This is a genomic window from Streptomyces sp. NPDC040432, from assembly GCF_055595445.1.
In genome coordinates, this window is the sequence record NZ_JBVIVP010000009.1 from 115,343 (window position 1) to 228,194 (window position 112,852).

Genomic DNA, 112,852 nt, shown 5'->3' on the forward strand with positions numbered 1-112,852 from the left:
CGCCCGCGCCACCGAGGCGGGTGCGATACCGACCTCGTCCCGCATGCGCGTGATGTCGCCGCGCACCCGGGCGTTGCTCGACGCCCCGGCGAAGTCGGTGGAGATCACACCGGGCGAGATGGTGGTCACCCGCAGGGTCGGCCCGGCCTCCTGCCGCAGCCCTTCGCAGATGGCCCGTACGGCGACCTTCGTTCCGGCGTAGACGGCCATGGCGGGTACGACGCGGTACGCGGCGGTCGAAGCCGTCGTGACGAAGTGCCCGGAGCCCTGGGCGCGGAACACGGGGAGGGCCGCGCCGATGCCGTTCAGGACGCCCTTGATGTTGACGTCGACCATGTGGTCCCACTCGTCGACCCGCAGATCGTCCAGCGGCGAGATCGTGCCGACGCCGGCATTGCCGACGAGGACGTCCAGCCGTCCGAAACGCTCGCCGGCCAGGGCGACCAGTGCACGGAGGTCGGCGATCCGGGTCACGTCCGTCCGCAGGGGAACCGCCTCGCCGCCCGCCTTCTCGATCCGCTCCGTCAGCGCTTCCAGCCGCTCCGTGCGTCGGGCGCCCAGCACCAACCGGGCGCCCCTACCGGCCAACAGGAGCGCGGTCGCCTCCCCGATGCCGCTGCTCGCCCCGGTGACGGCGACGACCTTGCCCTCGATACCTGACATGACGGTTCCTTCGCTTACTCGTGTGCCCGTTGTGACTGCCGGGCCCGTTACGGCTGCCGGGCCCGTGGTGACTGCCGGACCCGCTCGTGTTCGATGCCGCTCGTGATCTGCGGCAAGCACCAGTGTCTGACTGCTTTACCCTGGTATCCAGAGCCGCTTTATCCTGGAATAAAAGGTGGTAGTGCCATGCCGGAGCGCGCGGGGTCCGACTCCCAGCAGCGACGCGACGAACTGGCGGCCTTCCTGCGCAGCCGTCGCGCGCGCATCACCCCGCAACAGGCGGGCCTGCCCCTGACCGGCCGTCGTCGCACCCCGGGGCTACGGCGTGAGGAACTGGCACTGCTCGCCGGGATGAGCGCGACCTGGTACACGTACCTCGAACAGGGGCGGGACATCCGTGCCTCGGACCAGGTGCTCGACGCACTCGCGGGCGCCCTGCGCCTCGACGCCCACGAACACGACCACCTGTTGCGGCTCGCCGGACGCGCGCCGTCCACCGAGGGGCACGAGCCCCTCGATCCGGACGTGGCCGCCGTACCGCTGCTGTTGCAGCCCCATCCGGCCTATGTGATCGACGAGACGTACGACGTCCTGAGCCACAATCCGGCCACCGAGCGGGTGTTCCCGGGGCTCGTCACGCCGGACACGGACGGAAGGGCGCCGAACCTGGCGCGCTGGACGTTCCTGGACCATCGGGCGCGGGAGGTCATCGTCGACTGGGAGGAGGAGGCACGGGGTCTGCTCGCGCGGGTGCGCTCCCTGGCCGGAGCCCGACCCGGGGATCCGCGCCAGACGCGGCTCGTCGACGAACTGCACGAGGGCAGCTCCGAGGTGCGGGAGTGGTGGCCGCGGTTCGAGGTCCAGGCACGGGCAGGCGGACGAAAGCGGCTCCGGGCCGCGGACGGCGGCGTGACCACGTACGCCTACACCGCGTTCCACGTGGCCGGCCGGCCGGGACAGACCCTGGTGATCTACGCGGCGTAGGCCGCGTGGCGGGGATTCGACGGCCCGGCATGAAAACGCGGTCCAGGCCTTGTTGCCGTTGGTCGGGATCCACTTCGTCCCGCAGTACCGCTCGGCCGGCCGGCGGTGACCACGTGGTTGCGTGATCATGACGGTTGGCGGTGCGCCTCGCGACCTGCTGTTCACGTCCGCCCGATGTCCGCGGTGAGGACCTGAGGGGCCGTCGGAACCGTTGCGATGGAATCGTGCCGCGTCCTCACAGCTCTGCTTGTTCGAGCATCCGGTGCATCGTGTGCACGGGAAGCGTCGGGTTCGCGGCAGCTCCTGCGGCGACGGCGGAATCGGTGGCACCGAGGAGACCGATCAGCCACTCGACCGGGAGGGCAGGGTTCGTCGCGGGTCGACGTCGCACGGCGTCGCACGGCGTCGGCGTCGGCGTCGGCGTCGGCGTCGGCGTCGGCGGACAGGAGAGCCTCGATCGTGTCGGCCGGCAATCCGGGGTGTGCTCCGCATCGCCAGGCGCTCGACTTGCGGAGGACCTGGTGGCGGCTTCGGGCAAGCGCCTGCTGGTCCTGTTCCGACAGGCTCTCGGTCAGTACCCAGTCCACCGTGTCGGTGCTGTCGTCCTCGCAGTCGACCGGTATCGACTCCCGCAACTCCGGGTCGAGGCCGCGCCGGGCGACAACGGCCGCGCGTACGTCGTTGTGCGCATCGCGCACGAGGGCCGCGATGTGTTCGGCCGACAACGTCGGGTTGGCCGCCACCGCGGGACGCAGTTCCGGAGCCGCCAGGAAGCGGCCCGTCAAATCGGCGTCGAGATCGACGACTTCGGCGATCTGCCGGCGCAGGTCCCCAGCGTCGGCGTCGCCCGCCGTGGAGTCGATCTCGGCGAGCATGGCACGTGCGGTCTCCGTGGGGAGCGGACCGTCCAGGCGGAGCAGAAGCATCTGCCGTCCGAACGTGCTGCTCACGCGCGACAGGAGCTCTCCGATCCGGTCCGTCGACGTCACGGGCCACTCGCCGACGGCGATGTCGCTCGTGCGCACGTCCTCGTCATCCATCATGGTGGCCCGCACATCGTCCGGGAGATGGCGGTTGGCAGCCGGCGCGCGGCGGACCTTCACCTCTGGATCGCGGGCCAGTCGCTCGTAGACCGCTCGCGGCAGCGGGTCCGGGATGCGGCACCCGTGCACACCCACTGTGGTGAAGTAATCCGCTCCTTGGGCCAACCGGCCCCGCACCCGCGGGTCGGCGTCGCCGGCGAGTACGACCTGCACCGCGGGCGGGAGGCTCGGGTTCGAGGCGAGGTCCGTCCGCACGGTCGCATCAGGGTCGGCGGCGAGCGCCGCTGCGGCGGCCGTGGGCAGGTCGCGCCGCCGGGCCAAACCCGACCGGTCGATGTTCGCCGCGGTCAGGCGGGTCAGGACCTCCGGCGGTGCGGCAGGATTTTCGGCCAGGCTGACCAGCAATGCGTCCAGAAACGGCGGGGAGATGGCGGGAAGCTCGGAGGGGGCGGACGCCGCCCCATGGTGCCAGGTCCGCCGCTGAACCTCATCCCCCTTCCCTCGCGCATCGGTCGCGGGAAGCGATCGGGCCGTGTTCCTACTCGGGCGGGTGCGGGCGGCCCACTCACGACACGGACCACCATCGGCAAGGGTCGTGGGGGCTGATCCGCGTCGAGCCACCGTCCGGGAACCCGAGTCCTCGGACGGCGACTCGGTGAGCCTCGTCGCCTCGGCCAAGGCGATTCCTGCCACCGGTCGGCACGTCGAGGCGAGCACACTGCAGGGGGACCCCCATCGGTGTCGGTATTTGCCCGTCGGGGACCGGTGGCGTCGGTGCGGCGCAGGTGAACAGGAGGCTGAGGAATGATCGAAACGACGGTGGCCGAGGTGATGGCCGAGCTGGCCGAGCTCGATGACCCGAAGGCCCGGGCGGTGAACGAGAGGCACGGTGACGATCACGGTGTGAACCTCGGCAAGCTGCGGGCCCTGGCGAAGCGGCTCAAGACGCAACAGGAACTCGCCTGCCGGCTGTGGGCCACGGACGACACGGCGGCCCGGCTCCTCGCCCTCCTGATCTGCCGCCCCAAGTCGTTCGAGCGCGACGAGCTCGACACCATGCTGCGCCAGGCCCGTGCGCCCAAGGTGCACGACTGGCTCGTGAACTACGTCGTCAAGAAGAACGCCCACGCCGAGGAACTGCGGCAGGCGTGGATGGCCGATCCGGATCCGGTGGTCGCGAGCGCCGGCTGGGCGCTGACCTGTGATCGTGTGGCGAAGAAGCCGGAAGGCCTCGACCTGGAGGGGTTGCTCGACGTCATCGAGGCGCGGATGAAGGACGCCCCGGATCGACTCCAGTGGGCGATGAACCACTGCCTGGCCCAGATCGGGATCGAGCACACCGAGCACCGGGCCCGCGCCCTCGGCATCGGTGAGCGGCTCGGAGTGCTCAAGGACTACCCGACGTCCCCGGGCTGTACGTCCCCGTACGCACCGACCTGGATCAACGAGATGGTCCGCCGCCGGAGCGAGCGCTGACGAGGCAGTGGTCGGCGCGCGTACGAGGTTCCCGCCCGGCCGGCCCGCGACAGGACGCGGCTCCGCGCCGGGCCGGGCGGGCCTACCCGTAGGACACCCGCCCGGCCCCTGATCCCGCCCGCTCCCTCATCCAGGCCGGTACCGGGCTCAGCCAGGCCGGTACCGGGCGGGGACCCGCCCGCTACTTCACCGAGCGGAAGTCGAGGGAAGCCTTGTGGGCTGAGGCGTCGGGGACGGCGCGGTCGTCGGGACCGAGCTCGGGGACGGCGCGGTCGTGGGGACCGGCGAACACGTGGAACTCGGCGCCGGAGCCTCCGTGGCCGCGGATGCCGGAGCCGCCTTCGCTCCGGGCGCCGACCTCACCAGCCCCGCCCACGTCGGCACCGGCGTAGCCGTCGGACCCGGCGTCGAACTCGGCGGAGCACTCGGCGACGGAACCGGAGGACGCGTCGGCGACGGCGTCGAGGGCGGGGACGGAACCGTCGACGGCGACGGCCCACAAGGCGGCACCGGTATGCACGTGGGACCCGGCCCCGGAACCTCCCCACCCGAGCCCACACGCGCCGAAGCCGGCTTCACAGCGGACACGGACCCCACCAGCCCCGCCCACGTCGGCACCGGCGTAGCCGTCGGACCCGGCGTCGAACTCGGCGGAGCACTCGGCGACGGAACCGGAGGGCGCGTCGGCGACGGCGTCGAGGGCGGAGCGGGCGTGCAGGTGATGCTCGGTACGGGAGTCGGCGTCGTGGCATGTGCCTGGGCCATGCCGGCCGTCAGCGCGAGGCCGACAGCCAAGCCGGACGCGGCGACGGCGGCCGCGAGTCCGTGAACTTGGTGCGTGGTCATCCGGGTTCCCCCCTGGTCGGTCTGTCCGGCACCGTCGCCGGTCATGATCCGAATAGAGCCAACAGGGTCCGCCCCGGAGGCGCAAGATCCCACTTTTTCCCACAACGGGCGGCCACGAGGCGCCGCCTACGCGTTGTCGCCGGCCGCCGCCCCCAGTCCGGACTCCGCGCACCGTTGGTCTCTCGGGCCCGCTCCGGGATGCGACGCGCGGGGGGCCACCCGGCGAATCCTGCGGGAGGGCGGGGTCCGCCCCTCGGAGGCCGAACCCCTTGGGGTCCACCCGCCGTCGGTCGGCACCCCGCGCGTTCTACGAGGTCGCGGTGGACGCGGCAAGGCGGGCGGCGAGGCCGTCCAGGATGAGGTCCAGGCCGTAGCCGAATTCGGCGCCGTAGGTGTACCCGGGCTGGAGCACGTGGTGTTGGGCGAACTCGACCAGGTTCGGGTACGCGTCGGTCGGAAACGCCGCGAGGTAGTCACCCACGGCGATCTCCACGTCCTGCGGCGCGAACGGTAGGGCCGCTTCCGTCAGGGCGAAGCCGTACACGTAGCTGTCGAGGAGTGAGTAGGCGTGCCCTGCGAGGGCGTACGGGAATCCCGCGCGCCGCAGGATGCCCAGGACCGCGTCGTGGTGGAGCAGGGTGGCCGGGCCGGGGTGGGCGCGCGATTCCATCACCACGGTGGCCCAGGGGTGTCGGCCGAGAACCTCGCGGGCGCTGTGCGCACGCCGCCCGAGGGCGCTGCGCCAGTCGGGATCGTCGGCGGGCAGCTCGATCTGGGCGAAGACCGTGTCGACGATGCCGTCGAGGATCGCCTCCTTGTTCGGCACGTGGTGGTACAGCGACATCGGTTTCACGCCGAGCCGCTGCGCCAGGGCCCGGATCGTCAGCCCGGCGACACCCTCCTCGTCGGCGAGCGCGACCGCCTCCTGGAGGACCTTGGCCCGATTGAGGGGAACCTGCTGGGACACCTGCGCCTCCATCTCGTCCGCGGCCGGGCCCACCCGGTTCACCGGCTTGACTACAGCGCCGATCGTACCGTACTAAGTAAGTCGTACTTAGTACGGTAGCGGTACGTGAGGAAGAGCGGAGCAGTGGCCATGGGCGGCGCGACGATGATGAAGGCGATCCTCCAGAGGGGATACGGAGGGCCCGAGGTACTCCGCCTCGAAGAGGTGGAAAGACCGGTGCCCGCTTCCGGGCAGGTGTTGCTGCGGGTCCGGGCCGCGGGTGTGGACCGGGGTACCTGGCACCTCATGGCGGGCTACCCGTATGCGGTACGGGCGGCCCTGGGCCTGCGGCGTCCCCGCAATCCCGCGGTCGGGTTGGACGTGGCGGGGACGGTGGCGGCGCTCGGGCCGGGAGTGACGGGATTCTCCGTCGGGGACGCGGTGTTCGGGACGGCGCGCGGTTCCTTCGCCGAGTACGCGGTGGCCCGCGCCGACCGGATCACGCCCAAACCGGAACGGCTGGGGTTCGAGGAGGCGGCCGTGCTGGCGGTGTCGGGCTTGACCGCGCTCCAGGCGCTGCGCGACGCGGGGCGGGTCCGGTCCGGGCAGCGGGTTCTGATCACCGGTGCGTCCGGGGGCGTCGGCACCTACGCCGTGCAATTGGCCAAGGCGTTCGGGGCCGAGGTCACGGGGGTGTGCGGACCGGCCAAGGCGGATCTGGTGCGCTCCTTGGGCGCGGACCACGTGCTGGACTACACCCGCGAGGACGTCACCGCCGGTGGCCCGCGCCACGACCTGGTGGTGGACCTCGCGGGCGGCCTTCCTCTGACACGGCTGCGCCGGGTTCTGACGCCTCGCGGCACGCTGGTGATCGCGGGCGGAGAGGACTGCGGGGACTGGATCGGCATGGGCCGGCAGTTCCAGGCGCTCGTACGGTCGCCGTTCACCCGGCAGCGGCTGACGATGCTCGGAAGTCGTCAGAAGCGCAGCGACCTTGACGAGCTGGCCGCTCATGTCGAGGCGGGCCGGGTCGGTCCGAGCGTGGGATCGGTGTTCCCGCTGGACCGGGTTCCGGACGCGCTGGCGCTGCTGGTCGACGGCGGAGCGCGAGGGAAGCTCGCGATCAGCGTCTGACCACACCCCTCGATGGAGGACGTCGAAAGCCCCGACCGGCACGGCGGTCGGGGCCGGCCCGGATCCGTCCTGGCCGTCTACGCGGCATGGATCCTTCGGTTCGTCGTCAGGGGTGCGCCATCCACGGACTGGCATGGCGTCTCGAACGGATTCGCTCCCACGGTGATTCGCCGGACACGAGGAACCGGCCGACATATATGGATGTATGACGAGCGGTCCATCAGGGTACGGCTGCCCGGCCGGCGGAGTGTGTCCTCGGCGTGGGACGACGGTCCGTGCGGGGCTCCGTGGCTAGCGTCGCTCGCGCCCTCTCGGATTCCCGGTCCGGGCCGCTCGACTTCCTCAGCCATCCAGGAGTAGGCGTTGATCCGTCTTGCCGTTTCGCTGACCCTCCTCACGACGCTGGTCTCAGGGGTCGCATGGACAGCTCCGCCGGCCGACAGGTCCACCGGTCACGGGACGAACATCCTGGTCGTCGGCCTCGACAGTCGGGCCGGGCTTTCCAGGGCGGAGAAGAACCGGCTTCACGTCGGGGGGAAGGCCTGCGACTGCACCGATGTGATGATGCTCGTGCACCTGTCGGAGGACGGTCGCCGCGCGAGCGTGGTATCCATCCCCAGGGACTCCTACGTCGAGTTCGCCGACGACAGCCGCGCACGGGGGAAGATCAACAATGCGCACGCCCGGGGAGGCGGTGCCCTGACCGTCAAAACGGTGGAGAAGGCGACCGGACTGCGGGTCCACCACTATCTCGAAACCGACTTCAAGGGCTTCGAGCAGGCCGTCAACGGCCTCGACGGGGCAACCCTGTGCACCAACATGCCCCTCAACGACGCGAACTCGGGGCTGGAGCTGACGTCAGGCGTCCACCATGTCGACGGGAACAATGCGCTCCGGTACGTCCGCGCCCGACACGTTGGGGGGAACCCCGGTGACCTGGGCCGCGTCCGGCGCCAGCAGCGCGCCGTCTCCGACCTGCTGACCCGCCTCAGCGTCGAGGGCGCGCTGGCCGACCCGGTGGCCACGGCCGCGACCGCGCGGACCCTGCTCAAGTCGGTACGGACCGACAGCGGCACCGGTCTCGCCGACCTGATCCGCATCGGCACGCGGCTCGGAGCCCTCAGCGCGGAACGGACCGAGTTCGCCACCGTTCCGATCCGCCTGTTCGATCACCGCGTCCCGAACGTGGGCTCCACCCTCGTCTGGGACGAAGAGCGCTCCAAGGCCCTGTGGGAGGCCCTCGCCGCGGACCGGCCGCTCACCGGCGACCTGCGCATCCAGCCCGTTCCGGACACACCCGTGCCCGCGGACCCCGCCCGGGTCATGATCCGCGTCGACGACGCCGAGGTGGCGACGGCCCTGCGCGCGGCCGGGTTCACCACGGTCGACACCTCCGCCCAGGCACCCCAGGCACGCCCGTCCCGACCGCCACTGATCCGGTACGCCCCGGGAGCGGAGGACCACGCGGCAACCCTGGCCGCTGCCCTGCCCGGCGCGCGTCGGCAGGTCGTCCCCGGCCACGACAACCACCTCGACCTCTCGGTCGGCACCCGACCCGTCTCCGTCCGAAAGGTCACCTACGACCGCAACGCCGCCGACGGCTCCCCCACGACGGCCTCCCGACTCGGTTGCCTCGCGAACACCTCGCCGCGGCCCGGCCCGGCCTCCGCCGACCGCTGATACGCGACCGCGCCCAGGCCTCGGCTTCGGCTTCGGCGTCGGGGTCGGGGTCGGTCCGATGTCGGAGACCTACCCCGTCGAACGCTGCCGGCGGCGATGGCCGGGGCCCGGGCCCGCCCCCCGGCATGGTGGTGCATCAGCCGGTCATTCCCATGGCGGCCCTCACCCGGGTGAGGGTGTCGTCCGCGACGTCGCGGACGCGCTCGTTGCCGTTCCGCAGGACGTGGCGGACGTGGCCGGGATCGGCGGCCAGCTCGGCCCATGCCTCGACGGCGTCGTCCTTGGGCTCGTCGCGGGCGAAGCCGGCCCTCACCTTCATCGAGAACTCCTCGATCGGCATCTTCAGGCAGGCCGTGTACCGAGCCTCCGCGACACTCGGGCGACGCGCGGCGTGGGGCCCGGACAGCCTTCCGGGGATGACGCTGTCGGGATGACCACCGGTCCGTCGTCGGTGGTGAAACCGACGTGAACGGCCAGCGCCTCGTCCAGGATCGCGTAGACCGCGTCCCGGTCGTAGGTGACCCGTTCCGGATAGCGCTGCGCGATCGTGCGCGCGGTGGGAGGCATACACGGAAACATGGGGCATCGGGAGAGGTCGGGGAACGCTCGACGCGCCGCCCGTTCGGGCCCCACTCGTACGGTTCGGGCCCCACTCGTACGGTTCGGGCCCCACTCGTACGGATTCCCGTAGCCGTTCCACCCTGACGGGCGCACGGGCGGTGTCGAGGTGGCGCGCCCCCGACAGCGTCCACCGCTGAACGGGGGCGGTGGACCGGTGGACCGGTGGACCGGGGTGGGCACCGTCGTCCTGCCACGCGGCCGTCACCCGGACCGGCGGTCACTTCGGTGTGATGCCGGTGAGGACGGCGAGGACGGCGAGACGAATGCGGTTGTCCCGGCCCGTTTTCGCCATCAGGCCGGCCACGTGCGTCTTCACCGTGGTGACCCCGAGGTGCAGCCGGTCGGCGATCTCCTTGTTGGACAGACCCACGCCGAGCAGTCCGAGGACCTCCCGTTCGCGCGGGGTGATGGCGGGCACGGGGATGTCCGTGGGAGCGTCCGAGGGGGAACGGGTGCGGAGGGCCTGGGCCACGAGGCGGTCGAGGACGTCCCGGCTGAAGGGCGCCTCTCCCTTGGCGGCCCGGCGTACGGCTTCCAGGAGTTCGGCCGGCGGGGTGTCCTTGACGAGGAAACCGCAGGCTCCGGCCGCGAGCACCGGATACAGGTGATCGTCGTCGTCGAAGGTGGTGAGGGCGACGATGCGGGTGGCCGGGCGTGCGGTCAGGATGCGGCGGGTGGCGGTGATGCCGTCCATTCCGGGCATCCGCAAGTCCATGAGCACGACGTCGGGATTCAGGTGTTCCGCCAGTCGTACGGCCTCCGCGCCGTTGTCCGCCTCACCCAGGATCTCGATGTCCGGCGCCTGCTCGAAGAGCATGCGCAACCCCATGCGAACGAGTTGCTGGTCGTCGACGACGAGGATGCGGATCACAGGTGGGGCTCCATGTCGAAGTCGGGGGTGGGGAGTTCGGCCGTGAGCCGCCAGCCCTGGGCGGCGGGGCCCGCATCCATGCGGCCGCCGAGCAGGTCCACGCGTTCACGCATGCCGATCAAGCCGTGTCCGGAAGGACCGGATGCCGCCGGCCGGGCCCGGCCGGCGCCGTCGTCGTGGATCGTCACGTGAACGGTGTCCTCGGCCACCCGTACGGCGAGGTCGGCGTGTGCGCCGGGCCCGCCGTGCTTGGCCGCGTTGGCCAGGCCCTCCTGGGCCAGGCGCAGGACCGCGAGGCCGCGTACCGCGTCGAGCCGTGCGAGGCGGGGGTCCACGGATGCCGTCACCGTCAGGCCGGTCCGGCGGCTGTGTTCCACCACCGACCGCAAGGCGGCCGGCAGGGCGCCGGGCTCGACCAGGGAGCCGGTGCCGGGACCGGTCCCGTCCGGGGCCCGCAGTACGGCGACCAGGCGCCGCAGGTCGGTCAGTGCCGCGCCGGCACTGGCGTGCAGGTCGTCGAGGACGTCGGTGATCCGCGGGTCGGTGGGCGTGCCGGCGGCCGCGGTGACGTGCCGGGCGACACCGACGCGCAGCACCATGGAGGAGACGTGGTGCGCCACGAGGTCGTGCAGTTCGCGCGCGATGGTGGTGCGCTCCGCCGCGCGGGCGGCCAGCAGTTGTTGTTCGGCACGGAACTCCTGCTGCCGCGCGTGTTCACGGGCATGCGCCGCTGCGTCGCGGGTCACGCGTACGTACGCGCCGAGGAGCAGCGGCAGGCCGGCGACGATACCCATCTTGTAGAGCACCGGGAGGAGTTCGCCGGGCAGGTCCTCGAAGCGGTTCGCGGCGACGGCGAGTGCCAGTGCGCTCGCGGCGGCGGCGGGGCGGCGTCCGGCCTGCTGTACCGCCAGCTCGAAGAGGGTGACGGCGGCCAGCACCTTCAGCGGGGCGACGGTGGTCGCGCCCAGCGCGTGTGCGGCGACGAGCAGGACCGACTGCGCCAGGAGCGCGCCGAACACCCATTTCCCCGCGGCCAGGCAGAGCGCGAGCCCGGCCGCTGCCAGGGCCCAGTCCCGTGGCCCGGTCGGGCGCTGCAGGAGGAGGACGTGGCCGACCATGGCGCCGGCCAGCATCAGGATGCGCAGACCGGCGAATCTTCTGTCGAACGCAGGCTCGATCCAAGGTCTGTTCACACCCTCCACGATAGGCGGACGCCCGTGCGCCCGGGTCCTGCCGTGGGAGGAGGCCGCCTCCTCCCACCGGCCGGGATGTCGGGCCCGTGGAGGGAGTCGGGGACCCCGGTCGGGCGGCGAGAGTGATCGGCATGAATACCAATGCGCACACCTCCACGAGCTCCGACCCGAACGCGGACTCCCCTGACAGGGGGCGGCGGTCCGTCCTGGGTGGCGCGGCGGCCGCCCTGGGGTTGGGGATCGCGGGCTTCGGCACCACCGCCCACGCGGCCGGCGCCCCGTCGGGATCCCGTGGGGCCGGCCGCTTCCGGGGAAGGTCCGTGCTCATCACGGGTGGCACGTCCGGCATCGGCAGAGCGACGGCGAAGGCGTTCGCCCTGGAGGGCGCCCATGTCGGATTCTGCGGCAGGCGGGTCGAGTTGGGGCGCCAGGTGGAACGCGAGATCCGGGACACGGGCGGCGAAGCCACGTACGTCGAGGCCGATGTCCGCGTGGAGGACCAGGTACGCGGCTTCGTGGACCGGGTCGCGGGCCGCTACGGCGGCATCGACGTCGCCTTCAACAACGCCGGCATCGGTGGCGGCAAACTGCCCCACGAGATGAGCGTCGAGGAGTGGGACGACGTCCAGGCCACCAACGCCCGGGGAGTCTTCCTCGCGATCAAGTACGAGGTCCCGCACCTGCTCAAGGCGCAGCGCGGCGTCATCATCTGCACCTCGTCGTCGGCGGCCGAACAGGCCCGGCCGAACAGCGCCGCGTACACCGCGAGCAAGCGGGCGGTGCAGGGCCTGGTGAAGGCCGCGGCCCTCGCCTACGGACCCAAGGGGATCAGGGTCAACGCCCTGCTGCCCGGCACCACCGACACCTCCTTCGTCCGCCCGCCGGGCATCCCGGACGCGGATTGGGCGAAGTACAAGCAGGCGTGGGGACCGCTCAACGTCGACGGCTTCGAACGGATGGCCGAGGTCGAGGAGATCGCGCGGGCCGTGCTCGGGCTCGCGTCCGACGACTTCCCGTACATGACGGGTGCGTCGATCAACGTGGACGGCGGAAGCACCGCCGGCCGGAAGATGATCCAGCCGAGCAGGCCGTGAGCGCGACGTGACGCGGGTCCCGGTCCGTCCGGCCGCCTCTTCGGCGCCGGGCCTGGCGCCGAAGAGGCGGTGGGGTCAGCTTCGGTTCACCGGCGGGTAGGAGTTCCGTCCCTCACCGTGGGGTCACTTCGGGCAGGCGTCCTGGGTGACCTTGCCGCCGGCGACGGAGGCAGTGGCCGGGTCGACGGCCAGGCACTGGCCGGTCCAGTTGTTGATGAACGCGTACGCCGTCCGGGACGTGCCCGAGACCTCGACCTTGGTGGGGACGATGTTCCACATCTGGTTGCCCGAGAACCAACGGGTTTCGCAGTCCCACCAGAACAGCTGGGTGCCGGCGCCGGGCGGGGTGCCGTTGTTGTAGGGGACGGTGAGGCACTTGCCGTTGCTCGCCTTGACCCAGAAGTGTCCCTTGCGGTCGTACGGAGGCTCCGCCGCCGACCATTGGTGGCTGCTGGGCGCGGTCGACTGGCACTCGCGCTGGGTGACGAGGCCACCGGCCTTGGAACTGTCGAACTCGGGGCCGCGCACCATGCAGCGGTTGTACTTGGTGTTCACGTAGGTCTTGTTGCCGTCGTTGACCAGCCAGAGCGCGGCGTGGCTTCCCTTGACGACGTCGTCCTTGTTCCGGTCGATGATGTTCTGGACCAGTGCCCAGCCGGGAAAGTCCGTCATGACGATCCCGATGTAGGCGATGTCGGCGTTGCCGTCGGAGACGCCGAAGGTGCCGAGCACGATCTTTCCGCGGGCCTGCGCGAGGGAAGGCGCCGGGGCCAGGCTGTTCCTCGTGATCGACGGCTTGTGGAAGAGGCCGTCGTACTTCTTCGCGTACCGACCCTCAGGTCGAGGGCACGGATTCCGCGGTCCAGTTGCGCGGTCAGGGTGTCCGCACTGTCGCCGAAGTCCTCCTGGGTCTGTGTGCTGTGGCCCCCGTGGATGGAGAGCGTGTCGTGGGTGCCGGGCAGCGACACCCGGGCCAGCGAGGTGCCACCGTCGAGTGACTTCATCCAGTCCTGATGGAGCGGGGCCGACCTGAGGGAGTGGTAGGCGTCGGCGTTGACCGATCCGGCCGCTTCGGCGGGGGCCGTGGCCACGATCAACGAGCCCGCGGCGATGCAGCCCGCGGTCAGTTGGGCGAGCGCACGGAGCCGACGCCGAGGTCCGGCGGGGGACCCGACGACGAGAGGGTGGGACATGGAACTCCTGTACCCCATCGGAGCCGGGATGTGGTGACGGCCGGACCGTCCGCAATGGTCGGCCCCGGCGGAGGAAGAGATGAGGGGTGGAATCGGCGGAGTCCGGCCGGGCGATCCGCGGCGCGGGTACGTCCACGCGTGCGTCGGCATCGAGGGCTGCCGCTCCACGGTCCGGGCACCCCCGCACCGCGCGCTCAGTCCATCACCGCGGGCAGGCGATGCCCATGCAGGAGCACCGGCAGAACCAGGGCCTCAGGCCACTTCTGCTGGTCCGGTGGCGGGGCCGGAACAGCACGTTTCACCGGCAAAAGTAGTGTCGTGCATACTTTTGCAGGAGGGGTACGGCGTCCGGCTGGGCCGCACCGACCAGGGGACATCCGTACATGGACACCGGTACACCGGCCACCGGCGAGTTCGACGCGTTGCTGCGCGGTCTGCGGACGGACGCCGGGCTCAGCCAGGAGGAGTTGGCGCACGCCGCGGGGGTGAGCGTGCGCGCGTTGTCGTACATGGAGCGCGGACACACCCGGGGGCCGCAGCGCCGCACCGTGCAGGCGTTGGCCGCGGCCCTCGGTCTGGACGGGGCCGGCGCCCTGGCGCTGGAGCACGCCGCGAGCCTCGGCCGTCCCCGCCCGGCCCCCCGGGCGGATGCCCCGTCGCCCGCCGCGGTACCGGATGCCGTCGCGCCGACCGGGACGCCCGATTTGCTGCCGCGTGCGCCGCGCGGCTTTCACGGGCGGACGGCCGAGCTCGTCGCCCTGTCACGGGCCGCCGAGGGCCAAGCGCCGGTCTGTCCGGTCATCGGACCCGCCGGGGTCGGGAAGACGGCCCTGGTACTGCATTGGGCACACCGCGCTCGCGCCGCGTTCCCCGACGGGCTGCTCCACGCCGACCTGCGCGGCTTCGGTGACACGGGCGAACCCACCCTCATGGAGGTGCTGCGCGAGTTCCTGCCGGCGCTCGGGGTGCCGCAGGGCCGGATACCCGAGTCGGCGAACGGTGCGGCCGCCCTGTACCGGTCGCTCGCCGCCGACCGTCGGCTCCTCGTGGTGCTCGACAACGCGCGTGACTCGGAGCAGGTCAGGCCGCTCCTGCCGGGCGGCAGCCACTGTGTCACCGTCATCACCAGCAGGCACCGGCTGCCGGGGTTGATCGTCACCGACACCGCCCGGCCCGTGTCCGTGGACGTGCTCGGGACGGAGGACGGCACGATGCTCCTCGCCGGTGTGCTCGGCGAGGAACGGGTGCGCGCGGAGCCGGTGGCCGCGCGACGGCTGGCCGAGCTGTGCGGTGGCCTGCCGCTCGCGCTGCGGGTGGCGGGTGCCCGGCTGGCGGGACGCCCCGCCATGTCGTTGGGCGCGATGGCCGCCGAGCTGTCCGACGAGACGCGTCGGCTCGGGCTGCTGGACGTGGAGGACACCGGCGTACGGGCGGCCCTGCACCTGACGCTGCAACAGCTCCCCACGCACGCCTCACGCCTGTTCGCCCACCTCGGCCGCCACCCCGGTACGCACGTCGACCGGTACGCGGCGGCGGCGCTGGCGGGCACGGACCCGGTATCGGCCGAGACCTCCCTGGAGCGGCTGGCCGTCGCCCACCTCGTCATCGAGACAGCGCCCGGCCGATGGACGATGCACGATCTCGTGCGGCTCTACGCACGGAGCCTGGACGTCGGACCCGATGCGCTCAAGCGCGTGCTCGACCACTACGTCGCCACGGCGCTGGCGGCCGTGGCGGTGGCCGAACCCGGCAACGAGGAATGCTTCCCGCTACCGGCGGACCATCTGCCGCCCACTACCGTGCGGCAGTTCGGCGATCGGGCCGCCGCCGTGGCCTGGTACGCGGCCGAGAGGGACGACCTCACGTCGGCGGTGGCCGCGGCGCACACCGCCGGTCTGCACGGCAGGGCCTGGCGGATCGTCCTGACGCTGTGGCCGCTGATCGTGTGGCGCGTGCGCGACGGCTGGGTCCCGCTCCTGGAGACCGCGCTCGCGGCGGCGCGGGCCGACGCCGATCCGTACGGCGAGGCACGCGTGCTGAACGTGCTCGGCTGGGTGCTGATCGAGGAAGGACGCATCGAGGAGGCGCTGACCCATCTGGGAGCCGCCTCCGCGCTCGCCTCCCGAGCCGGGGACGCGGTGGCCGAGGCGAACGCCCTGATCGTCCTGGCCGTCGCACAAGCGGCACTCGGTGCCCTGGACGACGCCGCGCGGGGATGCGAACGGGCGGTGGAACTGGCGCGCAAGGCCGGCGACCGGACCATCGAGAGACTGGCCATGCAGCACGTCGCCCGGCATTGGGCCGACGCCGGCAAATGGCGCCAGGCCCTGGCCACGGCGACCGAGGCATTGGCCTTCGACGACCGCTCGGACACGGCCGACGTGCCCCGCGTGCTGCTGCTCATGGTGAGGGGAGAGGCCCTGCTGGGGCTCGGGGACAGGACCGAGGGCATCCGGCAACTCGACCTGGCGGCCCGCGAGGCGGAGTCGTCCGGCTACGACGACGGCGCGGTACGGGCGCTCGGCGTCCTGCTGCGGGCGTCGGAGGCTCCGGAACTCCGGGCACGGTACGACGCGGCGGTCGCACGGCTCACGACACGAACCTGAACGAGCGGCGAGGCAACTCCCCATGCCTCGAAGCCGAGCCAGAGGTGGTGTGGGACGCACTCCGGGCGGTGGGATTGCCTTTCTCGCCGCCGCCGTTGAACGGTTGGCTCCGGGTATGGACAAGGAACCGCCTACGGGAACAGCTCGACCGACCACGCACCACCAGTATCGATCCGGACGTGGGAAGGCCCCCACTACATACGGATTCGGCGTCGCAACCGTCCTGTCCGCCGCCTGCCCGGGCTTCCTGCCGGCGCCCGCCGCACAGGCGTACGCCGACCGGATCATCGGCCGGCCGCACACGGTGGAGAACGAGGCGACCGGCCTGTGCCCGGACTCGACATACCGACGGAAACGTCTGCCACCAAGCCCTGCCAGGACTGCAACCCGTACCTGCAGTGACACAGGACGAGCCTCGGCACCGACGGACGCGGCCGACCGTCCCCCTTACGTCCTAATGCTCCGGTTCCCAGGCGCGGAGCAGGTCGAACAGGCCTGCGTCTCCGTCAACGCGCAAGGATTCGGCCTGAATACGGTCGTACAGGTAGAGGATCAATTCACTGGCCGTGCCGTGGATCGCGGCGCCGGCAGCGTCCAGGTCCTCGCCGGTCGCGGCAGTGGGCGCGGGGATGCGGGCGGAACGTGCGCCGTCGCCGTCGACCGTGAGACGCCAGGAAGGGCCTTCGACGGTGTGGAAGTCGAAGGTCGTGGGCTCGTGCGGCCAGGCACTGGGCGACGCGACGCAGGTGAACAGGAACTCCTCGACGCCGTCGAGGGAGACCTCGATCGGCAGCGGCTGCGGGGCGCCCGCGGCGAGCTGGGCGTCGTACGTGTGCACCGCGCTCTCCTGCGCCCGGTGCCGGGCGACTCCACCGGCGGTCCGCGGCGTCTGCAGGTCACTCCACCACGCCCAGCAACCGGCCTCCGGCCCCGCCTCGCGCAGGGCACTCAGCAGAAGCTGAGTCGATGCGGCCAGCCAGGCCGCCAGCGCCTCACGCTCCTGCGGCACCTCCAGAGCGGCTCGCGCGGCGACGGCCTCGGCCGGGGGGCCGTCGGCAGGCCCCGCGCCCACTATGGCGGCCCAGAACCGGTCTCCCCCGCCCAGGTGCTTCGCCAGATCGAACAGCGTCCACCCGGGGCAACTCGGCACCTGTGCGTCGAGAGTGGGCGCGGCGGCGACGGTCGCACGGAAGGCGGTCGACCGCTCGTCGATCAGTCGCAGCAGGTCGGGGAACTCAAGATTCTTTTCCACGCCGGATGTCTATCACCGCGCTCAGGTGTTCGGACAGCGATTTTCGCCGCGCCCGTCGGACGCATGATGCCGGGCTGCCGGGCTGCCGGGCTGCCATCCTCCCGGGCCGCGGGGCTGCCGTCCTCCCGTTCGAACCGTCCGGGCCGGGTCGGCAGGCGCCGACAATCGGGGTGACGTGGCGCCGGACCCGCAGGGTGGACGACTCCGTCCTCCGACACACGTGACCGCGCGCTCATCCGGCACACGCCACGGACATTGTCACCCCAGCCGTGACCTCTACTGTGAGCCGATGACTGAGGAATCGAACCCGCAGGTTTTCCCGAACCGTTGGGCTGGTGCCGCCGGGCGCGGTGGCCGGGATTCACCTCGCGATCTCTGCGGGTGCATCGAACACGGCGCCAAGGCGCAACTGCCGACCGGTTTCCATCCGGAACGTCAGGACACCACCGCACCGGGTTGGATCCGCCTTCTCGAACTGGTCGAGGAGGCGGCAGCCGACGGACGGGAAGTCTTCAAGCCGCTGGTGGAGCTGACGGTGGAACAGCGGCGGCAGGTCATCACGCTCCCGCGGACCATCGCCGAACTCACCTCGGTGAAGCAGCTCGTGCTGTACGGCAGCAACCTGGTGCGCATCCCGCCCGAGATCGGCGCGATGAGGAACCTTGAGGAGTTCACGCCGTACACCTCGTACCGTCTGCACTGGTTCCCATACGAGCTCACCCGGTGCCTCGACCTGCGGCGCAGCACCGTGAGCACCCGTGCCGTCTACGGCAACCACCAGCGGCGGCCTCCGTTCCCGCCGCTGCCGGCCGTGGCGGAGGCCGACCCCGGAGGGGTTGGCCTCGAAGACCTCGACCCCGGCGTGTGGGGTCCGACGGCCATTCGTACGTGCAGCGTCTGCGACCAGCCCATCCGGGCCGTGAACCTCCGCCAGGTCTGGATCTCGCTGCGGACGTCGGGCGCTGACGTCCTGCCGCTGCTGGTCAACGCCTGTTCGACTGCTTGCGTCGACGCGTTGCCCAGGCCGGCCGAAGGCTACGTCCAGTCGCCGCACACCGGCGGACCGACCGTGAGCCAGCCGCCGGCCGGCAGCCGGCCGCGCTGACGCGGAGCGGGTTCCGAGAAGGCCCGGAGGTCGGCGGCTTCCCGCACGGCTCCCCGGCGATGGGGCCCTGCCCGGACATCCACCGCCGGGCTCACCCCCGGCAGGTTCCCTTCCAAGCGATTTGGATGCGACGACGGTCACGAGTACTTTCTGCTCGGAACCCGGTCCGGCCCGCAGCGGGCGGTCCGGTCCAACCGGCCCGAAGCGGGAGCGGTCCCTCCCCGTCCACGCGCCGAGGGGTTCTGTGATGGCTCCGGGCCGTCCCGGTCTGCTTGGATGCGAGCATGACCACCGATCTGCCGGCCGGCTACGAGATATCCACCGACCCCGCCCGTCTCGACCGTACGCTCGTCCATCAGTGGCTTTCCGAGGACTCGTACTGGGCTCGGGGGCGGTCGCGGGAAAAGCAGGACGCGGCCATGGACAACTCGTTGAACTTCGGGCTCTACGACAGTGCCGCCGGCGTGCAGCACGGTTACGCTCGTGTCGTCACGGACCATGCCACGTTCGCCTGGCTGTGCGATGTCTACATCGCCCGTGACAGCCGGGGGAAAGGCTTGGGGCACGCCTTGGCTGCCGCCGTCCGCGACCATCTCGCACCCCACGGACTGCGCCGCATACTGCTGGCCACCGCGGACGCACACGCGGTCTACGCCCAGGTGGGCTTCGAACCCCTCACGATGCCGGAGAAGTGGATGACGCTCGGCGCGCAGTGAGGGTCGGGCCGGTCGAGGCGGTTCCGGTGCCCTACGAGCGTCCGGCCGGTCGCGAGACGAAACGTATTGCGTGACGGTCGGGTGTGCGTGATGATGGTGACGTCGAGTTGCGAGACGATCCGTCTCGTCTTTTGTTCGTGAGTGTGGGGAGCGGTGCCATGAACCAGCAGTTCGTCCAGGTGGACCCGACGGTCCGACTGTGGTCCGAGGTGCGCGGTGACCCACGGAATTCCACCCTGCTGCTGATCATGGGGGCCGGGGCATCGGGGCTGGGCTGGCCGGAGGAACTGGTCGAGGCGTTGGCCGTGCGCCACCGCGTCATCCGCTACGACCACCGGGACACCGGCCGCTCCAGCCGGACTTTCGACACGCACCCGTACCGCATCGTCGACCTCGCCTCGGACGCGGTAGCGGTCCTCGACGCGCACGAGGTCGATCGCGCGCACATCGTCGGCTTCTCCATGGGCGGCATGCTCGCCCAGCTGCTGATCGCCGATCATCCCGAACGGCTGCTCAGCGCGACAGTGATGGGCACCGGCGCGCTCAGCAGCACCCCGCTGTCACACCCGGACGGCTCCCGAACCCCGGTGGAACAACTCCCGCCCATCGACGCACAGTTGCTGGAAATGTGGTCCCGCCCCCACGAGGACCGCGGGCTGGAGGGCGAGCTGGACCACCGGGTGGAGCACTGGCGGCTGCTCAACGGCGATCGGATCCCCTTCGACCCGGAGGAGTTCCGGGACTCCGAGCGCCGCATCATCGAGCACGCCGGACGCCACGAGGCACCCATGACGCACGGACGCGCGGACCACTCCGGCATGGACCGCACCGAGGAACTCGCGCGCACCGAGGTACCGACCCTGGTCATCGCCGCCCCCGCCGAGCCCGTCTTCCCCCCGCCGCACCCCGACCATCTCGCCCAGGTGATCTCCGGGGCGCGACTGGTCGAGATACCGGGCATGGGTCACGCCCTGCCCCGCGCCGTCCACGCGCCCCTGGCCGCGGCCCTTCTCGACCACACCCGGGCCGCAGGCGCCCGCCCCCGTCCGGGAACGGGGACGGGGGCGGGGGCGGGGACGTAGCCACGATCGTCCCGCACCGGGGGGGTAAGTGAGGGGTCGCCTAGGATTCCGAGCGCAGTCCCAGAACGCTGTGCTGCACCAAGCCGGCGGGGACATCACCGTTCCCCGATGCCCGGGCGGTCAACTCCACGAGACCGGCCCGGAGGTCAACAGCGGGCTCGCCGAGGATGATCGCGCTGACGATCAGTTCCATCATCAGGCTGTCGTACTCGTCGCCCTTGCTCCGGTAGCGCTCCGCATCCGCCTCCACCACCGCGGAGACGATACGCCTTCCGCCACCGGTCACGGGGGCGAAGGAAGCCTCGTAGACGCCACGGCCGGTCCAACTCCGGTGCATGAAAAGGACATCGTCTTCGACGAAGGCGTTCCACTTCTCGTCCATGCTCTGGGCCGCGTATCCGCGCAGGATGCGGTCCCACTCCTCGTCGGTCCAGATGCGGCCGGGCAGCTGAGCCACCGGACGGGGCTCGCTGATCGGCTGGAGGCGCCGGAACGATTCACGGGTGCGCGAGGCATCGGCAGTCATGGCGTGATCATATGACTGCACTACGCGAACACGACAGCGAATACCCACCGGCCGACCTGCGAACCGGAACCGGATGGTGGGACCTCCCGGTGGCGGGCCCGGCCGGACACGCGCCGCTCCTCGCACGCGGCCCGGTCGATGCTGCGCGCCGGGGTGAACGCTTCGGTGGGTGGGGATGGGGCTTCGGTGGGTGGGGATGGGGGGATCCGTGACTGGTGACGCTCATGGGCGCGGAAGCAGAGCGGCCGGACCGACGCCGCCGGGTCAGGACTATCGCGGAACCACGTCGAACGCGACGGTCGCGCTCCCTGTCTGGCCCCACTTGGTGGTGATGTCGGCGGTCAGCGTGTACGAACCGACCTCGTCGAGGGTGTCGCCGAAGCTGAAGAGGGTGATGCTCGGCGGCCTGCACCGTTCGCTGCGGGCCCACTGCACTTCCACACCGCCGCGTTTCACGGTCCACTGCACGTAGCAGCCGGTGTCCAGTTGGCCCCCCTTGTCGTGCACGACGGTGTTGGCGCCGGGGCGGGCCCGGGCCCGCCAACTGGTCGGTCCCACCTGTCCGCTCGACCCCATGTCGATGCGGACGAGAAGGGGGCCCGAGTGCGCGGGCGGTGAGGACGCGGGGGTGGGCACGGTGGCCGGTCCGGCCTGTGTGGGCCGTACGGGTACCGCCCGGGTGGGAAGGGTTTCCGGCTCGAAGATCTCCGTGCTCGGTTCGGGGGTGGGATCGACCGACCGTGTCCGGCCGGGTGCCGGTGTCGTGGAGGAGCCACCCACGCCGGCGGGGGGTGCCTCGGGGGCCACAGGGGCTCGGGCCGAGTCCTTGGCCGCGGACGGCGGATCATCCGCGGCGAACAGGTCCTTTCCGGCCGCCAGCGCACCGATGATGGTGGCGATCACACCGATGAAGATCAGCACCGGATGTTCCGTCAGTTTGCGCTGCGCACCACTCAAGGCGGCCTCCCTCTCCCCTGCCCCCGGCCACTGCCCATGGCCACCGGACCACCACTGTGCGCTGAGACCCTAACGCTCCGTGGAGCCCTCCGATGGCCGAATGCGGAAGGCCGAACCCCGTCGTGTGCGCCGCGGCGGGCGCGTCACGAACCGGAGGTGTCCTACCGGCCCGATTACCAGAACCGGAACAGGAGCGAGCGCCTGTCCTGACCGCTCCCCCGCACGAAGCACCGCCCGCGCCCGCCTCGCACCCGGGGCATGCCCCAGCACCGTCCCCCGACGGGGCGGCCACGGTCGCGCCGGGAACGCCGAAGACGCGGAAGACGTTCAGCCTCCCATCGGGACCGGAGCTCCGCGACGGCAAGTCGGATCAGGCCCCGGCCGACCGGAGTTCGGATGCGAAGGCCCGGATCGCGGCGGAGACTTCCGCGGGGCTTTCCTGGTGGGGCAGGTGGCCGGCGTCCTCGATGACGGTGACTCCGCTGCCGGTGAGCGCGGCGAGTTCGTGGGGGACGGCCAGGGGGACGGCGGTGTCGAGGGCCCCGTGGACGTAGGTGAGGGGGACGGGGAGGTCGGCGAGCCACAGCCGCGGGTCGCAGGCGATCTGCTCCTCCATGAGCTGGTCGATGTGGGGCGAGGCGTCCAGGACCTGGCGTGCCGTCCACGCGCGCAGGGCCTGGGAAGCCCGGTCGGAGTACAGGCCGGCGGCGAAGGTGGCCACCGTCGCGGCCCGGTCGGTGGCCAGGGCCGCGCAGAGGTCGCGGAGCGGGCCTGGCATGGCATGGGCCCAGTGACCCGGTCCGTCGATGATCACGATGCCGGCGAAGCGTTCCGGGGCCCGGCGCGCGGCTTCACATGCGAAGAGGCTGCCCACCGAACTGCCGACGAGAAGCGGACGCCGAAGGCCGAGGCCATCGACGAGCCCCAGGAGGTCGGCCGCGTTCTGGGCGATGGTGTTGCCCCGGTCGGTGCGATCACTGCGGCCGCAGCCGCGCCAGTCGTAGGCAATCAGCCGGTGATCGGCCGACAGGTCCGCGACGACACCGTCCCATACCCGCAGGCTCGCCCCCCAACTGTGGACGAGGACGATCTCGGGCCCCCGCCCGGCCGTCTCGTAGTACAGCTCGATGCCCTCAACCGCGGTCCGCGCCATCCACCCAATGTGCCATCGAAGCCCGGCGCGGTTACCGCGCCACGGCCGGTCTCCGGGCGGGCGTCGAATGTCCCCGTCCTCCGGGACGTGCCGGAACCGTACGCGGAGCAGCCATCGCCGTGGAGGACCGCGCTGAGGGGCGCAGCGCCACTCGGGCGGCCATAGCGCCACCGAACCGGCTCGTGTGGGCGGTGGCCCGGACGAACTCCGATGAACAGCAGCTCGTACTGCTGGTCCTGTTGAAGTCCTCCCTGCGGATGGGGTGCTTCCCGCGGTGGGGGAGGCGATCCGGGCGGAGGCCGCCCCGGACGTACATCGCCCGCGCATGGCCTTGCAGATCCGTACGGTCCGCTACATCGGCCGGTTCACGGGTGAGGACCCGTTCGCGGTGCCGTGGGAGGCCGTGCTCGGTCGCCGGTGCTCGGCAGGTCCTTGGCGAGCCTGTCCGGGAGTGCGCTCGCCGGGCCTCGACCGGGTGAGGACGCAGAGGGTGAGCAGAGCGAGCGCCGGCAGCACGGCGACGATGATTCCCATCGGCAAGGCGTCGGTGGCGCCGCCCGCGCCGGCCAGCGGAGCAAGTGCCGCGCCGAACATGAACTGGCTGAAGCCGAGCAGAGCGGCGGCCGACCCGGCGTGTCCGCCGTGGTCGGCCAGGGCCTGAGCCGTGGCGTTCGGCATGACGAGGCCCACGCCGGAGACCAGGACGAACAGGCCGATGAGGAGCGCGGGTAGGGGTGCCCGTGTCAGCACCGCGCCCAGGACCGTGATGCCGCCGGCTGTCGCGCCCAGCAGACCGGCGAGCAGCAGCACGTGGGCGCCGACCCGGGCCACCAGCCGGCCGCTGATCCGGGCGGCCGCGACGAGTCCGGCCGCGTTGACGGCGAACACGGCGCTGTACTGCTGCGGTGACAGGCCGTGGATTTCCTGCAGGACGAACGGCGAGCCGGAGATGTAGGCGAACATCGCCGCGAAAACCAGGCCGTTGGCCAGGACGTACCCGGTGAAGACCCGGTCGCCGAGCAGCTGCCGGACGACGGCAGGCAGCGGCCGGCGTGACGCGGCGGACCGGGTCTCCGGCAGTACTGCGGCGGAGGCCGCCAGCATCACGGCGCCGAGTACGGCCAGTCCCACGAAGATCCCCGGCCAGGCCGTGACGCGCAGTAGCTGGCCGCCGAGGACCGGCGCGATCACCGGCGCCAGGCCGGTGATCAGGGTCAGGGTGGAGAAGAGACGTGCGGTGCGGGTTCCGGAGGTGCGGTCACGGACCATGGCGTTGGCGATGACGATGCCGAACGCCCCGCCGATGCCCTGGACCAGGCGTAGGCCGACGAGGGTCCGGACGTCGGGCGCCACCGCGCAGAGCGCGCCGGCGATCGTGTAGAGGGCGAGGCCCGCCAGCAACGGACGCCGCCGGCCGTAGGTGTCGCTCAGCGGCCCGGCGATCAACTGCCCGATGGCCAGCCCGGCCAGGCAGGCGGTGATGGTGAGCTGGGTGGCCGCGGCTCCGGCGCGCAGGTCGACGGCGAGCTCCGGCAGTCCGGGTAGGTAGCCGTCGATCGACAGTGGTCCCAGGGCCACGAGCGCTGCGAGCAGGACGATGAATCGGGTTTGCCGGCCGGCGGCGTCGTCGCTCATGGCTCAGTACGCCACGGTGATGCGACGGCGGATCGCGGTGCCGCTCTCGATCGTGTCGGCCAAGGCGATCGCGTAGTCGGCGTACGAGATGCGGCTGTTGCCGTCGTCGTCGGTGAGCAGGGTGTCCCCGCCACTGCGGTAGGCCCCGGTCCGCTCGCCCGCTCCGATGACTGCCGCGGGCGACACGTACGTCCAATCGAGGTCGTGCACGCCGCGGTAGAGGTCGAGCGCTTCGGACTGGGCCTCGGCGTTGGCCTTCCACAGCGCGGGGAAGTGCGGGTCGTCCATGACCCGGGCGCCGGTCGGCGTGCGGAGGCTACCGGCACCGCCGATGGTGACCAGGCGGGTGACACCGGCTCGGCGGAGTCCGTCGATCAGCGCACGGGCGGCACCGACGATCGTGGCGCGGTCGTCCTCCTGGCCGATCCGGGGGCCGACGGCCGACAGTACGGCGTCGTGGGAGGCGGCGAGGCCGGCGACCGCCGCGGGGTCGGTGACGTCGCCGGTGGTCACGGTCAGGGCCTTGTGCCCCGGTCCGTCGATGTGGCCGGTTCGGGTGACCGCGGTGACGGTGTGGCCGCGCCGCAGGAGTTCCTCGGTGGTGGGCCGGCCGATGTTGCCGCCGGCACCGAACAGGACGATCTTCATGTGTTGCTCCTTGTTTCTGATGGTCAGAGGACGAGCAGGCCGTCGGCGACGATGGCCGCGGTGATGCCGCGCTCGTCGGCGGCGTGCTGGAAGCGCTGCTCTATGTCGGGTTGTTCGGTGTAGAACGGCGGGTTGTGGAACAGGCCGTAGTGCATCGCGCAGACGGTGCCGGCGCCGAGTGCGACGGCGGCCTCGACGCCTTGCTCGGGGGTCATGGTCGCCGGGACGTTGGCCGCGTAGCCCTCGAAGTGGGCGATGACGCCGTTGACCGGGACGAACGCGACGTCGAACGGGCCGTGGTCGCGGGCGATCTGCCACCAGCTGCCGTGCCACTGGGTGTCGCCGCAGTGGATGATCCGCCGGCCGGCGCCTTCGACGACCCAGGCGACCTGGTCGCAGTCGTTGCCGCGCCAGTCCAGCGAGGTCACCGGAGTGACGGTCAGCTCTCCGATGCGGCGTGACCGGCCCAGGTCCTGGGCGACGGGGGTGATGCCGGCCTCGTGCAACGCCGCCGCGCTCGGTGTGTGGCAGCCGATCGTGCCGGTGGTCGCGATCCGGGCGATCAGGTCGTGGTCGTAGTGGTCGGGGTGCAGGTGGGTGATGAGGGCGTGGGTACCGGGCGGGGCATCGACCGGGTCGACCGGCCGGTGCGGCGGCCCCATCACCGGGGCCAACGGAGCGACGTTCTCAAGCGGGTCGATCAGCAGGCGGGTGTCGCCGAGACGGATCTCGACGCCGGCCCAGGCCAGCCGACGTACGGAAAGGGTGGGGGTCATGGGCAGCGACGCTAGACCGACCTTGTTGAGAAAGTCAACAAGCAAGTTTCGAATCTCAACACCACGATGTAGGGTGGCGGCATGCGCACCTACGGGCAGTACTGCGGCATCGCGAAGGCACTGGACACCATCGGCGACCGGTGGACCCTGCTGATCGTCCGCGAACTGCTCGCCCTGGGTCCCTGCCGGCACACCGACCTGCGCAACGGGCTGCCCGGGATCGCCAGCAACCTGCTGGTCGACCGGCTCCGCGAACTCCAGGAAGCCGGCCTGATCCAGCGCGAGGCCGCCCCGCCGCCGGTGGCCACCACCCTGTTCTCCCTCACCGAGCGTGGCCGCGAGCTGGAGCCGGTGCTGCAGGAGCTGAGCCGGTGGGGCGTGCCGCTGTTGCGTGAGCCGGGCGGAAACGACACCTTCCGCACCCACTGGCTGGACGTGCCCGCCCGGGCACTGACCGACCACCGCCCCGACCAGCCGGCAATCGCCCTGCAACTGCACGCCGACGGCAACGAGGACCTGGTCATCGAAGTCAAGGACGGCTCGGTGCACACACACGCCGGCCGGGTCGACCACCCCACCGCGTCACTGACCGGACCGCCGCACCTGCTGGCCGCGACCCTGCTCGGCGACCTCGATCTGAGCACCGCACTACAGCAAGGCCTGCGGCTCAGCGGCGACCGCGAGGCAGTAGTGCGCATCCTGCCCCGCTGATCGACCGGCCGCTCGCTGGCGTGCGATCTCAAGGGCGGGCCGGGAGGACGACCTGGTCGAAGTGCGCGGTGCGGAGTTCGGCACCCGGCCCCAGCGGGGCCCAGTGTGCTCCGGTTCACCCGTAGGGCATTCCGATGCTGCCGGGGAGACCTGGAACTCCGCCGTTCCCCTCGGCGCGGATCGCCCCCAACCCACCGATTCGAAGCCCACCACCTGCGAACCTCGAACTTCTCAACTCCCTGGCCTCGGGGGTGACGTCGACCGGGCCCCACAGCCGCCGGCGTCAACGGGTCCTCCGCTGATGCCCCGCCCAGAACTGCTGTCCGGATCTTCCGACTGTCACCCGGCCCGAACCCTGCCTCCAACCACGGTTCTGCGTGCCACCTCCACCTGCGAGGCCGTAGGGCTCGCTTCACGAAGCCCGGTGCGCTCCACACTTCATAGGTGCCGGCCGACCCTACCGCCGCTGGAAGATCGCACGACCCAGGAATTGGCCGGCGCCGACGACAGCGAAAGTCGGAACACGTCCCACGTCGGCCGGAAAGACTGGGAGGCGCACACGAGCTCGGCAAGGATCCGCGCCCGTATGCCCGCGTTGACGCGGAGGGCTCGGACTGGTTCCGCCGAAGGAAGGTCTCGGCGTGTTGCTCGCCGATCCGGGGGTGAACCGCTGAGTCCGCCGCACGTCACCGTGGTGGACGGGTGTTCCCCACCGACGCAGGGGGTGAGCGATTGGGAGCGCGAGCCGGTGCCGACGATTTGCGCCCTGCCTACACAGCGGCATTCCGTGGCCATTGCCATTGTCGATGCTTGACCACCTACCGATTCTGGTATGTGGTCCTATCCAAGGGACCTGTCACAACACTCCACACGACGAGCGGAGCATGGCTTGTGGGCACCGCGCCGGACTACACCCACGACATCAACCCTGAGCACGCGTTGAAATATGCCATCCAGAACATTCGGGGCGACCGGGCCCAGATCATCGAGGGGGTCATCGAACCTGTGACACCGACCTGGGACCACGAGGCAGCGGCAGAGGCCATCAGGGACCAGATCAAACCCAGAGTCCGCGAACTGGGATGCGTCACGGGATCCGGCAACCTCGACCTGCCCGGATCATCCAATTGGTACGTACCCGACATCGCCGTCGTACCGGCCGACCAGGCAAAGGGTGCCGGGGCACTCCTACCCGACCAGACCCTGCTGATCGTGGAGGTGACCTCGGAGTCCAACGGTGACACCGACCGCGTCGTCAAACGGAAACGATATGCGGAGTACGGGGCACCGCTCTACCTCCTCGTCGACAGGGTCGAACGCAGCATCACCCTGTTCTCCGAGCCGGGGCACCTCGGCTACACCCGGGCGGAAGGCCCCCACCCCTTCGGCACACCGATCGCCCTACCAGCCCCATTCGACCTGACCCTCGACACCACGGACCTCTGAGAGCGTCGGCACAGCCGATGAGCAGCGGCCCCCTGCCACTGAACGACGATCCGTCAGGGGTCAGCCGATGCGCGAGGCGGTGAGGAGCCTTCGCCGGCCCCCAGCGCGAAATCGGCGTTGGAGAGTCGATGAGGACCGGGTGGCGGCCGCGCGGGCCGCCGCTCGTAGGAGGCGGTCCACGGTCCCACACCACCGACGTCGACGTCGTCGCCGCGCGGTGCCTCCCGCCCGAACCTCGGTCATGGTGACCCGACAGCTCGCCCGGTCGTCAGTCCTCGTGCCCGAGGCGTACGTCCCGTTCGGCGCGCCCGCCGCCCGCGATCTGCAGGACCGTCGCCACCGGCGGATAGCCGGCCGCGATGACCGTGTACTCGCCCGATGGCAGGTCGACGAACCGGAAGGTCCCGTCCGATCCGGTGGTCAGGGTGTCCACGACGGTGCCGGCCGCGTCGAGCAGGGTGACCCTGGCGTCCTCGACCGGTTTGCCCGAGCCGGCGCGCACGGTGCCGCGAAGGACCGCGCCGCCCCTCAGTTCCACGTCCTGGCGGGTCTCGCGGGCGACCTGCACGGTCACCGGCAGGGCGGCCGGCCGGAACGCCGGGGCGCTCGCGGCCAGGGTGTACTCCCCCGCCACCAGATCCGGAATGACGTACGTGCCCTCCGGGTCGGTCGGGGTGGAGGAGACCACCTCGCCGCGGATGTCGGTGAGGATGACGGTCGCGTCGCGGACCGGGGTGCCGTCGGCGGTGAGGACCGAGCCGGCCAGCCGTCCGGTGCCGCCGAGCACCACGTCCAGCTCCACCGGCCGCTCGCCCACGGTCACGCTGACCGCCTGCGGTTGATGGCCGCCGGCCGCAGCGATCAGGACGTACGCTCCGGGGCGGCTCACGTTGAGCGCGTATCGTCCGTCGGCTCCGCTGGCGCCCCGACCGACTTGACGGCCGCTCACGTCGATCAGGGTCAGGGCGGCGCTGGGCACCGTGCTGCCGTCGGGGTGCTGGACGGTGCCGCCGACCGGCAGCCCGCCCGACCGGGAGGCGTCGGTCGAGGTCCGCGCGGCTGGGACCTCGCCGGGGAGCGGCTGCGAAATCTCCTCGTGGAACGGCGAATCGGCTGCGGGGGCGTTGTGGGACAACAGCGGTTTCTCCTTGAGGAAGCAGGCGATGAGCAGGCCGAGGACGAGCACGGGTACGAGGTAGAGGAAGATCCGCGGCATGGCCTCGGCGTAGGCCGCGATGTACGCGTCCCGGAGGGTCGGCGGGAGGGAGTGCACCAGTTGCGGGGTGATGGCGGAAGGGTCCGGGAGCCCTGCCTCGGCGGGCAGTCGGACGGCGAGCGCGTCGGTCAACCGGCCGGCGAAGACCGTGCCGAAGACGGCGGCGCCGATGCTGCCGCCCATCTGCCGGAAGTAGTTGTTGGCGCTGGTGGCGGTACCGAGGTCGGTGGGCCGCACCGAGTTCTGCACGGCGAGGACGAGCACCGGGAGCACGAGCCCGATGCCGATGCCGAGGACGGCCATCCACAGGCTGTACGCGAGCCGGGTGGTGTCGGTCTCCAGCCGGGAGAGCAGCCACATGCCGAGGATGGACAGTGCCCCGCCCATGACCGGGTAGACCTTGTAGCGGCCGGTCCTGCTGATCAGCTGGCCGGAGGTGATGGAGGCGACGACGACCCCGCCCATCATCGGCAGCATGAGCAGCCCGGATTCGGTGGCGGTGGCGCCCTCGACCATTTGCAGGTAGGTCGGCAGGTAACTGGCGGCGCCGAAGAGTGCGATGCCGACGACGGCCCCGACCAGAGCGGTGACGGTGAAGACCGGGTCGCGGAACAGACGCAGCGGAATGATCGGTTCGGCCGCGAAGTGCTCGGCGACCACGAAGAGCAGGGACGTTCCGGCAGCGCCGACGGCCAGCCCCAGGATCATCCGTGAGTCCCACGCGTACTCGGTACCACCCCAGCTGGTCAGCAGTACCAGGCAGGTCGACGCCGCGGCGAGGAGGACTGCACCGATCACGTCGAGCCGGGGCCGGACCGCGGGCTTGGGGAGTTTCAGTACGACGGCGATCACGGCCATCGTGATCAGTCCGAACGGGACGTTGATGTAGAAACACCAGCGCCACGACGCGTGGTCGGTGAAGAACCCGCCGAGCAGCGGTCCGGCAACGGACGCGAGGCCGAAGGCCGCGCCGATCAACCCCATGAAGCGACCGCGCCGGCGGGGCGGAACGATGTCCGCGATGATCGCCTGCACTCCGATCATGAGCCCGCCCGCGCCGATGCCCTGGACCGCGCGGAAGGCGATCAGCTCGTCCATCGTGCGCGACCAGCCGGCCAGCGCGGAACCGATGATGAAGACGACGATGGCGAACTGGAAGACGCTTTTGCGGCCGAAGAGGTCGCCGAGCTTGCCGTAGAGCGGCAGTCCGATGGTGGAGGTGAGGAGATAGGCCGTGATGGCCCACGACATCCGGTCCAGGCCCTGGAGCTCCCCGACGATCTTCGGGAGCGCCGTGGCAACGATCATCTGTTCCAGCGCGGCGAGCAGCAGCGCCAGCATCAGTCCGAAGAACACCAGCCGGACCCGGCGCGGACTGAACTCCGCGACGTCGGCTTCCCCTTCGACGGAGGGTGGCGGTCCGCTCGCGACGTCACGGTCTTCCGGCGTGACGTCGGTCCGCTTGTCGAACCGGACCGGAGTCGGGTGCGGGGCGGCCTGCTCGTCCGTCACCAAGGTGCTACCACGCACGTACTGCTCCCTTCGTTGCCTCAGGCAATCTCGCCTGTGCCGCCCTTTTCTCGCATTCGGCAACAGCATGAGCAAACGTGCGGATTGACATCGCGGAGGTGTCCGGCGGGCAAAAGTGCCGATGGGAGGGGGTGCGGTAAACCATCGGCCGGCACGGAGAACCACTCGAACCGGTGAGGCTGCGGACCGGCCCGTGACCGGTGGGCGCGAGTCGGCCGGGGAAGGCGTGGGGCCTCCTGATTCCGCTCCGTCTCCCAACGGCAAGCCCTGCACCGGCTCGGCGACCCCTCCACGTCATCGCCACACCCGCGAACACATCCGCCGGCACCACGGAAGGTGGCCGCGACCTCGCCCTCGCCCAACGCCCGGAATCACCTGACGGGGTCCGGTCGGGACCGGCTGGATTTGCTGCCACTGCTCCCCGCAGGCCCGGTTCGAAGAAGGTGAGCCTGCCGGTGGGCTGGTCGGCGGAGGCTCAGTGGCGTCCGCGACGTGAACGAGCGGCCCGTGACGGATCGTTACCGGCCGTTTCCTGTGGGGCAAGGGCGGGTGCCAGGCACAGCGGACCGATGAGGGGCACCTCACTGGTGGCAGAGAACTGACGGTTCCGCGAGGGCATCGATTGCCCCGCCCGACGCCCCAGGGCGCCGTGGAACCGAAGGTTTTCCGCCCGCATCACCTTCACTGAGCTGCACCCTTGTCCGTCAGTGACGGCTCGGTCACCGCCCTGTCCGTATCCGGGGGCATCGAAACCGGCCGCTCCGCAAGTCCTCGTACGGGGTGAGGAGCGCTGCGGCACCGTGCCCGCGCACTTCGCCGGCGGGCTCGGACATGTGTCCGGATCGCGGACGTCCGACGGCCTGGCCGATTCTGCAGCCGGGCTTCGTGGGGGAGTTGGCAGAGGGCGCAGCCGAGGACATCATCCTTCCTCGTACGACCCGACCATCCGTTCGGGAGCGAGAGATGTGTTCGGCAATGGTCGCCGCATACGTCTCGCAGGCGCCTTGAGGCGCCGACAGACGACACGAAGTGCCTTTCCCGACGGGTGTGCGTGCCGTACGTGCTCCCGCCCGGCCATCCGTTGCCACGCAGTTGGCTCCTCGCACACCCGCGCCTCCGTTCATTCCCATTCACCGTTGTGGAGTTTCTGACCCTCATGTACATACGCTCGAAGTCCCTCACCTTCACCGCCGTGGCCGTAGTGATGTGCACCGCCGGTTTCGTCCCGTCGGTCGTCCACGCCGCCGAAGTTCCCACCGGGGTTTCCGCCGGCGAGATGGTGGGCTCCTACGCCGAGACCCACGGACTCACCGAGGCCGATATCAAGCGCATCAACACCCTGAACGAGAAGGCGCTGAGCCTTGGGCAGCCCGGAAAGGACACGGGCTCCGTACTGCCGAACGCCTCCGCGTCCTTCAAGGACGCGGCGGACGGCGGGATGGAGACCCCGGCGGCCGAGCCGCTGGACCGGATGCCCGACCCGTACCGGGTGTACGGAGGCAGGGCCTCGACGTCGGTCGGCAACTACATACGCAAGTGGCAGCAGGTGTACAGCCAGCGCGACGGTCAGCGGCAGCAGATGACCGAAGCGCAGCGGGAACAGCTCGCCTACGGCTGCGTCGGCGTCACCTGGGTGAATTCCGGAAACTACCCGACGAACAAGCTGGGTTTTGCGTTCTTCGACGAGAACAAGTACAAGGACACCCTCAAGAACACCAGCCCCCGCCCGGGTGAAACGCAGGCCGAATTCGAGGGGCGCACAGCCAAGCAGAGCTTCGACGAGGAGAAGGGCTTCAAGCGGGCTCGCGATGTCGCATCCGTGATGAACAAGGCCCTCGAAGGTTCCCGCGACGAGAACGCCTACCTCACCAAGCTCAAGACGGAGCTCGGCAAGGCGAACGACTCCCTGGTCAACGAGGACGGCCGCTCGAACTTCTTCGCCGCTCTGCGCAGCACGCCGTCGTTCAGGGACAGGAACGGAGGCAACTTCGATCCCTCCAGGATGAAGGCCGTCATCTACTCGAAGCACTTCTGGAGCGCCCAGGACCCGCGCGGTTCCGCCGACAAGAGGAAGTTCGGCGACCCCGAGGGCTTCCGGCCCAACCAGGCCACCGGCCTCGTCGACATGTCGAAGGACCGGAACACCTCGCGCGGCGCCACCAAGCCCGGCGAGAGTTTCATCAACTTCGACTACGGCTGGTTCGGTGACCAGAAGGAGCCCGCCGCCGACAAGACCATCTGGACCCACGCCAACCACTTCCACAACCCCAACGGCGACATGGGACCGATGGCCGTGTACGAGAGCAAGTTCCAGAACTGGTCGTCCGGATATGCCGACTTCGACCGCGGCGCCTACATGGTCACCTTCATCCCGAAGAACTGGAACACCGCTCCGGACAACGTGACGCAGGGCTGGCGGTAGCCGAGGGACCAGCTCGCTTCGACGGAGTTGAGGTCGGCGGCGGGACCGTCTGCGGGCACCCGCGCTCGCCCGCCCACCCGCACACTCTCCAATCCGTCGAACCCGTCGAGCCAGCCGGGCGCGGCTGCCGACCGCTTGCTCCCCTCCTCGTCTCCGTAGGCGACGCAGCGTAGAACGCCTTCACCGGAGTCGTCCGACGCTTCGCGCGGGTGCGGCCTTCCAGGGCCGAGGCTGGACTCGATCAACCACGGTCGGCCTCGTCCGCGGGTCAGTCGACCGCTGTCAGTTCCGTGTCGATCTCCGTGGTCGACCGCTGGCGTACGGCACGGTCGAAGAGGTCCCGGATGTGGGGGTGCTGTCCGTACGGGAAGCGCACCGACCAGCGCGTGACGACGTACTCCAGCAGGTCGAAACGGTCCGCGCCGGCGATCGTCGATGCGGCAAGCAGGCTCTGGCGGACATCGAGCGTGCTGGTCGGCGGGTCCTGGTAGTTGCTCTTGGCCACGAACATCAGGGCCCGCATCGCAAGCACCGGCTCGCGGGAGGTGTAGAAGTGCGCGTTGTCGGTCCACTTCGGCAGTTCGACACCGGAGTCCGGGGTCCAATCCTCGAAGTCGGCGCGCAGCCCGGGAAGCACCGGGGTGGGCCGCTCGCGCGGCCCGACCGGGCGTCCGGCCAGTACGGCCTCGGTGGACGAGGCGTCCAGGGTCCATGGCCATGCGAACTCGCGTCGCACCAAACGGGCATCGAGCCAGGGATCGCCCACGGCGAACATTTCCGGGGCGAGGATGTCGCCGTACTTGTCCTCGAAAGCCGGAACGAACGGGCCTCCCGGATTTTTGAAGTGGTCGGCGTCGAATATCGCGTCCCACACGAGGCGGTTCCCGTTCCTCACCAGGGCCCGCAAGGTGTCCGCGCTCCGGGTGGTCGGCGCGAGCACGACGCGCGTGGGGTCGTCGAGCCGGCCCACGACTGCGTCCACCAAAGCCTCCGGGGCGAACCCGAGGAGGACGGCCGGTGCCCCGTGCAGTACCACCGCCCCACCCGGACCGCTCTGCGGTTGCCCGGTCGCGGCGTCGAGCAGCTCGGGCAGCGTACCGTCGAAGCCGGCGACGAGCAGGCGCACGGCGTGCGCCCAACGCTCGGGGGAATCGCCCAGCCGGTCCCGTACCAGCTTGGCCATCTCGTCGGGGCCGGGTCCGAGCAGGAGGTCGGCGGCGGGCACCACGTCGAGCGGCGCACCGCCGTCGCCGAGGAGCGCCGCAGTGCGCAGGAGCCGCGGCAGAGGGCCCGTGAAGTAGGTGGGCAGGCACCGCAGCGCGAGCCAGAACCGTGCCTCCGCCTCCGGGGTTCCCGGGCCCGTGTCCCGTAGGAACTCCTCGACGAGTCGACCGAGCGTTTCGCGAGGAGCGTGGGGAAGCAAGCGTTGGACGGGGCGTGCGTGCCGGAGCACGTCCTCGGGAGTCACCGCGGGTGCCCATCCGGTTTCGGGGCGGGCCGCGCGGAGGACCAGACCTGCCGCGGAGGAGGAGAACAGGGGCGGCAGGAAGATGTCCTCGGCCAACGCCCGCAGGCCGATGGCCCTGTCGGCGTAGAGGCGCAGTAGATCCAGGCCGGTGGGAACGGAGCCGGTCAGGGCGGTGACGATGTCGGGGGGACAGTCGGCGCGGGCCAGGAGGACTCCGTACCGTTCGCGTGCCCGCTTCCGGTGATGACGCATCGCCGGGTCGGCGAGACGGCTGCGGACGAGGTCCCAGTCGACCCGGTAGGAGGGATCGCGGGTGATGTCACCGGCTGCGGCGGCGAACTCGGACTGCGTGTACAGCGACGCCTCACGGGATGTCGGGTCGCACGGCAGACGCAGGGCCCACACCCGCAGCGCCTCGTCCAAGTGCTCCTCGCCCCGTGCTCGACGCTCCGCCGCGGCGCTGTGCAGCGGCTGCGCGGACCCTTCGGCCGATGCGGCGGCGAAGGCCTCCCGAACGTCCTGGTCGCGGAATCCATCGCCCTGCTGGATCGACAGGTTGCGCAGTTCGTCGGCCCGGTCCGCTTCCCACAGCCGTATGCCGGCCATCAGTTGCTGGTACGCGGTGAGCAGCCGTTCCCCGTTCCCGAGCGAGGCCCGGAGCGCCTGGGCGACGAGTCCGGGTTCGTTGGAGTCGTAGCAGAGCCGGAGCAGATCGGCCTCCCACGGCACGGCCGGCCGGGCCGCTATGAGGGCGTGGACGGCAGGGGTTCGGGGCAGCGGGCCCACGGCGTCGGGGCCGAAGGGGCGGCCCTCCAGCAGGGCCAGCCGGATCGAGGGGGCCAGCCGGTAGCCCCGATTCGGGTCGAGGCAGGTGAGCAGCCACTCGTTGATCTGCGGATCGTCCCGGAGCAGGAAGGCCCGTTCGATGTCCGCTTCGGTTCCGCCACTGCGATACACCCGCCGGTACTCCCCGCCGAACAAGGAGCACCACACGTCCCGGTCGCCGGTGTCGATGAGCTGCTGTACGAGGGCAGATCCCGTGCCTGCACTGCACAGCACGCGCAGGGGCTGGCGGGCGAGGCGGGCGAGCAGGCGTGGTCCCAGATCGCGCGGAGCGAGGTCGACCAGCCATGCGATGGCGCTCTTCGGCTTGACGGGTTCGTCCGCCGACAGACCCGTCGTGGTGTGCCGCACCGCGGTGTCGAGCAGCGTCGGCAGATCGCCGGCGTAGCCCTCCGCGAGCAGCTCGAACGCGCTCTCCCAGGCCTGTTCGTCTGTGCCGAGCCGCTCACGGACCCGCCGGGCCACCTCCGGTAGCGGCTCACCGCACCGGTGGATCCCGAGGAACTCAGCAGGTGCTGCCAGCCACTGCCTTTCGACATGACCGGCTGCCACCTCGGCCTGCCCGTCGCCGACGGCGGCGGCCGTTTCGGGGGCGAGGTCCTCGCGGGCCGCAACGAGAACTGCCTGACGGGACGTCAGGCCCCAGCGTTCGAGGAGAAGGCCCACCTCGTGGGTGTCGCCGTGTTCGGCGATCCAGTCGCCGAAGCCCTCGGGCGGCGCATACCAACGATCCCGCAGTATGTCCGCGCGTTCCTGCGGCCCGAGCGCCGCGGCCACCTGCGCCGCTGCGCGGTGTCCGGCGTACCGGAACAGGGAAAGGAACGTTTCGCCGCGCTCTTCGGCCATCTCTGTGCTCACGGCCCCACAGGCTACCCCGGGGGCAACTGCGTGGATCAAGGGACACCGGGACGGCTCACCGCATCGGGCCCTGGTCAACCCCGGTGGGCCTTGGCCTTGGTGCCTTCCGTGACGACTTCGATACCGTCGGCGTCGGCGTCGGCGCAACAGCAGCAGGACGTCGTCTGGAAGTTCTGTCCATCAGAGCCTGGCACGGCAGGCCTTTCAGCCTCGCGCCTGTCGCCGGACTGCCCCGCCTGCGCTCTCTGACCGCCATGCCCGGCACACTGGCCGACCCCTTGGAGGTCGCCGAGCTCACCGGTCTGGAGTTCCTGGAAATCGGTGCCCGGGAATGGCGCTTCCTCCTGGACGCCGGAGCCGTCCCGCGCACGCTGAAGGCGGCAGGCAAGGTGCGGGACCAGGACCACCTGCCCGTTGCGGCCATCGCGAACGAGATCCTGGCCCTCTGGGACCGGCCCAGGATCACACAAACACTCATCTCCACTCGGCGGTGTGCTCGGCTACGGCGGCCCTCACGCCGGCGTTCAGGGCTGGGCCAGCCGCTGGTAGAAGGTTCCGATCGAAATACCGGCCTCCTCGGCCACCAGCGGCAGCGTGTCGAAGGAGAGCTCCCACTCGCCCCGGGGCCCGAACCCTTCGACGATCCCGAACGGGATGACCGTGCCCTTCCGGCTGATCATCGTGCCGTGCCATTCCACGTAGGTGGTGGTCCGGCCGAAGGCGACCTGCCCCGACTTGAAGGTGACCGGGTCGTCCTCCCAGCAGCAGACAGGGCAGATGCCATGGGAACCCGGCCACCCGTCTGCGGAATCGAAGACGAGATGACCGCAGCAAGGGCAGGGGCGACGCATATCCAGCGGGCCAGTCTGGTACGCACCTTGAACAACAGCGACTCAATTGTCCCAAGTGATCTCTTCGATCCTGGAACCGCGAGGAACCACCCGGCTCTCCTCCCAACGGTCCAGGTTCTGCGCGCGGTGGACGAGAGGCTCCCGCCCTTCGGGGGAGCTGAGGGGTCTGGGCGAGTCCGCCCGGATGACGTGGGCGCCGGCGGATGGATCCAGGGATCCGTCGGCGATCCGACGAGCGAGCCGGCAGGTCATTTCCCACTTCGCAGCCCGGGGGCCGGCGGGCCGTTCGAAGGACGAGCGGCCCCTTCCGTACCGGGTTCGGCCGGGTGTCCGCTGCCGGAGCCGTGGTGCGCGGTTCGGTCTCAGCCCGCGTCCGGACTCAGGTGCAGGGTGGCGACCGCGCCTCCGTCCGGGGCGTTCGTGAAGGTCAGTCGTGCTCCGAGCACCTCCGCCTGGCCGAGTGCGATGGTCAGCCCCAGGCCGTGTCCCCGGCCGCGTTCGGCGGAGCCGGTGCGGAAGCGCTGGGGGCCTTCGGTGAGGATCTCGGCGGGATATCCCGGCCCGTGGTCCCGTACGACGATCCGCGGGCCGGTCACGGTGACCTCCACCGGGGTCGCGCCGTGCCGGTGCGCGTTGGTGACGAGGTTGGCGACGATCCGCTCCACGCGGCGCGGGTCCGTCTCGACCTCCTCGGCGGCGCCCGCCGTCCGGACGCGGGCGTCCGCACCGGTCCGCCGGACGACGTCGGCGACCAGGTCGGCCAGCGGCACCAGGTCGGTGCGGGCCCGTTCGGCCCCGGCGTCGAGGCGGGAGATCTCCAGCAGATCCTCCACCAGTGCGCTCAGTGCCCTCGCCCGGTCGCGTACGAGCCCGGCCGCTTCGTCGTCCTCGGGGAGCAGTCCAGCGGCGGTGGTCAGGCCCATCAGCGGGGTGCGCAGCTCGTGCGCGACGTCCGCGGTGAAGCGTCGCTCGCCCTCCAGTTTCCGTTGCAGGGCGCCCGCCATCTCGTCCATGGCCGCCGACATCTCGGAGATCTCGTCCCGGGCCCGTCCTCCCGGGCCGATCCGGGCGCCGAGGTCTCCGCCGGCGATGGCCCGGGCAGTTCGGGCGCCCCGGCGCAGGCGGCGGTTCATGGGCTCGGTGGCCAGGGCGGCGAGGGGCACGACGACCACGAGGGCGGCGAGCACGGCCTTGACGATGCTGCGGTCGAGGAGTTGCAGGGCGCGGACCTCGAAGCTCATGTCGGTGCGGGCGACGAGCACCCGGTCGCCGTCGACGGGCATGGCCGCCCAGAGCCAGTACGCGTTCGGGGGTCGACGGTCGAACCAGGTCACGTGGAGGGCGCCCGGCTCCTTGCGTTCCAGCGCCTTCGCGAGCGGCCGGTCGAGCTGGTCGGGGCGCTGGAGTTGGACGTCGATCGGTGTGGTGCCCGAACGGGCGTACTCGCGCTCCGCGGCGTCCAGCCGGGCGCCGACGCGTTCGGCGCCCGTGCGTTCGCTGCGGTCGGCCATCGACCGGTGGACGAGTACGCCGACCACCGCGGCGACGGCGCAGCACGCGGCGGCGGTGAGTGCGGCGATCTTCCAGCGCAGGGCGCGGGGGTTGGGGAAGGCCATGTGCGATGCCATGCTCCGGTCGGGGTTCGATGCCGGGCTCCGGTCGGGGTTCGGTGCCGGGCTCCGGTCGGGCGTCCTAGCCGCGGACGAGTTTGTAGCCGAAGCCGCGGACGGTTTCGATCCGGTCGGCGCCGATCTTCTTGCGGAGCCGCAGGACGCACAGGTCCACGACCCGGGTGTCGCCCTCCCAGCCGTAGTCCCAGACGTCGCGCAGCAGACGGCGGCGGTCCAGCACGACGCCGGGGGCCGCCGCGAACTCCAGCAGCAGCCGCAGTTCGGTGGGGGTCAGTGGGACGGGGCGGCCGGCGCGGTGCACGTCCAGGCCGAGGGTGTTCACCGCCAGGTCGCCGAAGACGAGGACTCCGTCCGGCTCCCGGTCGGGAGCCGGGGCGGCGGGTGCGGCGGACGGCGCGAAGGTCGCGCGGCGCAGCAGGGTGCGGATCCTGGCGACGAGGACGGCGGTGTCGACGGGTTTGACGACGTAGTCGTCGGCGCCCGCCTCCAGTCCGGCGACGACGTCGAGGGCGTCGCCGCGCGCGGACATCATCAGCACCGGTACCGGGCTCTCCTCGCGGATCCGGCGGCACAGGCCGATCCCGTCGAGTTCGGGCAGCATCACGTCCAGGATCAGCAGGTCGTGCGCGCCGGCCCGGAAGGCCTCCAGTCCCGTCAGTCCGTCCGCGGCCGGCGTGACGCGGTAGCCGTAGCGCTCCAGCGACAGTTGTACCGCGCGGCGGATGGTGTCGTCGTCCTCGACGAGCAGGACACTGACGGGGTCCGGGACCGGTATTGCCGACATGCCGCCTTCTTGTGTTATCGGGCTGGTTCACCTTGTTTACGGCCCCTACGGTACCCAATGGGTGTCCGGAATCTTCCGCCTCAGAAGCGGAGGGACGCCGCGACGGGCAGGTGGTCGCTCCCGGTGGCGGGCAGGGTCCACGCGGAGACCGGGGTCATGCCCTTCAGCAGGATCTGGTCGATGCGGACCATCGGGAAGGCGGCGGGCCATGTGAGGCCGAAGCCCGCACCGGACGCGCGCTGCGCCGATACCAGCCCGGAGGTCACCGGCCGCAGCGCCGTGTCGTCGTACGTCCCGTTGAAATCGCCGACCACCAGGACGCGGGGCGACGACTCCGTACGCAGGGCCGCGGCCAGCTTCCGGGCCGCATCGTCGCGGTGCCAGGTGCCGAACCCGTCCGTGGTGACGCGTACCGAGGCGAGGTGCACGGCGTACACGGCGATCGGACCGCGAGGGGTGTCGACGGTGGCCCGCACCGCACGTGTCCACGGCATGATCTCCACCGGTTGCGCTCCCCTCAGCGGGTACGTGCTCCAGATCCCGACGCCCAGGTGCACCGAGTGGTACGGGTAGCCGGCCGCCAGCTCACGCTCGTACACGGGTGTGGACGCGGCGGAAAGCTCTTCCAGTGCCAGGACGTGCGCCCCCGACGCGGCCAGCGCCCGGGCTGTCCGGGCGTGGTCCTGGTTGCCTTCGTCGACGTTGTGGCTGACCACGGTGAGTTCCCCGCCGGAGGCGCTCTTGTCGGCGAGGGTGCCACCGAACAGGCAGCCCCAGACGACGGCGGGCACCAGGGCGGCCACCACCGCGATGCGGGAGCGGCGGACCAGCCCGACGCCGAGGAGCAGGGGCACGCTCAGACCCGTCCACGGAAGGAACGTCTGGAACAGGCTGCCGAGGTTGCCGGGGCCGCGCGGAACGTGGGCGTGGAGGGCCATCAGCAGGGCGCAGCCCACCGCGGCGACGGCGACGATCCAGCCGCGGGGGCGGGTACGGACGCGGCGCGGCGCGCCGGTGGCGTCGTCGTCGGGGACGGTGGCGTCGTCGTCGGGGACGGTGGCGGTGTCGTCGGGGGCGGGGACGGATTCGGTTAGGGGGGCAGGGGCAGGGCCCGCCGTGCCGGTCGGGTCGGAAACCTTCGAAGTGGTCACCTGCGAAGACTGCGCGAGCCGCACTTCGGCCCCGTGAGGGCGCCGCTTCGAGAGCCTCACAGGTGTGCTTCAGCCGTGTATCAGCATCCGCCCACCACCGGGGCCGGAGGAAGCGGTAGCAGCCTGATCGAACAGCTCCGGACGTGAGGCCTGCGCAGCGGCCCCGGTGGGCCGGTGGACCGGTGGACCTAAGTCTTTGGTACCGATCCGTACGGGCCCGCAGCCCGATTCCTCCGAGCGAGGCCGCAGCTAGCGTCGCAGCATGCGCATAGGACTACTTGGTACCGGCAACGTCGCCCGAGCACTCGCCCACGGCTGGGGCGCCGCAGGACATGACATCCTCCTCGGTTCGCGCCGCCCGGAGGAACGGACGGACCTCGGGCTACCCGTGGCCGGCCTGAGCGAAACGGCCGCCCACGCCCAGGTGCTCGTCAACGCCACACCGGGGGATGCATCCGTGGAACTACTGCAATCCATCGGGGCACCGGCCCTGGCGGGCACCCTGCTGATCGATGTCGGGGTCGGCCTCTCCGACGACTTCGTCGAGCTGTCGCACCCCAACAACAGCCTGGGCGAACAGATCCAGGCGGCCTTCCCACTCACTCCCGTCGTCAAGACGCTGTGCACCATGGACTCCACCGTGATGACCGACCCGGGCACTCTCGACGGCCCGAGCACCGTCTTCCTCTCCGGCGACGACGCCGCGGCCAAACGGACTGCCGGCCGGCTGCTCACGGACCTCGGCTGGCCGGCGTCGTCGCAGCTGGACATCGGCGGCATCACGACCGCACGCGGACAGGAACACTTCGCCCTCCTCTTCATGGGCATCGCGGCCGGTCTGCGGTCCCACATGTTCAACATCAACGTCGTCGCCACCCCCAACACTCGACACCTCCCACCCGCGTGAACCCGACGTTCCGCGAGAACGGCCGGCTCCAACCGGGCGGTGCACACCGAGGCGTCCAGCTCCACGCCCCCGTCACAGGCCGCCCTGGGTCATGTCCTGGTTCTCGGCCACGGTCAGGAAGCCAACACCCCGGCTCGGGAGCGGCGATCACGAGTGTCTCGCCCGGGACGGGGCGATCAGCAGCGCGGCCGGCACCAGGCCCGGGAAGCCTGACGGCCCCAGGTCCATCCGGCCACCACCCAGCCCGCCACGACCCATCCCACGCAGTGCGGGACCTCCTGGCCGGTGCGGGCCATCCACGACAGCAGGAGCCCGAGGAGGAGCAGCGGCACCCCGGGATCGCCGATCAGCCCGATCGCAAGGCCGCCAGGAAGTCCAACCTGGTTTCGAGGCGGGAAAGGTCGCGGCCGGTGAGTTGTTCGATGCGGGTGACGCGGTGGCGCAGGGAGTTGGCGTGCAGGTGGAGCCGAGCGGCGCAGACGGTCCAGGACGCGTCGCAGTCGAGGAAGGTGCGGAGCGTGTTCAGGAGGTCCGTCCGGTGCCGTCTGTCGTGATCACGCAAGGGGCCGAGGAGTCGGTCGGCGAAGCTCCGCAGGGTGTCGGCGGGGATCAGGGGAAGCAGGGACAGGATGTGCGTGGTGAGGTCGTCCGAGCCGCGTACGGCGACCCGTTCGGGGCCGGCCACGGCGATCCGTAGGGCGTTGCGGGCGGCATCGAGTGCGCGGCGGGCGTTTCCGGGTTCGTCCACGGGAACACCGATGCCGACGCAGACCCGGTCCGTCGGACCGAGCCATCGCGCCAGTACCCCCGAGAGCCGGCGCTGGACGGCCGAGCAGTCGAGCGACGGATCGGGATCGTCGGCCGTGGGCTCGGGGACGAGGGTGAGGAGGACGGCCTGATCGCCGTCGATGGTCGAGGCGATGTCCTGTGGCGTCACCCGTACCGGGCCGTCGGGTTGGAGCAGGGCCTCCTCCAGGAGCAGGCGCAGGTCCGCGGCGGGGATGGGGCGGCCCTTCCTCCATATGCCCGAGGTGACCACGAACTGTTCGCGGGGCCAGGTCAGTTGTCCACTGACGATGGACTGCGCGGTGCTGCGCAGCCGTATGGGTATCTCCTCGGCCGGCACGGTGCTCCGGAACAGTTCCAGGGCCCGGCCGGCCAGGTCGCGCAGTGCTGCCTTCGACCGCTCGTGCGCGGCTCGCTCGTCGGCGACCAGTTCGACGAGCCGATCGAGAAGTACCGCGTCGGGCGCGGGCCAGTGCGAGGTATCGGCCTCGATGACGACGAGCCAGTCACCCAGTTCGCCGGCCCGCGGTTCGGCCCCGGCGGCGTCACGCGCGTCACCCACCGGTACGAGGGAATAGGGCCGGCTCCCGACCGTCACCAGGTGGGGGGCCGCCCCGCCCGCGCGGCGCGCGGCCAGGTACCGCGAGGCCAGTGCCGTCGCCGTCCCGGCGCGCAGCGGGGGTCGGATTCCGGATATCTGACGTCCGGTCACGGAGAGGACCCGTACGTCGACGCCGAGGCTCTCCCGTAGGAGCGCCAGCACCAGGTCCGCGGAACTCCGGTCGGCGAGGAGCATCCGATGGCGTTCGACCACGGCCGCGAGGTTGCCGACGTCGTCCTGCCGGTGCAGTCGCCGCAGTACGTGTTCGGTGATCGAGGAGAACGAGGTTTCCGGTCGTACGGCGACGAGGGGCAGGCCGTGGCGGCGGCAGGCACGCACGACGTCGTCCGGGACGAGTCCGTGTTCGACCTCGCCCGCGGCCAGGGCGGTGACACCCGCCTGGGCGAGGACACCTACGAAGGCCTCGGCGTCCCCGTCCTGGTGCCACCAGGCGAGCCCGGTCAGGACGAGTTCGCCGCCGGTGAGGAACCGGCCGGGATCCGACCTGTCGATGATCGGGACGGCGGATATGGCTCGATCGAGCAGGTCGTCGTCGATCTCCGCGCCCGCGAGTGGACGCAGTCCCAACTCGTCGATGTTCAACAGTTCACGGAGCCGCATGATCGTCACCCTCTCACGCCGTGCCCGGCGTGGAGCACGTATCACCACAGCTCAGGGAGTTGGCGCGGTGGGAAGGCACTGACGTCCACAGGCGGTGGGGCAGGCATTTCTGAGTGATCGGTGACTGACACGTCCCCGGTCCGCGCTGTCTACTTCTGAGCGTTCGGCCGGGAAGGAGCGGCGAGTTCAAGCCCTGGAACGGCCGAAACGGCCGGACGGCCGGACGGACACGGGCGGGGAGCGCGGTGCGGTGTGCCACGTACGGGGGTCGTGGCACCGGCCCCCGAGCCGTCGAAGAACATCCGCAGCGTCCGGAGAGTCCGGAGCATCCGGAGAGTCCGGAACATTCGTGAACATCAGGGAGAGGCGGTCCACTCATGGCCGGTACCACCAGAAGGAATCCCACCGGAGTCCCCACCGACGTCACGCAGGGCTCGGGGACCCGGGGCGGCATCGGCGAGTCCACGCTGCGCCCCGACGGCACCCTCAAGGTCACCGGCGAGTTCGCGTACTCCTCGGACATGTGGCACGAGGACATGCTGTGGGGGCAACTCCTGCGGTCCACCGTCGCCCACGCCGAGATCGTCTCCATCGACACCTCCGAGGCCGCCGCCCTGCCGGGGGTCCGCGCGGTGATGACGTACGACGACCTGCCGGCGCCGATGAAGCACTACGGCATGGAGTTCCAGGACACGCCGGTCCTCGCACACGGCAAGGTACGCCACCACGGTGAGCCGGTCGCCCTGGTGGCGGCCGACCACCCGGAGACCGCGCGGCGCGCCGCCGCGAAGATCAAGGTCGAGTACCGGGAACTGCCCGTCATCACCGATGAGGCCTCAGCGACCGCTCCGGACGCCGTACTCGTGCACGAGAACCGCGACGACCACCACTCCGGTCACGTCCCGCACCCGAACATCGTGCACCGTCAGCCGATCATCCGCGGCGACGTGCGGGAGGCCGCCGAGCGCGCCGACGTCATCGTCACGGGCGAGTACACCTTCGGCATGCAGGACCAGGCTTTCCTCGGTCCGGAGTCCGGTCTGGCCGTGCCGGCCGAGGACGGCGGCGTGGACCTGTACTGCGCCACCCAATGGCTGCACTCGGACCTCCAGCAGATCGCTCCGGTCCTGGGCCTGCCACCGGAGAAGGTCCGCATGACGATGGCCGGGATCGGAGGCGCGTTCGGTGGCCGCGAGGACATCTCGATGCAGATCCACGCCTGCGTCCTCGCCCTGCGCACGGGCAAACCGGTCAAGATCGTCTACAACCGCTTCGAGTCGTTCTTCGGCCACGTGCACCGCCACCCGGCGAAGCTCACGTACGAGCACGGCGCCACCAAGGACGGCAAGCTCACGCACATGAAGTGCAAGATCGTGCTCGACGGCGGTGCCTACGCCTCGTCCACGGCCTCCGTCGTCGGCAACGCCGCGTCCCTCTCGGTCGGCCCGTACGTCATCGAGGACGTAGAGATCGAGGCAGTGGGCCTCTACTCGAACAACCCGCCCTGCGGCGCGATGCGCGGCTTCGGCGCCGTCCAGGCCTGCTTCGCCTACGAGGCCCAGATGGACAAGCTCGCCGCGAAGTTGGGCATGGACCCGGTCGAGCTGAGGCAGCTCAACGCCATGGAGCAGGGCACCACCATGCCCACCGGCCAGATCGTGGACTCCCCGGCCCCGGTCGCCGAGCTGCTGCGCCTGGTCAAGGAACGTCCCCTGCCGCCGGTGCGCCAGTGGGAGGACGCGGACGGGGTGGCGGACGTCCGCGCACTGCCGGGTGGTCTGTCCAACACCACCCACGGGGAGGGAGTCGTGCGCGGTGTCGGCTATGCGGTCGGCATCAAGAACGTCGGGTTCTCCGAGGGATTCGACGACTACTCGACCGCGAAGGTCCGCATCGAGGTCATCAACGGCGAGCCCGTGGCCATGGTTCACACCGCGATGGCGGAGGTGGGCCAGGGCGGCGTCACCATCCACGCACAGATCGCCCGCACCGAACTCGGCGTGCAACAGGTGACGATCCACCCCGCCGACACCCAGGTGGGGTCGGCCGGCTCGACCTCGGCCGGCCGCCAGACGTACATGACCGGCGGATCCGTGAAGAACGCGTGCCGCATCGTCCGCGAGCGGGTCCTGGACATGGGCCGGCGCAAGTTCGGCGCGGGCCACCCGGGGTGGGGGAGCTCCGAACTGCTCCTGGAGGGCGGCAAGGTCGTCACGGACGCCGGAGAGGTCCTCGCCTCCCTCGCCGACGTCCTGGAGGACGAGGTCGTGGAGATCGAGGAGGAGTGGCGCCACCGCCCCACCCAGCCGTTCGACCTCGTCACCGGCCAGGGCGACGGTCACGTCCAGTACTCGTTCGCCGCGCACCGCGCGGTCGTGGAGGTCGATACGGAACTGGGGCTGGTCAAGGTCGTCGAGCTGGCCGTCGCCCAGGACGTGGGCAAGGCCCTCAACCCGCTGTCCGTGGTCGGGCAGATCCAGGGCGGCACCCTCCAGGGTCTGGGCGTCGCGGTCATGGAGGAGATCATCGTCGACCCGAGCACCGCGAAGGTGCGCAACCCCTCCTTCACCGACTACCTGATCCCGACCATCCTCGACACCCCGACGATCCCGGTCGACTACCTCGAAATGGCGGACCCGAACGCGCCGTACGGGGTACGAGGCATCGGCGAGGCCCCGACCCTCTCCTCCACACCGGCCGTGCTCGCCGCGATCCGGGCGGCGACCGGTCTGGAACTGAACAGGACTCCGATCCGCCCCGAGCACCTCATCGGAGCCTGACCGGCCCACCGCCCCGACGGGGAACCAGCGGCCCGATCCCGGGGCGGCGGAGCCCACCGACGAAGAGCTCCCACCGGCGCGCACCTCGGTGCGCGCCGGACTTCTCACCCCTGGTCGTCAGGCGGCACTCCCGGCATCCCCCCTCGACACCCCTACGCCCAGGCCTTGAGGAGCTGAACGTCCTACTGATCGATGGGGACGAACTTGGCCGTCACGTTGCCGACGTGGTCGGGCTCCTTCGCCACATCGAGGCGCAGTTCCGGAGCGCCCTCGGAGAAGTCCAGCTGCGTCAGCTCGACCCACACCACGTTGGGGCTCGTGGTGGACTCGTAGAAGTACCGGCCTTCGGTGCAGTCGGTGACGGTACGCCAGCGTGTGGTGGAGATGTTCGGCCGCACCTCGTCCGCGGTTCCGAACGGAGCGGAGGCGTTGCGGATCACGCTGAACATGTACGCCGCGGCCTCGCGGGCGTCGGAGGTGGCGGGAAGCTGCGCGGAGTAGTAGGCGGCGCGGGCGAAGCGGTCCGGGGAGTCGACGCCGCCCGGCAACGGCTGATCGCCACCGAGCCCTTCGTACCGCTTCTTTAGTTCCAACTGCTCCTCGTACCAAGGGGAGTTCGCCATCACCGTGTACTGCTTGCCCTGGTGTACGACGGCCTTGCCCGCGCGGAACTCGATGATGGCCGAGTTGCCGTCCTTGTCCGCGAGCGCGAGGTGGCCGGTCCCCGCCTTGCCTCCGAGGTCCTTCGCGATGAGCTGTACGTTCTCACCCTCGATCTTCTTCACCGCGTCGTCCACGTTGTCGAAGCAGTCGAGCAGGCACTGGATCGCCCAGAACAGCTCCAGTCCGGGACGCGAGGGGTCCCGGTCGCCGTACTCCGATTCGGAGAGGTAGAGCCCGCTGGCCTGGAAGCCCGCCTCGTTGACGCCGTCGACGGCGGCCTCGCGGTACATGAGCGCGACGACGCTGCCGAACCGCGACGTCCAGGTGAAGTCGCCCGGGGACGCGGGTGTGGTGGGCATGCTCCGGCGCTGCACGCCACGCGGGCGCACCGCCAGGATCGTGTCCGTGTCCTGGAACCAGTCCATGCTCCGGGCGACCAGCACGTCGCCCTGGGGAGGAGCACCTTGCGTCATGCGGGAGTGCCCCTGCGACGACCACAGGATTCGCGTACACATGAGGGAAGCATGGGCGATGCACGGGGGATCGGGTGGTAGACCCGCCCGAGGTTCGCCGACTCGGATCAGGGCCTCGTCCGACACTCCGTGCCCGCTCCGGTGAGCACTCGACGAGAGCGCGCCGCTCCCTTTCCCCACGGATCCGTGTTCGAGGGCGCCCGGTACGGTCCCGGTGTCAGCCCTCGGCGTCGGCGCGGTCCTGGTCCGGAGCGGCAACCTCGTCGATCCAGCGCCGCACCTCCTCCGCGAAGTCCACTCGGCCGACATCGTGGTGCGCGGCGACGTAGCGCAGGGCGGGTGGCTTCTCGTGCCAGTGCTTCTTGCCCAGGGCGGCCCGACGGAGGTAGATCTCGCAGCCGACGGCATTGGTGTGAAAGGTCAGCTCCAGTTCCCGCGGTGCCGTGTAGCCACTTCGTCGGGCGAGCAGGAAGCTCTGGCGCAGATAGAGGTAGTACTCGGTGTCCGGGATGGTCGAGTCCACGATGTGGGAGGTCGTGCAATCGTGGCCCACGGTGGCGAAGGCGTCCAGGACGGCTTTGTGCAGGGGCAGCGCGGCGATGCGCACGGGATCGGCGTCCGTTCGGGTGCTGATGCCCTCGGCCTCGACCTCGGTGTGCAGGGTCAGGGAAACCCCTTGGAAACGCTGCCCGTTCACCTCGGAGAACGGTGTTCCCCATCTGAGCCGCTCCCGAAAGGGCGAGCGCCTCTCCTCACCCTTCTTCAGGGTGAACCAGCCGCTGGCGGCGGTGGAACTGAACGAGTACCCCTGGCCTTCGGCACCATCGCCCTTGTGGACGCCCGGCAGATCGACGAACGCCTTCAGATGGATCGACCGCACCTCCACGTCACGATCGGGTGCGCGCAGCACCACCTCCCCGGTGAGCATCCCTCCCGGTTCGGCGGGCTCGGAGAGGATGACGGTGTCCACTTCGAGCGGTATCTCACCCTTGTCGCCCCACAGGCGTCTGAAGACCATGCCCAGAGGCTAACCGGCGAGGCCGGCCCCGGAAAGATCCTTTGCCCGCCGCGGTTCCAGGCGGGTTGGTGGCGCCGCGGCCGGCCGGGGCCTGCGGACCTGAATGTCGGTGGCGACCCGTAGCAGGGCCTCCGTTGGGTCCGGTGGTGTGCTTCGCAACCGTGACAGCAGCCTCCAGCCCCAAGGGCTGGGGAGAGGGCCGGGCAGTATCCGGAAGCGGGGTCCTATAGTGCGTGCGATGGACGCCACCGATCTTGACCGCCGGGCCCGCACCCTGTCGGAATGCATTCCCCCGACCGTGGTCTCCAGGCTCCTCCACCTCGGCCACGAGGACGAGGTCGCGCTCCAGGCCGGCCGCGGGGAGTGGTTCTGCGCGCTGGCATGGGCGCGGGTGCTCGGGGAGAGGGGACGGCAGGAAGAAGCGTTGACGGTACTCGCCCCGTACGTCGCCACCGGCTGGTGGACCGCCGTGCGCGCCCGGGTGGAGGTGCTGGAGAGTTGGGGACGGGTGCAGGAGGCGATCGAGGAGGCCCGGACGCACGCCAGGGGCGGCGGGTTCAAACTGGAGTTGCTCGCGCGGCTGCTGGCTCGGCACGGACACCGGGACGAGGCGGTCACACGGTTGCTCCCCGGAATCGACTGCCCGGGTCTCGCCACCGATCTGGTCGAACTCGCCGCAGGAGCGGGCCGGGACGAGGAGATCGCAGAGTTGCTGACCGCCCGCATACCGGCCGGACACCGCTGCGACGATCCCTGGTGCTGCAAGGGCCTCGATCCCGATACGGCCATCGAACTGCTCGCCACGATCCGTGAGCGCCAGGGTCGCCTCGACGAGGCGATCGGCCTTCTGCACACCCGTCGGATCACCTCGGTCAACGACGGGGACCAACTCGCGGACCTGTTGGCGCGCCACGACAGGATCGAGGAACTGCGTGCGTACGCGGCGTCCGAGTCCAACGGGATCGCCGCACGGCGGCTCTCCGCGCTGCTGGAGGAACGCGGTGACGTGGAGGGAGCCATCGCCGTCCACCGACGGGCGGACGACTCGTTGACCTGCCCGATCGTCGCGGCGCTGGAACTGTCCGGGCTCCTGTCCCGGCACGACCGGGTCGATGAGGCGATCGAAGTGCTGCGGGCGCTCGTGGATTCGAGAGCCGACGACGACCACCTCGTGGACACCCTCTGCCGGCTCTACGCGGATCACGGCCGCGCCCTCGACGGCCTGGCCCACCTCGACGCCCTTCGGGCGAGCAACGGCGGCGAGGAACCTTGGGAACTCTTCCGGACGAGGCTGCGGATCCTGGCGCTCGGAAGCCCGCTCGACGATGTGATCGAGCAGGCCCGGCAGCACCGTGAGGGGGACAGCCCGTACGCGGCCTGGGCCATCTCCGACCTGCTCGCCGAGGCCGGTCGGACCGAGGAGGCCGCCGCCGTCCTGGAACCCCACGGCGCTTTCCACCCCACCTTGTTGGCGGAGCGCCTCGTCGACGTCGGTCGCATCGACGATGCTTTGCGGATCCTCCAGCGACGCGAAACGGAACCATTCGCGCCGCTATGGTCCGGCAGCCTCAGCCCGGACCCGTGGATCTGACCGCGCCCGCCCGCTGTCCACCGGCCGACTGAACCCGGCCGTCCTGTGTGTGCCACCTCTGTGTGGCGTCCCTGACCGGTTGTGGCACCGCTGATACCGCCCGCCGAGGGGCGGACATCCCCGTGGCCGGGTTCGGGTCCGCGCCGCCTCAGGAGTTGCGCGTCACACGGTCAGATGGTGCAGCCGGGGCCGGTGCGGGGCCGGGAGCAGACGTTGAAGCCGGCGCCGCCGTCGTTGGTGTTGGTGCCGGGCCCGCCGTCCTGGACGTCGTTGCCGTCGCCGCCGAACTGGGTGTCGTCGCCGCCGCCACTGATGGCGTCGTTACCGTTCTGGCCCTCGACGCGGTCGGTGCCCGCCCCGCCGGTGAGGGTGTCGTTGCCGTCAGCGTCAGGGCACGGTCCGCCGCGGGTGGCCCGCGCGTCGACGGAGGGTTGGCGCGCCCCCGGCCGAGGACCAACGCCCGCGCCGGTGCCCACTCAGCGCCACCCGGTATAGCCGTCCTCGTGCCCTCCCCCGGTGTCTCCGCGCGTGAGACCGAAGATGAAGAGCGCCACCACGATCAGCGCGAGCAGCACGAACCAGAAATTGTCCTCGAAGCCTGAACGATACGGCTCCCGTTGATGCTCGCCTTCCGGGCTCCCGGTGTCGCCGTCCTCTTCGCTCATCCCGCACCCCCCTCCGCATTCATGGCACTGCGCCGAGCGGTCGGCGTCAAGCCGTACGACGTCGCGACGTCCACGAGGACCAAGGGCAGCATCGGGATCAGGAACAGGAGGGTGGCCGGGGCGAGCGGGCGAGCGGTGGCGGAGGGTCCCCGTCCGGTCGACGGCGGCGGGATCGGCTCGGGTGTCGGTGATGTGTGGACGAGGGGTTTGAGACCGCCGATCGGGAGCACGTGAGTGTCACGACCAATCCGGTACATCACGAGGAGGTCCCCATGTCGGGCACCGAGAAGGCCAAGGCGCAGGTCGAACAGGCCAAGGGCAAGGTCAAGGAAGCCATGGGCCGCATGAGCGGCAACCAGCGGATGACGGCGGACGGCCGTGGCGACCAGGCCAAGGGCCATGCCCGCGAGGCCAAGGAGGCCGTCAAGGACTCCTTCCGCCGCCACTGACCACACACCGCCCCACAGCCGTCGGCTGTGAAGCGTGCTGGGCCCCGCCCCCTCCCCCCGGGGCGGGGCCCAGCCGTGTGTCCGGCGCCCGCGTCCGACCGCCGCCGGCCCGTTCGCCCGCCGCCGGTCCGCGGGGCCCGTCACACGAATCCGCTCCTCCTTACCCGCTGTCGTCGCCACGGCGTAGCCTGGCGGCTTGGACGGGGAGGCCGGCACGTGCCGGTTCGTCCGGCCGGCCCTCCGGGGGCTCAGAGGTCGATGGCGTGCGGGGAGAGCGGGGAAAGTGGGTCCGGTGGTGGAGGACGATCGGGGTTCCCGTGTCGTGCCGCAGGAGTGTGGGATCACCTGTGCTCGGGCCCGGGACGCGGCCCGCGAGGTCCTGACGGGTTCCGAGGTCGACCCGGAGGCCGTCGAGGACGTCTTGACGGTGGTGAGTGAGCTGGTCGGCAACGCCCAGCGGCACGCCGGCGGGGCCACCGGCTTCCGGATCACCGCCCGTGCCGGCACGGTCAGCATCGAGGTGTCCGACGGCACCAGCCGTACGCCCCAACTGCGGCCCTTCGCACCCCACCAGCCCGGCGGCTTCGGATGGCGGCTGGTCCATGACCTCGCCGACACCGTCGACATCCGTACCCACGACGGCGGCAAGACCATCACCGTCACCTTCGGCAACCCAACCGAACGCGCCGACGGGCCGGTCGGCGGCGGGCCGCAACCCGCCCATCCGTAGGCGGAGCACGGGGCCTCGCGTACGTCTACTCGGGCCGGGTGGCGGTCAGGACGAGCACGGCCTGGTCGTCGTCGGTGCCCTGCCCGGCGGTGAAGGCGTCGACGGCATCGGTGACGGCGTCGAGCACGCTCCGGGCGCTGTGTGACGAAGGAATGCGGGTGAGGGCGGCGACCAGGCCTTCCTCGTCGAACTGTTCGCCGTGGGGGTTCCGGGCTTCGGTGATGCCGTCGGTGTAGAGGACGAGGCTTTCTCCGGGGTTGAGGTGGAGGTGGTGGACGGGCAGGTCGGGGTCGGTGGTGATGCCGATCAGCGTGCCCGGGGCCCGTACCGGGTGGACCTGCCGGTGGTGGTCGATGTGCAGGGGGCGGGTGTGGCCGGCCCGGACGAGAGTGGCGTCGAGACCACCGCCGGGGGTGGGGGTGAGGTGGCCGTGGACGAGGGTGACGAAGCCGTTGCCGTGATCGCTGGGGCGCTCCAGGAGGGCTTGGTTGACGGCGTGGACGACGGCGGAGGGGTCGGGCAGGAGGCGGGCGACGGCGCGGGCGGTGTGACGGACGAGGGCGGTGGTGGTGGCGGCGGTCGCGCCGCGTCCGCAGACGTCTCCGAGCATGAACGCCCAGCGGCCGTCGGTGAGGGGGAAGACGTCGTAGAAGTCGCCGCCGATGTCGAGGCCCTCACCGGCCGGGTGGTAGTGGGTGGCGATCTCGGCGCCGGGAATCTCGGGGACCCTGGGCAGCAGGAGACCGGCCTGCAGGTCGCGGGCCAGGGCGACGCGTTGGGTGTATTGGCGGGCGTTGCGGGCCGCGGAGGCCGCGCGGCGGGCGAGTTCCTCGGCGAGGGCGACGGTGTGGCCGTCGAACAGGTGGTCTCCGGTCGACAGCAGTGTCATGGTGCCGAAGGGACGGCCTCGGTCGGTCAGGGGGACGCAGAGGTAGCCGGTGACGCCGAGCTCCTGCCAGGGGCCCGGGCCGGTGGGGGTGCGGCGGGCGACCTCGCTCACCCCGGAGGCGAGGACACGGGCGACCGCGTCGTCGACGGCGTCGTAGACCGGGATGTGGGAGGCGAGGAGTCGCTCCTGTTCGGCGGTGGGCGCGGCGATGGCCACGCGGCGCAGCCGGCCCTCCTCGGTGATGTCGATCGCGCACAGCGGGGCCAGGGTGGGTGCGGCGGATTCGGCCAGGGCCTGGAGGGTCTGCAGGTGGCCGAGGTCGGCGGTCAGCCTCGTGCTCGCCTCCAGCAGGAAGGCGAGGTCGTTGCGGGCCGCTTTCTCCTTGGCCTCGGCCACGGCGCGGGCCAGGTCGGTGTGGTGGCGTTCGATGGCCAGGGCGGCGGTGTCGGCGAAGACGCGGGACAGGGCGAGGTCGACGTCCTGGGGTTCGCGGGGAACCCGGTGGTACATCGCGAAGGTTCCCAGGAGTTGGCCGTCGCGGCCCAGGATCGGGGTGGACCAGCAGGCAGCGAGCCCCGCGGTGGTGGCGAGGTCGCGGAAGGCGTCCCAGAAGGGGTCGGTGGCGATGTCGGAGACGATGACCGGCCGGCGTCGGTGGGCGGCGGTGCCGCAGGATCCGACGCCTTCGCCGGTGGCGATGCCGTCGATGGCCTTGTTGTAGAAGTCGGGCAGGCTCGGGGCGGCTCCGTGACGCAGGTGACGGCCGTCGGGGTCGGCGAGCAGGACCGAGACGAGGACCTCCTCCGGGGCGAGGTCCTCGATGGCGCGGGCCATGCCCTCCAGCACCTGGGCCAGTGGGGCTTGACGGGCGATCTGCTCCAGCAACGCCCGGTGCTCGGCCGTCAACCGCTGGGCCTGCTTGACCTGGGTGCTCTCCACCCCGATGACCCGTACTCCGACGCAGTTGCCGCCGGCGTCCAGGCGCGGTTCATAGGTGAAGTCGAAGAACGCCTCGCGTGCTCCTGGCCCGGTACCCAACAGCAGGCGGGCGTCCTGACCGGTGTGGGGCTTGCCGGTCCGGTACACGCGGTCGAGCAGGGACAGGTAGCCCTGCTCGGCGAGTTCGGGCATCAGCTGCCCCAGGGGTGCCCCGGTACGGGCCCGTTCGCCTCCGATGGTGGTGAAGAAGGCCTCGTTGGCGGCCTCGATCATGTGGGCGGGGCCCGCGAGGGAGGCGAAGAGGGCTGTCGATCGGCCGAAGAGGGCGCGCAGGTCCTCCTCGGCGTCGGGAGCGATCGGGTCCGGATCCGCGGGTCCGGTGGCGCTCAGCGGTGTCGGCCCCGGAATGCGCGTCATGCGGGTGTTACCTCATTCGTGGCATGCGCCGAGGACTTGCTCCCGGGCGTGGGGTTCTGCGCGCCGCCGCCGGTGGCGAGGGCATCGGCCGGCGTGTCGCACCCGGCCATGGCCTGGTGCGGCCCGGTCGGGGAGAAGACCCGGGCGACCGGGGTGGGATCCTCCGGGGGCCCCGGCACTCCCCCGTACGCGGCGAGACGCCGGTGGAGGTCCGCCGCTTCCCTCATCCGAACGGCGCTCCCGTGGTCGAGTTCAGCCCGCAGGCCGGGCACCCGTACCGGCCCGGCCGGCCCGCCGTCCACCGATAACACCCGCCGCCTCCACGCGTCACCTCAGCCTGTACGAAGCCGATGACAAGGATGCACCACTCGTCACCGAGCCCGTGCGCGTCCCAACCGGAGTTGGGCCACCCTCGTGTGGGGCCCCGCTTGCCGGGTGCGCGCCGCGTCCGCCCGGAGCCCGGCCGCCGTGAAGCCGTACGGACGACGGAACAGGGCCCACGGCCGATCCGGAGGGAGTTCGGCGCGTGCTCGATGCCTTCGGGGCCGGCCGACGCGTGCCCGAACACGCCGCGGAAAACCGTTGGCGGGAGCACGGCAGCCACTGCTAGGTTTCCGGAGGCCGTGCAAGAGACCGAGGAGGTGGTACCCGTGAACGTATCGACATGGGTGCTCCCCTCCGGGGTCACGGTCGGGCGATAGGTCGTCCGGGAGCGCCGTTCCTTGGCACTTCCGAAAGGCACGACCGTGCACTTCACTTCTGAACGACGTCTCGACGACGCTGTCCTTGAGCGCGAATTCACCCTCGGTGGGATCCCCGGCATCCTGTGGACGCCCGCATCCGCGTCCGCGTCCGCACCGGTGCCGCTGGTCCTGCTGAGCCCCCCTCCTCTCGGGCTGCGCAAGGTGTACCCCCGGTTGGCTGCGCGGGCCCGGCACGCCGCGGCGGACGGCTTCGCTTCCGCCACCATCGAGCTCCCCGGGAGCGGTGACCGGCCCCGCCGGCCCGCCGCCGAACAGGCCCTCGCCGATCTGCGCCGGGCGATGGGGGCCGGCGAGCCGGTCGGCGACGAGATCATCGACGCCCTCATCCTCCCCTTGGTCGACGAGTCGGTCCCGGAATGGCAGAGCGCCCTGGACGTCCTCCTGTCGCTGCCGGAGATCGGCGGCCCGGTCGGGTACTCGGGGGGAGTGATCTCCATCGGAACCCGGCTTGCGGTGGTCGAGCCGCGCATCTCCGCCGCCGTTCTGTTCGCCGGGAGCTTCATCCCCCGGGCCATGTTCGAGGAGGCCCGCCGGGTCACCATTCCGCTGCACGTCCTGCTGCAATGGGACGACGAAGGGAACGACCAGCAGGCGTCCCTCGACCTGTTCGACGCCTTCGGCTCGAAGGAGAAGACCCTGCACGCCAACATGGGCGGGCACACCGGCGTCCCGCAGTCCGCGGGCGACGAAGCGGGCCGGTTCCTCATCCGACACCTGAGGTGAGGCCTATCCGTCGGGCCGACAGCGGTCGATAGGCACGGTCGGGGCGGGATGCCGCCATCGAGGACAGGGTCAGGGCGTCCTCGATGGCGGCGGCCGGGCAGCCGGACCGGCGCTCCACGAACCACGGCGCGAACGTTGCCCGCGACACCGGTCGGCGCGCCGGTCGGCGAGCTAGTCGGCGAGCATGCCCTCCCGCAGGCGGCTCAGGGTGCGGGTGAGGATGCGGGAGATCTGCATCTGGGAGATGCCGAGGCGTTCGCCGATCTGCGCCTGGGTCATCTCTTCACCGAAACGCATCTGCAGGATGAGCCGGTCCCGGCCTTCGAGGCCCTCCAGCAGGGGGGCGAGGGTACGGAAGTCCTCGAAGAGTTCCATCGCCGGGTCCTCATTGCCCAGGACTTCGGCCAGCGGCCGCACGGCCCTCTCGGAGGACTCGTCCGACTCCTGTTCCAGGGGCTGGCTGGAGTGTCCGTTCGCGGCCACCAGGCCCTCGATGACTTCCTCGTCGGTCAGCTCCATGTGCTCGGCCAGTTCACGGACGGTCGGCGCCCGGTCGAGGACCGCGTGGAGTTCCTCCTTGCCGCGCGCCAGCTCGATGCGCAGTTCCTGGAGGCGTCGCGGGACGCGGACGGCCCAGGTGGTGTCGCGGAAGTGCCGCTTGATCTCCCCGGTGATGTAGGGGAGCGCGAGGGTGGTGAACTCATTGCCCAGCGAAGGGTCGAAGCGGTCGATGGCCTTGATCAGGCCGATGGTGCCGACCTGGATGATGTCCTCGATGTCCGTGCCGTCGGTCCGGTTGCGGAACCGCCGCGCCGCGAACTGGACCAGGGACAGGTTCATCTCGATGAGCGTGTTGCGGACGTACTGACGCTCCTGGGTGCCCTCGTCCAGCGTTCGCAGTCGCTCGAAGAACGTCTTGGAGAGCGCCCTGGCGTCCTCCGGCGCGACCTCACGGGGCTCGATGATCCGCGGCAGCCGCTCAGGCAGCTGGGTGGCCTCCGTCAACGCCTCGGTCGTCGTGACCCGTTCGCGCGTGGTGAGGGTTTCCATCCCATCTCCCCAAGTACTCGAATCCCACCCGGATCCCCCGGGTCCGGCGCCGTCTGTGCGCCGTCCCCCAGATCATTGCGCCCGACACGCACACCCGTCAAGCGATACGTGAAATGAGTTTCCTGAGTTCTGTTGCTGTTCAACGCTGCGGTGTCCGTCGCACCGGGCGCGGCCCGCGACCATGCCTGTCGCCCGACCACGGTTCGGGGACCGCGATCACCGGTGTAGGAGAATGGGCCGGTGATGGTGAACGAACCGGTGGTGAGCACCACCTTCCGCGAAGGCGTCATCGTGGTCCATGTACGGGGCGACCTCGATGGGGACGGCGCCCCGGCCCTGGCGAAGGCCCTCGACCAGGCTTCGGCAGCCGAAGCGGGCCGTACGGTGGTCGACCTCTCCCTCACGGCCTTCGCCGACTCGGCCATACTCCACGTCCTCCTCCAAGGACGGAGAGCGCATGTCGAGGCCGGGGTCGAACTGGTTCTCGCCGGGCCGCTGCACACCTCCGTGCGCCGGCTCCTGGACGTCACCGGGCTCGCTCCCACCTTCCGGGTGGCCGAGAACCTGACCGCGGCGATGACATGTTGACCGCCTTCGACATCAGAACATCCGTGCCCCGGCTTGGGCCGGAGCGGTTCGGGCAGGTGAGGAGCGCATGAGTCCTTCCACGGCGACAGACGAGACGGACGGCCCCCCGCCCACCACCGGCAGCGCGGCGGCCGACACCACCCTGCCCATTCCGGGCGTGCCGCTGTCATCCGCGGCCGCCCGCAAGCAGGTCGGCGCCCTGCTGCACGGGCACGGCCTCGACCCCGACGGCGTGACGACCACGGACGCCCTGCTCGTGACCTCCGAGCTCATCACCAACGCCAACCGCCATGCCGGGGGCGTGACTTCACTCACCACCCGCATCAGCGACAGCAGGCTGCGCCTGTCCATCAGCGACGCCGACCCCCGCCCGCCCACCGCACGCACCGGCAACCCCCAGCGGCCCGGCGGCTACGGCTGGCCGCTGGTCCAACAACTCTGTGAACAGGTCACCGTCACCACACACGCCCACGGCAAGACCATCAGCGTCAGTCTGAAGTTGGCCTGACCGGCCGGGCGGGCGCAGCCGAAGCGGTCAGGCCTTCCTCCCGGCAACGGGCTTCCGATCCGGCGCCGACGCTGCAGGGGGAGACCGCCGGGCTCGGACCCGCGCCCGGCCGGCCGTACGGGTCATGGCCGGCGAGGGTCCCGCCGGACGTCGAAGAGGTCGAGCGCGCCGGTCAGCTCCAGCACCTTCAGGAACTGCGGGGGAATCGGACCCGCCAGAACCAGCGTGCGCGTCCGGCGAAGACGCAGGAGTTCATTGAGGAACGAGGAATCCCCGAACGTCACCCGGGCCAGGTCCACCACCAGGGTCTCCGCGTCCGCCACCTCTCCCCCACAGGCCCGCGTGAGGACACCGACCGTGTCCGCGTCGAACTCACCCGAGCACACCACCAGCACGGTGCCGTCCGGCTCGGACCGCACCACCACCTGAGGCAACGCCACCACACACCTCCCGCCCGTCATCCACATCGGGCGTCTGCCGGACAACGGAAACCATAAGGCCGGCCGGCCACCGCGAACACCGTCACCGGGCGGCATCCCGACGTCCTGCGGCCGGATGGGTGAGTGACCGGACCCGTCCGGCCACCTGCCTGCATCGCGCCGGGGCGGCCGGTGCCAGGACGTCCCGGCGCGACCGTCGCAGGCCGGCGGTCCAACGCTCCGGAACCATCCACCCCGCCCGGCGGAGCCTGACCGACGGCATAGGAAAGCGGCTCTCGGATGGAACCGCGCCCCAGGAATAGGTGGATTCACCCGGCCACCGTCCCATCCTTCACAACGCTCAATTCTTCATAAGAAACCACTATCGGAACATCACCCCTCTGAGCTGCGACTTCGATGCACATACGAGGCAAAATCAGGATCCGGTTGCCAAGAGAGCGGTGAATACAGGATGGTTGCACTGAGGCAACCATCCTGTACCTAGTCAATTCGAGGTGAGGGGTTCGCACAGCGGGCCTTCGACATTTGGCGAATTTCACCCGATCCGATTCCACCCCCACGATGACGACGGTGGTCCAGTGGGGCGAGACCCCCTATCCCGTGCTGCTGGCGGACGCCGAGTCGATCGTCGTGTTCGCCAACGACGCCGCCCTCCTCGTCTTCCCCGGCGCCCGGCCGGGCGCCGCCCTGGCGACCGCGGTGGCGCCCTGGTTGTCGACCGCCCATCTTCGCCACCTGGTCCCCGCACCCCGGACCGCCGACTCGAAAACGCCGACGGCCGCATGCGCACAGGGCCCGGTGGGCGAGCGAACCTACGAGGCCCATCCCACGGTCCGCGCGGACGGCACTGTCGCCTGGTGGTTGGTCGACGACACCGACCACCGTCTGGCCCGTGAGGCGCTGCGCATGGAACGCGAGCGGACGGCCTTCCTGACCGAAGCATCGAACCTGCTGCTCTCCTCGCTCAACCTGGAGCGGTGCATGGACGTCACGGCACAGATGGCCGCCGAGCACCTCGCCGACGCCGCCCTGGTGATCGCACCCTCGCGCGGCCGTGAACTTCCCGTGGTGTCCTGCCTGCGCGGAGGCATGCCCATCAAGAGCCGGGTGTCCGCCGCAGCCGAGGACGTGCCCGGCCTCGCCGAAGCACTCCAGGGTTTCCCGCCGGTCCCCTCCCGTTGGATGGATCCCGCCACCGCTCCGAACTGGCTCGTTCCAGCGGGCTTCGGACCGGTCGGCTCGATCGTCATCACCCCGCTGCCCGGCCACGGCGTCCCCGCAGGCGCTCTGATCCTGCTCCGCCGTACCGGCAACGAGGCCTTCAGCGAGGCCGAGGAGGTCTTCGCCCGCCTCTTCGCCGCGCGCGCCGGCGCCGCCCTGTCCGCGGCGCGCCTGCACGCGGAGCAGTCCTCGATCACCGAAACGTTGATGCGGGACCTGCTGCCGCCCACCCTCCGGCAGATCTCCGGGGTGGAGTACGCGGGCGGCTACCGGCCTTCGAAGGACCACGAGCGGCTCGGCGGCGACTTCTACGACGTCCACCCCGCCGCCGTCGAGGGCGAGGCCTCCTTGGTCGTGCTCGGCGACGTCTGCGGCAAGGGTCTGGAGGCCGCCGTGATGACCGGGAAGATCCGCAACACCCTCCACGCGCTCCTGCCACTGGCCGAGGACCATCAGCGGATGCTGAACCTGCTCAACGTCGCGCTCCTCAACACGCGCGACACCCGCTTCGCCACCATGGTCCTCGCCTCCGCCGTACGGGTGGGGAACTCGGTGGAGTTGAGGTTGACGAGCGCCGGACATCCCGCGCCGATGATCGTGCGCGCCGATGGACTCGTCGAGGAGGCACCCACCCGGGGCACCCTGGTCGGAGCCATCTCGGAGGTCACGGCCGAGACGGTACGAACGACGCTCGCGCCGGGTGAGGCATGCGTGTTGTACACGGACGGGATCACGGAGGCGCGTGGCGGGCCGCTGGGCGACTCGATGTTCGGGGAGACGCGGCTGCGGCGCATCCTTGCGGAGTGCGCGGGACTGCCCGCCGAGGCCATCGTCGAACGCGTGCAGATGCTCGCTTCCGAATGGGTCGGATCCGGACCGCACGATGACATGGCCGTGGTCGTCGTCTGCGCCCCGCACACCAACCACCTGAGCGCGGTGGACGGGCACACCAGGGGCAGGTTCACCGCGTGAGTCCACGGATCGGCGACCCGACCGACGCGGCGCAGTGGGCGGAGGGGTTGTGGGGGGCGGTGCTGGCCCTCGACGAGCAGGCCGCGATCTCGACGGTGCTGCGAGCGCTGGACCGCGGCTGGACGCCGGAGCAGGTCCTGCTCAAGGTCATCGCCCCGGTCCAGGGGCGCGTGGGCGAGGAGTGGGTTGCGAACTCGATCAGTGTCGCCCAGGAACACGCAGCGACCGCGATCAACGAGCGGGCGGTAGCGGCCGTCGCCGCGCACCCCGCCTCCCGGATCGAACCGCACCGGGGTCGGGTCACCGTTGCCTGCGCCGACGGGGAATGGCACGCCATGCCGGCCAGGATCCTGGCCGACGTGCTACGGCTGCGCGGCTGGCACGTCGACCACCTCGGCGCCCAGGTCCCCACCCAACACCTGGTCACACACATCCACCGGACCGGCCCGGACGTCGTCGCGCTGTCCGCCTCGCTCGCCACCCGCCTGCCGACCGTGCACGCGACGATCACCGCCTGCCAGGCCGCGGGGGTTCCCGTCATCGTCGGTGGCGCCGCGTTCGGCGTCGACGGCGAGTACGCCCGCCTCCTGGGCGCCGACGCGTGGGCTCCCGACGCCCGCACCGCCGCAGACGACCTCGCCCGGCGGATCCCGAAGCGGCCCGGACCCGATCATCAGCAGATCGACGACCTACCCCACCTCGAAGACCAGGAGTACACGCTCATCGCCCGCACCCGCGCCCACCTCGTGCGGGCGGTCCTCGACGGCCTGGACGACGCGTACCCCCCGATGCGCGCCTACGACGACACCCAACGCGAACGCACCGCTGAAGACCTCGCCCACATCGTGGAGTTCCTGTCCATCGCCCTCTACACCGGCGACGAAAAGCTGTTCGTCCGCTTCCTCGATTGGACCGCCACCGTCCTGACCGCCCGGAAGGTTCCCGCGGCGAGCCTCTTCCCCGTGCTCGGCATCCTGGGGGGCGAACTCAAGGACTTCCCGCGCGCCACCCGTATCCTGCGATCCGGTGCCGCGTCCCTGACCAGCAGCCCCCTCATCCACGCCGGGACCGCCGAGTGACCATGCCGCCACCCTTCAACCCCCTCGAACTGAAGTACCTGGCCACGGACGACGGCGTGCTGGTCGAACTCCACGGCGACCTCGACCACCACCATGCCGATGTCCTCCTGACCGGCATCACCAAGCTCCTGGCCGAACCCGACGCGGGGGAAGAACTCGCCCTGAACTGCGCGGGTCTGGTCGCCGTCGACTCCACCGGACTGTCGACCCTGCTCATGATCCGCCGCATGACCGACGCCGCACACATGACCCTGCGCCTCGAACGCCGTCCGCTTCGGCTGGAACGAATGCTCCACGTCACCGGTACCCTTGCCCACCTCACCGCACCGGAGGCAGGGGGCCACTCCGGGTCCCGCCCGGCCGACCGATCGTCCGCCGCAACGGAGGAGTCCATACCGGCCCGCCCCACCCTTCCGGACCCCACCCATTGACACCCACCGGAACCGGGCGCTCGCCGGGCACACCGCTCGCGCAGGAGACCCCATGCCTCTTCCGGACCCCGACAGCGAACACCGGCCCGCGCACCCCCTCGGCCACCCCCCTGCACACACCGAGGACCACCGGACAGCACACGCCGCGGACCACGAGCCGGCGCCGACGGCGGGCGACGTCGCGGCGCCGCCCGCAGGCCGCGAGGCGGCCCGCCATGTCGGTGCCATCGTCGAACTCCTCGACGTCATGTGGGAGAACGCCCGCCAGGCCACCACTTCGGCCCCCGTCTCCACCTCCCAGCTGCGTCTGATGTACCTCGTCGACCGCCGGCCCGGCATCCGGATGCGCGCACTCGCCCAGGCCCTCGACACCACCGCACCCTCCCTCACCCGCCTGTGCGACCGCCTCGCCGCCCTCGGGTTCCTCCAACGCCGGCCCTACCCCGGCGACGGCCGCGAACTCACCCTCCACCTCACCACCGCCGGAACAGGCCACCTCGCGCGCATACGCGCCCGCCGCGAACACACCCTCGCCCAAGCCCTCGACACCATGACCCCCGACCACCGCCACGCCCTCACCACCAGCCTCACCGCCCTCCACCAGGCCATCACCACGACCGCCGACCTCATGGGCGCCCCCAACCCCACCGGTCCCGCAGAGACGGCTGACACACACCACGGATACGGCGGCACCGCTCCCGGCCCCACCGCCCCCGTCAAGGCCGTCAAGGCCGTCAAGGCTGCCAAGAACGTCAAGACACCCGACACCGGCGGCCCGGGCGCGCTCGTCCAGGCCATCGCCGCGAGCAACGCCTTCCCCCGACAACAAGGGCCCGCCGCCTGAACTCGCCACACCCGGCCCCGCGGCGCACCGACCCCGCCGGCACTGTCCACGGTGCCGCTGGGTGTGCCGGGCATGCCGGACGAGCCCACGTCGCCCCCGTGCCCGGCGGGGAACCCGTGGATGATGGTCACGGCACGCGGATCCAACTCAGCCAGAAGGGCGACCCGCTGAAGTTCCGCCGGCAGCCCAACGGACAATGTGCGCATCGTTGTCAGGGCACAAGTCCCATCCCGGCCCATGAGCTGCTGAACGCGCGCAGCCGGCCGGCCCGCGTACGAGGGCCAGGTCGTCAGGTCACGGCCGCCGACCTGGAGGTGAGCAGGCCCCCTGGCGCCGGACATGCAGGTGGCCCGCCCCCGGGAGGGGCGGGCCACCTGCATGTGACGAGCTGTCGGCCGGCTACCAGCGGTACCAGCGGCCACTCCCGCCCTTCGGGCGGGCGACGAACCCGACCAGCCACAGAACCAGCACCGCGATCGCGACCCACCAAAGGACCTTCACAGCGAAACCGGCACCGAACAGGATCAGAGCGAGCAGAAGAACAAGAAGCAGGGGAACCATTGTTATCAACCTCCGAGGCAGCGACTGCCCCGCACTCCCCCACCCATGCACATGATCCTTATTTGTTTCTTATCCACGCAGGCGGGCATACGCGGGCGCCCCCGTCCAGCCCCATCGCGATGCCCCACCCGCCGGATCGGCCGCCCTCCGCCGGCAGCAAGGGACTCCGGCTTCGACCGGCCGTGGGGCCAGGGGTCCTGGGGTTTGGGCCCGCAGATCGTGAGCAGGCGAGACATCACGACCAACCCGGTACTACACGAGGAGGTCCCCATGTCGGGCACCGAGAAGACCAAGGCCCACGCCGAGCAGGCCAAGGGCAAGGTCAAGGAAGCCATGGGCCGCATGGCCAGCAACGAGCGAATGACCGCCGACGGCCAGGGCGACCAGGCCAAGGGCAACGCCCGCCAGGCCAAGGAAGACATCAAGGACACCTTCCGCCGCCACTGAACCGACTCACCCGCCGGCAGCCCACGGCTGACGGCACCCGCTGGGCCCCGACCAACTCCCCCTGGTCGGGGCCCAGCCACGTCCCACGCCAGGCGCGAGAGCGCCCGCCCGTCAGCCGCTGCCTCCGGAATACGGCGGGATGGGGCCGGTTCCGAGGCCACCGGCGCTGGGGCCGGAGCACGTATCGCGGCGCTCCGTGCGCTTCCCGCACTGACACGCCATCGACACCGAGCGTTGGACGACGAGCTCGCGCCAGGCCGATGACACACGACGGGGCCGCCGGGCGAATCCGCCCGGTCGGTGTGGACGGCGCACCGACGCAGATCCAGGCAAGCGCATGCCGATAAGGCATGTGGCTGGGTTCTTCCCACCAGCGGAACCGCATTGCGGACCTCGACGGCGTCAGCGCGGACCACCGATTGCCTGGCCGGGGGCAGACCACGACCACCGGCGCGGCACCGGACGCCGCCGCCGCACCACTGTGCCCCCCGGCCGTAAATGCGTGCGACGGGGATTGCGGGTGTCGTAGGGTGAGCCGGTTGCTGTGCCGGTTTCGGCGGCAGTGACCGGATTTCCTGTTCCTTCTCCATCCTGATCTTGAGGTGACTTCCTATCAACCAGGCCGTGTAGTCGTCCGTGTTCCCGCGTGCTGTTGTGTCGCACGTGTGCGGGGGCGGACGTCGCGCATGCCTGAGTTGCGTCACCCTCCCTCGCAGTCCTCTGTCTCCTCCCGGGTGCAGCTCTGCCGTCTGCCCCGGGCTTCGCTGTTTCCCGGCCCCGTGCGGACGTCCGCAGGGCTCCCCCGATTCTTCTGGATCAGGAGTCCTCCCGTCGTGTCCTCCTCCGCGCTCGACAACGAGCCGCAGCACACCACCCCGTCCCCACACCACCCCGCACCCGGCCTGTCGAAGATGGGCCCGGCCGCCTGGATCGCCCTCCTGGTACTGCTGGGCGCCGAACTGATGGACCTGATCGACCAGTCGGTCGTCCTGACCGCCCTTCCCGCGATCCAGGAGTCGACCGGCGCCGGGCCGGACGCCGTGCAGTGGCTGACCACCGGCTACTCGCTGCCCATCGCCGTCGGGCTGATCACCGGTGGTCGCCTCGGCGACCTCTACGGCCGGCGCAGGATCCTCATGATCGGCACCGTCGTGTTCACCTCGGCCTCACTGCTGTGCGGCCTCGCCCCCGGGCCCGGCGTACTGATCGGCGCGCGCGCCCTCCAGGGCGTGGGCGTGGCCGTCATGATCCCGCAGATCCTGGCCACCCTCCACGTCACCTTCGAGGGACAGAACCGCAGCAAGGTCTTCGGCCTGTACGGAGCCGTCATGTCGCTCGCCAACGTCCTGGGCCCCGTGATGGGCGGCCTGCTGACCGAGGCGGACCTCTTCGGGCTGTACTGGCGGCCGATCTTCCTGGTCAACGTGCCCGTAGGCCTCGCCGTGCTCGTCCTCGGGCGCAGGTTCATCCCCGAGTCGACCGTGAAGAAGGCCGACCGGATCGACCTGATCGGCATCCTGCTGTCCGCGCCGGCCATCGTCCTGATCGTCTTCCCGCTCACCGAGGGCCACCTCCGCGACTGGCCGCTGTGGTGCTTCGTCCTGCCCGCCGCGGGCCTCCTGATGCTGGCCGTCTTCCTGCGCCAGCAGCAGCGCAAGCAGGGCGACGCCCCGCTCGTGGCCCTGTCACTGTTCCGGGACGGGCAGTTCGCCGGCGGCATGGCCACGCAGCTGACACACGGCATGCTGTGCGGGCTGTTCTTCATGACCTGGACCCTCTACCTCCAGCACGGACTGGGCATGAGCCCCTTCCACGCAGCCCTGGCCTTCGTGCTGCTCTCCGTCGGAGAACTGGCCGGCGCGACGGTCACGACGAAGAGCGCCGGGCGCTTCGCCCGCCGCCTGCCGCAGGCCGGAGTGCTCATCACACTCGCCGCGATGGCCGGCTACGGACTCCAGGTCCATGCGGGTCAGGGCGGCCTGACCCTGGCGGCGATGACCGCTCCGGTGGTGTTGATCGGCTTGGGCCTCGGCATGGTCAGTGGCCCTCTCGCCGACATGTCCCTGGCCGGGGTCTCGCACGAGGAAGCCGGATCGGCGTCGGGCCTGTTCAACACCGTCATGCACCTGGGCATCGCCCTCGGTACCGCGCTGACCGCCCTGGTGTTCTTCGCCACCACCGACGGCTCATCCGACGGCGGACTCAACCGCGATGCCTTCCTCACCGTGCTGTGGTGGGTCGGCGGCCTCCTCGCCCTGATGTGGGCCCTGATGTTCTGCCTGCCCGAGCACGCGGACCACCGGACCGACTGAACCACTTCGGTCGGGGGACGGGGCCACGGGCGCGGGCCCCGGGCCGCGATGGGCCGCATCAAGGGGTTCCAAGTCCCGTGTCATCGGCAGGAGTCGGCAGTCCTTCGTACACCTCACGTACGCGTACGCCGGGCCCGGATTCCTCCGATGAGCCTCGGGAGCCCCGTGCAGGCACAACGAGCGACCGGGGGGGGACCGCGGCTGAGGCCGCCGGGTCTCTTCCGGACGACGCGTCCGGTGCCGGACGACCCGTCCGGTGCCGGACGGGCACCTGCCGTTGCCGTGCGACTTCTTTCCGTGATCCGGGTCGCGGAGGGACCCCCGGGCGGGAAGAATCGCACACATGGTCGGTTCACACATCAAACCCGGTCTGAATTCACTCAGCAGTAGTGCTCAGGATCTGGATCACGCCGTGGTGGAGCGTATGGCGGAGCGTGCCGCGGACCGGCCGGGGGTTCCGGGCACCCATGTGCTGGTGGTCCACACCGGGCCTTCCGCGAACCTGTCCTGGAACGCGGACGGTACGGCCCGCCGGGCCCGGTTCCACACCGGTGAGGCGCTGGTCAATCCGGCGGGGTACGCCTCCCGTCCGCGCTGGCAGGAGGACGTGGAACTAATGCTCCTGTCGATGGATCCGCAGTGGCTGGAGACGTACGCGCAGGAGAGCGGGGTACGTCTGCGCGGTGCCATGGAGCTCGCGCCCGATTTCCACTTCACGGACCCCCTCCTGACCCTGCTCGTCCAGCGGCTGGTCGCCGAGTACGAGTCGGGGGAGCCGGTCGATGCCCTGTACGCACAGTCGCTGGTGCAGGCGGCGGCCGCGATCGTGCTGCGACGTTGCTCGGCCGGGGGCGGACCGGAGCCACGGCGGGGCGGGCTGCCGACCCGGCGGCTGGCGGAGTTGCGCGACTACATCCATCTGAACCTCGACCGCCGCATCACCTTGGAAGAGCTTTCCACGGTCGCGGGTGTCAGTGCGGCCCATCTCAACCGGCTCTTCCGGGCCTCGCTCGGTGAGACGCCGCACCAGTACGTGCTGCGGCAGCGGGTCGAACGGGCGCAGAACGCCCTGATCCACAGCGACGACAGCATTGCCGACATCGCCGTCGCCCATGGGTTCGCCGACCAGAGCCACCTCACCCGGGCTCTGCGCCGCGCGACGGGTCTGACGCCGGGGGGCCTGCGCATGGACGGGACACGAGGGGCAGTGAGCGGCTGATCAGCCGGGGGGGGCGGGCGGGCATCGCGGTCTCGATGTCGATGTCGGTGTCCACCGGACATTGCCGGATGGCTTTCATCGAGCGGCATTTCGCCCGGCGTCGCGAACGAGATGACACCGCCACCTGGGTCTCCTTCATTCCGCCATGCCCCATTCCGGGAATCTCAACAAAGCAGCAAAGCCGGGCGGCTTTCCCGGGTGCCGGATCAAGCGAGAACGTGAAGCCGCGTGTGGCCTCGTCGAGGATCAACCGTTGTGCCTGGATACACGCGATTTCAGCGATTTCGCGTCCGATCCACCGGACCCGGCGAATGAATTCGCGAACTTGAGGACCTGGCGGCGGCCCCTCAGGAGGCACCGCCGAGCCGCCCGTGGACGCACTTGTTTCCGGAACGAAATTCCAACGCCCCCCCATTCGCCCGCTGTCCCATGGTTTCCACAGAAATGGACTCGGGTCGACCGGCGAATCACGATGGGCGGCGTGATCGGGTGTGATCGGCATATTGCACAGCCGTACAACGCGAATACCCCCCGGGGCGCTCCGTGAGCCGACGGTGGTGTTGTTGAGGGCTGCTCGCCGGCTCTTTTGGGCGCGTCGAAAGGCCACCCCATTCGCAACTCGGGTTAGATCATCCCGTCCCGCGCCCGCGTCGCACCCCGTCATCAGCGGGTGCGACGCGGGCGGGGGCCGTGCACCCCGATGATGCGCGGATTGTCCAACAGGCCCGCGGATCGTCCAAGAACGTCCCTGCGGTCGGCGTGCATCCTGCCGAAAGACGGTTGCACCGGACCTCAGCGGCCGAAGGGTGCATCCCGTTCACCCCACCCCTGTGCTCTCGAAGGAGAACAGCCATGGTGAAGACCCCTGACAAGACGCTCGAAGGGAAGGTCGCCTTCGTGGGCGGCGCGTCCCGCAACCTCGGCGGGCTGATCAGCACCACGATCGGCGCCGAGGGCGCCAAGGTGGCCGTCCACTACAACAGCGACTCCGCCCGCGCCAAGGCGGAAGACGTTGTCGCGCAGATCAACGCCGGCCCGGGCGAGGCCTTCGCGGTCCAGGCCGACCTCACCAAGGTCGCCGAGGTCGAGAAGGTATTCGACGAGGTCGTCAGCCGCTTCGGGAAGCTCGACTACAGCGTCAACACCGCCGGCATGGTCCTCAAGAAGCCCCTCACCCAGATCACCGAGGAGGAGTACGACCGGATGTTCGCGGTCAACTCCAAGGCGGCGTTCTTCGTGATGCGCGAGGCCGCCCGCCGCATGGAGGACGGCGGCAAGATCATCACCATCGTCACCTCCCTCCTCGCCGCCTACACCGGCCTGTACGCCTCCTACGCCGGCAGCAAGGCCCCCGTCGAACACTTCACCCGCGCCCTGTCCAAGGAGCTGTTCGGGCGGAACATCTCCGTCAACAGCATCGCCCCCGGACCGATGGACACCTCGTTCTTCTACCCGGCCGAGGACGACGACTCCGTCGCCTACCACAAGTCCTCCGCCATGAACGGCGACCTCACCAAGATCGAGGACATCGTCCCCTGGGTCCGCCACATGCTCACCGACGGCTGGTGGGCCAACGGCCAGACTCTCTTCCTCAACGGCGGCTACACCACCCGCTGACGAGGCCCACGCCCCCCATCCGTGCGGGGTGCCGCCCCGGTGCCCCGCACTTCCTCCCCCAAGACCCGGGTTCGCCTCCGCTCACCGGGTGCGGGGGCCGGCGGCGCACAGTGCGCGGTCGATCAGGGTGCCGGCCGCGTTCTCCTGCTCCAGGATGTGCTGCTCCGTGTCGCCGCGTGCCTCGGACATGGAGACCACGGCGCTTCGCCTGCCGTCGTCGGTGACGCCGTTGAGCGTGATGTAACCGCCGTCCCCACCCTCGTGGCTCCAGTAGGTTCCTCCGCAGCTCAGGGGACGTTCGACCAGGCCGAGCCCGTATCGGCCGTCGGGCCGGAGCTGTTGGAGCTGAGCGCTCACGGGGACGGTCCGTTTCATCATGGCCAGCCTGGCGCAACTGCTTCAGAAGGGAAGGACCGGCGGGCTGGGCGAAAGCGGGGGCCATCTCGGCGGCGAGCAGCGTGGCGATACCGAGTGCCATGGCGAGGCGCTTTCGCAGCTTCGAAGTCATGATGGGACGCTGGTTTCACCCCGCGACGGGCTGCGATCCGGCGCACCCCCGGGACCTGTAGGGGCTCTCCCCCCTTGCGGGCCGTCACCGGTTCGGTGGCCGCCTGCCGGCGCGGTCGGACAGTTCCCGGTCATGCCCTGGTCGCGGGCGGGAACGTGGCCGTATCGCCCCCGGTCGCCACCACGCGCGCGTTGTTGATGTACAGGTGCAGCAAACCGTCGTCCGGGCACCTCAGGCCCACGGTGAGCCCACAGATCGTGCGACCGGCAGTGAGGGCAACGGCTATGGCGGTCTCGAACACGCCGTGTCCTTCAGGACACCGGATGACGGGTTGGATTCCCGGACCGGAGGGTGCGGGGGGCAGTGGGGTGTCCGAAGGCTCAAGCCTCCACGCGTACTGCCCGGGGAACCCGGCCTCCCAGCCGTCCGGTAGGCCCATCGGCAGGCAGCAGCCGAAGCACCAGCACTCTCCGTTGAGCTCGAACTCCTCCGAGCCGCACATGGCGCACACGAGCACCATGACCTCGGCCCGATCGCTTCGAACCGCCTCCGTCACGCATCGCAGGAGGGCTTCACGCCCCTCGGCGCCGCCGACGGGTCCAGCGCTCCACACGGCCTCACTCCCCATGGCCGGATCCTCTCACGTCCTGGATTGCGGCCGGTTCAGGAGCAGTTCCGCCTCCGCGACCAAGCCGCACGGCCACACCTCCACGGATCGGGTGGGATGAACACGGCCGGTGGCGGGGCGTGTCGTAGCGGGCCGGCACGATAAGCCGAGCCCTCCGTGCGGGCGGAGGTCCTGTCCGGGATCGCACGGCTCGACCCGCAGGGCGGGTCGGCGGCGGCCGCCGGCGCCCTGGACCCGTCCCAGGCGGCCGAGGTCCGCATGGCCGCCGTCCTCGCCTCCCTCGACGCGGGGGCTCCGTGGAGCGAGCGCCTGCACACGACGATGCTGTCCCTGCTGCCCGCCGACGCCCTGCGCTCCGACCTCGACCTCGAACGCGGCGAACCGTTGGCCGCCGTCGTCGAGGCGCTCCTGGGCCGCGGCCGGCGCGTGGCACGCGATGCGGCGTTCGCGCTGGTCGACGCGGCCCTGCACGACGGGCGGGCCGAGGTGCGGGCCGAGGGCCTCTGGGCGGCCGACCGTGCCTGCATGCTCTCCCGCAGTGCCCCGCGGCGATTGGCCCGGTCTCTGCGGGCGGCGGCCGTCGACGAGGAGTCGGTGGTCGCGATGTCATGCCTTCTGGGCCGGCTGGCCGGCGCCGCCGCACCGGTCGCGGACGTCCTCGCCCCTCTCGCCGGACGGAATCCGGAGCGCGACGACGACCCTGCGGACCGGGCCCTGGCCGCTCTCGTGCTCGTTGCCCCCGCGCGGTCGGCCCCGCTGCTGGCCGCCGGGCTCACGCGGCGCCCGCGGGCCCTCGCTGCCGCAGCCGGGTTCCGCCGCCCGCATGACTCCGCCTTCCCCCACAGCGGCGAACTGCTCGACGCGGTCCGGGCCCGCCTGGCCCGGCCCGAGGCCCTGAGCGGCAACGAACCCTGGCAGTTGACGAACCTGCTGGCGGGGTGGGGCGCCGAGGCCGCGCCGGCGTTGCCCGAACTGTGCGCGGCGCTCCCGCACTTCCCCGACCGGGCGGCCCGTGCCATCGCCCCGGTCGCCGCCGACTGCGCCCCGAGGGACCGCGCCCGAGCCGTCACGTCGTTGCGTACGGTGGCGACCGAGCGGGAACTCCTCGCGCCGGCGAAGGCCCTCCACGACCTCACCGGCGAGATCGCGCCCCTGCTGCACTGCCTCGAACAGGACCTCCGGCTGGCGCCGGCCGGCTCACGGAGGCGGCCGGGACGGCCGGCGGGCTCGGTCCTCGGGCAGCGGTGCCGGCGCCCGTGCTGCGTGAGGCGCTCAGCGGCACGGACGGCGGCTCCTCGCCCGAGCTGGATGCGGACACGGCCCTCGCCGAGGCGCTGTGGCACGTCACGGGGGACGCGGGGGCGGTGGTGGCCGTTCTGGACTCGGTGTTCGCGCGCGCCGAACAGAACCCCTGGTCCAGGTGGTCCGTCGTACGGGCCGCCCGGGTGGCGGCCCTGCTCGGCCCCGCGGGGCGCCCGCTCGTCGCCCGCCTGGAAGCCGCACTCGACGATCCGACACGGGCACCCGCCGCGGTACTGGCCCTCACGGCCGTGGGCGACCCCACCTCACTGGACCGCACCGCGCTCGCCGATGCCGCCCTGCGCTCCGCCGAACGGGACGCCGACCCCGAGGGTGCCTGCGACGCCCTGGAAGCACTCGGCCCCGACGCGTTGACCGGCGACCAGGTGCGGCGACTTGCCGCTCTCGCCGATGGCGACGCCCGGGTGGTCCGTTCAGGAGTCGAGGATCGTGTCATCCGCCAGGACGAGGCCCTCCGACGCCGCGCCCGGGTACTCCTCACCGCCTGCCCGGACCCTGCAGCACCCTGACCCGGATGCCCGTGGGGCGCCGGCCGCCCGGGCTCCCCCGGCTGGTCCCGCCTCGGCGGGGTTCCTGACCTGCCGGCGTCGTCGGCCGACCCGGCGTGCGAACCGGGTCGCTCGGGCAGAACGGGTCCGAACGCGGCTGATGCGACAGGGAAGTTGGGGAGTTCGGGGAAGCGAAGTCAGGCAAGTCGCAACGGGCGAGCAAGTAGTGTGACTGCGAGGTGCCTCCACCGCTGAGAACGGAGCCGCGTTGGTCGTGAACGGAGCCGCCCGCGCACGTCACCCGGAGCGCAGGGCGGCCTGCGCATGAGCCCCCCGACCCGTGCCGGGATATGACCATGGCTGATTCCGAGACGATCGAATCCCATGGCCCACCCGCCCCTCCCTCTGGAGCGGACCTGGAGCTGCGCCCGCCCAGCCATCCGATGGACCGCCGGTCGATCCCCTGGTGGACGGTTCGGGCGTTGGTCGCCTTCGTGCCGCTGGTGCTGGTCCTCGTCCTGCTGGGAACGCTGATCACCCCGGCCGCGGAGTGGCTGCTGACGTCGGCGGCCGTGGTGGGGATACCGGGCCTGCTGTACACGGCGGTGATGCCGTGGTGGCGGTACCGGGTGCATCGTTGGGAGACCACCGAGGAAGCCGTGTTCACCCGGGCCGGGTGGGTGCGGCAGCAGTGGCGGATCGCGCCGCTGTCGCGCATCCAGACCGTCGACACCGTGCGGGGGCCGCTCCAGCGGATGTTCGGCCTGTCCACGCTCGTGGTCACCACCGCTTCGGTCGCGGGAGCGGTCACGATCCACGGCTTGTCGCACGAAGCTGCTCGCGGCCTCGCGGAGGACTTGACCAGGATCACGCAGAGCATCCCCGGGGACGCGACGTGAGCGCCACCTCGGGCCGGGTCGGTCACGTACCGGCCGAGGAGCCCCGGGCGAACGGCACCGGGGCGGCCGGCACCGAACCGGTCGGCGGGGAATTCCCGTGGCGGCGGCTCGACCCCCGCGTCATCGGCGTGACCGGCACCGTGTGCGCGCTGCTGATCACCGCAGCGGTCGTGGTCATGTCGTGGCGGGGCGCCCCCTGGTGGCTGCACGCCTCCGTTCCGCTGCCGATGCTGTACGTCGTCGGGTACGAGGTGTTCCGCTGGATCAAGACCTCCTACCGGCTCACCCCGGAACGCCTTGAGCTGCGCACGGGCGTCCTGCTCCGCAGCCACCGCACCATCCCCCGACACCGGGTGCGCAGCGTGGACGTGTCCGCGAACCCGGTGCACCGGATCTTCCGCGTCACCACCGTGAAGGTCGGTACGGGGCACCACGTCGGCTCCGCGGGCAACGCCGTACTGACGCTGGACGCGCTGTCCCGACAGGACTCCGAGGCGCTGCGCGAGGGCCTGGTGCGCCGGACGGCCGTGCAGGAGCAGCCGGACACCATCGCGCGGCTGCGGTGGAAGTGGCTGCGGTACGCCCCCTTGTCGGTTTGGGTCGTCGTACTGGGACTCGGTGCGGTCGGGGCGACGTACGAGACGCTGGACACGGTCGGGGCCGACCCCGACACGACGGTGGTGCCCCAGCTCTTCGACCGGCTGGGTCAGGCCGATCTGCTGCCGGTCCTCGCCCTGGCGGCGCTGGGCCTGCTGATCGTCGGGGTGGGCGGGGCGGTGGGCCTGTACGTGGAGATGTGGTGGGACTTCCGGCTGCTGCGGGAGCCGAACGGAGCACTGCGGGCGTCCCGGGGGCTGTTCGTCGCCCGGTCGGTCACGCTGGAGGAGGACCGGCTGCGCGGCGTGGAGATCGCCGAGCCCTTGCTGCTGCGGTGGGGCGGTGGGGCGTACACGTACGCCGTGGCGAGTGGGGCGGGTACGGTCGACGAGGAGGTCAGCGTCTACAACACGAGTGCGCTGCTGCCGCCCGCGCCGCTCGCGGAGGCCCATCGGGTGGCCGCGGCGGTACTGCGCGAGGAGGAGGATCCGACCGCCGGCGTGCGGCTCGTCCCGCACACCCGCCACGCACTGCTGCGCCGGCTGTGGTGGGCGTTCTTCACGGGCACCGGGGTGGGGGGCCTGCTCGTCCTGCTCGGGGTGTGGCTGACGGACGTACTGATCACCATCGGCTGGATCTCGGCGCTGGTGCTCCACGTGGCGGGGGTACTGCTCGCGTTCGACGCGGCGCGGAATCTGGGGCACGGCGTGACCGGGCGGTATCTGGTGACCCGGCACGGTTCGATGAAACGCCGTACGATCGCGCTGCGCCGGGACGGGGTGATCGGCTGGAACATCACCCAGTGGGCGTGGCAACGCCGTTCGGGCCTGTCGAGGCTGACCGCGACCACGGCGGGCGGGCGGGGCGCGTACGACGTGAAGGACGTACTCATGCCGGAGGCGCTGAGGTTCGCCGACGCATCGGTGCCGGGGCTGCTGGACCCGTTCCTGGTCCGGCGGGAGAACGGGGCGGCGGGGCCGGCCTCGTGACTGCGGAAAGCGGTCGTACGAACCCTCTGCCTGCGGTCCGATCCACCGTGACCTCAAGCCGGGCGAGATCCTCGCGGCCGTGGTCGTACCGCGGGCCTTGAGCGGCCCGAACCGGGTGGCACCTCGGGAGCCCACCGCTCCTTCCGCCCGGCGAGCCGGTCGGCGACGCGGACAGCAGCAGTTCCTGTTCCCGCCGTCGGGCGGCGCCGATGAAGGTTCTCGCGGTAGGCTCGGTCCTCCTTCCTGCTCCGCGGATCGCAGCGGGGCTCAGGCTCCGGCCGGGCCGCTTCCCGACCTCACCACATCAGCATCGAGGACCGCCTGTGTCTGACGACGTGTCCCGCTGTGGCCGGCCCACCAAGGAGGGGCGGCCCTGCCGAAGGCGCAGTGCGAGCGGCCGGAACGGCTGCCATCAGCACGGCCTGCCGATGGCCCCACCCGTTTCGTTCCCCCGCCCCGTCGACCCGGGCCGGTGGCTCTCCGATCGACCCGTAGTCGTTCCCGAACCTGCCGAGCCCGCGATACCTGTCAGCGGCGTTCCCTGGCGTCCGAGCAAGGGCCTTCGGATGGGATGCGCCGCGGCTCTCCTGGTCCTGATCGTCGCTCTCGTCTCGGGAATCGGTGACGAGAAGCAGCGGGCACCGGCAGTCGAATCCGAGCCGGTCGCCACCGCGAGCCCGACCGATTCCGTTCCCTCGCCCGACCGAACCGTCACATCGGTGGTTCCGGCCCGCAGCGCGTACGCGACCCCGACGCTCCCGGCTCCGCTCCCCACCCCTACCGAGGACCCGGTCGTAGAAGATCGCGACGACGTCGGATACGAGGGGTCGGGGTCCGAGTACCGCGACGGCGGATCGGACCGCAAGCCCCCGGCCGACGTCCGGAGCGGGGTTTCCGGCGGGGGAGGTGGCGGTGGGGAGAGCCGGCGCGGCAGCATGCCGGGTCGTAAGGGCGGTTGTCCGCCGGGAGGCTGCAACAACGCTTGTCCGCCGGGTGGTTGTCGCTGATCCGGTCAGGGGGGATGCGTCAGCCTTGGGGGTCGAGGTCGATGTCGACAGCCGTCTGCACGGCCACGCGGACGACCTCCCCGGCGGCGGACCTCCCCACCCACACGGGATACACGCCGTCACCACCGGTGCCGAAGACGGCCAGGTCGGCGCCGAGGCGCCCGCCGTCCAGGTGCATTCCCGCGATGGTGTCGTCGAGCAGGTGGTGGTCCGCTGATCCTGCCCACCGGGCCCGGTGCAGCAGGTCCCGCAGGTCAGGCCAGGCTTCGGCGTCGCCGAACGCGCCCGTGGCGCCGTCCGTGCCGAAGCCGAAGGCCTCGCCCTCGCGGAGGTCGAGCGTGTCGTCGCGCGGGCCGAGCGCCATCTCCCAGACCGCCACGGGGGCGTCACCGATCCGCAGCCGGACGGCCGCCACGTCGCGGTACGACCCCCAGTACTGTTCCTCCACCTCCACCAGGGCCGCCTCCACCGGATGCGTGCCGGGCGGCACGGCCACCGTGATCCCGCCCAGCCCCTGCCCCGTGTCCGGGCAGGCCACGGCCAGCAGCCCGCTCGGTACGCGCAGGTTGCCGCAGGGGACCGGGGCGAGGACCTTCAGCCCCGGGATCTCGGCCCCCGCCCGGAACACCCGGTCGTAGTCGGTGGAACCCAGCAGCCGGGAGGGGTGCCGCCGCCAGCCCGGCGCCTCCGAGGACGGCATCGTGCCGAGCCAGTCGGGGAGTTGGTCCGTCACGAGGCGTTCGGGCCATGCGTCGAAGTCCGGCCGGTCCGTCCAGAGGTTCGCGTCGGCAACCTGTACCTCGCCCTCCAGGACGTCACCGCGCATGCCGCCGGGCTGGTGCGATACGCGTGCCGTGCCGTCGGCGGAGAGGTCCACCGCCGTCCGGGGGCAGTGCACGGCGAACTCCCCCGTCGCGGCGTCCGGGTACCGTCGCACGAGCAGACGCCGGGTCAGCAGGCGTTCCTCGTCGTCCCGCAGGCGCAGCTCCACCTCGGCGGTCGGGCGGCCGTGCGCGTCGTAGGCCCAGGTGTCGACGCAGCCCGCCTGCCACGCCACCAGGCGTACGCCGAGGGGGACTTCGCGGCCCGGTAGGTGGTACACCACCGCGTAGGGGAGCCCGGCGGCATCCCGTACGCGCGCCTGCTCGGCGGACAGCGCCGGGCCGGCGGAGCGGGACGCCGGGTGCCAGGACTCGGCATAGGTCACCTCGTGCACGGGCGGTGTCTCCGTCTCGGGAAGGATGGCGGGCATCCCGGTACCGGCGCCACGATCGCCGCCACCTTATCCGTCCCGTCCGGGGCACCCGGGCGGGGTGGGCGGCATGGGGTCGCGATCCGCCCTGCCCGGCCCGGTCCGTACGCTCCGACCAGCGGAAACCGTGTGGACTCGGGGCACGGGGTCCACGTATCTTCTCCGGGTCCCCGCCCGCTCGACGGGGCCGACCGCTTGTCATCCGTTCCCGTGGGGGGTCCACCGTCATGTCCTTCAGCGCGCCCGGTTCGCCGCCGCCTTCGCAGCCGTTCCCACAGCCCGGCCCGGGCCCGTACCAGGCCCCGTATCCGCAGCCCGGCCCGCCCTCGTACCACGTCCCCCAGCAGGGCCACCCGTACCCCGGCGGGCCCTTCCACCCGGCCCCGCCGGTGCCCCAGGCCGTGCTGCGCTCCCCGAAGGGCCTCGCGACCGCCCTGACCTGGCTGCTCGGCGCGGCTGCCGCCGCGCACCTCTTCTCCGCCGGCGCCGGCGCGTACGAGCAGTCGTGGCTGCAGGGGTTCCCGGCATCCACCCATTTCGACGATCTCGAACTCGGCCTGTCCCCCGCGCTCACCATCATCGCCGGACTGCTCCAGGGCCTCACCATCCTGCCGACGATCGTCGTCTTCATCGTCTGGTTCCACCGTGTGCGGAGCAACGGCGAGATCTTCCGTCCCGACGCCTTCACCCTGAGCCGCGGTTGGGCCATCGGCGCCTGGTTCGTCCCCGTGGCCAACCTCTTCCTGCCCTGCCGGATCGCCTGGCAGACGTGGCGGGCCAGCACCCAGCGCGGTCCCGACGGCTCGGAACGCCCGACGTCCGCGGCGCTGTTGACGTCCTGGTGGGTGCTCTGGGTGCTCGCGGCCATCATGGGTCGCGTCTTCAGCCGGATCTACATGGCGGCCGAGACCGTCGACGAGTTGCTCGCGGCGGGACTGCTCGGGATCGCCGCGGACCTGGTCACCATGATCTCCGGTGTGCTCGCCCTCCTCTTCGTCCGCCGGCTCACCGCGATGCAGAACACCATGGCGGCCGAGGGACCGTACGCGCGGGCCTGACGGACGCCCGACGGACGTCTGACGGAGGCCCGACGGACGCCCGATGGACGCCTGACGGAGCCGGTGCCCGGCACGTCGGGACGGCGTCGGCGGCCCGGCCCGCGCGTCGTTTCGCCTCCGTGCCGGGCCCACGCCCGACGCGCGCTCGGCCAAGCCCGACGGGTGCTCGGCCGACCTCGGCCCGGGGGTGGCCGTCAGGGCGTGACGATCGGGAAGTTCTGGTCTCCGGGGTCGAGGACCGCGGCGAGGCGGGTGAGGACGGAGGTGTCGCCCTCGGCCCGCACGCCCGCCCCGGCGAGACGGTCGACGCTCAGGCCGCCGGCAGCCAGCGCGGGCAGCGCGGCGGCGGCGGTCGTCAGGACGAGGTCGGCTGCCTCACTCTGCGGCGCGGCGGTGTGCGAGAGCACGCCGTGGACCAGCCGCAGCCGGTAGCGCTCACCGGTGTCCGTGAGCACGACGTCGAGGCTCAGGTTCTCGTCCCATGCCTCGGGGCCGTTGATCTGGATGGCCAACGCGTCGAACAGCATGCGCGGGGTGAGCTGGGCGAGGACGTCCGCCGACGTGGTGACGGTCGGTGTTCCGAACCGGCCGTCGCGCAGCTCGGTGGCACCGGACAGGTAGAAGTTGCGCCACGTGCCGTTCTCGGCCCCGTAGCCGAGCTGCTCGTAGGTGTCGGCGAGGAGTTCGCGGGCTGCCGTGTGGTCCGGTTGCGCGAAGACGACGTGGTTGAGGACCTCGGCGGTCCAGCGGTAGTCGCCCGCCTCGAAGAATCCGCGGGCCTTGTCGACGGCCGTGTCGGCTCCGCCCACGAGTTCCACGAAGCGCTTGCCGGTTTCGACGGGCGTGTGCTGCCACAGGTGGGCGGGGTTGCCGTCGAACCAGCCCATGTAGCGCTGGTAGACGGCCTTGATGTTGTGGCTGACCGAGCCGTAGTAGCCGTGGGTGTGCCATGCCCGGTGCAGGGCGGGCGGCAACTGGAGGTTCTCGGCGATCTCGCTTCCGGTCCAGCCCTTGTTGAGCAGGCGCAGGGTCTGGTCGTGGAGGTAGCCGTACAGGTCGCGCTGGAGGCCCAGGAATTCGACGACCCGCTCGCGCCCCCAGGTGGGCCAGTGGTGCGAGGCGAACGCGACATCGGTCGTCTCGCCGAACAGGTCGATGGTCTCGTCGAGGTAGCGCGACCAGCCGTGCGGGTCGCGGACCACGGCGCCGCGCAGCGTGAGCAGGTTGTGCAGGGTGTGGGTGGCGTCCTCGGCCGTGCACAGGGCGCGCCGGTCGGGGAAGTGGATGAGCATTTCGGCGGGGGCCTCGGTGTGCGGCGCCATCTGGAACACCATGCGGACGCCGTCGACCGTCTCCTCCTGCCCGGTGGTGGTGATGTCCACGGTCGGTCGGATGAGGGTGATGGTGCCGATGGAGATGGTCTGGCCGAGTCCGGCGCCGACCTGTGCCCGAGGGCCGCGGGCGAGCGCGGCGCCGTACATGTAGGCGGCGCGACGGTTCATCGCGGTGCCGGCGTAGACGTTCTCGGAGACGGCGTGCTCGGTGAAGCCTTCGGGCGCCAGTACCGGCACCCGTCCGGCGTCCACGTCCTCCTGCGTGGTGACGCCCTTGACCCCGCCGAAGTGGTCGGCGTGGCAGTGGGTGTAGACGACTCCTGTGACCGGCCGTGGCCCGCGGTGTTCCCGGTACAGGTCGAGTGCCGCGGTTGCCGTCTCCTGCGAGAGCAGCGGGTCGATGACGATGACGCCGGTGGTGCCCTCGACGAAGGTGACGTTCGACAGGTCGAGGCCGCGTACCTGGTAGATGCCCTCGACCACCTGGAACAGGCCCTGTTCCGCGGCGAGGCGGGACTGCCGCCACAGGCTCGGATTGACGGTGTCGGGGGCGTCGCCGTCGAGGAACGCGTAGGTGTCGTTGTCCCAGACCGTGGTGCCGTCGTCCCCGAGGACGGCGTTCGGTGTGCGCCGGGCGATCAGCCCGCGGCGGGCGTCCTCGAAGTCCTGTCCGTCCGCGAACGAGAGCCGGCCCTTGAGCTCCGCCTGCTGCTGCGCGATGGGCGGCTGGGCCGCCTTGGGGGTTGAAGCCATGCCACAGTTTTTACACCCATACGGTACGCATACTCACCTATGCGGCATTTGCCCCCAAGTGCGGGTCCACGAGGTCGACGGACGGGTGAACCGCGGAAACCGGGGCGCCGGCAGTCGCAACTGGCGTTACTGGCTTCGGCCTTGGTCGATGGTCTACGTTGGCCGCATGACTACCGGGACGGCATCGCGCCACACACGGATGGGTGACCCGGTGCTCCGCTGAGCACCGTGCGGGACGATCCGGTCCCGCGGGCCGATCGAGGATCCTGCGCAGTCGCGCGAGCTCCGCCTCCGTCGTGATTGATCACAGGTTCGCCTCATCGACCACGACAGGAGCAACCATGCCCACCCAGACGCTGCGGATACCCACCACGGACGGCCACGCCGACGCGTTCGCCGCCTTCCCCGACCCCGGCACGCGCGTGCCGGGGGTGCTGATGTACACGGACGGCTTCGGAATCCGGCCCGTGATCAGGGAGTTGGCCCAGGAATTGGCCCGTCACGGGTACTACGTGCTCGTCCCCAACCTGTTCTACCGGAACGGCCCGGCACCGGTCATCGACCTTCCCGAGCACATCGGCGAGCAGGACCGTCCTCGGGTCATGGCCCAGGTGATGCCCTTGATCGGGGCGCACACGGCCGAACGCGTCGTCGGTGACGCCGACGCCTACCTCGACTTCCTCACCACCCGGCCCGAGGTCGGCGCCGGCCCGGTCGCGGTGACCGGCTACTGCATCGGCGGACTGCTGGCGATGCGTACCGCTGCCGCCCATCCCGACCGGGTGGCCGCCGTCGCCGCGTTCCACGGACCGGTGGGCGCCGACGGGCCCGAGCTGTTCACGAGGGTCACCGCCCGGGTCCACCTCGGCCATGCCGAAGGCGACCTGACGCCCGAGGCCCTCGGCAAGCTCAATCGGGACCTGGGCGACGCGGGGGTCCGCCACACCTCCGAGATCTATCCCGACACCGTCCACGGCTTCACCATGGCCGACACCGACGCTTTCAGCGCCTCCGGGCTCAGGCGCCATTGGGAACGCCTGCTCCCCCTCCTGGACGGCGCCCTGACCGACCGCTGAGTCACCCGTCCCGTCGCGCGAGCCGGTCCGGTGCCCCTCGGCCCGCCCGGCGACTCGACGGGCGGGGCGGACCCGGGCGTCCGAGCACTACGTACGGCGAGAGGTGCGCGCACCTGCCCTGCGAGGGCGCTTGCCCGGGTGGTCGGGGTCCTCCGCCGCGGTGGGCAGGGCGGAATGCCCCTCCGAGTGATCGTTCACCCATCCGCACAACGGGCAGGCGTATCTCCCGTTCAGGCCGGCGATCAACGTTCCGCACTGTCGACACTCGGTCTCAGTGATCTCCAGCGCGGACAAGGGCGGTTCCTCGCCACTGGCCGGACTCGGTGGTTCCCATCGCGTCATGGCCCCACGCTAACGCCCCGCAGCCCGGCACCGCCGCGCTCCATCCACAGTAGTTCGTACAGAACCAGCGTCCATCGGAACCCTGCTGCGCACCGGCCCCGCACTGGGGGCAGTTGCTGGGAGCGTTCATCGTCCGTCTCCACTTCCGGGAACCGCCCGGCGGGTGCCCGTGGTGGGAACCGCTTCCGTCCGGGCGGGTTGCAGCCATCAGTACAGCCCCCGCGGGCGTTCCGGGGAACCACCCCGTCCCGGAACGTTTGCCTCCGCCACGGTTTTCACGCGGTCCCGGGGCACCCGGGGGCATCCGGCCGGTGACGTGCGCCGCGTCGCGGGACAGCCCGCCCGCGTACGAGGGGCCGCGTCCGGGGGGGGGCGCGCTGATGCCCCCACGGGTGCGCGGTCGGGCTCCGGGCTCTCCGGAGGCGGGCACGGGTCGGGGAGCGGAGAGGGCCCAACCCGGGACTCCTGCGGGCAGGGGTGGGATCAGGCGGCGCTCCGGTCGGCGGCGTCGGCCGGGGTGCAGAGCCAGCCGTTGACGGCGAAGCGACTGTCTCCGGTCTCCTGGCCGGGGCAGGTGACGGTGCGTACCTCGTGCCACTTGTCGGGCAGGAAGAACACGATGCTGTCGTGGTCCGGCTCCCAGTCCTGCCAGGTCCGGTCCTCCCATGTCAGGGGGCGTCCGCCGGGGTGCAGGGAGGTCGCTCCGTCGTACACGCGCAGTGCGCCGCCTTCGAAGGGGCGGGGCGTGCGGTGCAGGTAGTACACGAAGGTGAGGCGCCGGCGGGAGGCGAAGTCCTGGCTGCCGACGTCCTGGTGGGCGCGGTAGAAGTCGCCGTCGTTGTGGACGTTGAGCCCGTAGGAGATCTCGCTGTTCGGGCAGGAGACACCGAGGGCCTGTTCCACCCCGGGCAGGACCTCGTTGATGGCGGCCAGCAGTTCGGGGGCGGTGAAGGTGCCGTCCGAACGGGACCGGCGGAAGGAGGGCACCACCTCCCCGTCCCGGATGGTGGAGGCGTTGAGGGTGCCGGCGGCGGTGTCGATGGCGCGGTCGAGGAGGCGGCCGGAGGCCTGGGCGCCGAGCAGGCCACCGATGCGGCAGACGGTGTTGGGCAGCCTCCAGACGGCGTCCCTGTGCACGGCGGACCCTCGGCGGGGCTGCGGGGCGGTCTCGGGCACGGTGGCTGCTGAGCGCGTCGGCATGTGGGTCCTGTCTCGGGTGGCGTGGCGGTGAGGGGCGTGAGGACGTCATGGAGGGATGAGCCCGCACGCGTGGGGAGGTGTGGTCGAGGCCTTGGGAGGCGCGGCCACGGGGCTGTGGGGAGGGCCGCTGAGGGGCGCCTCCCCCTGTCTCCCCGTCGGGGCACCGGGGCCGTGGCCGGCCCGCGGCGCCGACCGGCGGGGAGGTGGCGGAGCCGCCCGGGAGGGACGGGGGCTGCCCGCCCCTCCCGGGGTCAGGCGCAGTACGGGACGGGCGACTTGTCCACGACGTACCGGGCCGGGACCCAGCCCTCGTTGCCGGCGAGCCGGTACCAGAGGCTGTTGTCGCCGACCTTCTCGCCCTTCACCTTGCACTGGAGGTTGACCATGGTGCCCGGCTGGAGCTTGCCGAGCACCTTGTGCGAGGTGGACGGTCCGGAGCGGATGGCCAGCCGGTCCTTCGAGATGACCTTGCCCTTGCCGCCGTGTTGGTCGTGTGAGCAGTTGCAAGTGCCCGGGTCGCCCTTGGGGCCGGCAGGCCCCGCCGGCCCGGGTGCGCCGGTCGCGCCGGGGCTGCCCGGTTGACCGGGGAGGCCGTCCTTGCCGGGCGTTCCCGGTGCGCCGTCCTGACCTGCGGGACCCGGTGCGCCGTCGCTGCCGGACGGGCCGGGGACGCCGGGCAGGCCCGGCTGTCCGTCCTGACCGGCCGGTCCGCGGGGCCCGGGTGCGCCGTCCTGGCCGGGCTGGCCCGGGAGGCCGTCGCTGCCGTCCGATCCCTGGGGCCCGGGTGCGCCGTCCTGGCCGGGAACACCGGGCTGGCCGGGGAGGCCGTCCTTGCCGGCGGGCCCTTGCGGTCCGGGGGCGCCGTCGTTGCCCTGCGGGCCGATCGGACCGCGGGGGCCCGTCTGCCCGGGAGCACCGGGCAGGCCGTCCTTGCCCGGTGTCCCGGGCGAACCCGGGGCTCCGTCCACGCCGGGAGGCCCCTGCGTGCCCTGTTCACCCGGGACGCCGGGCGAACCGTCCGCGCCGGGAGGACCGGGAACCGGGGTGGCGACCGCGAACGAGACAGGCGAGTCCGGGTATCCGGAGTCGATGGCCCATTCGCCGTTCTCCAGTGTCACGCCGTCCGGGGCTCCGGCGTCGACCGTCAACGCCACCGACAGCCGGGTGCGCGTGTTCGCCGGGAAGACGGGCTCGTTGCCGGGCACGGCGGTGCACGTCAGCAGCCGGTTGGCGTTGGACAGCGAGCACGGCAGGGGGCCGGCCACGCCGTTGACGAAGTACTGGTTCCCGGTGAACGTCGTCTGGTCCGGTGCCGTCACACGGAAGGCAGAAATGGGAGCGGCTCCCGCTCCGTTGGTTCCGATGACGGTGGCCTGACCCGATTGGCCCGGCTGGATGAGAGGTACGTAGGGCTGGTCGAATCGCATGGTCGCCGCATCCGCGAACGCGGGAGCCACCGGTGTGGCCATCGTTCCGGTGACGAGCGCGACGACCATCACTGCGTACATGTGCCTTCGGGACATGTCTCCTCTTCTTGTGCGTGCTGCCGCGTTCGCGTGTTCCCACGGATTGCCCGCGGCGGCCGGGGTGGGGAGGTGGGAATCGGGCGAGTGTCGGGCCGTCCGGCGTACCCGCGACGGCGGCGCTCAGCGCCCTCCGCGTATCCGTCCTCGGCCCTGAGCCATGTGCCACTCCGGTTCCTACTGGGTGGATCCAGCCGTCCTGCCCGACCGCCCCGCTTCCCAGGAGTGCGGCCGGGCAGACCGAATGATCTATACAGAGAATCGAATACGCCTGTCCATCGACGCGCTCGAACAAGTCGGCGCTCGGCCACCCGAATTATCACCACCGAACCGAAAACACCACGAGGAAAACGCGGATTCTTCGTGGTGGCGTCGCTCGCCATGCCTCGCAAAGCGATTCGCCGTGACCCTGTGGAGGGTATTGGCCGACGAACGAACGAAACTCGCCGGTGGTTCGTTTCTCGGTCGGGTTTCGGACCGGCGGCTCCACGGGCGGTAATCCGGTCGGCGGACTCGGCGGGGATCCCGACGCCCCGCCCCGGGGAACGTGGCCGTCGGCGCCGCCCCCCGCGCACGGGCCACCCCGCTTCGAGCGCACCGCACGGATCGACGCGACCCCGCACTCAGGCCCCCTCAACTGCCCACCGGGGGCGGGGCCGGGCCCGGCCTTCGCACGGGATGACTGCCACGATCGTGTGAAGGACGGCGTGAACCCACCGGTAGCGCGGTCCGCTTCGATCATCCTCTTCGACGACCGGGCGCGACCTCCCGCGCCGGGCGCACCAGCGAAGGATCCGGGTCGGTCGGCATGCAACAGTTCCTCGATCTGACCGACGGGAACCTGTCGGGGTTCCTGTCCCTCGCCGGATTCCAGAATTCACGAATCAATTCTTCGGATCCGGCGGAGCGAACGCGCATCACACGCATCAGCACCGCGCACCTGACCCTTGACGACGCCAGGTACGGGTTCACGTTCTCGGTGGATCTGGATCCGCTGGAAAGCGTCCTGGTCTCCCTGCTGCATTCAGGTTCCATCGCATACGAGAGCGGCGGCATCGAGCAGACTTCCTGCGGCGGCGACATCGCGCTCGTCACACCGGGCCCTTTCCGGGCCACCGTGCGAAGAATGCAGAACATCGGTGTGATCCTCGACCCCGATCTCCTGCGGGGAACCGTTCCGGCGGGGTCCGCTCGGACCGAGCGGACAGTGCGCTTCACCTCGTTCCGGCCGCACTCCCCCGCCGCCGCGCAACTGGCGAAGGCCGCACTGCTCATCATCCGCGACGGCGTGCTCGCCAACCCCTTCGCCCTGCGCTCCCCCCTGATGCTGTCCTCGGCCGGCCAGAGCCTCGCCCAGGCACTGCTGACCGCGTTCCCCAACAACGTGGTCGGATCCGAACCCACCCTGACCGACACCCGGGACGCGGGACCGGCCACGTGGAAACGCGCCGTCCGGTTCATCGAGGAGAACGCCCACCGCGACCTGCGCCTGGCCGACATCGCCCGCGGCGCACGCGTCACCCCCCGTTCCCTCCAGTACGCCTTCGCCCGCCACGGCGACTGCACCCCCCTCGCCCACCTGAAACGCGTACGTCTGGAACGCGCCCACACGGAGCTGAAAGCAGCGGAACCCGGCCCGAACCAGTCGGTGGCGAAGATCGCCGCCTGTTGGGGGTTCTCGAACCCCGGCCGGTTCGCAACCGCTTACCGTGCCGTCTACGGTGTCAGCCCCTCCAGCACCCTGCGGTTCTGGTGATCCGCCGATGGCGGCAGGGGCGGCCGAGGGTGTGCCGCCCCGGTCCCGCGCCGCTTTCAGCCGCGGCGCAGGGTCTCGGACGGTGAGCTGCCGTACGCCTCCCGGTACAGGGCGGAAAAACGGCCGGTGTGGGCAAAGCCCCACGTGAGGGCGATCTGCCCCACCGTGACCAGGTGGGGGTCTCCTCGCAGCAGTTCGGCGTGCGCGCGAGCGAGCCTGGTATTCCGCAGATGCCTCATCGGGGTGATTCCGGCATGCCTCAGGAAGGCGTACTGCACGGCACGCGGGGAAACACGGGCCGCCCGCGCGATTTCCGCGATTCCGATCTCCCGATCGGCGTTGTCCTCGATGAAGGCCACCGCCTTCCGCCACGTCCTCGCCCCCGCGCCCTTCGCCTCTGCCTCGTCCCTCCGCTCACCCCGTGCGCGGGGAAAGCACTCCAGGACGAGGGCGGCCAGCAGATCGGCCGCACCCCTGCTCACGAGGGGCCCACCCAGTACGTCCGATTCCGCGAGCGCCGCGAGGTGGGTGATCCCCGCCGAGAGACGCGACTCCGCCGCCCGCGAGACCGGTCGGAAACCGGTCACCGGGAGACCGGTCCGCTCGTCACCACCCGCAACACGGTGGAGGGCAACCGGATCCAGCAGGACGACGGTCTGACCGCATTCCGCTCCGCTGCCCCGGAAGGGGTGACCGGGATGGCTCAGGAGCATGACGCCGCCCGCTCCGCAGACATCGACGCCGTGGCCGCGTCGCACCGAGAAGGAGCCCTGGTCGACGTTCAACAGGCAAAACCCCTCCATCCCTTCGCCGTCGAATTCGAAGCCGTACCGGAATCCCCAGCGGTCCACACTGATTCCGGGGAAGGACCGGCGCACGATGACGGTCGTGGGGTTGTCGGCCTTGCTGGACAGGGCGACCTTGCAGTACTGGGACGAAATGAACTCTTCCGCCTCCGCCAGATTTCGGCTGTGGAACACCACCTTGCCCACCGAATTCCCCTTTCGGCCAACCCGTGCCATCACCGGGAAGATCGCACGGGTTGGCCGGGAACCGGCAGCGGTGTGCGCCGAGGCCGGACGGGAGGAGCGCCGGAAGTGGACAGCCGGCGCAACTCCTTCGTTCCGCAGCCGCCACCGTCCACAGCGATGGCCGTCACCCGCGCGGACGACGGACGCGAGCACTCGGGACAGATGGCGAACTTCCCTCCGGTGGACGCAAATCCGGCCCGGCCGAGCCACCACCGCGGCTCCGCCCGAGTCCCACGCAAGGGGGCCACGTCACCTCCCTCAGCGCGGCGCCGGTGGGGGACGTCCCCTGCCTCAGGCGCTGTGGCCACGTACGGAGGGGACACCGCGCCGTTCGGCGTTCCTGCCCGGCAGAACGACCGCGAGGCGCAGCACGATGACGGCGGTGCCCGCGACGGCGGCCCCGCACAGTGCGGCGAACGCGTCGGGTGTCCAGGTCCACAACGCCGCGGGGCCCACGAAGGTGAGGGCGACGGCCAGGGCGGCCGGGGGAACGGCACCGGCGAGGCACCACAGGGCGGTGGGGACGTGGCGACGGCGTGCGGTCCGTCGGCGAGCCGGGTGGAGCGGGCGGGCCGAGTGGAGGGCCTGGGCGAGGAGGACGATTGCCACAGCGGTGAGGCCCCAGATCGTGGCGTGGTACGTCACGGCGGAGGGGGCGTCGGCGACGGTACCCCCGGCGAGGATGCCGGCCGCGCCGAAGCCCACCTGCATGAGGTTGCCGTCGTGGAGGAGGCCGTACAGGTTCTGCTGGAGGACGAGGGCGAGGTTCCGGTCGGGCAGGAGGAAGATCATGGCGGAGTGGCCGGGGGTGGCGCCCGTGTGCCAGACGGCGGTGTCGAGCGGGGGTTTCAGGCCGCCGACGCGCCAGCCGAGCCCGTATCCGGTGGATTCGTCGGACGGGTCGAGCCGGCCCGGCTGCCGCATGAGGTCGACGGACTCGTCCGTCAGGATCGTCGCGCCGTCGGCGGCCTTGCCCGAGCGCAGTTGGAGGGAGGCGAACGCGGCGAGGTCGTTCAGGTCGCCGCCCGTGTAGCCGTAGGCGGCGCCGTCGTCGTCGCTTGAGCGGCCCATCGCGTCCCCGATCGCGTCGTGTTGACCGGCGCGGCTGGTGTTCTGTGGGCGGCGCCTCGGGGTGGCGTTGACGGTCGCGTCGGACCCGGCGGGACCGTCGGGGCGGCTGGCGGTCCCTCAGCGCCTCGTCTCGTAGCGGGTCAGGATCACGCCGCAGGGAAGCGTTCGCGTCTCCACCAGGTTCAGGTTCACCCAGTTGTCCAGCGCGGTGAAGAACGGCGTGCCGCCGCCCACCAGGACCGGCGCGGTGGCCAGGAGGTACTCGTCGATCAGCCCGGCCCGCATGGCCGCCGCGGCGAGCGTCGCGCCGCCGATGTCCATCGGGCCGCCGTCCTCGGCCTTGAGACGGGTGATCTCGGCGACCGGGTCGCCGGTGACCAGGCGGGCGTTCCAGTCGACCTCGTCGATCGTCGAGGAGAAGACCACCTTCGGCATGTCCCGCCAGCGGCGCGCGAACTCGATCTCCGCCGGAGTGGCGTCGAGCTGCTGGGCCACGGTGGGCCAGTAGGGCGTCATCATCTGCCACAGCTTGCGCCCGTACAGCGACAGGTCGGTCGCCTGCAACTGGTCGGACCAGAACTGGAACAGCTCGTCGCTCGGCACGCTCCAGCCGATGTCGTCGCCGGGTGCGGCGATGTAGCCGTCCAGACTCAGGTTCATGCCGTAGATCAGTTTGCGCATGGTGCCAGCCTTCCGTAAGTCGGTCTCACACGTACGGACCGGCACGACGCCGAAAACTCATCGGTGTGCGATCCGATTTCGCGAGCCGGGCTCCGGCACCGCCCCCTCCCACGACGCCCTCGCCCCGGTACGGGAGGCTCGGGAGACATGGGAGGCTCGGGCGGCCCCGCGCTCCGGCCACGCGCGGGCCCGCCCACCGCGACCGCCCCACCCCGTCAGGAGTTGTACGGCGTCCAGGGTTCGAGCATGCCCTTCATCGCATCGGTCATCGCGAACTGAAGCAGCGGGCCGTAGGTGATCCGGCCGACCCCGAGGCGCCGGAACCGCCCGAGGTCGTGCTTGACGGGGTGGGCCGTGGAATTCACGGGGATGGCGACGGCTTCGATCACCGCGGCGAGCAGCTGGTCGTCGTCCTGGATGGCCACCGGGTAGACGCTGTCGGCGCCGGCCTGTTCCATGGCCAGCAGTCGCTCGATCGCCTCGCCGAGAACGCTCGCGGCGTCCTCGGCGTGCATGAAGAGGTCGGTGCGTCCGTTGACCCAGACCGGGACTCCCGCGTCGTCGGCCGCCGCGCGCAGGCCCGCGACGTAGCCCGCGTGCTCCTGCGTGCTGCGCACGCGTCCGCCGTCGGAGTGGACGGTGTCCTCGATGTTGAGACCGACACCGCCGACCTCGATGAGTCCGGCGACGAGGTCCGCGGGATCCTGTCCGTACCCGGCCTCCAGGTCCACGGACACGGGGACGTCGACCGCCGCGATGATCGGCCTGACAGCGGCGAGCACCTCGTCGAAGGTCTGCCCCTCGTGGTCGTCGGCCCCGCGGGAATCGGCGAGCGGATGACTGCCGATCGTCAGCGCGGGAAACCCGGCGGCGGCTGCGGTCCGCGCGGACCAGACGTCCCAGACGGTCGGCAGCACGAGCGGCTTGGCGGCGTGCAGTTGCTTGAGGCGTTGAGCGCGCTCAACTGTGGTGCGAAGGTCCATGTCCAGGACGCTACCCCCGGATCACCGCGAACAACGTGTCGACGGACACCACCCGTGGCCGAAATGCGCGCCTCCGCTTCCTCCCTGTGGCGAAGGACCTCATGCGGTCAGCGGCAGGTCGGCCCAGTGGGTGCTGCATCCCGATCCCGTGGTGGCGCCGTGGTCGGTGGACAGGGCCGTGACGATGAAACTGCCGCGACCGTGTTCGTCGGACGCGCAGCTCGCCACCCAGTCACCGGGCCGATCCGAGGGACCACCGTCGGCGACGGCCACGCGCAGCCTTCCCCGGTCGTGATCGGGATGCACCAGGTGCAGCGTGACCGGCGGCAGCGCGTGTTCCACAGCGTTGGTGACCAGCTCGGAGACGACCAGCAGGGCACTGTCCACACAGCACTCGCCCACCCCCCACACCTGGAGGATCGCCAGGGCCAGGGCGCGGGCCCTGCCGGCGGCGCCGGCGTGGTGCGGCAGGTCCCAGTGGCCCTCGCCGGTTCCCTGACCGACTGACTCACCACCTCCCCCAACGCCGTCCCGGGCGCCGTGAAGGCCCTGATCGGTGAGAACAGAGGGAGGAAAGGTCATTGCAAACACATCCGAATACCAAGTGAATGGGGCGAATCGAGTGATGCGATTTCAGTCTGCGCATCCGGCGCACGCGACGGGGACGACCGATCGGACCATCCCGCGGAGGAACGCCACGCGGGCCGTCGACCGAGTCCGCCCCGCCGGGGCGAACGCCCCTGTCCGAGCGCAGCACCGGCCTGGAACGTTCCCCGAACACCACATCACTCCGTGACGCAAAGAGTACTTTCCGCTACCCGACCTCGCAGGGGTGCGTTGCCGGGTGCTCCGGCGACGGATCGACGCCGGAGAAATGGTCCGGCCGCACTCGACCCATACCGGAGACCGGCCGCAGCGCGGGCCCACGCCCCGCATGACCGGCCCTCGGAGGGGAACCCATTCACGCGACGGCCTCGCCCGGTCCGAGCGGAATCCGGATCCGGGAGCGACGCGCGGATGCCGGGGGGAGCCGGAAGCCAGGAGGCCGTCACGGGTGCCCCCACCCCTCCGTCGTCCGATCGCCCGCCACGCCCGACCACGTCCGACGCCCCTTCCGGTCGAAAGGCGATGCCCGTGAACCACGCTCCGACGGCGATACGCGAACCCCGCCGCCGTTCCCATCCGAACCTCCCCGCCCGTACTCGTTCCCGCCCCCGGTTCCCCGCCCCGCTCACGATCGCTCTCGTCCTCGTGCTGATGGTGGGCGCCCTCACCGCCTGCGCGGGCGCCGCCGCCAAGGTGGTCCTCGGCCAGGCGGCCGTGGGTGTGGCCCGCGTCATGACCGACAAGGCGGGACGGACCGTCATCCGGTCGTCCGGCGGCATGAAGGTGGCCCAGCTCGCCGGGGACCTGGCCGCCGACGCCCTCGTCTCCTTCCTCCTGGGCGAGGGAGCTCCGAAGGACTGGCGGCTGATCGTCACCCGGGGCGAGGGCACGGCCGCCCGGTCCGAGGTCTACGGGGTCGCGGCGGAAGGCGAGATCAGCGTCCGGACCAAGGGCACCACCTTCCAGACCCTCTCCCCCGCGAAGCGGACCCTCACCATCAAGGCCGAGACCCTCGACACGACGGTCGCCATCGTGGACCGGCCGGCGGATCCGGTGCGCATCGAGGGTGAGTACCTTCCGACGATTTACAAGGGCTTCGACTTCGACACGGGGAAGGCCACGGACAAGGACGCCGACGTGGAATCCGGGCTTGTGGCGATCGAGGCCCTGAACGGTGCGCGATTCGCCTTCGTGTCCTACGAGCCCTCCCTGGGCGACTGCCTGACGCTGCCGCCCTCCGCCTGGACGCGGAAGGGTTCCGCGTCCGCTCCGTACGGCGACTTCTGTGTGATCACCAGTCAGGGCAGGTTCGGGCACTGGTTCGTTCGAATGGGCGATAGCGGGTTCCAAGTCTGGGAGACCGAGCCGGTCCCGAAGACCGACGGCTGACCGCCGGGACCCACCCGGCGGGGATTGGCCGACCTCACCATCGGGAGGGTCGGCCAATCCCCACCCTCGTAACGACCGCCGACTCCACCCGGTCCGGACCGAAGCCGCGCGTCCCCGCGCGTCTGCCGGGGCGGTGCCGGGACACGGGCCAGACTCTTCGGAGTTCGGGGGCCGTGCGATGTCGAGGATGGGCCGCCGGCTCCGTCCCGGGCGTAGCGGCGGCCACCACCGGCCGCACGAGGAAGTGGGAGGAACCGGCATGGCGATTCAGCGGATGGACAACGTCGGCATCGTCGTCGAGGACATGGACGCCGCCATCGCGTTCTTCGTCGAACTCGGCATGGAGCTGGAGGGCACCGCCGAGGTCGAGGGGCTCGTCGCCGACCAGTGCACCGGGCTCGACGGCGTCCGCTGTGACATCGCGATGCTCCGGACCCCGGACGGGCACGGCCGGGTCGAGCTGGCCAAGTACCGCAGCCCCGCGGTGATCGTCGACGGGCCCCGCGACCGGCCGCACAACGTCCTGGGGACGCACCGCGTCATGTTCGCCGTCGACGACCTCAACGACACCGTTGCCCGCCTGCGCCCCCACGGGGCGGCACTCGTCGGCGAGGTCGCCCGGTACGGGGACAGCCACCTGCTCTGCTACGTCCGTGGTCCGGAGGGCGTCATCGTCGGACTGGCCGAGCAACTGCGCTGACGGGAGGCCTCGCGGGAGTGTGCCCGTCCCGGCCCCCGGCCGTGCGCCGGAAGTCCGTTGCCCGGGGTGGGGTCGCGTGAGAGCATCGGGATCCCATGGATCGTGTCCCCCGTCCGCGTTTCGCTGCGCCGGCGAAAGGGTGCGGACCGCTGCCGTGTTCGGGGTTCCGAGCACTTCACCAAGCCGCGAATGACGGGTGGCGTTCGATGTACACGACAGGACCGTCGGAAGCCCGCATCGAGGATGCGGGCAACATCCTGGTCGCGCCTCCCGCGCTGCACGACAGCGACGTGGCCAGGGAATTCTTCGGGGCCGTGGTCACGCCGGCGGACCTCGCCCAGGGCTCGGCCGTCCCCGCGCACAGCACCGTCTACCTGTGTGGCGACATATCCGGGATCACGGTCGGTCAACTCCGCTCGGCTGCACGGGTGTTCGTGGTCCGTGAGCTGTCGCGCGGCTACGAGGAGGTCGTCGACCCGGCATGGACCGCCGTCGACCTCGGCCGGGTTCCGCGGCGCGTGCACGGCGTCGGCGTGTACTACCCCCGTTTCTTCCCACCCGGTGACGACCACTTCGGGCGGATCCGCGCCGAGCACGCGTTCCAGTCCCTGACGGAGTCCACCAAGCCCGGAACGGCGCACCGCAGCGGTATCTATCTGACGCCCGTCACACGCAGCGGGGACGAACTGCGTTTCCGCCTGCTCCGGTGCTCCACGAACCTCTCGGGGCCGACCGAGAACTTCCGCCCGACGGACACGCGGATCGTCGAGGCCCTGAACCGCGAGGCCGGCGCCGTGTTCCGGAACCATGCCCCGTTGAACCACGTGCTCGCCCAGATCTACCGCAACACCCGTGCCACGGCCGAACGCAAGCAGTCCAAGGCCAGGATCTCGGCCCACGCCGACAAGACCAAGGACATGCCCGCGGACGGCATCATGGCCTTCTGCACCTTCTACGACGGGCTCGACCGGCTGCGGCCCCTGCCCGAGGACCCCTTCGACCACGGGGTGAAGGGCGCCAGCGGGCTGACCCGGCTCCGCTTCCGCCTGAAGGAACCCGCCGAGGACGGCGGCGGGGGCGTCGCACTGCCCCCGCATTTCACCCTGACCCTGCACCCCGGCTCCGTCTTCTTCATGCCGCTGTCCACGAACCGGCTGTACACGCACGAGATCCGGCCCTCGGCGCTGGAGGCCGAACTGCTCCCGACCAGGCTGGGTTACGTGGTGCGCTGCTCGGACACCGAGGCCGTCCACAAGGACGGCCGTACGTTCCTCACCTCGGCCGGCGGCCTGGTGGAGCTGGAACCGCCCACCCCGGAAGGCCTGGACGAGCTGCGCGGGCTGTACGCCGAGGAGAACAGCACCGCGTCCCGCATCGACTACGGCGACAGGTTCCGCTTCAGCATGAACACGGGGGACTACGTTGCCCCACGTGACTAGCGTCCTCGGCGAGCGGATCCTCTCCTGGGCGCTGCCGGCCGAGGAGGACCTCTTCGAGGAGCTGTCGGCGTCGAGCCGCTTCGAGGACCTGGGAAAGGGCCGACGGGGCGCCGTCCTCGCAGCGGTCGACGGGGTCGGCGGTGTGCCCCTGGTGCGCACCACCACGCGTTACGGCAACCCGGCGCAGCGTTTCCGGGCGGTCCACGAACGGCTGGCGCACCGGATTCGGGAGGGCGCGGGGCTTCCCGTCGGGTTCGACAACGCCCTGGTCGAGACCTACACGGACGCGTACAGGACCATGGGCAGCCATTGCGATCAGGCTCTGGACCTGGCCGAAGGTTCCTTCATAGCCGTCTTCTCCTGCTACCGGCGGGCCGGTACGGGACCGCCGAGGAAGCTCGTCCTGTCCGCCAAGGGATCCCCGGCGGGCGGCACGGTCGAGGTTCCGCTCCTCCACAACGGCGTCGTCGCGTTCTCCGTCGATGCGAACCGGCGGCTCAAGCACAGGATCGTCCTGGACGCCTCCGTCCGGTCCGCGGACGATCAATGGCTGGGGGTGACGTTCCGTACGTCGAAAACCCTCGTGCGGTACCTCGACGGACACGCCCACCTCCCGCAGGGTGGGCGCCTCGTCCTGGCGGACGACGAGCAGCAGCGCGAGTTCTACCGGTTGCGGCGCCGCGAGAACGACGAAACGGACTTCGTCTATCCGCCGCTGGCCTACACCGTCAGCGAGAGCGATCTGCTGCCACCCGTCTGATCCCACGGGTTCCCCGGGGCCACCCGTCCGACGGCGCCTGCGGGTCCACCCGCTTGTCGCTCCCGCCTGCGGGACGGTCCGGACCCCATACTCGGCCGTGGGCCCGGATCCGAACGGGGACGGAACGGCGACGGAGACGCACGTGGCAGACCTGACCGGCGATCAGGAGGACGGCTCCGAAGAGCCGGGCGGGCGCCGGGCGCGGGACGCGCACGGCAAGCGGCGGCACCGGCAGCGCTCCTTGTGGAAGGAGCTGCCCCTGCTCGTCCTCGTCGCCCTGGCCCTGGCGCTACTGATCAAGACGTTCCTGTTCCAGGCGTTCTCCATCCCGTCCGACTCGATGCGGAACACCCTCCAGCCGGGCGACCGGGTCCTCGTCGACAAGCTCACCCCCTGGTTCGGCTCCGAGCCCGAACGCGGGGAGGTCGTGGTGTTCCACGACCCGGGCGATTGGCTGGCGGCGGATCCCGCCGCCCGTCCCAATGCCCTCCAGAACGTCCTGAGCGCGATCGGCCTCATGCCCTCGGCCGACGACCGGGACCTGATCAAACGCGTCATCGGCATCGGCGGCGATACGGTCGAGTGCCGCAAGGGAGGGCCCGTCAGGGTCAACGGCAAGGCGTTGGACGAGCCCTACATCCACCCGGGGGACACGCCGTGCGACGACGCTCCGTTCGGTCCCGTCACGGTGCCGGAGGGAAAGCTCTGGGTCATGGGTGACCATCGCCAGGATTCGGCCGACTCCAGGTACCACATGAACGATCCGAAGACCCGCGGCTTCGTCCCGGTCGGGGACGTCGTCGGCCGTGCCTTCGTCGTCGCCTGGCCGATCTCCCGCTGGGCGACCCTGCCCATCCCGAAGACCTTCGACCAGCCCGGCATCGGCGACCAGCTTGGCAGCGTCGACCGGGCGGCCACGGCGGGACAGCCCGCGAGGACGCCCGGGCCCCACGGCCACGGGCGCCTCGCGGGGATCGGATCACCGCGTGCGGGCGGGAACCACGCGTGAGGTGACCTTGCCGGAGTAGCACAGCTTGCAGAAACACGAGGCGGGCTGCGCCGTGCCGCGGGAGGTCACCGCGGCGGGCAACAGCCGCAGCGACTCCGACCAGGCTTCGGCACGGACCGGTGCGGACGTGGTGGTGACGGACATGGGGACCTCCTGAGCAGTGGTGGAACGATTCGTCCGGCCATCCCACCAGCACGCCGGCGCCGGCTCCGTACTCCCAACGGACGATGCCGGGGACGACACGGACGAGCGGCGTCCGCCCCGCGTGTCCTACGACCGCAGGACACGCGGGGCGGCCGTGCGTGGTGGGCTGGTGCGGCGAGCACCCGCCCGACCCGCGGGCCGCGGCTCCCGCCGTGTCCCGGGACCGTCCGCCCTGCCGCGTCCACCCGGTCGTTCGTTCCCCAGGAGTTCCGATGAACCGGTACCGCCGCCTCGCGATGCACGCCCTCTGCCTGCCGGCCGCCGTCCTGTTGTCGCTCGGATACGCCGCCACCACCTCCGCCTGGGCCGGGGCACGGCCCCCGTCCCCCTGCCGCGACGGCCAGGTGACGGTGAGCGCCGGCCGACCCGACCCGGGGGCGGGTCAGCTCACCGTCCCCCTCCGTTTCCGTGCCACCGGTGCGGCGTGCGAGCTGTACGGCTATCCCGGTGTGAGCGCGGTCGACGCGCACGGGCGGCAGATCGGGGCGCCCGCCGAGCGGAACGGGCAGCAGCCGGTCGACGTGGTCCTCGCCCCGGGCCTGACGGGGGTGGCGACCGTGACGACGGCCGACGGTACGACCGGGGGCGGGCGCTGCCGGCCCGCGGCGGCCGGCCTGCGGGTGTACCCGCCCGGGCTCCACCGCGCCCAGTACGTGCCCGTGCCGCTGCGGGTGTGCGGCAGCGGCTTCACCGTCGGTCCGGTGACGGTGGCGGCAGCCCCCTGACGTTCCGGCCCGCCCGGCCCGGTCAGCCGGACCGGTGCGGTCGCCGGAACCGCCGTGGCGGTGCCTCGGCCAGCCTGCGGAGGTAGAAGCGGAGCCAGTCCGCTCCGTAGGGCACGTAGACCCTCGGGGCGGCTCCGCTCCGGGCCAGCTCCTCGACGTCCGGGGTGCGTACGCCCAGTCCGACCTCGCAGGGCAGCGGCCCCATGCCGCGCAGGAGCAGGTCCCTGAGGGTGCGGTCGTGGGTGGCCAGGGAGAACGCGGCCGCCCGCTCGTGCAGCGACTCGGCGATCCGTACGTAGGAGGCGTCGACCTGCTCGGGCGTCCACCAGGACAGCCGCGGATCCTCACGGAAGGCGCCCTTCACCAAGCGGACGGGAACACCCGCCTCCGCGAGCCGCCGCGCGTCGTCGTGGCCGCGGAGCAGGTTCGCCTGCACGGTCGCGGTCACGGGCAGCCCGGCCCGGGCGAGGTGGAGCACGGCCAGCAGCGTGCTCTCGGCGGTGTCCGCCGCCTCGGCGCCGATCTGCAGGCGCCGGCCCGGGGTCAGGGCGCCCGCGATGCGTTCCAGCGCGGCGCGGCCGGCGTCGGGGAACGCGTGCAGTCCCACGTGGGAGGGGTCGATGGACAGCCACACGGCCGGGCCGCGGCCGGCCGTCGCCCCGGCGAGCTCCAGGTACGACTCCGTCACCGCGCCGATGGCCGCCTCGTCGGTGGTGCCCGTACCGAACAGGTCGAGGCTCACCCGACAGCCCTGGGCGAGCAGGCGGTCGGCGCACGTCTGCGCCTCGGCGAGGTTCCGTCCGCCGACGTACGCGTGGGCGGCCCGCCAGAGCGCGGCGCCCACGCCGGGGACCCGGTCGGCCAGGCGTGTCAGACCGTCGGCCGGCGCCGGGTGCCCGAGGTGGCGGCGCAGCGGGGGGCGTCGGCCGCTCATCGGGAATCGTCCACGGAGGGTGTCCACGCCGTGGTGGGGAGGTGGGCCGGGGCTTCCCGCTCGTCCCCGTCCGGTCTCCACAGGGCGCTGTTGACGTGTGTCTCGGACACGTCGACGCGTACGACGGTGGCGCCCGCGGCGGCCGGTAGGTCCCGCACGGCTCCCGCGGCCACCCTGCCGAGCAGGATCGCCACGTTCTCCACGGTCGGCCATCCCAGGTCCCGGGCGAGCGACTCGGCCTCCGTCGCGTCGGAACCCGCCCCGAACCGGAAGACCTTGCAGTGCTGCTCGCGCAGGGCGGTGACGAGGGGGTCCTGCGAGCCGAGCATCGCCCCGTGGTCGAGGTGCTCGTCGATCCAGGTCCGAATCCGCTTCTTGAACGCCCCGAACTCGACGACCGTACCGTCGGGTATGCGGGCCGCCGAGACCTCGATGCGGCACCACCACGAGTGTCCGTGCAGGTTGACGCATTTCCCGCCGATCTCCGGCAGCCGGTGGGCCGTCTCGAAGTTGTGGCGGACCGCGACGGCGTGGCTCATCGCGACTCCTCCCGGCGCACGAGGGCGCCGCCCTCGCCGTCGATGCTCACGGACGCGGCCACCGCGCGGACCCCCTCGTCCGTCAGGTCCGTGACCAGGCGGCGCGCGATCGCCTCGCACGACGCCGCACCCCACTCCCGGTCCCCGGCTCCCCACCAGCGCCCGAGCCGCTCGGTCAGGTCGTGGAACTCCACGTCGCGCTCGTCGTGGCGGACGAGGACGTCGAGGCGGACCTTGAAGGTGTGCCGGTGGCGAGAGGCCAGGTAGTCCCTTTCCGGTGGTGCGTCGGGCCAGTTGTGGAATCCGGTGAGGAGGGATTCGACCCAGATGGTGGTGGAGAGTCCGTCGGCCATGGGTTCCGTCGCATTCTGGCGAAGTTCAGTACAGCTCGCGCCGTACGGTGACCTTGCTGACCTGCCGTCCCGCCGTGAAGAGCAGGCGGTCCTCGGTCGCCTGTCCGATGGCTTCGGCGAGACCGGACGCCCGCACGGCGAGCAGGTCCGCGACCAGTCCCGGGACGGGGCCGGCCGGTGGAAGTCCCAGCACCCGTCGTGCCCCGTCGCTCACCGCGGCGTAGGCCTCGGTGACGTCGAGGTGCGCCGCCGTCACCAGGAGGGAGGCGGTCTCCAGGGGATCCGCCCGGCCCATGGGGTTGAACGGGTCGGCGACGTTGTCCCCACCGCCGGCGACGGCGACCCCGTGGGCGAGCAGGCTCCTGACCGCGGTGAGGCCCCGCGGGACGGGGTGCAGACCGCGACCTTGCAGGTAGAGGTTGGTGATCGGCAGGGTGACGACCCCGATGCCGGCCCGCGCGATCCTCCCGGCCGTGCGGTCGACGGTCGGGGCGGGCAGCTGTCCCAGGCTCACGCAGTGGCTCGCGGTCACCGGGAAGGGGAAGCCCCGGGCGAGCACGAGGTCCGCCAGCAGCGGCAACGTGTGGACGGACGGGGTGAGGCTCTCGTCCGTGTGCACGTCCAGGCCGACCCCGAGGGCCTCGGCGAGGTCCAGCAACCGACGCACCTCGGCTCCGGGATCTTCGGCGCGGTGGGGCGAACCGCCGAGCAGATCGGCACCGGCCTCGATGGCCCGCTTCGCGGCCGCGTCGGACGTCCCGGGGGACAGCATGGCGACGACCTGCACGCGGACGCGGTGGCGCCAGCGGTCGCGCAGTCCCACGAGTGCGGAGACCGCCGAGGGATGTTCCTGCTCGGGGTGGACGGCCACGTGGGTGCGGACGGCCGAGGTTCCGTGGGCGACGAGCAGCGCGAGCGTCCTCTCCGCGCGCAGGACGATGTCCTCGCGTTCGCGGTGCTCGGACCACCGCTCCCACGCCAGGACCGCGTCGAGGAGTTCCCCGCTGCCGACGCCGACGTCGTCCCACGTGCCGGTCTTGTCGAGGTGCGCGTGGGGCTCGACGGGGGCGGCGAGGAGGAGGTGGCCGGTGAGGTCGATGCGGCGGACGTCGGCGGCTGGTTCGGGGGGCGCGGCCGGTCGGCGGGGGCCGGTCGGGTCGGGCCCTGCCGTGGGGCCGCCACGTCCGGCGGGAAGCACTTGGCGGACGATTCCGTCGGCCAAGAGCACGTCCGCCGTCGAGCCGTCCGCCAGCCGGGCCGAGGTCAGCCAGGTGGCCGGGGGTCCGGTCGGAACGGAGCCCCGCGCGATCGACGGGTCCATACGACGGTCCGGTTGCTTCCGGGGGTCTGGGACGGGACTGGGGGTGGTGCCGGAGGTGCCTTCACCATTTTATGGCGGACCGGTCGGCGCGCATCAGGCACGCAGGGTCGCCGCCGGATGCGGGGCGTATCCGGAACCCCGCGGATCGGGTCCGGCGGGGCGTTCGCCCCCCGTGTCCGCCGATTGGACGACCTGCGGGCGGTGCGACCGTTCCTAGCCTGGTGACGAGAGCGGACGGCCGTGCCGGAACCCCGGCACCGTGCCCCGTATCGCCGTCAACCGGAATGAGGAGCCATGACCCGGAACACCCGCACCATCGAACTCTCCCACCTCGCCTTCCGTCCCGTCCCCATGACCGCCACGCAGCGGCCCGTGCAGCTGTGCCAGCCCTGTTCGCGGGTGTCCTTCGTCCGTCGCGCCCCGGGCGCGACGGACGCGAAGGGTGACGGCCGGTCCTGACGAACCCGCCCCGGCCGGTCCTGACCGGCCGCCCCGCCCGGGGCTCCTGGGCGGCGGATGCGGAGGCGACGTAGGAACGAAAACGCCACCGCAGGCAGAGCAACCGCCACTCCCCCGACGGCCGGCCCGACCGACCGCCGGGGCTTTCCTCGCAGGTCCGAGGCCTGTCCGAGTAGCCGGTACTCATGCGGCGGGCCGGCTCCCCGGCGAAGCCGACCTCCGGATCCGGCCATGCCTGCCGCCCCGCACCGCATCCCTGCGGGCGGGGCGGTCGGCCGGTCGGGATGCAGGTGAGGTCTCACCGGGGAGTCCCCGAAGCGGGCCCGGGCACGTGGTGACGCCGGGGCCCGGGCACAGGGCCACCGCGGCTGCTGCGGCCGTCCCAAGCGATGTTCCTGTGCGGTGGCGACGGCGAGCGCGTTGCACCCGGCCGGACATACACCCTGGGAGCGCCACCTTTCGGTCGAGGGCGTGACGGTGACTCCGTCCGTCGCGGTCCTGCACTGCTGTGGCGGGCCAGGCGTGCATCGATGCGACGGTGCCCGCGAACGGGGCCGCGGGCACGCTGCGGTACCGGTGGCGGCGCAGCGACGGCACCTCGTCGGGACCGCGCCTGCGCCTGCGCCAACTGAGCGGAGCGACGCCCCGGGGCTCCCGCTCTCGGGCGGTGCCGTGCGGCGGCCCCAGACTGCGCCGAGTGCTCGACGGCGGGTGGTCACGGCCCCGGCCCGCCGCCGGGCGGGGCGGCGGGCCGGGCACGGCGTGGCTCCCGCCCGGGGGCGGGAGCCAGGTTCAGGGGTTGGTTCCGGTGTGGTGCGGGGGCCTGTGCGGCTGCGGGGTGCCGTGTTCGGGTCGCCGGCCGGATCAGGCGGCGTCGAAGGGGGGCGCCGGCGGCGCGATGAAGGTCTCCTTGGCCACGACGCAGTAGGTGCAGGAGCATCCACGCTTGTCGACGGGCAGGACCGGCAGCACCTTGGGCATCATGCCGATGGCGGCGGCGTGGATCTCGATGCTGGACCTGCGGGTGGACGTGTCGCTCATGGCTATTCCTCCGGGAAGCGGGACAGGCGGTACCACCAGCACACACCGGCCCGGTCCTGCTCCGCGTCGTTCGATCGGACCCCGCACCGGACGGCTCTCCGACGGCGGGCACCGTACACGGGCCCGCCCGTCGTTCCTGCCCTCGCCCCTCAGGTCGTTCGTCCGGCCCGCCCTTCCCTGGGCGCGGCTGCTGCACCGCATCCGCGGTCCCCGCCGCGCCCGGCAGGCGGAACTGCTCGCGGCCCGCGAACGGGAGCACCTTCAGGGGGTGCCCCCCTCGCCAACGGCGTTCCGTCACGGAGCACCCACGGGCTGACTCCGGCATCGTGCGCGGTCCGAGGCCACGGTCCGGGGCCACGGGCGCTGTCCGCTCGACGTGTCTGTCACGCCGGTACGACCTCGACGGGCAGCCCGGAGGTGCGTGCCGCGGCCACCATGTCGCCCGTCCCGCCGGGGCCGCCCGGCAGGCCGTTCCACACCGCCACCAACAGGTCGGCGCGGCCCAGGAGTACGCGGTTGGCGGCGCTGTAGGCCCGTACGGAGGCCTGACGGAACGGCATGACCGTCACTCGGGCCGCGGCGCCGCGCAGGCGGTCGAAGTCGGCGGCGTGGTGCGGGGCGACCATGCGCTCGCGGTAGTCGTGCGACGGGAGGACGACCTCCAGCCGGCCCCCGGCCTCCAGGACGAGGTCGGCGAACAGGGCGTCGGCTCCCTCGGCCAGGCAGGAGAGGCCGGTCAGCCCGTCGGCGGACGAGCGTGCGAGGACGGCGCGGATGGCAGCCGCGATGGCGGCGGACCTCCCCGGATCGATGCGCATGTGCCCGGTGACGGCGACCGTCGCCACGTCCCACCCCCTCCCCGAGGAGCCCGTACCCGGCCCGGCCCGCTCGTGTCGGCCGAACGATAACCGGTGCCACCGACACGACGGGACACGACGAGCACGGCCCGCCCCTCCCGCGAATCCCGCGCGAGATGTTCTCCGGCACGTGCGCGCACCGGTCGGTGCGCGCCCCGGAACCCTCGGGGGGATCGGCGGGAGGTGTCAGTCGCGGTCGACGTGCTCGCGTACGACGGTGCCCTTGGCGGCGTCGATGTCGTAGGTGGTCTTGTTCCAGTCCGGGGTGACGATGTCGACGGACCAGAGGTCGTCGTCGAGTTCCACGGCCGTCACGGTGCCGGGCTTGCGGTCCGTGGCGCTCTTCACGGCCTGTTGGACGGTGGTGGTGGCCGCGGCGAGCTGATCGGCGACCTCGCGCCTGTCGTCCGCGTCCTGGCCGGGCTCGACCCGGGAGCGGGTCACCTTGCCGGTGATGGCGTCCACCTGGACGTCGTGAATCGTTCCGTCCTCGGCGGCGACCGTGACGTCCCACACGGGCATGCCCGCCGGCGGGGCGGAGCCGGCCGGGCTCGGACTGCCCGAGGCCGTACCGGCGGGAGTCCCCCGCGAGGCCTCCAGTTCGATCTCGACGAGCCTGCCCTTCGGAACCCCGGCGACGGCCGTCTCCATGGCCTTGTCCCACGCCACCTTCGCAGGAGGGATCAGAGCCATCCGCTCACGCTGGTCCTCGGTGAGTCCGCCCCCGACCGACGCACTGGCCTGCGGGGAGGAGGGCGCGGCGGGAGCCGCGGTCACGGGCTGCTTGGCGGCACCGCAGGAACCCACGAGCAGGCAGGAGGAAACGGCGATGCCCACGGCGAGGGCGCGAAGACCTGGAAGGTTCGTCATGCCCTCCACGCTCCCCCCTCCGGCCCCACCGGGCCACGGACCGCGCCGCGCCCCACCCGATCGGCAGCCGAACAGACCATCGACACCCGTGCCCTTCCTCCCCGACACCGCCCCCGCTGCTCGGAGTCCGCGTCCGGTGTGTGGGACCGCCGAGGCTTCGGAGCCGAACCCTTGTCGCGTCATCGTGGGTCGGCGGACTCCGGCGTGCTCCCGGTCGACACCGAGCCCACCGGCTGCGTGCCGGGACCTCGCGTCAGACGACCTTCGCCACCCAACCGCCAAGGATCGTCGGCGTTCCGGCCACGATCGTTGGTGATCCGGCCACGATCGTTGGCGGAGCCTGGTCGAGGGCCGAATCGGCCGCGTAGGGTCGCAGCACATCTCGGCAACCTGATTGTCCCTCAACTCCGGGAGCACATCGGTGAGTACGCCCCGCCCTCCCCTCGGCGAGACCTTGGCACGCCTTGACGCGCTGATCACCGGGAGAGGCCTCGTCCGCGCCGAGGTCGTCGACATCTCCATGCTGTCGAGCCGCACCCTGTTGACGGAGGCGGAGGTCAGGCGGCTGCTGGCGGGTGAGGAACTCCCGGAGGCGAGCATCAACGACCGCGTCAGCGCGCGCGTCAAGATCCTCTTCGACAAGCTGGTGGCCGAGACGGGAAGGCGGGCCACCGACGTCCGCAGGGAGATCGCCTCTCAGCTCGGTCTGTCCCCCGAGTGGGTGCGACAGCTGTGCCTCGGCATCAAGGTGCCGGCCATCGAGCACGGGGTTCCCCTGCAGGAATACTTCGAGAAATCCTTGGGCATCGATGAAGGCTTCCTGTGGGCGACGAACTCACAGCTGGTCAACAGAGCGCTCCGGTCGAAACTCGCGGAACTCGAACGCCAACCCCATCGGACTCCGGTCGAATCCCATCCGAGCGACCCCATGCACGAGATCATGCAGGAACTCGGATTGTCGGGGGCAGCCGCTCGCGCCAAATCCCTCTCGCATGCGAGGAGGAACACCCTCGCCATGAAGATCCGTGAGTGGATGGACGAGGACGGTGACGAATGAGCACCAGGGCGATGAAGAGCCTCCTCTCGGATCTCGCCAAGGAGACCGCCAAGATCCTGGAGTTTCCCGCCGAGCCGGAAGAGCTGATGCAGACGCTGTGCAACGCGATGTCCGAGCACATGCCTGACAGGACGAAGAAGCCCATCAGGTTAAGGATCCGCGCGTTCCCCGACAGCACCGGGGCTTCCGGGCTCACCCTGGAGGGCGACCGATTCATTCTGGTCATCGTGGAGCAGCGCACGCATCCGGAGCATCAACTCATCATCCTGGGGCATGAACTCTGGCACATCAAGAGCGGGGATTGCGGCCATCACGGAATACCGGTCGCCGCTGCCGCCCGGCGCTTCGGTGCGGATGACGACATCCCCTGGAGTGAATTGATCAGGATCGCGGCGCGCTCGGACTCCCAGCCCGATCACCATGTGAGGGCCGAGATACAGGCCGAGGAGTTCGGACTGCTCGTCGGCAGTAGATTCCGGTCGTGGCTACCCGGTCAACGTGCCCGCGACACGATTACGGAGCGAACCCGGGCGGGCCGAATAGCGTCATCGCTCACCGCCAGGAGCGGACCCATGGGCTGATGGAGTTGACCGACCTGCGCATTCCGTACATCGTGCCCGCCATCTTCTTCGTGGTGGCCCTGCTCATCAAGCTGCCCACGCTCAGGCGCGCGTTCCGCGATCCGAATGTCCGCGCGACCGGCGTGATGTTGTTCCTGGCGACACTGATATTCCTCTCCATCGCACCCACCTCCGTCCACCGGATCAATACGCTCCTCGGCGTCCCGAACATTGCCGCACCATGGACCTATTCCTTGCTCACCGCATTCGGCGGCTGCTGCCTCAGCATGCTCATCGCGTGGCAGGACGGACCGGGTCCGCAGCGCCTTCGACGCACACGCCGCGCGTGGATCATCCACGTCGGAATAATCGCCGCTCTCTGGATTACTTTCCTCCTGGCGGATGTCCCCAGTGAGCGCATGACGGACCTCGACACCTACTACGCCACCACGCCGTGGATGCGGGAGCACATCCTGCTCTACCTGTTGGCCCACATGGCTTCGGCCATGGCTGCCGTCCGGCTGATCCTGCCTTGGGTCGAGGAACTCGAATCGGCTTGGCTACGAATTGGCCTGCGTCTGCTCCAGGCCGGATATGCGTGCGGTCTCGTCTTCGATGTGACGAAACTGTGTGCGATCATTTCCCGCTGGTTCGGCACCTCCGACTGGGATTTCCTGAGCCTGCGCATCGCCCCCAATTTCGCATTGCTCAATGGAATTCTGGTCGCCCTCGGTTTCATCGTGCCGCAGGCCGGCCCCTTCCTGCGGGACCGTTGGGCCGACCATGCGACGTACCGCCGTCTGAGGCCGCTGTGGCAACTGCTCCATTCCATCGATCCGTCACCGGTGCCCATCCGCGTCCGCCACCTCTCCTCCCTCCCCCTGCGTCTGATGCGGCGCCAGACGAACATTCGTGACGGCCTGTTGCTCCTGGCGCCCCACCTCGATGACCGGCGTCGCCGTGCCGCGTTCCACACCGCGCTGGAGGCCGGGTACGAGGAGCACCACGCGCGCGGAGTGGCCGGCGCGATCGACATCCTCGTGGCGGTCGAACTCTTCCGCAGCGCGAAGCGGCCCGAGGACGGTGAGGAGTCCGCCCCCATCAGCAGTGAACTGATCAGCGTGGAACCGATTTCGCACGCTCTCCGATCGCCGTCGCGAGTCGAGGCCATTCGCCGGCTCGCAGAAAACAGAAAGAGCAGCCACACCGATGGATGAAGGTTCTACCCCGCCGGGTCGTACAGCGATAGTGATCGGTGGAGGGATGACGGGCATGCTCACCGCGGCGGTCCTGGCCGACTTCGCCGACGTCACCATCATCGAACGCGACGCGCTGCCCGAAGGCCCCCGGCCTCGCAAAGGACTGCCTCAAGCACGCCATGCCCACCTGCTGTGGTCCGGCGGGGTCAAGGCGTTCGAGGAGCTCCTGCCCGGCATCGTCGGCCGGCTCGAAAGTCGGGGCGCCCGACGCATCCCCATCATGGCGGGCCTCGTCTCGAAGGCCCCGTCCGGCCAGTGGTTCCGTCGCTTCAACGCCTGCCACCACACCAACCTCGTCTGCAGTCGTGATCTGCTCGACGCGACCATTCGTACCGAAGTCCTACGACGTCCGCGCATCACGTTGCGGCAGGAGACCGAACTCCTGGCGCTGGAGGGTGACGCGCGCAGAGTGACCGGGGTCCGCATCCGGTCCGCCGCCGCCACTGAGGAGTCGCTGTACGCCGACCTCGTGATCGACGCGAGCGGACGGGGCAGCCAGGCGCCCGCATGGCTGACGAACCTGGGCGTGCCCGCGGTGCAGGAGCGCGTCGTCGATGCCGGCGTCGGCTACGCGAGCCGGATCTATCATGCCCCCGGCAGCACGGCCGACGGTTTCCCGCTCGTCAACGTGCAGGCGAACCCCGGCGACGCGCCCGGCCGAGGCGGCATCATCATCCCCATCGAGGACCGACGTTGGATGGTGACCCTCTCCGGCACCCGAGGCGGACAACCCTCGAACCGGAACGCCGAGTTCCTGGATTTCGCGAAGTCGTTGAGCGACCCCGTCATCGGCGAGCTGCTCGCACACGCGGAACCGGCCGCCGATGTGGTCACCACCCGGAGTACCGCCAACAAGCGGCGCTTCTACGAGAAGGCCGCGCACTGGCCGTCCGGATTCGCCGTCCTCGGCGATGCCGTTGCCGGGTACAACCCCGTCTACGGGCACGGTCTGACCGTCTCCGCCCAGTGCGCCGTCGCGCTCAGGGACGTACTCCGCAGGCACGGTCTCGGTAGCCCCGGCACGGCCCGCCGCGTCCAGCGAGCCGTCGCACGTCCGGTCGGCATCGCCTGGTCCCTGGCCGTGGGTCAGGACATCTTCTACCCGGGAGCCGCCGGGAAGCCGCCGACGAACCTGGAGAAGTTCCTCGCGTCCTTCATCGACCGTGCCGTCGATGCCGGCGCACGCAACCCGCATGCCCTGAGGGCTCTGCTGGACGTGATGAGCATGGAGCAACCGCCCTCCCGACTGTTCAGGCCCGACATGCTGCGTCACATGTTCACGGGCCGGAAACTCGCCCACCTGGACTCCGCTCCGCTCTCCGAGAGCGAGCGGAAGTCCGTCACCTGCTGAGGCCGGCCGCCGGCCGTCAGCCGTCGGAGCCGTGCGAGGCACCACGCAGGATCACTTCGACGGCAGACCGCGGCCCTGGCCTTGGCTCTGGCCCCGGGCGATCGCGGCGAGTGCTCGGTCGAGGACCTCCTCGACCGAGCCGAGGGCCGAGATGCTCGTCACCAGCCCTTGGCCACGGTAGTGATCGACGACGGGAGCCGTGTCGAGGCGGTGGACCTCCAGTCGCCTGCGCACCGTCGCCTCGCTGTCGTCATCGCGCTGGTACAGCTCACCGCCGCACACGTCGCAGATCCCCGCCGCTCGGGGCGGGTTGTGGTCGAGGTGGAAGATGTGTGCCCGGTCCTGTCGGCACAGCCGTCGTCCGGCGATCCTCCTGACCACGTGACTGTCGGGGATCTCAAGGTCGAGCACCGAGTCCAGCCTCGACGTCGCCACGGCCGGCAGGGCGTCCAGCGCCCGCGCCTGAGCGAGGTTGCGGGGGAAACCGTCCAGCAGGAATCCGCCCCCGGTGTCCGGGCGGGCAAGGCGCTCCTCGATCACCCCGATGGTGACCTCGTCCGGAACCAGAAGTCCGGCGCTCATGGCCACCTGAGCGGTGTGCCCGAGCTGATCGCCCTGGTCCATGTGCTCGCGGAAGAGGTCACCGGTCGAGATGTGCGGGATCGACAGATGCGCCGCGAGGCGTACCGCTTGCGTGCCCTTGCCCGCTCCGGGCGGCCCGATCAGGATGATGCGCATCGAGGAGGTGTCCCTTCGTCATGCGTGACCGCGGTCGATTCCAGGACCGGGGCCGCTCCCCATGAGGTTGCCACTGCCGCTACAGCCTGACACGGTCGGCGGTGCGGTGACCCGTCGTCACGCCCCGTGCCTCATCGAGTCGGCGCGATGCGTACATATCGGCCGGGACGGCTCAGACTGGCTCTCGCGGGGCCTCCGGCTCCGACCACACCCGAGGCCGACACCGGCCCACCACCACCACTTGGGGGAAGCGATGCCCGTAGCGGCTGCGCACGCACGAGGAGACCGGCCGCCTCGCATACCGGAGGTCGATGCCCTGCGCGGCTTCGCCCTCCTGGGCATCCTGCTGGTCAACGCGCTGGTGATGGCCGGTCCGTACGGTCCGGGTTCGGCCGGCGTACCGGCCGCGTCCACGCTCGACCGGACGGTCGAGGGATTCGTCCAGGCCTTCGTGGTCGGCAAGTTCTATCTGATGTTCTCGTTCCTCTTCGGCTACAGCTTCACCCTCCAGCTGGCCTCCGCGGACCGCGACGGCGCGAGCCCCGTTCCTCGGCTGCTGCGCCGCTCGCTCGGCCTGCTCGTCCTGGGCTTCCTGCACGCCGTACTGCTGTACAGCGGCGACATCCTGATGACCTACGCGCTGCTCGGCCTGATCCTGATCGCCGCACGCAACTGCTCGGCGCAGGGGGTGCTGCGCGCCGCCCGTGTGGTGTACGGCTGTGTGGGCGTCGCCCTGCTGCTCCTGGGGTTGGCGTCCGTCCTCATGTCGGCTACCGACAGTGCCCAGGTGGACGCCGAACTCGCGGCGGACCAGGCCGGTTTGGTGGCCGCCTACCGGGACGACGCCGTGTCCGTCGTCCGGGCCAACATCGGGCAGTTGCCCGACGCGTTCCTCGGCATGATCGTGATGGGCGGGTTCGTACTGGCGGCCTTCCTGGTCGGCGTGCACTGCGGGAAGCGGCGCCTGCTCGCCGACATGGGCGACCGGACGGACCGGATGCGCCGCATCTGTGTGCTCGGTGTCGTCGTCGGTCTGCCCGGCGGCCTGTTCTCGGCCGTGGCCGTCGGCGGTGTGCTCGGCCCCCGATGGTCCGCCCTCGGCGAGGTGGTGGGAACGGTCACGGCTCCGGCTCTCACCGCCGCGTACGTCTGCGGGATGCTCCTCTTCATGAGGACCGCCCGCGGTGCGCGCGTCGCGGGCCTCCTCGCCCCTGCCGGCCGCATGGCCCTGACGAACTACCTGAGCCAGTCCCTGGTGATGGCCCTCGTCTTCACCGCCTACGGTCTCGCCCTGTACGACCGCCTCGGCTCGGCCGCCGTCGTGCTCGTCGCTCTCGTGCTGTACGCGGCCCAGCTCGCCCTCAGCGCGCGGTTGATGGCCCGGTACCGGTACGGGCCCGTCGAATGGCTGCTCCGAGCGGTCACCCTGGCCGGTCTCCCCCACCGCCCGCGGTCGTCGGCGGCGGCGCGATGACGCGCGTTCCGTCGTCGTCCCCCACAGCCCCGCCCCCGCCTGACGGGCGGAGGACGGGGCTGTGGGGGGACGAACGGTCGCGGAATCAGGTGTTGAGGAGGCTCAGGGCTGCGGGTGCGTAGCGTTCTCCGGACACCTCGCTCGCCGGGAGGGCCTGCTCCAGGTCGTGCAGTTGGGCCGCGGTGAGGTGCAGGTCCGCCGCGCCCGCGTTCTCCTCCAGGTAGCCGATGCGCCGGGTGCCGGGGATCGGGACGACCTGCGGTCCTCGGGAGAGCAGCCAGGCGAGGGCCAGCTGGACCGGGGTGCAGCCGATGTCCGCGGCCAGGGCTCGGACGCGTTCCACGAGGGCGAGGTTGCGGGTGAGGTTCTCTCCCTGGAAGCGGGGATCGTTGCGGCGGTAGTCGTCCGGCTCCAGTTGGCCGAGGGAGGTGAGGGCCCCGGTGAGGAAGCCCCGGCCGACCGGCGAGTAGGGCACGAGTCCGATGCCGAGTTCGGCGGCGGTGGGGGCGATGTCGTTCTCCACGTCCCGTTCCCACAGGGAGTATTCGGTTTGCAGGGCCGTGATGGGATGGGTGGCGTGGGCACGGCGCAGGGTGTCGGAGTTGACCTCCGACAGGCCCAGGTGCCGGACCTTTCCGGCCGTGACGAGTTCCGCCATGGCACCGACGGTCTCCTCGATCGGCGTGTCGGGATCACGGCGGTGCAGGTAGTAGAGGTCGATGCTCTCCACGCCCAGCCGGGCCAGGGACGCGTCGCACGCCTGCCGGGCGTGGGCGGGGGTCGAGTCGATCACGGCGCCGCCGGCGGTGCCGCCGGGCCCGACGCTGCGGATGCCGAACTTGGTGGCCACGACCGCCTCGTCGCGGCGCCCCTTGAGGGCGCGGCCGAGGAGTTCTTCGTTGCGGCCGGCGGCGTAGGCGTCGGCGGTGTCGAAGAACGTCACCCCGATGTCCAGGGCCCGCCGGATGGTGGCGATGGATTCCGTTTCGTCGCCGGTCCCGTAGTAGGCGGACATGCCCATGCAGCCGAGGCCGATCGCCGAGACCCGGAGTCCCGGGGTGCCGAGGGTGCGCTGGTCCATGTGGTGCTCCTCCTGTGGTGCGGTGCGGATGGGTGCGCCTGCTGCGCGGTCAGGGCTTCGTCGCGGTGGGGGACGGAGCAAGGTCGCGGGTGCGCGTGCCGCGGGCGGAGAGCAGCAGCGTCAGCAGGGCGCAGACGGTCAGCGCGGCGGCGACGGCGGTCACTGCGCGCGGTCCGGCGGCGGAGTCGACGAGCAGTCCGCCCACGAGGGAGCCCACGGCGATGGCGCCGTTGAAGGCGGCCACGTAGAGGGAGGAGGCGGCGTCGGACTCCTCCTTCGCCAGTTGCAGCACCCAGGTCTGCAGGCCGACGGGCAGCGCCGCGAAGGCGAGGCCCCACACGATGAGCAGGGTGATCGCGGCGGGCTGGGAGTCACCGAAGGCCCACAGCAGGCCGAGCGAGACGGCCATCAGGACGAGGGCGCCCGTCAGGGTGCCGTGCACCGAGCGGCCGACGACGGCGCCCGCGACGAAGTTCCCCGCGAAGCCGGCGGCTCCGAAGACCAGGAGCAGTACGCCGACCATGCCTTCGCTGATTCCCGTGATCTGCTCCAGGTAGGGGGCGATGTATGTGAAGGCGAGGAAGTGGCCGATCATCACCAGCGCGGTGACGGCGACGGCGACGCGCAGCCGGCCGTTGCGCAGGACGCGCGGGAGGGCGGCGAGGCTTCCGGTGCCTTGCGCGGGGAGGTTCGGCAGCAGGAGCAGCACCGCGACGAGGACGACGAAACCGATCGCGGCGACGGCGGCGAACGCGGTGTGCCAGCCGGACCGCTGACCGATCATGGTGCCCAGGGGGACGCCGAGGACCGAGGCCAGCGAGATCCCGCCGAGGACGAGGGCGGTGGCCCGTACGGCATGCCGCTCCGGGACCAGGCGTACGGCGATGGCCGCGGCGATCGACCAGAAGACGCCGTGTGCGAGGGCCACCAGGACGCGGGCGGAGAGCAGGGCGCCGTACGAGGAGGCGACGGTGGCCAGCAGGTTGCCGGCGACGTACATCACGAGCAGCCCGGCCAGCAGCCACTTGCGGTCGATGCGCCCGCACAGGGTGGTCAGCGGTGCCGCGGTGATCGCGGCGACGGCGGCGAAGCCGGTGACGAGGAACCCTGCCGTTCCGACGGAGACGTCCACGCCCGCGCCGATCGACGGCAGCAGTCCGATGGGCAGCGTCTCGGTGGTGACGAAGGAGAACGTGCCGAGGGAGAGGGCGATCACGGCCAGCCAGGCACGCACCGGTGAAGTGCCGGGGCCGGGCGCGGTCCCGGTCGCGGGGCGTTGCCTGTCCTGGGTGAGGGTGGAGGAGCTTTGTGTCATGGCTACCGGTCTCCGTGGTCGGGGGTGGGGACGGACGGGCCGCCCGTGGGGGTGGGGGTGTCGGTCGGGGCTCCGGGGCTCCAGCCGTGGGTGCAGGGGCCGGCGTCGAGGGCGTCGCGTCCCATCGACCAGTGGGCGATGGCGCATCCGGGTACCGCGCACAGCACGTCGGAGACGGATACGGGGACGGGTACGGGGACGGGGACGGAGCGGAATGCGGAGGCCGGGGCGGTGTCGAGTCGGTTCATCGGGCCACGCTCCCGACGAGTTGTGCGGCGTGCGACGACCCGGCCGGGTGTCGGGGCGGTGCGGCGTCCCAGCGGACCAGGGCCGTGCCGACTCCCATTCCGCCGCCGAAGCCCGCCAGCAGCAGCAGATCGCCGTCCCGTAGCGCGCCGGAGCGGTTGGCGTGGTCGAGCGCGAGCGGTATGGAGGCAGCACCGGTGTTGCCGTGCAGGTCGACCGGTAGGTGGGCGTGGGCGTTGGGCAGCCCGAGTCGGGGGATGACCTCGCCGACCATCACGCCGTTGGCCTGATGGGGTACGAAGTGCTTGACCTCGGCCGGATCGACGCCGTGGGCGTCCAGCACGCCCTGGACGGCTGCGGGCAGGCGCTCGTTGACGAAGTCGCGGACCTCTCTCCCCCGCATCCTGAAGAAGTGCTGCCCGTCGGCCAGGGTGCCGGCGGAGGCGGGGTGGCGGCTGCCGCCGGCCTGGACCCCGATCAGGTCGTGGAGGCTGCCGTCGGTGCTGGTGCCGGTGCCGACGATGCCGAACCCGGGGCGGGTCGGGCCGAGCACGACGGCTCCCGCGCCGTCCCCGAACAGGACCGCGGTCTTGCGGTCGCTGTGGTCCAGGATCCGCGAGTAGACGTCCGCGCCGACGACCAGCGCGTACTTC

At 71.1% G+C, this 112,852-nt stretch carries 104 protein-coding genes and 1 pseudogene (2 of these 105 cut by a window edge); 47 read left to right on the forward strand and 58 right to left on the reverse strand.

Features of this window, described 5'->3' with window-relative positions; translation table 11 throughout:
* On the reverse strand, positions 1-663 hold the 5' portion of the coding sequence (locus tag ACZ58N_RS20520) for an SDR family oxidoreductase (protein WP_471161690.1). The gene continues 75 nt to the left of window position 1, outside the view; the window shows 663 of its 738 coding nt (coding positions 1-663); the start codon lies at positions 661-663; the stop codon falls past the left edge of the window.
* A gap of 186 nt (positions 664-849) precedes the next feature.
* Between ACZ58N_RS20520 and ACZ58N_RS20525 the strand changes: the two genes are divergently transcribed.
* A complete protein-coding gene (locus ACZ58N_RS20525; RefSeq protein ID WP_471161693.1) occupies positions 850-1,647 on the forward strand; it encodes a helix-turn-helix transcriptional regulator in 798 nt (265 codons plus the stop codon).
* A 161-nt stretch (positions 1,648-1,808) separates the two neighbouring features.
* On the opposite strand, the gene ACZ58N_RS20530 is transcribed toward ACZ58N_RS20525, so the two are convergent.
* Positions 1,809-3,095, reverse strand: coding sequence for a hypothetical protein (locus ACZ58N_RS20530; protein WP_471161696.1), 1,287 nt, complete (start codon positions 3,093-3,095; stop codon positions 1,809-1,811).
* Between the two features lie 399 nt (positions 3,096-3,494).
* Between ACZ58N_RS20530 and ACZ58N_RS20535 the strand changes: the two genes are divergently transcribed.
* A complete protein-coding gene (locus tag ACZ58N_RS20535) occupies positions 3,495-4,166 on the forward strand; it encodes a DNA alkylation repair protein (RefSeq protein ID WP_471161699.1) in 672 nt (223 codons plus the stop codon).
* A gap of 181 nt (positions 4,167-4,347) precedes the next feature.
* Here the strand turns inward: ACZ58N_RS20535 and ACZ58N_RS20540 are convergent, their stop codons facing one another.
* Complete coding sequence (locus ACZ58N_RS20540) at positions 4,348-4,686, reverse strand: hypothetical protein (protein ID WP_471161702.1); 339 nt, start codon at positions 4,684-4,686, stop codon at positions 4,348-4,350.
* Between ACZ58N_RS20540 and ACZ58N_RS20545 the strand changes: the two genes are divergently transcribed.
* Positions 4,681-4,995, forward strand: a complete 315-nt coding sequence (locus ACZ58N_RS20545) for a hypothetical protein (RefSeq protein ID WP_471161704.1) — start codon at positions 4,681-4,683, stop codon at positions 4,993-4,995. The two genes, ACZ58N_RS20540 and ACZ58N_RS20545, sit on opposite strands and share 6 nt — an antisense overlap.
* A 324-nt stretch (positions 4,996-5,319) precedes the next feature.
* Here ACZ58N_RS20545 and ACZ58N_RS20550 read toward each other — a convergent pair whose 3' ends face one another.
* Complete coding sequence (locus ACZ58N_RS20550) at positions 5,320-6,021, reverse strand: TetR/AcrR family transcriptional regulator (protein WP_471161707.1); 702 nt, start codon at positions 6,019-6,021, stop codon at positions 5,320-5,322.
* A 63-nt stretch (positions 6,022-6,084) separates the two neighbouring features.
* On the opposite strand from ACZ58N_RS20550, the gene ACZ58N_RS20555 reads away from it, so the two are divergent.
* Positions 6,085-7,092, forward strand: a complete 1,008-nt coding sequence (locus tag ACZ58N_RS20555) for an NAD(P)-dependent alcohol dehydrogenase (RefSeq protein ID WP_471161709.1) — start codon at positions 6,085-6,087, stop codon at positions 7,090-7,092.
* Between the two features lie 363 nt (positions 7,093-7,455).
* Positions 7,456-8,772, forward strand: a complete 1,317-nt coding sequence (locus tag ACZ58N_RS20560; protein ID WP_471161712.1) for an LCP family protein — start codon at positions 7,456-7,458, stop codon at positions 8,770-8,772.
* Between the two features lie 136 nt (positions 8,773-8,908).
* Here the strand turns inward: ACZ58N_RS20560 and ACZ58N_RS20565 are convergent, their stop codons facing one another.
* The 4 genes from ACZ58N_RS20565 to ACZ58N_RS20580 all read right to left on the reverse strand — a co-directional run bounded on the left by ACZ58N_RS20565 (position 8,909) and on the right by ACZ58N_RS20580 (position 11,457).
* On the reverse strand, positions 8,909-9,091 hold the full coding sequence (locus ACZ58N_RS20565) for a hypothetical protein (protein WP_471161715.1): 183 nt from the start codon (positions 9,089-9,091) through the stop codon (positions 8,909-8,911).
* A gap of 23 nt (positions 9,092-9,114) precedes the next feature.
* Entirely contained in the window at positions 9,115-9,339 is a 225-nt protein-coding gene (locus ACZ58N_RS20570) for a hypothetical protein (protein ID WP_471161718.1), read from the reverse strand.
* Between the two features lie 271 nt (positions 9,340-9,610).
* Positions 9,611-10,264, reverse strand: a complete 654-nt coding sequence (locus ACZ58N_RS20575; RefSeq protein WP_471161721.1) for a response regulator — start codon at positions 10,262-10,264, stop codon at positions 9,611-9,613.
* Complete coding sequence (locus tag ACZ58N_RS20580; RefSeq protein WP_471161724.1) at positions 10,261-11,457, reverse strand: sensor histidine kinase; 1,197 nt, start codon at positions 11,455-11,457, stop codon at positions 10,261-10,263. Before ACZ58N_RS20580 ends, ACZ58N_RS20575 begins: the two co-directional genes overlap by 4 nt.
* 131 nt (positions 11,458-11,588) lie before the next feature.
* Between ACZ58N_RS20580 and ACZ58N_RS20585 the strand changes: the two genes are divergently transcribed.
* Positions 11,589-12,551, forward strand: coding sequence for an SDR family NAD(P)-dependent oxidoreductase (locus ACZ58N_RS20585; RefSeq protein ID WP_471161727.1), 963 nt, complete (start codon positions 11,589-11,591; stop codon positions 12,549-12,551).
* Between the two features lie 123 nt (positions 12,552-12,674).
* Here ACZ58N_RS20585 and ACZ58N_RS20590 read toward each other — a convergent pair whose 3' ends face one another.
* Entirely contained in the window at positions 12,675-13,283 is a 609-nt protein-coding gene (locus tag ACZ58N_RS20590; RefSeq protein ID WP_471161730.1) for an RICIN domain-containing protein, read from the reverse strand.
* 844 nt (positions 13,284-14,127) lie between these two features.
* Here ACZ58N_RS20590 and ACZ58N_RS20595 point away from each other — a divergent pair.
* Positions 14,128-16,350 (forward strand): ATP-binding protein, encoded by a 2,223-nt coding sequence (locus ACZ58N_RS20595; RefSeq protein WP_471161733.1) that lies wholly within the window; start codon positions 14,128-14,130, stop codon positions 16,348-16,350.
* Between the two features lie 454 nt (positions 16,351-16,804).
* Here ACZ58N_RS20595 and ACZ58N_RS20600 read toward each other — a convergent pair whose 3' ends face one another.
* Positions 16,805-17,602, reverse strand: a complete 798-nt coding sequence (locus tag ACZ58N_RS20600; protein ID WP_471161736.1) for a maleylpyruvate isomerase family mycothiol-dependent enzyme — start codon at positions 17,600-17,602, stop codon at positions 16,805-16,807.
* Between the two features lie 289 nt (positions 17,603-17,891).
* Here ACZ58N_RS20600 and ACZ58N_RS20605 point away from each other — a divergent pair, with 289 nt between their 5' ends.
* The 3 genes from ACZ58N_RS20605 to ACZ58N_RS20615 all read left to right on the forward strand — a co-directional run bounded on the left by ACZ58N_RS20605 (position 17,892) and on the right by ACZ58N_RS20615 (position 20,505).
* The gene (locus tag ACZ58N_RS20605; protein WP_471161739.1) at positions 17,892-18,707 is read left to right on the forward strand and encodes a leucine-rich repeat domain-containing protein; all 816 of its coding nucleotides are present in this window, start codon (positions 17,892-17,894) and stop codon (positions 18,705-18,707) included.
* Between the two features lie 284 nt (positions 18,708-18,991).
* Positions 18,992-19,423, forward strand: coding sequence for a GNAT family N-acetyltransferase (locus ACZ58N_RS20610; protein WP_471161741.1), 432 nt, complete (start codon positions 18,992-18,994; stop codon positions 19,421-19,423).
* Positions 19,424-19,581: 158 nt separating this feature from the next.
* Positions 19,582-20,505: an alpha/beta fold hydrolase gene (locus tag ACZ58N_RS20615; RefSeq protein WP_471161743.1), complete on the forward strand. Its 924-nt coding sequence runs from the start codon at positions 19,582-19,584 to the stop codon at positions 20,503-20,505.
* A gap of 40 nt (positions 20,506-20,545) precedes the next feature.
* On the opposite strand, the gene ACZ58N_RS20620 is transcribed toward ACZ58N_RS20615, so the two are convergent.
* The 6 genes from ACZ58N_RS20620 to ACZ58N_RS20645 form a co-directional block, all read right to left on the reverse strand.
* Complete coding sequence (locus ACZ58N_RS20620) at positions 20,546-21,031, reverse strand: LbetaH domain-containing protein (RefSeq protein ID WP_471161746.1); 486 nt, start codon at positions 21,029-21,031, stop codon at positions 20,546-20,548.
* A gap of 270 nt (positions 21,032-21,301) precedes the next feature.
* Positions 21,302-21,988, reverse strand: a complete 687-nt coding sequence (locus tag ACZ58N_RS20625) for a hypothetical protein (RefSeq protein ID WP_471161748.1) — start codon at positions 21,986-21,988, stop codon at positions 21,302-21,304.
* Between the two features lie 370 nt (positions 21,989-22,358).
* Positions 22,359-23,141, reverse strand: a complete 783-nt coding sequence (locus ACZ58N_RS20630) for an alpha/beta fold hydrolase (protein WP_471161750.1) — start codon at positions 23,139-23,141, stop codon at positions 22,359-22,361.
* A gap of 351 nt (positions 23,142-23,492) precedes the next feature.
* Positions 23,493-24,776 (reverse strand): multidrug effflux MFS transporter, encoded by a 1,284-nt coding sequence (locus ACZ58N_RS20635; RefSeq protein WP_471161751.1) that lies wholly within the window; start codon positions 24,774-24,776, stop codon positions 23,493-23,495.
* 3 nt (positions 24,777-24,779) lie between these two features.
* On the reverse strand, positions 24,780-25,424 hold the full coding sequence (locus tag ACZ58N_RS20640; protein WP_471161754.1) for an NAD(P)-dependent oxidoreductase: 645 nt from the start codon (positions 25,422-25,424) through the stop codon (positions 24,780-24,782).
* 23 nt (positions 25,425-25,447) lie between these two features.
* The gene (locus ACZ58N_RS20645) at positions 25,448-26,200 is read right to left on the reverse strand and encodes an MBL fold metallo-hydrolase (RefSeq protein WP_471161757.1); all 753 of its coding nucleotides are present in this window, start codon (positions 26,198-26,200) and stop codon (positions 25,448-25,450) included.
* Between the two features lie 81 nt (positions 26,201-26,281).
* On the opposite strand from ACZ58N_RS20645, the gene ACZ58N_RS20650 reads away from it, so the two are divergent.
* Together ACZ58N_RS20650 and ACZ58N_RS20655 are read left to right on the forward strand one after the other, a co-directional pair.
* Complete coding sequence (locus ACZ58N_RS20650) at positions 26,282-26,911, forward strand: winged helix-turn-helix transcriptional regulator (protein ID WP_471161760.1); 630 nt, start codon at positions 26,282-26,284, stop codon at positions 26,909-26,911.
* Positions 26,912-27,802: 891 nt separating this feature from the next.
* Positions 27,803-28,357: a Uma2 family endonuclease gene (locus tag ACZ58N_RS20655; RefSeq protein ID WP_471162040.1), complete on the forward strand. Its 555-nt coding sequence runs from the start codon at positions 27,803-27,805 to the stop codon at positions 28,355-28,357.
* Between the two features lie 268 nt (positions 28,358-28,625).
* Here the strand turns inward: ACZ58N_RS20655 and ACZ58N_RS20660 are convergent, their stop codons facing one another.
* On the reverse strand, positions 28,626-31,103 hold the full coding sequence (locus ACZ58N_RS20660) for an MFS transporter (protein ID WP_471161763.1): 2,478 nt from the start codon (positions 31,101-31,103) through the stop codon (positions 28,626-28,628).
* 1,156 nt (positions 31,104-32,259) lie between these two features.
* Here ACZ58N_RS20660 and ACZ58N_RS20665 point away from each other — a divergent pair.
* Positions 32,260-33,525 carry a protein-glutamine gamma-glutamyltransferase gene (locus tag ACZ58N_RS20665; RefSeq protein WP_471161766.1) on the forward strand — a complete coding sequence of 422 codons (1,266 nt, stop codon included), beginning with the start codon at positions 32,260-32,262 and terminating at the stop codon, positions 33,523-33,525.
* A gap of 268 nt (positions 33,526-33,793) precedes the next feature.
* On the opposite strand, the gene ACZ58N_RS20670 is transcribed toward ACZ58N_RS20665, so the two are convergent.
* The 6 genes and pseudogenes from ACZ58N_RS20670 to ACZ58N_RS20695 form a co-directional block, all read right to left on the reverse strand.
* On the reverse strand, positions 33,794-36,694 hold the full coding sequence (locus ACZ58N_RS20670; protein WP_471161769.1) for a hypothetical protein: 2,901 nt from the start codon (positions 36,692-36,694) through the stop codon (positions 33,794-33,796).
* 524 nt (positions 36,695-37,218) lie between these two features.
* Entirely contained in the window at positions 37,219-37,374 is a 156-nt protein-coding gene (locus tag ACZ58N_RS20675) for a hypothetical protein (RefSeq protein WP_471162052.1), read from the reverse strand.
* A 45-nt stretch (positions 37,375-37,419) separates the two neighbouring features.
* Positions 37,420-37,545 (reverse strand): annotated as a pseudogene (locus tag ACZ58N_RS20680) (CPCC family cysteine-rich protein); the annotation flags it as partial.
* A 362-nt stretch (positions 37,546-37,907) separates the two neighbouring features.
* Positions 37,908-39,161, reverse strand: coding sequence for a sensor histidine kinase (locus ACZ58N_RS20685; protein WP_471161772.1), 1,254 nt, complete (start codon positions 39,159-39,161; stop codon positions 37,908-37,910).
* A gap of 76 nt (positions 39,162-39,237) precedes the next feature.
* Positions 39,238-39,960, reverse strand: a complete 723-nt coding sequence (cseB, locus tag ACZ58N_RS20690) for a two-component system response regulator CseB (RefSeq protein ID WP_471161775.1) — start codon at positions 39,958-39,960, stop codon at positions 39,238-39,240.
* Between the two features lie 80 nt (positions 39,961-40,040).
* Positions 40,041-40,934 carry an endonuclease/exonuclease/phosphatase family protein gene (locus ACZ58N_RS20695; protein ID WP_471162043.1) on the reverse strand — a complete coding sequence of 298 codons (894 nt, stop codon included), beginning with the start codon at positions 40,932-40,934 and terminating at the stop codon, positions 40,041-40,043.
* A 439-nt stretch (positions 40,935-41,373) separates the two neighbouring features.
* Between ACZ58N_RS20695 and ACZ58N_RS20700 the strand changes: the two genes are divergently transcribed.
* Positions 41,374-42,018: an NADPH-dependent F420 reductase gene (locus tag ACZ58N_RS20700; protein ID WP_471161778.1), complete on the forward strand. Its 645-nt coding sequence runs from the start codon at positions 41,374-41,376 to the stop codon at positions 42,016-42,018.
* 176 nt (positions 42,019-42,194) lie between these two features.
* Here the strand turns inward: ACZ58N_RS20700 and ACZ58N_RS20705 are convergent, their stop codons facing one another.
* A complete protein-coding gene (locus ACZ58N_RS20705; RefSeq protein WP_471161781.1) occupies positions 42,195-42,350 on the reverse strand; it encodes a hypothetical protein in 156 nt (51 codons plus the stop codon).
* 14 nt (positions 42,351-42,364) lie between these two features.
* Positions 42,365-44,026, reverse strand: a complete 1,662-nt coding sequence (locus ACZ58N_RS20710; protein ID WP_471161784.1) for a PucR family transcriptional regulator — start codon at positions 44,024-44,026, stop codon at positions 42,365-42,367.
* A 377-nt stretch (positions 44,027-44,403) separates the two neighbouring features.
* Here ACZ58N_RS20710 and ACZ58N_RS20715 point away from each other — a divergent pair, with 377 nt between their 5' ends.
* Entirely contained in the window at positions 44,404-46,806 is a 2,403-nt protein-coding gene (locus tag ACZ58N_RS20715; protein WP_471161787.1) for a xanthine dehydrogenase family protein molybdopterin-binding subunit, read from the forward strand.
* A 182-nt stretch (positions 46,807-46,988) separates the two neighbouring features.
* On the opposite strand, the gene ACZ58N_RS20720 is transcribed toward ACZ58N_RS20715, so the two are convergent.
* Together ACZ58N_RS20720 and ACZ58N_RS20725 are read right to left on the reverse strand one after the other, a co-directional pair.
* Entirely contained in the window at positions 46,989-47,984 is a 996-nt protein-coding gene (locus ACZ58N_RS20720; protein WP_471161790.1) for a linear amide C-N hydrolase, read from the reverse strand.
* Between the two features lie 175 nt (positions 47,985-48,159).
* The gene (locus ACZ58N_RS20725; RefSeq protein ID WP_471161792.1) at positions 48,160-48,960 is read right to left on the reverse strand and encodes a sporulation protein; all 801 of its coding nucleotides are present in this window, start codon (positions 48,958-48,960) and stop codon (positions 48,160-48,162) included.
* Positions 48,961-49,198: 238 nt separating this feature from the next.
* On the opposite strand from ACZ58N_RS20725, the gene ACZ58N_RS20730 reads away from it, so the two are divergent.
* Entirely contained in the window at positions 49,199-50,551 is a 1,353-nt protein-coding gene (locus ACZ58N_RS20730; RefSeq protein WP_471161794.1) for a tetratricopeptide repeat protein, read from the forward strand.
* A 170-nt stretch (positions 50,552-50,721) separates the two neighbouring features.
* On the opposite strand, the gene ACZ58N_RS20735 is transcribed toward ACZ58N_RS20730, so the two are convergent.
* Positions 50,722-51,027: a calcium-binding protein gene (locus tag ACZ58N_RS20735; protein ID WP_471161797.1), complete on the reverse strand. Its 306-nt coding sequence runs from the start codon at positions 51,025-51,027 to the stop codon at positions 50,722-50,724.
* Positions 51,028-51,216, reverse strand: a complete 189-nt coding sequence (locus ACZ58N_RS20740) for a hypothetical protein (protein WP_471161800.1) — start codon at positions 51,214-51,216, stop codon at positions 51,028-51,030.
* Between the two features lie 272 nt (positions 51,217-51,488).
* Between ACZ58N_RS20740 and ACZ58N_RS20745 the strand changes: the two genes are divergently transcribed.
* Together ACZ58N_RS20745 and ACZ58N_RS20750 are read left to right on the forward strand one after the other, a co-directional pair.
* Entirely contained in the window at positions 51,489-51,665 is a 177-nt protein-coding gene (locus tag ACZ58N_RS20745) for a CsbD family protein (protein ID WP_471161803.1), read from the forward strand.
* 322 nt (positions 51,666-51,987) lie between these two features.
* Positions 51,988-52,395 (forward strand): ATP-binding protein, encoded by a 408-nt coding sequence (locus ACZ58N_RS20750; RefSeq protein WP_471161806.1) that lies wholly within the window; start codon positions 51,988-51,990, stop codon positions 52,393-52,395.
* Positions 52,396-52,420: 25 nt separating this feature from the next.
* On the opposite strand, the gene ACZ58N_RS20755 is transcribed toward ACZ58N_RS20750, so the two are convergent.
* Positions 52,421-54,640 (reverse strand): SpoIIE family protein phosphatase, encoded by a 2,220-nt coding sequence (locus ACZ58N_RS20755; RefSeq protein WP_471161809.1) that lies wholly within the window; start codon positions 54,638-54,640, stop codon positions 52,421-52,423.
* A gap of 746 nt (positions 54,641-55,386) precedes the next feature.
* On the opposite strand from ACZ58N_RS20755, the gene ACZ58N_RS20760 reads away from it, so the two are divergent.
* Positions 55,387-56,127 carry a dienelactone hydrolase family protein gene (locus ACZ58N_RS20760; protein WP_471161812.1) on the forward strand — a complete coding sequence of 247 codons (741 nt, stop codon included), beginning with the start codon at positions 55,387-55,389 and terminating at the stop codon, positions 56,125-56,127.
* 171 nt (positions 56,128-56,298) lie between these two features.
* Here the strand turns inward: ACZ58N_RS20760 and ACZ58N_RS20765 are convergent, their stop codons facing one another.
* Complete coding sequence (locus ACZ58N_RS20765; protein WP_471161814.1) at positions 56,299-57,177, reverse strand: SigB/SigF/SigG family RNA polymerase sigma factor; 879 nt, start codon at positions 57,175-57,177, stop codon at positions 56,299-56,301.
* A gap of 243 nt (positions 57,178-57,420) precedes the next feature.
* Between ACZ58N_RS20765 and ACZ58N_RS20770 the strand changes: the two genes are divergently transcribed.
* Positions 57,421-57,765, forward strand: a complete 345-nt coding sequence (locus ACZ58N_RS20770) for an STAS domain-containing protein (protein WP_471161816.1) — start codon at positions 57,421-57,423, stop codon at positions 57,763-57,765.
* Positions 57,766-57,832: 67 nt separating this feature from the next.
* Positions 57,833-58,273: an ATP-binding protein gene (locus tag ACZ58N_RS20775; RefSeq protein ID WP_471161819.1), complete on the forward strand. Its 441-nt coding sequence runs from the start codon at positions 57,833-57,835 to the stop codon at positions 58,271-58,273.
* Positions 58,274-58,395: 122 nt separating this feature from the next.
* Here ACZ58N_RS20775 and ACZ58N_RS20780 read toward each other — a convergent pair whose 3' ends face one another.
* A complete protein-coding gene (locus tag ACZ58N_RS20780) occupies positions 58,396-58,713 on the reverse strand; it encodes an STAS domain-containing protein (RefSeq protein WP_471161822.1) in 318 nt (105 codons plus the stop codon).
* A 561-nt stretch (positions 58,714-59,274) separates the two neighbouring features.
* Between ACZ58N_RS20780 and ACZ58N_RS20785 the strand changes: the two genes are divergently transcribed.
* Genes ACZ58N_RS20785 through ACZ58N_RS20800 form a run of 4 tightly spaced genes read left to right on the forward strand, consistent with a single transcriptional unit; the run spans position 59,275 to position 63,260 of the window.
* Positions 59,275-60,906, forward strand: a complete 1,632-nt coding sequence (locus ACZ58N_RS20785; protein ID WP_471161824.1) for a PP2C family protein-serine/threonine phosphatase — start codon at positions 59,275-59,277, stop codon at positions 60,904-60,906.
* A complete protein-coding gene (locus ACZ58N_RS20790; RefSeq protein ID WP_471161827.1) occupies positions 60,903-61,985 on the forward strand; it encodes a cobalamin B12-binding domain-containing protein in 1,083 nt (360 codons plus the stop codon). The genes ACZ58N_RS20785 and ACZ58N_RS20790 overlap by 4 nt, the downstream gene beginning before the upstream one ends.
* Positions 61,986-61,987: 2 nt before the next feature.
* On the forward strand, positions 61,988-62,416 hold the full coding sequence (locus ACZ58N_RS20795; protein WP_471162046.1) for an STAS domain-containing protein: 429 nt from the start codon (positions 61,988-61,990) through the stop codon (positions 62,414-62,416).
* 52 nt (positions 62,417-62,468) lie between these two features.
* The gene (locus ACZ58N_RS20800; RefSeq protein WP_471161829.1) at positions 62,469-63,260 is read left to right on the forward strand and encodes a MarR family winged helix-turn-helix transcriptional regulator; all 792 of its coding nucleotides are present in this window, start codon (positions 62,469-62,471) and stop codon (positions 63,258-63,260) included.
* A gap of 399 nt (positions 63,261-63,659) precedes the next feature.
* Here ACZ58N_RS20800 and ACZ58N_RS20805 read toward each other — a convergent pair whose 3' ends face one another.
* Complete coding sequence (locus ACZ58N_RS20805; protein ID WP_125603700.1) at positions 63,660-63,821, reverse strand: hydrophobic protein; 162 nt, start codon at positions 63,819-63,821, stop codon at positions 63,660-63,662.
* A 270-nt stretch (positions 63,822-64,091) separates the two neighbouring features.
* Here ACZ58N_RS20805 and ACZ58N_RS20810 point away from each other — a divergent pair, with 270 nt between their 5' ends.
* From ACZ58N_RS20810 to ACZ58N_RS20825, 4 genes are all read left to right on the forward strand, one after another.
* Positions 64,092-64,268 (forward strand): CsbD family protein, encoded by a 177-nt coding sequence (locus ACZ58N_RS20810; RefSeq protein WP_471161833.1) that lies wholly within the window; start codon positions 64,092-64,094, stop codon positions 64,266-64,268.
* A gap of 833 nt (positions 64,269-65,101) precedes the next feature.
* Entirely contained in the window at positions 65,102-66,580 is a 1,479-nt protein-coding gene (locus ACZ58N_RS20815) for an MFS transporter (protein WP_471161835.1), read from the forward strand.
* Positions 66,581-67,004: 424 nt separating this feature from the next.
* Complete coding sequence (locus ACZ58N_RS20820; protein WP_471161838.1) at positions 67,005-67,799, forward strand: helix-turn-helix domain-containing protein; 795 nt, start codon at positions 67,005-67,007, stop codon at positions 67,797-67,799.
* A gap of 852 nt (positions 67,800-68,651) precedes the next feature.
* Positions 68,652-69,416: an SDR family oxidoreductase gene (locus ACZ58N_RS20825; protein ID WP_471161841.1), complete on the forward strand. Its 765-nt coding sequence runs from the start codon at positions 68,652-68,654 to the stop codon at positions 69,414-69,416.
* Between the two features lie 81 nt (positions 69,417-69,497).
* Here the strand turns inward: ACZ58N_RS20825 and ACZ58N_RS20830 are convergent, their stop codons facing one another.
* The 3 genes from ACZ58N_RS20830 to ACZ58N_RS20840 all read right to left on the reverse strand — a co-directional run bounded on the left by ACZ58N_RS20830 (position 69,498) and on the right by ACZ58N_RS20840 (position 71,377).
* Positions 69,498-69,773 (reverse strand): hypothetical protein, encoded by a 276-nt coding sequence (locus ACZ58N_RS20830; protein ID WP_471161844.1) that lies wholly within the window; start codon positions 69,771-69,773, stop codon positions 69,498-69,500.
* Positions 69,774-70,054: 281 nt separating this feature from the next.
* Positions 70,055-70,225 (reverse strand): hypothetical protein, encoded by a 171-nt coding sequence (locus ACZ58N_RS20835; protein ID WP_471161847.1) that lies wholly within the window; start codon positions 70,223-70,225, stop codon positions 70,055-70,057.
* 933 nt (positions 70,226-71,158) lie between these two features.
* Positions 71,159-71,377 carry a hypothetical protein gene (locus ACZ58N_RS20840; RefSeq protein ID WP_471161850.1) on the reverse strand — a complete coding sequence of 73 codons (219 nt, stop codon included), beginning with the start codon at positions 71,375-71,377 and terminating at the stop codon, positions 71,159-71,161.
* Between the two features lie 431 nt (positions 71,378-71,808).
* On the opposite strand from ACZ58N_RS20840, the gene ACZ58N_RS20845 reads away from it, so the two are divergent.
* From ACZ58N_RS20845 to ACZ58N_RS20855, 3 genes are all read left to right on the forward strand, one after another.
* Entirely contained in the window at positions 71,809-72,381 is a 573-nt protein-coding gene (locus ACZ58N_RS20845; protein WP_471161853.1) for a hypothetical protein, read from the forward strand.
* A 335-nt stretch (positions 72,382-72,716) separates the two neighbouring features.
* The gene (locus ACZ58N_RS20850; protein ID WP_471161855.1) at positions 72,717-73,259 is read left to right on the forward strand and encodes a PH domain-containing protein; all 543 of its coding nucleotides are present in this window, start codon (positions 72,717-72,719) and stop codon (positions 73,257-73,259) included.
* Positions 73,256-74,845, forward strand: a complete 1,590-nt coding sequence (locus ACZ58N_RS20855; protein WP_471161858.1) for a PH domain-containing protein — start codon at positions 73,256-73,258, stop codon at positions 74,843-74,845. Before ACZ58N_RS20850 ends, ACZ58N_RS20855 begins: the two co-directional genes overlap by 4 nt.
* A gap of 1,026 nt (positions 74,846-75,871) precedes the next feature.
* Here the strand turns inward: ACZ58N_RS20855 and ACZ58N_RS20860 are convergent.
* Positions 75,872-77,104, reverse strand: a complete 1,233-nt coding sequence (locus ACZ58N_RS20860) for a DUF4241 domain-containing protein (RefSeq protein WP_471161861.1) — start codon at positions 77,102-77,104, stop codon at positions 75,872-75,874.
* 227 nt (positions 77,105-77,331) lie between these two features.
* On the opposite strand from ACZ58N_RS20860, the gene ACZ58N_RS20865 reads away from it, so the two are divergent.
* Positions 77,332-78,162 carry a DUF4328 domain-containing protein gene (locus ACZ58N_RS20865; RefSeq protein WP_471161863.1) on the forward strand — a complete coding sequence of 277 codons (831 nt, stop codon included), beginning with the start codon at positions 77,332-77,334 and terminating at the stop codon, positions 78,160-78,162.
* A gap of 194 nt (positions 78,163-78,356) precedes the next feature.
* On the opposite strand, the gene ACZ58N_RS20870 is transcribed toward ACZ58N_RS20865, so the two are convergent.
* On the reverse strand, positions 78,357-80,249 hold the full coding sequence (locus ACZ58N_RS20870; protein WP_471161866.1) for an alkyl/aryl-sulfatase: 1,893 nt from the start codon (positions 80,247-80,249) through the stop codon (positions 78,357-78,359).
* 341 nt (positions 80,250-80,590) lie between these two features.
* On the opposite strand from ACZ58N_RS20870, the gene ACZ58N_RS20875 reads away from it, so the two are divergent.
* Positions 80,591-81,325 carry a dienelactone hydrolase family protein gene (locus ACZ58N_RS20875; RefSeq protein WP_471161868.1) on the forward strand — a complete coding sequence of 245 codons (735 nt, stop codon included), beginning with the start codon at positions 80,591-80,593 and terminating at the stop codon, positions 81,323-81,325.
* An 825-nt stretch (positions 81,326-82,150) separates the two neighbouring features.
* On the opposite strand, the gene ACZ58N_RS20880 is transcribed toward ACZ58N_RS20875, so the two are convergent.
* Both ACZ58N_RS20880 and ACZ58N_RS20885 read right to left on the reverse strand, forming a co-directional pair.
* The gene (locus ACZ58N_RS20880; protein WP_471161871.1) at positions 82,151-82,804 is read right to left on the reverse strand and encodes a 2OG-Fe(II) oxygenase; all 654 of its coding nucleotides are present in this window, start codon (positions 82,802-82,804) and stop codon (positions 82,151-82,153) included.
* A gap of 314 nt (positions 82,805-83,118) precedes the next feature.
* Positions 83,119-84,390 carry an SH3 domain-containing protein gene (locus ACZ58N_RS20885; protein ID WP_471161874.1) on the reverse strand — a complete coding sequence of 424 codons (1,272 nt, stop codon included), beginning with the start codon at positions 84,388-84,390 and terminating at the stop codon, positions 83,119-83,121.
* Positions 84,391-85,198: 808 nt separating this feature from the next.
* Between ACZ58N_RS20885 and ACZ58N_RS20890 the strand changes: the two genes are divergently transcribed.
* Positions 85,199-86,146 carry a helix-turn-helix transcriptional regulator gene (locus ACZ58N_RS20890; RefSeq protein WP_471161876.1) on the forward strand — a complete coding sequence of 316 codons (948 nt, stop codon included), beginning with the start codon at positions 85,199-85,201 and terminating at the stop codon, positions 86,144-86,146.
* 56 nt (positions 86,147-86,202) lie between these two features.
* On the opposite strand, the gene ACZ58N_RS20895 is transcribed toward ACZ58N_RS20890, so the two are convergent.
* The 5 genes from ACZ58N_RS20895 to ACZ58N_RS20915 all read right to left on the reverse strand — a co-directional run bounded on the left by ACZ58N_RS20895 (position 86,203) and on the right by ACZ58N_RS20915 (position 90,494).
* Positions 86,203-87,138, reverse strand: a complete 936-nt coding sequence (locus ACZ58N_RS20895; RefSeq protein WP_471161878.1) for a helix-turn-helix transcriptional regulator — start codon at positions 87,136-87,138, stop codon at positions 86,203-86,205.
* Between the two features lie 330 nt (positions 87,139-87,468).
* Positions 87,469-88,248, reverse strand: coding sequence for a hypothetical protein (locus tag ACZ58N_RS20900; RefSeq protein ID WP_471161881.1), 780 nt, complete (start codon positions 88,246-88,248; stop codon positions 87,469-87,471).
* 117 nt (positions 88,249-88,365) lie between these two features.
* Entirely contained in the window at positions 88,366-88,929 is a 564-nt protein-coding gene (locus ACZ58N_RS20905) for a dihydrofolate reductase family protein (protein WP_471161883.1), read from the reverse strand.
* A 215-nt stretch (positions 88,930-89,144) separates the two neighbouring features.
* Positions 89,145-89,912 (reverse strand): isocitrate lyase/PEP mutase family protein, encoded by a 768-nt coding sequence (locus ACZ58N_RS20910; protein ID WP_471161886.1) that lies wholly within the window; start codon positions 89,910-89,912, stop codon positions 89,145-89,147.
* A 99-nt stretch (positions 89,913-90,011) separates the two neighbouring features.
* Positions 90,012-90,494 carry an ATP-binding protein gene (locus ACZ58N_RS20915; protein WP_471161889.1) on the reverse strand — a complete coding sequence of 161 codons (483 nt, stop codon included), beginning with the start codon at positions 90,492-90,494 and terminating at the stop codon, positions 90,012-90,014.
* Between the two features lie 552 nt (positions 90,495-91,046).
* Here ACZ58N_RS20915 and ACZ58N_RS20920 point away from each other — a divergent pair.
* The 5 genes from ACZ58N_RS20920 (at position 91,047) to lepB (ending at position 95,815) form a co-directional block, all read left to right on the forward strand.
* Positions 91,047-91,907 carry a hypothetical protein gene (locus ACZ58N_RS20920; RefSeq protein ID WP_471161891.1) on the forward strand — a complete coding sequence of 287 codons (861 nt, stop codon included), beginning with the start codon at positions 91,047-91,049 and terminating at the stop codon, positions 91,905-91,907.
* A 259-nt stretch (positions 91,908-92,166) separates the two neighbouring features.
* Positions 92,167-92,607 carry a VOC family protein gene (locus ACZ58N_RS20925; RefSeq protein ID WP_471161894.1) on the forward strand — a complete coding sequence of 147 codons (441 nt, stop codon included), beginning with the start codon at positions 92,167-92,169 and terminating at the stop codon, positions 92,605-92,607.
* Positions 92,608-92,813: 206 nt separating this feature from the next.
* Positions 92,814-94,046 (forward strand): hypothetical protein, encoded by a 1,233-nt coding sequence (locus ACZ58N_RS20930; protein ID WP_471161897.1) that lies wholly within the window; start codon positions 92,814-92,816, stop codon positions 94,044-94,046.
* Positions 94,039-94,806 carry a hypothetical protein gene (locus tag ACZ58N_RS20935; RefSeq protein WP_471161900.1) on the forward strand — a complete coding sequence of 256 codons (768 nt, stop codon included), beginning with the start codon at positions 94,039-94,041 and terminating at the stop codon, positions 94,804-94,806. Before ACZ58N_RS20930 ends, ACZ58N_RS20935 begins: the two co-directional genes overlap by 8 nt.
* A gap of 97 nt (positions 94,807-94,903) precedes the next feature.
* On the forward strand, positions 94,904-95,815 hold the full coding sequence (gene lepB, locus ACZ58N_RS20940) for a signal peptidase I (RefSeq protein WP_471161903.1): 912 nt from the start codon (positions 94,904-94,906) through the stop codon (positions 95,813-95,815).
* Here the strand turns inward: lepB and ACZ58N_RS20945 are convergent.
* Positions 95,786-95,959 (reverse strand): hypothetical protein, encoded by a 174-nt coding sequence (locus ACZ58N_RS20945; protein WP_471161906.1) that lies wholly within the window; start codon positions 95,957-95,959, stop codon positions 95,786-95,788. The genes lepB and ACZ58N_RS20945 overlap by 30 nt on opposite strands.
* A 272-nt stretch (positions 95,960-96,231) precedes the next feature.
* Here ACZ58N_RS20945 and ACZ58N_RS20950 point away from each other — a divergent pair, with 272 nt between their 5' ends.
* Positions 96,232-96,744 carry a DUF4232 domain-containing protein gene (locus tag ACZ58N_RS20950; RefSeq protein WP_471161908.1) on the forward strand — a complete coding sequence of 171 codons (513 nt, stop codon included), beginning with the start codon at positions 96,232-96,234 and terminating at the stop codon, positions 96,742-96,744.
* Positions 96,745-96,766: 22 nt separating this feature from the next.
* On the opposite strand, the gene ACZ58N_RS20955 is transcribed toward ACZ58N_RS20950, so the two are convergent.
* Genes ACZ58N_RS20955 through ACZ58N_RS20970 form a run of 4 tightly spaced genes read right to left on the reverse strand, consistent with a single transcriptional unit; the run spans position 96,767 to position 99,891 of the window.
* The gene (locus ACZ58N_RS20955) at positions 96,767-97,678 is read right to left on the reverse strand and encodes a proline dehydrogenase family protein (RefSeq protein ID WP_471161911.1); all 912 of its coding nucleotides are present in this window, start codon (positions 97,676-97,678) and stop codon (positions 96,767-96,769) included.
* Positions 97,675-98,217 (reverse strand): 6-pyruvoyl trahydropterin synthase family protein, encoded by a 543-nt coding sequence (locus tag ACZ58N_RS20960; RefSeq protein WP_471161914.1) that lies wholly within the window; start codon positions 98,215-98,217, stop codon positions 97,675-97,677. Before ACZ58N_RS20960 ends, ACZ58N_RS20955 begins: the two co-directional genes overlap by 4 nt.
* Positions 98,214-98,570 (reverse strand): hypothetical protein, encoded by a 357-nt coding sequence (locus ACZ58N_RS20965; protein ID WP_471161917.1) that lies wholly within the window; start codon positions 98,568-98,570, stop codon positions 98,214-98,216. Before ACZ58N_RS20965 ends, ACZ58N_RS20960 begins: the two co-directional genes overlap by 4 nt.
* 25 nt (positions 98,571-98,595) lie before the next feature.
* Positions 98,596-99,891 (reverse strand): amidohydrolase family protein, encoded by a 1,296-nt coding sequence (locus ACZ58N_RS20970; RefSeq protein WP_471161919.1) that lies wholly within the window; start codon positions 99,889-99,891, stop codon positions 98,596-98,598.
* A 294-nt stretch (positions 99,892-100,185) separates the two neighbouring features.
* Between ACZ58N_RS20970 and ACZ58N_RS20975 the strand changes: the two genes are divergently transcribed.
* A complete protein-coding gene (locus ACZ58N_RS20975; protein ID WP_471161922.1) occupies positions 100,186-100,350 on the forward strand; it encodes a hypothetical protein in 165 nt (54 codons plus the stop codon).
* Positions 100,351-101,214: 864 nt separating this feature from the next.
* On the opposite strand, the gene ACZ58N_RS20980 is transcribed toward ACZ58N_RS20975, so the two are convergent.
* The 3 genes from ACZ58N_RS20980 to ACZ58N_RS20990 form a co-directional block, all read right to left on the reverse strand.
* Positions 101,215-101,391, reverse strand: a complete 177-nt coding sequence (locus tag ACZ58N_RS20980) for a hypothetical protein (RefSeq protein WP_471161925.1) — start codon at positions 101,389-101,391, stop codon at positions 101,215-101,217.
* Between the two features lie 383 nt (positions 101,392-101,774).
* Positions 101,775-102,236: a hypothetical protein gene (locus ACZ58N_RS20985; protein ID WP_471161928.1), complete on the reverse strand. Its 462-nt coding sequence runs from the start codon at positions 102,234-102,236 to the stop codon at positions 101,775-101,777.
* A gap of 198 nt (positions 102,237-102,434) precedes the next feature.
* A complete protein-coding gene (locus ACZ58N_RS20990; RefSeq protein WP_471161931.1) occupies positions 102,435-103,118 on the reverse strand; it encodes a PepSY domain-containing protein in 684 nt (227 codons plus the stop codon).
* Positions 103,119-103,539: 421 nt separating this feature from the next.
* Between ACZ58N_RS20990 and ACZ58N_RS20995 the strand changes: the two genes are divergently transcribed.
* Genes ACZ58N_RS20995 through ACZ58N_RS21010 form a run of 4 tightly spaced genes read left to right on the forward strand, consistent with a single transcriptional unit; the run spans position 103,540 to position 107,345 of the window.
* Entirely contained in the window at positions 103,540-104,175 is a 636-nt protein-coding gene (locus ACZ58N_RS20995; protein WP_471161934.1) for a hypothetical protein, read from the forward strand.
* 11 nt (positions 104,176-104,186) lie between these two features.
* Positions 104,187-104,756 carry a hypothetical protein gene (locus tag ACZ58N_RS21000; RefSeq protein WP_471161937.1) on the forward strand — a complete coding sequence of 190 codons (570 nt, stop codon included), beginning with the start codon at positions 104,187-104,189 and terminating at the stop codon, positions 104,754-104,756.
* A complete protein-coding gene (locus ACZ58N_RS21005) occupies positions 104,756-105,952 on the forward strand; it encodes an MAB_1171c family putative transporter (protein ID WP_471161940.1) in 1,197 nt (398 codons plus the stop codon). The genes ACZ58N_RS21000 and ACZ58N_RS21005 overlap by 1 nt, the downstream gene beginning before the upstream one ends.
* On the forward strand, positions 105,945-107,345 hold the full coding sequence (locus ACZ58N_RS21010) for an FAD-dependent oxidoreductase (protein WP_471161943.1): 1,401 nt from the start codon (positions 105,945-105,947) through the stop codon (positions 107,343-107,345). The genes ACZ58N_RS21005 and ACZ58N_RS21010 overlap by 8 nt, the downstream gene beginning before the upstream one ends.
* 51 nt (positions 107,346-107,396) lie before the next feature.
* Here ACZ58N_RS21010 and ACZ58N_RS21015 read toward each other — a convergent pair whose 3' ends face one another.
* Positions 107,397-108,083: an adenylate kinase gene (locus ACZ58N_RS21015; protein ID WP_471161945.1), complete on the reverse strand. Its 687-nt coding sequence runs from the start codon at positions 108,081-108,083 to the stop codon at positions 107,397-107,399.
* Between the two features lie 253 nt (positions 108,084-108,336).
* Here ACZ58N_RS21015 and ACZ58N_RS21020 point away from each other — a divergent pair, with 253 nt between their 5' ends.
* Complete coding sequence (locus ACZ58N_RS21020) at positions 108,337-109,557, forward strand: DUF418 domain-containing protein (protein ID WP_471161948.1); 1,221 nt, start codon at positions 108,337-108,339, stop codon at positions 109,555-109,557.
* Between the two features lie 85 nt (positions 109,558-109,642).
* Here ACZ58N_RS21020 and ACZ58N_RS21025 read toward each other — a convergent pair whose 3' ends face one another.
* The 4 genes in view from ACZ58N_RS21025 to ACZ58N_RS21040 are tightly spaced (at most 49 nt apart) and all read right to left on the reverse strand, a layout consistent with a single transcriptional unit that may run on beyond the window.
* Entirely contained in the window at positions 109,643-110,638 is a 996-nt protein-coding gene (locus ACZ58N_RS21025) for an aldo/keto reductase (RefSeq protein ID WP_471161950.1), read from the reverse strand.
* Between the two features lie 49 nt (positions 110,639-110,687).
* Positions 110,688-111,953: an MFS transporter gene (locus tag ACZ58N_RS21030; protein WP_471161953.1), complete on the reverse strand. Its 1,266-nt coding sequence runs from the start codon at positions 111,951-111,953 to the stop codon at positions 110,688-110,690.
* A 2-nt stretch (positions 111,954-111,955) separates the two neighbouring features.
* A complete protein-coding gene (locus tag ACZ58N_RS21035) occupies positions 111,956-112,201 on the reverse strand; it encodes a hypothetical protein (RefSeq protein ID WP_471161955.1) in 246 nt (81 codons plus the stop codon).
* Positions 112,198-112,852, reverse strand: partial view of a 3-oxoacyl-ACP synthase III family protein gene (locus tag ACZ58N_RS21040; protein ID WP_471161957.1) — the 3' portion only. Its footprint extends 428 nt past the window's final position; 655 of the gene's 1,083 nt are visible here — the last part of the coding sequence; its start codon lies beyond the right edge, outside the window — the gene reads right to left on this strand; its stop codon occupies positions 112,198-112,200. Before ACZ58N_RS21040 ends, ACZ58N_RS21035 begins: the two co-directional genes overlap by 4 nt.

What these genes read in the sequence shown, in the direction of transcription:
- ACZ58N_RS20775 (WP_471161819.1), top strand. Translation starts at nt 57,833, where the DNA reads ATGAGTCCTTCCACGGCGACAGACGAGACGGACGGCCCCCCGCCCACC.
- ACZ58N_RS20795 (WP_471162046.1), top strand. Translation starts at nt 61,988, where the DNA reads ATGCCGCCACCCTTCAACCCCCTCGAACTGAAGTACCTGGCCACGGAC.
- ACZ58N_RS20905 (WP_471161883.1), bottom strand. Translation starts at nt 88,929, where the DNA reads ATGCGCAAACTGATCTACGGCATGAACCTGAGTCTGGACGGCTACATC.
- ACZ58N_RS20665 (WP_471161766.1), top strand. Translation starts at nt 32,260, where the DNA reads ATGTACATACGCTCGAAGTCCCTCACCTTCACCGCCGTGGCCGTAGTG.
- ACZ58N_RS20975 (WP_471161922.1), top strand. Translation starts at nt 100,186, where the DNA reads ATGACCCGGAACACCCGCACCATCGAACTCTCCCACCTCGCCTTCCGT.
- ACZ58N_RS20930 (WP_471161897.1), top strand. Translation starts at nt 92,814, where the DNA reads ATGTACACGACAGGACCGTCGGAAGCCCGCATCGAGGATGCGGGCAAC.
- ACZ58N_RS20720 (WP_471161790.1), bottom strand. Translation starts at nt 47,984, where the DNA reads ATGTGTACGCGAATCCTGTGGTCGTCGCAGGGGCACTCCCGCATGACG.
- ACZ58N_RS20840 (WP_471161850.1), bottom strand. Translation starts at nt 71,377, where the DNA reads ATGCGGGCGGCGGAACCCGGCTGCGGCAGCGAGGGCCCGCGGGCGCCG.
- ACZ58N_RS20990 (WP_471161931.1), bottom strand. Translation starts at nt 103,118, where the DNA reads ATGACGAACCTTCCAGGTCTTCGCGCCCTCGCCGTGGGCATCGCCGTT.
- ACZ58N_RS20970 (WP_471161919.1), bottom strand. Translation starts at nt 99,891, where the DNA reads ATGGACCCGTCGATCGCGCGGGGCTCCGTTCCGACCGGACCCCCGGCC.
- ACZ58N_RS20950 (WP_471161908.1), top strand. Translation starts at nt 96,232, where the DNA reads ATGAACCGGTACCGCCGCCTCGCGATGCACGCCCTCTGCCTGCCGGCC.
- ACZ58N_RS20635 (WP_471161751.1), bottom strand. Translation starts at nt 24,776, where the DNA reads ATGAGCGACGACGCCGCCGGCCGGCAAACCCGATTCATCGTCCTGCTC.
- ACZ58N_RS21000 (WP_471161937.1), top strand. Translation starts at nt 104,187, where the DNA reads ATGAAGAGCCTCCTCTCGGATCTCGCCAAGGAGACCGCCAAGATCCTG.
- ACZ58N_RS21010 (WP_471161943.1), top strand. Translation starts at nt 105,945, where the DNA reads ATGGATGAAGGTTCTACCCCGCCGGGTCGTACAGCGATAGTGATCGGT.
- ACZ58N_RS20910 (WP_471161886.1), bottom strand. Translation starts at nt 89,912, where the DNA reads ATGGACCTTCGCACCACAGTTGAGCGCGCTCAACGCCTCAAGCAACTG.
- ACZ58N_RS20620 (WP_471161746.1), bottom strand. Translation starts at nt 21,031, where the DNA reads ATGACTGCCGATGCCTCGCGCACCCGTGAATCGTTCCGGCGCCTCCAG.
- ACZ58N_RS20860 (WP_471161861.1), bottom strand. Translation starts at nt 77,104, where the DNA reads ATGCCCGCCATCCTTCCCGAGACGGAGACACCGCCCGTGCACGAGGTG.
- ACZ58N_RS21005 (WP_471161940.1), top strand. Translation starts at nt 104,756, where the DNA reads ATGGAGTTGACCGACCTGCGCATTCCGTACATCGTGCCCGCCATCTTC.
- ACZ58N_RS20685 (WP_471161772.1), bottom strand. Translation starts at nt 39,161, where the DNA reads ATGGCCTTCCCCAACCCCCGCGCCCTGCGCTGGAAGATCGCCGCACTC.
- ACZ58N_RS20755 (WP_471161809.1), bottom strand. Translation starts at nt 54,640, where the DNA reads ATGACGCGCATTCCGGGGCCGACACCGCTGAGCGCCACCGGACCCGCG.
- ACZ58N_RS21035 (WP_471161955.1), bottom strand. Translation starts at nt 112,201, where the DNA reads ATGAACCGACTCGACACCGCCCCGGCCTCCGCATTCCGCTCCGTCCCC.
- ACZ58N_RS21020 (WP_471161948.1), top strand. Translation starts at nt 108,337, where the DNA reads ATGCCCGTAGCGGCTGCGCACGCACGAGGAGACCGGCCGCCTCGCATA.
- ACZ58N_RS20730 (WP_471161794.1), top strand. Translation starts at nt 49,199, where the DNA reads ATGGACGCCACCGATCTTGACCGCCGGGCCCGCACCCTGTCGGAATGC.
- ACZ58N_RS20725 (WP_471161792.1), bottom strand. Translation starts at nt 48,960, where the DNA reads ATGGTCTTCAGACGCCTGTGGGGCGACAAGGGTGAGATACCGCTCGAA.
- ACZ58N_RS20570 (WP_471161718.1), bottom strand. Translation starts at nt 9,339, where the DNA reads ATGCCTCCCACCGCGCGCACGATCGCGCAGCGCTATCCGGAACGGGTC.
- ACZ58N_RS20610 (WP_471161741.1), top strand. Translation starts at nt 18,992, where the DNA reads ATGACCACCGATCTGCCGGCCGGCTACGAGATATCCACCGACCCCGCC.
- ACZ58N_RS20770 (WP_471161816.1), top strand. Translation starts at nt 57,421, where the DNA reads ATGGTGAACGAACCGGTGGTGAGCACCACCTTCCGCGAAGGCGTCATC.
- ACZ58N_RS20965 (WP_471161917.1), bottom strand. Translation starts at nt 98,570, where the DNA reads ATGGCCGACGGACTCTCCACCACCATCTGGGTCGAATCCCTCCTCACC.
- ACZ58N_RS20810 (WP_471161833.1), top strand. Translation starts at nt 64,092, where the DNA reads ATGTCGGGCACCGAGAAGACCAAGGCCCACGCCGAGCAGGCCAAGGGC.
- ACZ58N_RS20820 (WP_471161838.1), top strand. Translation starts at nt 67,005, where the DNA reads ATGGCGGAGCGTGCCGCGGACCGGCCGGGGGTTCCGGGCACCCATGTG.
- ACZ58N_RS20805 (WP_125603700.1), bottom strand. Translation starts at nt 63,821, where the DNA reads ATGGTTCCCCTGCTTCTTGTTCTTCTGCTCGCTCTGATCCTGTTCGGT.
- ACZ58N_RS20615 (WP_471161743.1), top strand. Translation starts at nt 19,582, where the DNA reads ATGAACCAGCAGTTCGTCCAGGTGGACCCGACGGTCCGACTGTGGTCC.
- ACZ58N_RS20875 (WP_471161868.1), top strand. Translation starts at nt 80,591, where the DNA reads ATGCCCACCCAGACGCTGCGGATACCCACCACGGACGGCCACGCCGAC.
- ACZ58N_RS20650 (WP_471161760.1), top strand. Translation starts at nt 26,282, where the DNA reads ATGCGCACCTACGGGCAGTACTGCGGCATCGCGAAGGCACTGGACACC.
- ACZ58N_RS20800 (WP_471161829.1), top strand. Translation starts at nt 62,469, where the DNA reads ATGCCTCTTCCGGACCCCGACAGCGAACACCGGCCCGCGCACCCCCTC.
- ACZ58N_RS20900 (WP_471161881.1), bottom strand. Translation starts at nt 88,248, where the DNA reads ATGGGCCGCTCAAGCGACGACGACGGCGCCGCCTACGGCTACACGGGC.
- ACZ58N_RS20675 (WP_471162052.1), bottom strand. Translation starts at nt 37,374, where the DNA reads ATGATCAGCCGGAAGGGCACGGTCATCCCGTTCGGGATCGTCGAAGGG.
- ACZ58N_RS20885 (WP_471161874.1), bottom strand. Translation starts at nt 84,390, where the DNA reads ATGTCCCGAAGGCACATGTACGCAGTGATGGTCGTCGCGCTCGTCACC.
- ACZ58N_RS20825 (WP_471161841.1), top strand. Translation starts at nt 68,652, where the DNA reads ATGGTGAAGACCCCTGACAAGACGCTCGAAGGGAAGGTCGCCTTCGTG.
- ACZ58N_RS21015 (WP_471161945.1), bottom strand. Translation starts at nt 108,083, where the DNA reads ATGCGCATCATCCTGATCGGGCCGCCCGGAGCGGGCAAGGGCACGCAA.
- ACZ58N_RS20640 (WP_471161754.1), bottom strand. Translation starts at nt 25,424, where the DNA reads ATGAAGATCGTCCTGTTCGGTGCCGGCGGCAACATCGGCCGGCCCACC.
- ACZ58N_RS20645 (WP_471161757.1), bottom strand. Translation starts at nt 26,200, where the DNA reads ATGACCCCCACCCTTTCCGTACGTCGGCTGGCCTGGGCCGGCGTCGAG.
- ACZ58N_RS20630 (WP_471161750.1), bottom strand. Translation starts at nt 23,141, where the DNA reads ATGGCGCGGACCGCGGTTGAGGGCATCGAGCTGTACTACGAGACGGCC.
- ACZ58N_RS20980 (WP_471161925.1), bottom strand. Translation starts at nt 101,391, where the DNA reads ATGAGCGACACGTCCACCCGCAGGTCCAGCATCGAGATCCACGCCGCC.
- ACZ58N_RS20890 (WP_471161876.1), top strand. Translation starts at nt 85,199, where the DNA reads ATGCAACAGTTCCTCGATCTGACCGACGGGAACCTGTCGGGGTTCCTG.
- ACZ58N_RS20710 (WP_471161784.1), bottom strand. Translation starts at nt 44,026, where the DNA reads ATGCGGCTCCGTGAACTGTTGAACATCGACGAGTTGGGACTGCGTCCA.
- ACZ58N_RS20865 (WP_471161863.1), top strand. Translation starts at nt 77,332, where the DNA reads ATGTCCTTCAGCGCGCCCGGTTCGCCGCCGCCTTCGCAGCCGTTCCCA.
- cseB (WP_471161775.1), bottom strand. Translation starts at nt 39,960, where the DNA reads ATGTCGGCAATACCGGTCCCGGACCCCGTCAGTGTCCTGCTCGTCGAG.
- ACZ58N_RS20535 (WP_471161699.1), top strand. Translation starts at nt 3,495, where the DNA reads ATGATCGAAACGACGGTGGCCGAGGTGATGGCCGAGCTGGCCGAGCTC.
- ACZ58N_RS20955 (WP_471161911.1), bottom strand. Translation starts at nt 97,678, where the DNA reads ATGAGCGGCCGACGCCCCCCGCTGCGCCGCCACCTCGGGCACCCGGCG.
- ACZ58N_RS20715 (WP_471161787.1), top strand. Translation starts at nt 44,404, where the DNA reads ATGGCCGGTACCACCAGAAGGAATCCCACCGGAGTCCCCACCGACGTC.
- ACZ58N_RS20525 (WP_471161693.1), top strand. Translation starts at nt 850, where the DNA reads ATGCCGGAGCGCGCGGGGTCCGACTCCCAGCAGCGACGCGACGAACTG.
- ACZ58N_RS21030 (WP_471161953.1), bottom strand. Translation starts at nt 111,953, where the DNA reads ATGACACAAAGCTCCTCCACCCTCACCCAGGACAGGCAACGCCCCGCG.
- ACZ58N_RS20785 (WP_471161824.1), top strand. Translation starts at nt 59,275, where the DNA reads ATGACGACGGTGGTCCAGTGGGGCGAGACCCCCTATCCCGTGCTGCTG.
- ACZ58N_RS20850 (WP_471161855.1), top strand. Translation starts at nt 72,717, where the DNA reads ATGGCTGATTCCGAGACGATCGAATCCCATGGCCCACCCGCCCCTCCC.
- ACZ58N_RS20945 (WP_471161906.1), bottom strand. Translation starts at nt 95,959, where the DNA reads ATGTCCGTCACCACCACGTCCGCACCGGTCCGTGCCGAAGCCTGGTCG.
- ACZ58N_RS20585 (WP_471161727.1), top strand. Translation starts at nt 11,589, where the DNA reads ATGAATACCAATGCGCACACCTCCACGAGCTCCGACCCGAACGCGGAC.
- ACZ58N_RS20700 (WP_471161778.1), top strand. Translation starts at nt 41,374, where the DNA reads ATGCGCATAGGACTACTTGGTACCGGCAACGTCGCCCGAGCACTCGCC.
- ACZ58N_RS20605 (WP_471161739.1), top strand. Translation starts at nt 17,892, where the DNA reads ATGACTGAGGAATCGAACCCGCAGGTTTTCCCGAACCGTTGGGCTGGT.
- ACZ58N_RS20595 (WP_471161733.1), top strand. Translation starts at nt 14,128, where the DNA reads ATGGACACCGGTACACCGGCCACCGGCGAGTTCGACGCGTTGCTGCGC.
- ACZ58N_RS20960 (WP_471161914.1), bottom strand. Translation starts at nt 98,217, where the DNA reads ATGAGCCACGCCGTCGCGGTCCGCCACAACTTCGAGACGGCCCACCGG.
- ACZ58N_RS20915 (WP_471161889.1), bottom strand. Translation starts at nt 90,494, where the DNA reads ATGACCTTTCCTCCCTCTGTTCTCACCGATCAGGGCCTTCACGGCGCC.
- ACZ58N_RS20870 (WP_471161866.1), bottom strand. Translation starts at nt 80,249, where the DNA reads ATGGCTTCAACCCCCAAGGCGGCCCAGCCGCCCATCGCGCAGCAGCAG.
- ACZ58N_RS20740 (WP_471161800.1), bottom strand. Translation starts at nt 51,216, where the DNA reads ATGAGCGAAGAGGACGGCGACACCGGGAGCCCGGAAGGCGAGCATCAA.
- ACZ58N_RS20745 (WP_471161803.1), top strand. Translation starts at nt 51,489, where the DNA reads ATGTCGGGCACCGAGAAGGCCAAGGCGCAGGTCGAACAGGCCAAGGGC.
- ACZ58N_RS20545 (WP_471161704.1), top strand. Translation starts at nt 4,681, where the DNA reads ATGCACGTGGGACCCGGCCCCGGAACCTCCCCACCCGAGCCCACACGC.
- ACZ58N_RS20765 (WP_471161814.1), bottom strand. Translation starts at nt 57,177, where the DNA reads ATGGAAACCCTCACCACGCGCGAACGGGTCACGACGACCGAGGCGTTG.
- ACZ58N_RS20925 (WP_471161894.1), top strand. Translation starts at nt 92,167, where the DNA reads ATGGCGATTCAGCGGATGGACAACGTCGGCATCGTCGTCGAGGACATG.
- ACZ58N_RS21025 (WP_471161950.1), bottom strand. Translation starts at nt 110,638, where the DNA reads ATGGACCAGCGCACCCTCGGCACCCCGGGACTCCGGGTCTCGGCGATC.
- ACZ58N_RS20565 (WP_471161715.1), bottom strand. Translation starts at nt 9,091, where the DNA reads ATGAAGGTGAGGGCCGGCTTCGCCCGCGACGAGCCCAAGGACGACGCC.